Origin of the sequence: uncultured Capnocytophaga sp., from assembly GCF_937936315.1 — a bacterium.
Classification (GTDB): Bacteria; Bacteroidota; Bacteroidia; order Flavobacteriales; family Flavobacteriaceae; genus Capnocytophaga.
The window spans coordinates 1-115,343 of the sequence record NZ_CALGWU010000024.1; the positions used below are offsets into that span (position 1 = coordinate 1).

A 115,343-nucleotide genomic window follows, 5' to 3' on the forward strand; every position below is an offset into this window, starting at 1 on the left:
GCAACTATTGGTGTACTGCCTACTTTTACAGTGGCGGTAGCTGTTGCGCAGTTATCAGGGTTCAAACGCTCACAGATGCTATACACTATTTGATATGTTCCTGATTTAGTTCCTGAAGGTACTGTGATAGTACCATTGTTATTCAATGTAGGGGTACTTGTTGCACCTACTACATCGGTAGTAGAGGTTACTACCGTAAGGATCACATCGGTAGTTGTTGGCGTTTTAGTGCCGAGTTTGTCGTTATCTAATACCGTTCCAGTGGTAGTAGTGGTACTAGTACCATTGGTTATTGTATAAGTATCCTCTTTCGCAACTATTGGTGTACTGCCTACTTTTACAGTGGCGGTAGCTGTTGCGCAGTTATTAGGGTTCAAACGCTCACAGATGCTATACACTATCTCGTAAGTACCCGATTTAGTACCCGAAGGTACAGTAACAGTACCATCGTTGTTTAATGTAGGTGTTTTAGTCGCCCCTACTACATCGGTGGTGGTGGTTACTACCGTAAGGATCACATCGGTAGTAGTTGGCGTTTTAGTGCCGATTTTATCATTATCGAATACCGTTCCTGTGGTAGTAGTCGTGCTAGTACCATTGGTTACCGTATAAGTATCGGCTTTAGCAACAATTGGCGTACTATTTACTTTGATGACACTTGTTTTAGTTACTGTATTTCCTTGAGGGTCTTTTCCTACAAAGGTTACTGTTACTACTGATGTGTTGCACCAGTTCGTTGGTTTCACAGCAGTATAATTGTGAGTAAGGGTAGCTGTGCCACAAGTATCGGTAACAGTAGCTTGGTTGAGCCAATTGGCTACAGTTGTATTTGCATTAGTATCATTACAAGCGATTGTTAAAGGAGCAGGTACAGAAAGGCTTATGGTATTGCTATAAACAACATTCACTGCTATACGAGCGCTCTCGCAATTACTACTTTTCTGAGCTACATAATAAGTGTTACCAGCTACTAAAGGAGTAGTGGCAGCCAAAGGAGTAACAGCTGTATCAGTAGCATACCATACTATATTAGCGCCTTGAGGTTGCAAGTTAGCAATAGTAGCATTGGTACAGAAAGACTGAGTTGTTTGGGTAACCGTAGGGGTAGCCACTCGGTTGATAGTAATGTGACGTAAGGCAGACTCGCACTTAGTTCCCTCAGTATAGGAATAAGCATAAGTAGTTTGAATAAGGGTAGTATTATCAGCTAAGGCTGTGCCTTTATTAGCTTCTGACAATCCTGCATAGATTGTTAAGATTTCGCTACTGCGAGCTGGTTCTTGAGTTCGGATATTAGCTTTGAGCTCTCCTACAGTTTTTACACATCCAGTAGTGATATTAGGGCCTGCAGGTTGAGCAGTAGTTTGCGCTGTTACTATACTTACGATAGCTTTATCACTAACACACTTACCAGCATTTTGCACTGTATAATAATAAGTTAAAGCAGGATTTATCACTACAGCATCAGCTTGTTCGTTGTAGTGATTACCACTTTTGACATATATTTTAGCTGAAGGGTCTCCTATTTGAGTTTTTATAGTAGCAATTGTCTGTGCTATTCCTCCACATAAGTTCACTGTTTTAGGGATGATAGGGGTTGTATTGTTAGATTTAGTAAGGGTGATAAATCCTTTCAAGCTCTCACAAGCGCCTATTTGGTCGATAGTATAAGTATATTTATCAGCCTTATCCCAATCGATAGACATTGCATCGGTTTGGAGGGTTTCTTCTTTATAAATCTTTATTTGATGGGCACTTCCTATAGCAGTTCTCAAGTCGGCTACTGTAGCGTCAGCACATAGTGCTGCTGTAACTGAAGTAGCTGTAGTTTGGCTTGAAGAAGCAGATAGAAGGACTCTATAATAAGAAGAGGCACATTTGTTTGTTTCTTTTATAGTAAAGTAAAGGACTTGATTAATAGGTATAAGAGTTTCTGTATACTCGTTATATTTTTCTCTAGAACTTTCTTTTTGATAAAGTTTCACCCCATTAGTTTCTGTTGTAGGGTAAAGAGTTTTTAAGGCTGTTTTTACACTTTCATTGGTAACTACCAAGCTTCCATTTTGATTGGTAGTTGCACAAAGAGAAAGAGTTTGAGGGGCGGCTTGACTAATAGGTTGTAATATAAAGTTCACCTTAGCTTTAGCTGTTTCGCAAGAGCCTACTTTCTTTGTATAAAAGACATTAGTATCACTACCTAGATAGTAATTATCTACCAAAGCATTGTTGTTCAGATACACCACTACATTAGCATAATCAGTAGGGTCTATAAGTTTTTTAAGTTCTCCTACTGTAAGGGCGCATACCGCACCTAAGCTCTTTGTGGCAGGAGCTGCTGTGGCAATCTTTTTCACTTGAATAGTCATCACAGCACTATCACAAAAACCTACTTTTGAATATCTTAGGTACAATGTTATAGGCGTAGTTTCACTGATACTTCCTATAGAAGCTGTTCCTACCTGTTTGTTTGTTTTAGCATTAGCATCAGATAAAGTAGAGTACCAATCAAAAGAGACTAACGAATTTCTTACAGAGTTGTTATTATCTTTTATGTATTGAGCTACTTCATCATAAGTAGGATTAGCACTACAAAGATTTACAGAACTACCAGTAGATATATTGATTTGAGTTTCTACTGTAATAGTATTTTTAACTTCCAATATTTTTTGTCCACAAGCGCTATCCAAGCTATATACGATAGTATGTGTTTTGGAAATAAATTCTATAGAGTTTAGGTTTACTTTACCATTGGCAGGGATACTAAGAATTGCTGCTTCATCTGTTAATTTAGGTTTCACCGAAGGGTTATTGGTTAAATAAGTTGTTAAAGCAGGAGGAATGTTGAACAAAGTGTTCAAATCAAATGTTTCATCAGCACTTACACACTTAGTTACCGGGGTATTAGCAGGCATAGTAATTGCAGGGGCAGAAACCAATTTACGTTTAAATTGGTAGGCTTGTATTACAGCTGCAGCCACACAAGCGTTCACATCGGCACTATGGTTACCTGTAAGTTTCACGCTATAGGTATGGATAAAGTCATCTTCAGTTAGCGATGGTATATAAAGAGTATTGGTATTAGTAGCAATTGGTGTAGTAGGGTTATCAGAGCGGTACCAATCAATTCTCACGTTATTTCCCATTTTGGGGATAGAAAGGCGTGCACTTTGTCCTGTACAATAGTATTCTTGTTCAGCGGTCAAAGTAGGGGGTAAGAAGTTGGAGACGCGATAGTCTACAGTTTTAGCTTCGCCGCAAGCATCAGTTACTTGGAACACGTAACGAGCGGTAAGGTTAGAAGCGTCAACATTTAAGAAGAAGTTATCGTCTTCTCCTGATTTGTTTAATATTTGAGGGGTTTGACCTGCTATATCTTTTGACACTAATTTATAGGTATAAGGAGGCGTTCCCCCTTGTGGAACGACCAACACGTGGTGTACACTAGTAGAGGGGCATCCTAATCCAAAAACTTTAGGATCTTTTAGGGTACCTTTATATTCTTTTTCTGATATTACTTGCTGGCAATCATAACTTTGCGCAGTACCCATATATTGAGAGGATGCGTTTACACTGCGTACCAAGCGGAATTTTCCTTGGGTATTTCCGTCGATTGTAAATTCATTAGCGCCATATCTTACATAAAGATTTTGAGCTAACACCCATCGTTGAGTAGGTTCATCATAGCGTTGAATAAAGTAAGAGGTGTAATTTTTAGTTTGAGCAGATGTATATGTAAAGCTTAGTTTAGGGGTACAATTTTCTACCCAGCTAATATTATAGGTATCTCCAATAAGGTCATACCTCTGACTTGCAGTTGCGCCACAAGCATTGGTGTGTTCTATCACATATTCACCTTGAGGTAAATCTTTTACCATCCAATAGTTATTGGTGATATGCTCGCTATCTTTAAGGGTATAAGGCAGAGTCATTCCTGCAGGCAGCTTAGAAATATCAGCATTAGTACTTCTAATAACTATTTGATTGATAGGGCTACCAGAACGTTGTTCAATCACCAAAGTAGCATAATCGGTTCCTGTAGCGCTTACGCCTTTGCAACCACCTACAGGGTGGAGGTATATTACTGAAGGCACAGGGGTATTGGCAGGGATGATAATTTCGGGGAAAGTCTTTTCGCGGTTACAGCTGTCGTATACTGCTTTAAACTTGAATTTATCACCTGCATTTAAAAGTTCAGGATCTACTAAATTAGGTCCGTTATAATCAATTCTCTTCACATATTTATTTATCAGAGAAGGATTTGTAGTCGTTATCTTATAGAAGCCTGCTGCTTCAGGATTGAAGCTAGAGGGATAGCTTTCTAAAACAAAATAGACAGGAATATTAGTATCAGAAGACGAAGTGCGCGAATAAATAGGATTTCTTACTATAGCTATTGATTTGCAAGCCGCTCCTTTCTCCTCTGTCATTACACTTACTTCATTAAATGGATTGGCTACAGAGACTTGTTTTTCGGTAAGAGTCATAGAGCCACAAGCTGATGTAAGTATAGCTTTTGCTTTCCAATTGCCATACTCTATAGGATAGCCTTCTCGTATAGCATTTTTTAGGTTTAAATATTTTACCTCATTATTTTGATACACATAACTAAATTTCTGTTCAAGTTCTCTTCGATCAGAAATGGTAATTGTTTTAGTATAAGTGCGATGAGTAGGCGATTCAAAAATCAATTGTATATTGAAAGGATAAGGCAGGGCATCGCCTTCCAACACTTCGTGAAGGTTATCTCCTTCTAGCCATATTCCACTAAAAGTTACATAATCACAGCTGTATTCCCAACCTTCGGCTGAGTATATTTTTTTAAGGTTGAAATTGAAGTTTTTAACGGAAGCAGATTGAGGTTGAGGAGCATTACCTCCACCAATAGCGCAGAAGTCCTCTACTTTTACTTTATATTGTCCTACGGGCACATTTGTGAAGACATTAGAGGTTTGTCGAGTTGTAGCTTGGCTATAAGGGGTATCATCTTGTTTAAGAAGGGTGAAGAACAAAGGATATTTCCCTTTGGTTATATTCACCTTCACATCACCATTGGTACCAGGACAAACTGCTGGCACATATAATACATTGTACTCTACATTCTCTACTGTAGACTTTACTAGTATATTTTTTTGTTCTATGTTTTTAGAGGGATTAGTTTTATGTTTTGCAATAAGGTCGTAAGAACCTGCTACAATAGCTTCTATACCCGATGAAGAGGAAAGTTGTTTGGTATAGTCGTAATTAGCTTGTGAACTTTTTTTATAGTGGAAAGTATAGTCATTTTCGTTGACAGAGTTTCCTATGAGTTTAAAGAAGATACCACCACCTCGTTCACACCATTCTTGTTCTACTCTCACAGATAGAGCAGCAGCAGTTTGAGGAGTAATAGTATAATCAAAGCCACTAGTATAAGAACAAGAGCCTTTTTGGGCAGTAAAAGAGAATTTGCGTTCTGAATTAACAACACCTACAGCAATAGCTACAGAGATTTGCACAGGTGTTCCCGTATAGGTATAATCATAGGCATTTCCTGCTTGATCTCTAAAAGTATATTTAGTGCCCGCTAGTGGATAGCGAATCACAAACTCGCCGATTTCTCCTTGAGTTACATTAGAGAAAGTTGTAATACGGGTTTGTTCCAAAGCTTTGCGTATATTCTCGTCGCAAGCTTGGGCGTTGATCTTTCCAAAGGAAAGAGAAAGTGTACATAATAATACTAATAACGATTGTAAATGTCTATACATTTGTGATAACATTGAGGTATAATTAACGAATTTAAGACGGCAAAGTTAGCAAAAATATTTTACAATGTTACACAACAACAATATTTTAGTATATTTTTAACGTTTTTTTAAGGAAAGTTTATTTATTTTTATCTAATTATTTGATAGAGTAACCTCTTTTCTCAAAAGCTTGTACTAACTGCTGGATATGGTCGGTGCCATTGGTTTCGACAGTGATGAGCACCTCCTTATCGCGGAAACGAGAAAGGTTTTTAAACTGATTGTGAGCGAGTTTTACAATATTTGCACCTACTTCGGCAATGATATGGGTAATTTTAGCAAGTTCGCCAGGGCGGTCGGGGATGCTTACTGAGAAGTTGAAAATACGATCACGACTCACCAATCCTTTGCTTATCATTGAGGAAATCATTAGCACATCGATATTGCCACCACTGACTACAGGCACGATATTCTTATTGCGGTCGGTAAGTTTTTTAAGGGCAGCCAAAGGTAATACTCCTGAGTTTTCGGCTATAATTTTATGTTTTTCAGCTAGTAGCAAAAAAGCCTCGGTAAGTTCGTAGTCGTCTACAGTTACAACCTCGTCTACATATTTTTTGATATACTCGAAATTGAGTTCTCCTATTCGTTTTACTGCAGTACCATCGGCGATGGTATTGGCTTCTGGCAGGGTAACGATTTTGTTTTTCTTAAGTGCTTCGGTAGCCGACGCAGCTCCTGAGGGCTCTACCCCTACAATTTTTATATCGGGTTTGATTTGTTTAGCAGCGCAGGCAATACCCGAGATAAGTCCGCCACCACCTATAGGCACGACTATCACATCGGTTTGAGGCAGTTGTTCGAGGATTTCGAGGGCAATAGTACCTTGTCCTTCAAGCACATCGGGGTCGTTGAAAGGATGGACAAACACATAACCTTCTTTTTCTTCTAACTCTTTGGCTTTCTGGTAAGCATCGTCGTACACATCGCCGTAGAGCACCACCTCAGCGCCATATTTTTTAGTAGATTGCACTTTGATAAGAGGGGTAGTTTTAGGCATTACAATCACTGCTTTGATACCCAACTCGCGGGCTGCATAAGCAACCCCTTGGGCGTGATTACCCGCCGAAGAAGCAATCACTCCGCGTTGTTTTTCGGCTTCGGTGAGTTTGAGCATTTTGTTATAAGCGCCACGAATTTTGAAAGCTCCTGTTTTTTGGAGATTTTCGGGCTTGATGTAGATGTTGTTGCCTGATTCTTCACTGAAGATAGGACTATACATAAGAGGTGTGGGAAGGAGCACATTTTTGAGGTGCTCACGTGCTGTGGTAAAGTTCATAATTTTCAATTAACAATAGATGATTAACAATGGTATAAGTTATAAAAAACCATTTTTTTAGGATTGACCGACACCATGCACTTGCACTTGAGGGAATGGGATTTCTATATTGGCGGCATCAAATCGATTTTTGATGGTTTCTACGGTTCGGAAATAGCATTCCCAATAGTCGGTATTAAGGCACCAATAGCGCAAAGAGAGGTTTACGGAACTATCGGCTAACTCCTCTACATAAACCACAGGAACGGGATCGGAGAGAGCTTTAGTTTCTTCATTAGCGATTTGCAATAGTACTTCTCGGGCTTTCTGAATATTAGAACTATAGCCTATACCTACAAGTACATATACGCGACGTTTTTCCTCCTTGCTGTAGTTGATAATACTATTACTAAACAGCTGGGTGTTAGGGATGATTGCCTGCTCATTATTGGCTTTGTTGAGGGTTGTAGCAAAGAGACCAATATTTTTCACGGTTCCTTTTTCGCCATTACCTTCGATTACATCGCCTACGCGGAAAGGTTTGAAAATGATTATCATTATACCGCTGGCAAAGTTAGACAACGAACCTTGCAAAGCTAAACCTACAGCTACAAAACCACTGGTAATAATAGCGATAAACTGTGTTGCAGGCAAGCCTATAACTTGTATTATAGTGAGGAAAAGTGCGATATATAGAATCCATCGTACTACCTGCAATAGAAAATTTTGCAAAGCGAGGTCTACCTCACGGCGTTCCATCAATTTTTTGATGAGTTTTACAATAAAACGGATAATATATCGCCCTATAAAGTAGAGAGCTATAGCCCCTAACATTGTAGGGAGATAATTGAAGAGTCCTTTAATCCAATCTTTAATCAGACTCTCAAAATCAATAGGTGAAAATTCGGGCATATTTATTCAATTAACAATTTATAATTGACAATTGACAATTATAAGATTGTGATACACTTTATAAAAGTTCGTAACACACTCTCAATTTGCCATTTATCAATTGGTATTACACAGGTTCATTTTCCACTTCTTCTTTAGGCAAATCGCTTTGTGATTCTCGGCGCAATAAGCGGTGTTTGATAACTTCGTTTAAATCTTTACCTTTTACTGAATAGGTATTGAATAAAAGCATAGGAGCAATTACCCCAAAAGCTAAACACATTGTGATGAAACCAGTTTGCAAACCGAGTTTGATGGTGTGGAACAGCAGGTCTAAAGTCTCTTCTTGAGGTGTTTGTACAGTTACTATTTTGATGATATTCATCATAAACTCATAGCCAAACTTCCCAGGAATCATATTGATAACGGCAGGAATTGTGAATACGATAGGCGGCGTGTGCACGCGGTGAGCAAAATACACTGCTAAAAGCCCTACGGTACAAGCACCTAAAAAGGAGGTAATCACAATTTGATCGGGCATAAGCGTGCCTAAAAGTACAAACTTAATACCCCAACCTAAACCACCGAGCAATCCGGTAATCCACAAGGCACGACGGGGAGTATTGAACAATAAAGCAAAACCGATAGAAATCCACATCGACCAAAAGATGCGCTCGGCTAATCCTAAAAATACATCATAGAAGTTCATAACCAAATAATAGTAAAGCTAAATAAAAACCTAATGAAATCATAAACACCAAAATAGCTGAGTGAGTGAGCTTGGCTACCCCTGCTACAATACAGCCTGAAAGCATATCAATAAAACCATTGATAAGAGGCACCCCTGGTACCAACCACAGCACACAAGCGGCTAAGGCATTGTGATAGTGCTCTACACCAAGCAAACGGAAGATGCTCATTACAGACACCGATACAAAAGCTGCCCAAGCCCAACAAATATAAACATTGAACTTCCGCAATTGCAAAATGCGTCGGCCAGCTAATCCTATGAAAGTAGCCAAAAACGACATACCAAACTCGGCATAACTAGCATCTTTACCGCCAAACACATAGGCTAGCGAACCGCCAGCAACAGCTACGAAAAACCACATTACATACATATTGTAATGCGGACGTGCCTTGATAGCAGCGACTTCCTCTTCAATTTCCTCTATAGAGAGTTTTTCTTCGATAGCCTCCCACGAGAGGATACTAATATCGGAAATAGCACTGAAGTTCACCCCGTGATGCGGAATAACTCGCACGATAGTTTCCTTTTCACCTGTAGCCTTATCTTGAACAGTAAGCACAGTAGCAGCGTGTGAATAGAAATTTTCGCAATGGTAATTTAGAGCATTAGAGAAGCGTTCTACATTGCGTTCTACCCTTCGGGTATTAGCACCGCTAGAGATCAGCAGTTCGTTGATATCGGCAAAGAGTTTTGCCGCTCGTTCAATGGGTCTCATATAGTTAATTTGTCGATTTCTTAATTTGTTTAATAATTCAACATTGGCAAACATCTTCACACAAATATTACCAAAGTGCAAAGATAGGTATAATTAATAAATTAGCAAATTAGTAAAATAGTAAATTTACCACCCTCCTTTAATAAACTCAAATAAAAATTTAATAGAAAAAACTTCTAATTATGGTAAAAAACAAGCGGAATTACTCAAAACAGCAAAGAAAAATAATCAATTTATTTGCATCAAAATCAATCACTAACGATGGAATACCAAGAACTAATTTTGCCAGTTGGCATAATTTTTGTACTTTTGCCGCCGAAATAATTTTAAGCAAGCATTTTCTCTTATAGAAAAGCCGTAAGTCTTAAAGAAAATAAAATTTATGAAATTAGTTAAAAAGAGGTATTTTTTCGCAGTAATGATCTTTGCTTTCTTAGGCTTTACGATCAAAGATGAAGAGACAAAAGTAATCACAATTCCATACACTTTTGTAGTTGATGTACCTCAAATGGCTACCGCTATGCCAGCAGAAGCAACTGCGAATAGCGAACTACTTCCCACTTCTTTTACTCTCCACACAGGAAAAACATTTATTGGATTTAAAGAAGCCTTAGCCTTTCGCGAATCGCGCGGTAACTACACTATTGTAAACCGTTTTGGCTATATGGGGAAATATCAATTTGGGAAACGCGCCCTTCGCTTCTATGGCGTAACTGATACCCAACAATTTTTGAACTCTCCTGAACAACAAGAACAAGTGTTCGTGTTGAGCTTACAGCGCACTAAATGGTTTTTGCGCAAAGAAATTAAAAAATATGTAGGCAAAACTATCAACGGCATTCACATTACTGAATCGGGGATATTAGCAGCAGCCCACTTGGCTGGTGAGAGTTCTGTGAAGAAATTCTTCAAACATCAAGGAGGATACAACTTTGCCGATGGCAATGGCGTTACCTTGCAACACTACCTTAAAGCGTTTGCAGGTTACGACACCTCACATATTGAGGCGGTACAAAAACCTCAATGGAAAGCCCCTGAAGAGACACTTTCTTTAACAGCATTATAGAGTAATAACCCAAAAAGCCCCCATTCTACGAAGGGGGCAATCTGCAAAAATATTTTGTTTTAATGTGGATTTTGGGTTAAACTTTACCTCTTACTTTTATATACACTAAAGTAGCAATAAGTAATAGGTGGAGATAGACTGAGTACCCTACCAAAGATAAATAGTCCATCGTATGGGCAAATTGGTATAGGGCGATTACTTGTGCTCCATAAGGAATGAGACCTTGCGCATAACACGAGAAAATATCTAATACTGAAGCCGCATTGCGGAGGGGTATTTGGAATTGCTCGGCTATGCGCTTACTTATTTTAGAAACGATGAGAATTGCCACCGTATTATTCGCTACGCACACATCGGCAACAGTTACTAAAAAGCCCATTCCCAGCAAGGCTGAAGCTCCACTCTTGATGCGTTTGGCAACGAGGTTCATCAGGAACTGAATACCACCAAAACGCTCTACTAAAAAAGCTAATCCGCCAATGATAAAGTAGAGGAAGAAGATATCAGCCATATCCATAAAGCCTTTATAAGTGTGCTGAGTGAGGTCTAAGAAAGAGAACTTACCATACACAAGTCCCATAACGCCTGAAAACACAACTCCCAAGAACAGTGACACAAACACATTTACTCCAAAAAGCGAAATGACCACTACTGCTACATAAGGCAAAATAAGCAAGGGATTGAAGGTGTGATAGGCTTCGTTATGAGTAAAGGTTGTTGCTCCAGGGTTGCCAATAAAGAAAAGAATCACTGCCGATAACAGCGCAACAGGCAAAGCTATTTTGGCATTGGTTTTCATCTTATCGCTCATCTTGCAGCCTAACGACTGGGTGGCGGCGATAGTAGTATCGGAAATGAGGGACAAGTTGTCGCCAAACATCGCACCACAAAGCAAAGCAGCCCCTATAAGAGCGGTATCAGAATGACTTTCGAGAGCTAAATTGAAGACAATAGGCGAAAGGGTCATAATGGTACCTACCGAGGTTCCTGTTGCAAACGAGAGGAAAGAGGCAATTACAAAAATACCCACGGGGAAGTATTCGGGTGAAATGTAGTACATACCCATATTCACTATGCTATCAATGCTGCCAGAGGCTTTGGCTACCGAAGCAAAAGCACCTGCCAAAAGGGCTATCACACACATCTGCAACACATTGCTATTGCCTGCCCCTCTGAAGAAAAGGGCTATCTTCTGGTTGAGAGGTGCGCGGTAGATAAGCAAAGCTACTACCACTGCAAAAAGCGCAATAATAGGCGCTGGCAATGAATAGAAATTATCAAAATAAATACCACTGCCCAAAAATATAGCTACGAATATGAGTAGCGGGATAATACTTACTATTGAGGTTTTTTTCGTCATTTTATAATTTTGCTAATCTGCTAATTTTCTATTTGTTAATTCTCTCGGCTACTACGGCATAATATCTATTAGTAAAATACCGCAACAGCGGACGCAAGCCCAACTTCTTCACAGGGTGCGTCCATTTTTCTCTATATACAATCCGAAATCCTGCTTTTTCTACCAGCATATCTAATTGCCAATCTTCAAACTCGTGATAATGACAATCGCGGGGGTCGGCAGTATTGCGGTAGGCTTTGGCAAACCAAAGTCGCAAAGGCACTGTAATCAATATTTTATCTGTAGGGATATTTTGCAATACTGCCAAAGGGTTTACCAAGTGTTCTAAAATCTCTAAAGCGGTAGTGAAATCGGCTTGAAAATTCTGAAGGGTATTTGCCTCGAAATCTAAATCCTGACCGGTAGTATTAAGCACCGTATAACCTTCCTCTTTCATAATAGTTGAAAAAGGATTTTCCACCCCTACATCAAGGATTGTACTGCCCTGAGGGACATATCGCTTGAGAATACTCAAGGTTTTTTGATAGCGTTTTTTAGGAAGGGTTTTGTACATAAATTAACAATTGAGAATTAACAATTAACAAGGGAATAACGTTTATTCCTTACTAATATTCTAAAATAAGGGTATTTACCATTTATTGACAAGTCCTTTTCATTATCTCCTTTTCTAAATTTCACAATCTCAAACTGATTAGGATTGAATTTGTGTAGGAAGGTTATTGGCACTCCCATATAGCCCGTGTAATCTGATGGTATATTTTCAGTTTTATCGATATGAATACCATTGTAATTATCGTATTGAGGATAATTGTTTTCATTACCAAAATAGTTTTTAGTGAGCACTATATCCTCGTGACGTTTGAAATTATCTAAATTAGTAAGCCATAAACAATTGTTAGGGGATACAATTCTATTACCTGAAGCGTCTATTCGAGCTTCTGTTCCATAAAGTTCATAATGTTGAGGGACAATAAATCCAGAAATACCTCTACCTAAATGAATACCTAACCAAGCCTTATTTTCTTGTATCAGTTTAAAAATTTCTTTATAAGTAATCGCATTAATATTGCCTATGATTAGAAATTGTTTTTGATATTCCACCAATTGTGCTACATATTCACGAAACAACGAAAAAGGAGGATTTGTTACCACTATATCCGATTGTTTGAGCAATGCAATACTTTCGGCACTGCGAAAATCACCATCTCCTTTAAAGTAAGAAACAGCTATTTTTTCTCCTGCATATTCAGCAAAAAAACCGTTTTCAGCATAACAAGCTGCTATTACTTTTTTAAGCCTTAACTCTTTAAAATTTGAAACAAAATACTTAAAAAAGTTACTTGTATGTGGATCATCACAATTGCAATAGACTATTTTATTCTCAAAATGACTTTTATAATACTGCAACTCTTTTTCAATATCTGAAAGTTGGGTGTAAAACTCGTCATTTTTAGATTTTTTAGCCTTTTGTAGCAAGTTGTTTGTCGCTTTTCGTGCCATTTTACTTTTGAGTTAATTGATTAAACAATTCACTCCCTAATACTTTTAGAGAAGTCTTAGAGATTTCAAACATCACATCAAACATTGTTTGAGCATCCCACTTTTCGCCATTTCCACGTGTATAGATAGACGCAGCTTGTAACATAATCGTTTTATCGTTATGTGTTACAAATTTATTTTCACAAAGATTGGTATTGATAGGCATTCCGTAATTAGCTGCTGTGAGTTTATCTAATCTGTTGAGTATACCTGAATTGTAATCAAGAGTTACCATTCGTCCGTCAGGGCGCATTACTTCAATAGTTTCAGTTAAAAAATTAGAACCTTCTAAGAATAGTACATAAGGAAAATGAGACTCCGATAACATCAAATTAGCCATTTCAGCTATATTTTTGTGAGCTCTCTCTATCGCATTTCCACCTACCATTAAATCCTGATTACTTTTTATACCTACTAATTTTCCTGCTTTAATATTTTCTATATCTTTACCCTGATGTTTAGCTTCTGATACTAAGATAATTCTCCAATTTTCTTTATCATCTTTTACTTCTATCAACCCACCATCGGGAATGATACTTGCATTGGGCACAAAGAGCGTTTGCCCTAAAGCCATATCTATTTTTCTTAAAGCCTCGTTTATTTCTTCTTTTTTTACACTTGTTCTATATCGAAAAGAGAGTAACGGAAAATCCTTTTGAAGCTGTGTCATTACAAGTTGAGAAATCTGACTTACTGCTATATCGTGGAGTTTAGCTTTTTCTCCAAATATAGTTACAACTCCTTTTGATACTGTATGCTGGGTAGTTAATCGGTTTGATTGATTCTTTTTGGACATATTTTTAATGTTTTTAAAATTGTGTCGCCGGTGGCGACACAATTAATGCGCGTCGAGCCAATTGTCACCTACGCCTAAATCGGCGACGAGGGGAACGGCAAGGGTAAAGGCGTTTTCCATCGCTTCTTTGACGAGGGGTTTTACGATTTCTAATTCGGTTTTAGGGACATCAAACACTAACTCATCGTGTACTTGGAGGAGCATACGAGTTTGGAGTTTTTGGGCTTGCAATTGGTTGTGTATGCGTATCATTGCAATTTTGATAATATCGGCGGCTGAGCCTTGTATAGGGGCGTTCACGGCATTGCGCTCGGCGCCTCCACGCACTACTTGGTTATGCGAATGAATATCAGGTAGGTAACGACGTCTGCCTAAAATGGTTTCTACATAGCCGTGCTCGCGGGCAAACTCTATTTGTTTATTGATATAGTTGCGCAAGTTAGGATAGGTAGCGTAATAGGTATCTATCAGTTCTTTGCTTTCGGAGCGAGAGAGGTCGGTTTGTGCGGATAGTCCAAATGCCGATACGCCATAGATAATCCCAAAATTCACGGTTTTGGCGTGGCTACGTTGCTCGCGAGTTACCTCTTCCAAAGGAACATTAAACACCTTGGCTGCTGTGGCGCGGTGAATATCTTCGCCGTGCAAGAAAGACTCAATCATATTGTGTTCTTCGCTGAGGGCAGCGATGATGCGGAGTTCGATTTGCGAATAGTCGGCAGAGAGGAGCACATAGTCGGGATTACGAGCGATGAACGCCTTGCGCACCTGCTGCCCACGAGGGGTGCGGATAGGGATATTCTGCAAATTAGGATTGTTGCTACTGAGTCGACCTGTAGCGGCTACCGTTTGCATATAGGTAGTATGCACGCGACCTGTATTTTTATTCACCTCTAAAGGCAGGGCATCTACATAAGTAGATTTGAGTTTCTGCACTTGTCGCCATTCCAATATATCGGCTACGATTTTGTGTTTGGCTGCAAAAGGTGCTAAAACCTCTTCAGAAGTAGCATACTGACCGGTTTTCGTCTTTTTAGGTTTGCTGTCAATCTTCAGTTTTTCAAAGAGAATGTCGCCGAGTTGTTTAGGTGATGCCAAATTGAAAGTCTCGCCTGCCTGCTGGGCTATAGCTGTTTCAAGCTGAGCAATATCGGCATCTAAGGTTTTAGAGTATTCTTTGAGATAAGGCACATCAAGGTTTACCCCTTCGCGTTCCATAGCAGCCAATACTTTGATGAGAGGTGCTTCTAAATCAGTATAGATTTTTTGAGCATTTACTTGGGGCATTTGGCTTTGAAACACATTTTTAAGTTGCCAAGTAACATCGGCATCTTCCACAGCGTATTCCTTTACCTCATCGATAGGTACAGCGCGCATAGAGCGTTGGGTTTTCCCTTTGCCAATAAGGCTCTCGATAGCAATAGGCGTATAATTTAGATAGGTTTCACTGAGGATGTCCATATTGTGGCGCATATCAGGATTTAGCAAATAATGAGCTATCATCGTATCGAAGAGTGCGCCTTGTACCTCAATAGCATAGTTTTGCAACACTTTGAGGTCGTATTTCAAATTCTGACCTACTTTGGCTATCTGTTCATTCTCAAAAAACGGACGGAATTGCTCTATGAGCTTAGTAGCTGCTTCTTTTTCCTTAGGAAATGGCAAATAATGCCCTTTATGAGCAGCCCAGCAGAAGGAAATCCCCACTAATTCGGCTTCGAGAGCGTTCACATTAGTAGTTTCGGTATCAAAACACACTTCAGTTTGCTGCAATAGGCTTTGCAACAAGAGTTGTTGTGCCATTGGGGTATCGGCTAATTGGTAGAAATGAGGCGTATTGCTGCTGTTTTTCTTATCGCTCACCAATTGCGGTTGCGCAAAGAGGTCGCCTTGCGAGAATAAATCCAACTGCCCTGAAACAGCCTTAGGAGGAGTTTGCATCACAGCTTCTGGTTGGTAAGTTTTTAGGAAATTTTGTAGCAACTGACGGAATTCTAACTCATCGAAAATCTTGCCCACCGCTTCAAAATCAGGTTGAGACATTGCAAAATCGGCTTCATCGAAAGTTACCGGCACATCGAGCATAATGGTTGCCAATTGTTTGGAGAGTATGCCTTTTTCCTTGTTATTTTCTATATTCTCGCGGAGTTTGCCTTTTAGTTTATCAGTATTAGCGAGGAGGTTTTCCATAGAGCCAAAATCGGCGAGTAGCTTTTTGGCGGTCTTCTCGCCTACCCCAGGCAGCCCGGGGATATTATCGACGGCATCACCCATCATACCGAGGAAATCAATCACCTGCAAAGGGTTTTGCACTTCAAATTTCTCTTGTACCTCTTTCACGCCCCAAATTTCGATATCATTGCCCGAGCGCGCAGGTCGGTACATAAAGATATTGTCGCTCACCAGCTGCGCATAGTCTTTATCGGGGGTTACCATATACACTTGGTAATTTTGGGCTTCGGCTTGTTTGGAGAGCGTCCCGATGATATCATCGGCTTCGTAGCCCTCTTTTTCGATGATAGGGATGTGCAAAGCCTTGAGTATTTCGTGGATATAGGGGATAGCCAAACGAATCGCTTCGGGAGTTTCCTCGCGATTGGCTTTATAGTCGGCAAAGAGTTCAGTGCGTGCTACGCTCCCCCCCTTGTCGAAAGCGACCGCAAGGTGGTCGGGTTTTTCTTTTTTAATCACCTCGAAAAGGGAGTTCATAAAGCCAAGAATCGCCGAAGTGTTCAATCCTTTGGAATTGATACGCGGATTCTTGATAAAAGCGTAGTAACCCCTGAAAATAAGGGCATAAGCATCGAGGAGGAAAAGGCGTTTTTTCATTTTATATATCATTGGTAGGGGCGAATTGCAATTCGCCCGTACGTAGTTTGTCAGGGGTTAGTGATTTGCCAAGTTTCTTCAACTTCCCAATTGGCGCGGAGCTCTATTTCTTTAGGCAGATACCACACTCGCTCGGGTTGCCGATGTTCTAAGAAACTGCCGGTATCCCATTGGCGATTTTTGTTCTTATCTTCAATGAGCCGCAAGCGGAATTTACCAGGGGTTACATTCTCGAACAGATATTCGGTTAGAGGTTTTTCGATATAAATTTCGCGGAGCACTTCCGTTGCCTTCTCATTGGTAAGTTGCAGTATAAGTGGATATTGCAGAGTGTTTTCGGCAACGTTGAGATGCATTTTTAAGATAGCTACCTCTTCGAGCTTTTTAGTGCGCAGGGTTACTTTTAGGGTATCGTTCGTATGCCCGAAAAAATCGGTGAGGGCATTAGGAAGGGCTTCAATGCGGTAAGTCTCGTCATTCTTTTTATCGAATGAGAGATAGAACTCCAAATTATTAGGGTCTAAACGCGTTTTGAACGGAACTGCCACCGCTGTAGAGTCTTTGCCAGCGAAGACTTTCAGTTTAGAAGGGTCGGTTTTTACGATAGGAATATTGCTCTTGAAGCCAAAATCCTTGTGCATAGGCAAGTCGCCCGAAAAGAGGTTTTCTACCTGCAAACTGTCGTTTTTCATCTCCTTTAAACGCACTTTAAACGTATCGATTTTCTGTTGTTTGGCAATTGTAAATACCAAAGAATCTTTTTGTTTAGGCGTATACCAAAAGTTGAGTGTATCTTTCTTAGGATCTTTGGAGATGATGTATTTAAAATCGGGGGTTACGTGAGAGATAGGTTTGATTTTCACGCTATCGGTTTTGCCTTCAAAGCCAAATTGCACGCGGTTGCCAGCAACTTGTGTAGGGCGATGCGCCTTGTAAGGAGGTACTTCTTTGAACAAGCGTAATTTAGGGTAAAAACCTTGCGGATTGCCTTTCAAATCGGCAACGGTAATAGGTTCGTCCATAAAAGCAATTTTGTCGTCCTTAGGATTGAAGATATAATTAGGACTTTTTTCTTTGAGGGCAATGAGTTTGTATTTGCCCTCTTTGAGGTATTCCAGCACAAAACTATCGAGGCTATCAAGGGTATTGGTTACATAAGTAGGTTGCGTTTTGTACACCAATGAGTCGTTATACTGCTCGTTGTAAGGATAGAGCATCACCGTTACGAAATTATCGGGTTTAGGAGCGATTGCATCGGCGATGTCGCCTTCATACCACAGTGAATCGAGGGTGCTACCAGTAGAAAATACGTATTTGAAATCGGATATCGGGTTGCCCTCGTTGTAATCCTGAATGCTATTACCGAAGTTCAGCACGTAGGTGGTATTAGGTTTTAGCGTATCCACAATATTAATTTCCAACCATTTAGAAGCCGAAGTAGGCGAAATGATTGGAAAAGTTTTCATAGGAGGTGAAATAATGAGCTGCTTGCGAACATCTTTAGTTACCACAAACTCATCAAACTGCAAGCGTATTTTCTTTCCTTTGAATTCTACTGTTTCCGATTTAGGTACGGATTGCAAAAGCATAGGAGGGGTAATATCTTTGGGTCCACCAGTAGGTGAACCACGGCGAGCACATTGCCAAAGAGTAAGAGCAATAAGAAGAGAGAGAAGTATAGGCAAACGATGTTTCATAGCTAAGTTACGAATTACTAATTTGCAAAAGTAATAAATAATGTGAATATGGCAAGATTTTTGCGGCTTTAATAACATAATCTTCCCGAAATCAATTAAATTAATATCATACAATGAGACGAGTTATTTTATCACTTTCAGTTGTAGGACTGTTAGCCGCTTGTAACAATAAAGATTACTACGAGCAGGATATAGATCCTATCTATTTTGCTAACAAGATTCACGAAGAAATCTTACCTATAGGAGGCACAGGAACTATAACTACCGATTATGAGTTCAAATATCGCGGGTTAGGCTTACTAGAAAATCAGAACATCACGATTTCTGCCCCTTTTATTAGCACCCAACAGCTCGCATACGAAACTTCGTACGACGGCAGTTTCCCTAGAACAACACTCTACAAAGTAGGAGGAACAACTGTAAGCACTACCACATACGACCAATACGTTGATAGAGGTAGTATAATGAAAAAGACAACAACAGAAGTAGGCAGAGAAAACTTTCCAACGGTAGAAGAATACGAGTACTACAATCGCAATACGCTTTCTAAATATACTTCAGAGGTAAAAACAACTACCAACACCACTGTTCACACAGAGAAGGAATACATTTGGATGGGCAGCAACGAACTGAATGTCAAAACATCAGTATACACCCAAACGGGAGGTTCAATTAGCTCACCTACGGTTATTACTACCGATAAATATATAATCAACTACAACGAAACAGTGAAAGAACACACCCACACCGAAAATGGCCAAACAGTAACTATTAGCTATACTTACGACAACAAAACTAACCCTCGTTACTTGCAGTTTTCACACAGAATGACCCACCCAGAGTTTTTCTTACAAGAAGGATACAACCGCAATAATATCACTAAAAAAACAGTGAAATACTCACATGTTTCAGGACAAGATTACGAAGAAGAAACTGCTTATGAGTATTTTAAAAACGAATATCCACTAAAAGCCATAATAAAGCGCAATGGCACAGTAGTAGGAAGCAAGGAATTTACTTATATTAAATAAGAGCCAAGAAGTAATAAAAACGTCAAAGGTCATAGTGTTATGCTATGACCTTTGGCGTTTTTAGGGTTCGTACTAACTAAATTAGACTACTACAATTTGTCCTACGCCTAAAAGTATGAGTTCTTTGCCTTTGGCTTTGAAACTGCGTACAGCGGCATCTTTATCTATTTTGATGTGCTGCATAGTGTTGTAGTGGCATCCTAATACTTTGTTACACTTCACGAAATCGGAAGCCATAATAGCATCTTCTACGTCCATAGTGAAGTTACCACCTATAGGCAATACAGCTAAATCTAACTTGTAACGCACTGGGATAAGTTGCATATCAAAGTGCAAAGCGGTACTTCCTGCAATATAAATGGTCTTATCGGCAGTTTTGATTACGAATCCGCAAGCAGATCCCCCATCACTACCATTCTCGAAAGTAGAAGAGTGTAGAGCTGAGACCATTTTCACTGAACCAAAAGGGAAATTGAAAGTACCCCCTAAATCCATAGGGTGGCTATTTTCGATACCGAGGTTGAAAAAGTATCTAGCGATCTCAAAATTAGAGATGATTTGGGCTTTGGTGCGTTTGGCAATTCTCTCTACATCCCAAGTATGATCTTGCCCTGCAGTAGTAACAAGGATATAATCAGCTTTTATTTGATTGACATCTATATCACTTGCCAAAGGGTTTTCTGAAATAAAAGGATCGACAAGCAAGTGTATTTCACCTATTTTTATCCCTATACACGCGTGTCCATAAAAAGTAACTTCCATAGTAATTTGATAAATTTTAAGTATGAGTATTTTTGTTTATTTACTAATATATATTCCTATAAAAAACAGTAGTGAGAGTAAAAAGGTGCTCAAAGCAACTACTTTTAATTCTTTGTCTAAAAGCTGAAGGTTGTTGTTTTGTTTTACCGAAATCAAATGTACCACTAATGGAATGAATGCTATGAGATAAAGCAGTTCCCAACGCATTTGGAGGCGCATTACTGAAAAAGTGAGTAAAGCAAGCATTGCTAATACCACCAAATAGTAGTGGTAGTACTTAGCAAGCAAAATTCCCATTTTCACTACCAAAGTGTGTTTGCCCGAACGCTGGTCGTTCTCGTAGTCGCGCATATTATTGAGGTTCAGCACTGCTACACTTAGCAATCCTATAGAGATTGCAGGCAAGAAAGTAATCCACTGGAGGTTTTGTGAGTAAAGAAACTCACTACCTACCACACTCACCAATCCAAAGAATACGAACACAAAAAGGTCGCCTAAGCCGCGATAACCATAAGCTGAACTGCCTACAGTATATTTGATAGCTGCTGCTACACACAACAATCCTAACACAAAAAATATCGCTAAATAGAGTAGGTTTTCCGAACCAAAAGCTAAGTAGATAAGTATTAATGCTGAAAGTATAGAGAGTCCAGCAGTGATGAGTACTACCCGCTTGAGCTGAGAGCGACTTATCGCTCCGCTTTGCAAAGCGCGCTGAGGGCCTAAACGATGTTCATTATCAGTACCTTTTACGCCATCGCCATAGTCGTTAGCAAAGTTAGAAAGCACTTGGAAGAATATAGTAGTAAGCAAAGCCCAAGCGAATATTTGCCAGCTAAAAGCCGAAGGGTCATTGCGATATGCCAAAGCACTACCAGTGATAATACCTGCTACCGAAAGGGGCAAGGTGCGGAGTCGTGCAGCTTTGATAAGTGTAATTGCTTTCATTTAAGGAACAAAAGTATAAATAATTCGCCAATTAGCAAATTTGTAGCTATGATAATTAACAATTTTAACAAAAAACGGCTATTTTAAGTAAGTAGGCTCAAAATAAGCAATATCTTCAAAGTCCTGAGCGTTGTATTTTGCTATTGCAAAAGGGAGCATATCTTTAGCTTGAGGGAAGGCATCGGGGATAAAAACGGCATTAGGATGCTTACAAATAGCAGCAAATTTATTACTTCCATCGCCTAAGAAAGTTACTTTGCCTTTGTTTAATTCATCTTGATAGCTATATTCATCGAGGATTTTGGCTTCGGTGGGGGTTACAAACTCATATTGGCTGTTAAATACCGCACTATACACTTCCATACGGCGGGCATCGAGCATTGGTATAATGCAATCGGCTTTGGCTTGATGAGCGAGAATTTGGAGGGTAGGAATCGCAATAAGGGGTTTGCCTAAGGCGAAACAGAGTCCTTTAGCGGTGGCAATCCCTATTCGCAAACCGGTATACGAACCTGCTCCAGCACTTACTGCTATAGCATCTAAGGCAGTGAGGGGCAATGATGCTTGTTGCATCACAGCTTCTATAAAGAGATGTAAATTTTCAGAGTGAGTGAATTTTCCAGCATTCTCGGACTTTTCAGCGAGAATGTGATTATCTTTTGACAAGGCTACGGAACAATTGAGTCCTGAGGTTTCTATATGGAGTATGGTCATTTTGTTCAGGGGATAGGGTACAGGAATAGGTTTCAGGGGGGTAGTGGGTTATTTATTACCTGAAACAATCATCACTATTTCTCCTTTTACGTTCTTATCTTTATAAAAATCCAATAATTCTTGGAGGGTACCCCGTTGGGTTTCCTCGTGGAGTTTGGTGAGTTCACGTGATAGACTTGCAGGGCGATCGGATCCGAAAGTAGTGATAAAATCGGTGAGAGTTTTGAGGAGCTTGTGAGGAGAAACGTAAAAAATCATTGTTTTGGTTTCGGTGGCAAGCTGAGAGAGGCGCGTTTGTCGCCCTTTTTTATCGGGTAAAAATCCTTCGAAAGTAAATCGGTCGTTAGGTAATCCGCTATTTACTAAAGCGGGTACAAAAGCTGTAGCCCCTGGCAAGCATTCCACAGCAACTCCCTCGGCAATACAAGCGCGAGTGAGCAGGAAACCAGGATCGGAAATGGCAGGCGTACCGGCATCGGTGATAAGCGCGATGGTTGTTCCGCCTTTGATGCGTTGCACCCAGCTGTCTACCACCTTGTGTTCGTTGAACAGGTGGTAGCTTTGCATCGGGGTGTGAATATCGTAGTGTTTGAGGAGCTTACTGCTGGTGCGAGTATCTTCGGCTAAGATGATATCCACCTCTTTGAGTAGCTTAAGGGCGCGCAGTGTTATATCCTCTAAATTTCCAATAGGGGTAGGAATCAAATAGAGTTTACTCATTAGACTTCAAAACGTTTGAGAAGGAGGTCGAGGAATCGTTGTTCATATTCTTCTTTACCTTTCCAATAGTTGTAAGTAGGTTTTACTTCTTGCTCGATATAAATTACAGCATCTTGCATAGAATGGAGGTCGGCTATGTGTTTTACTACTTTGTTGTACTCACTTTCACTACCAAAGAAAAGTTTTTGTACAAAAGCCAATTTATCATTCAAGCCTATTTGAGCAGTTTTGCCGAATTTATCGTTAAGAGACTGCACGGGTTTCACTTCGTGGGTAGTATCTTTCTTATCAAAAACAGTGTTTTTGCTTTGAGAAATAAACTCTTCTAAGGAAGGTGTTTGTTTGAGAATGCGTTCCTCATCGGTATACTCAGGTTGCTGGATAAAGTCGGCAAGCTGTTTGATTGCAGATTTCGAGAGTTTAGACTCATCTATTTCAGGTTGTTCAATCTCAGGCTGTTCAATTTCAAATGTTACTGCTGCCGCTTCTTCGGGGGTAGGTTTTTCTACTACCTCTGCTTTTTCTACAGGTTCAGCAACTTCATTAGTTTTTGAACGATTTACAGATACTGCCCAATTAGGTTCTGAATATTGTTCTTCTTGTAAAATATGTTTGGCAACGGGTTTCTCAGCAGGTGCTGGTTTTTCTTCTTTTGCGATAGGCGCTGGTTCCATTGCCACAAAGGTAGCTGGTTCCTCTTTTGGAGTTTCTTTAGCGGCTGTTTTAGGAGCAGTGATAGGTTGCACTTCAGATGCTTCTACTTCGATATCAAAAAGATCTTCTTGACGATTATCATCAATAAAATCGGATACCTTACGCATAGTTCGGTACATACGATCTTCTGAAGCTCCAAGTGTTTGGTAATATTTTTCCACAAAAGTGAGAATGGTAATTTTCTCGGTGATTTTGTGCGCTTGTTTATTCAGTTGAGCAAGGTTCCACTCTCCTTCGTTAGCGAGAATTTCGGTAGCTAAGGTAATGAGGTCGTGTTCTAATGCTTCTTTCATTTGTTACAAATTTTAGTTCTTTTTTATTACTTAATTGAGGCTTCGTAAATACCTTCTACGGTATGAGCCAGAGCGTTGTTGAACTGTTCATCGGTTTGTGTTGCGGAGAGTCCTTCGGTAAGGGCGCGAGAGAAACTAGCAATTACACCTTTGTTTTCAGCGAGAATGGCATTGGCTTTCTCACGTGGATATCCTCCTGAAAGAGCTACCACACGCACTACACGAGGATGCTGAGTAAATTCTTTGTACAGGTTGTTGATTGTAGGCAGAGAGAGTTTGAGCATCACATTGTCAGTAGTAGGTAGGGCGTCTAAGTGTTTTCTAATTTCATCACGCAGAATGGCCTCGGCGGGAGATTTATCGGGGATATTGATATCGACTTCGGGTTCTATGATAGGCACCAATCCTGCGGCTATAATCTGTTTAGCTACCTCAAATTGTTGCTGAACTACTCTTGCAATGCCTTTAGGAGAAGCTTTTTTAACCACTGAACGCATTTTAGTACCAAAAATATGTCGTTCGTTAGCGCGAGATAATAGTTCTGCAAGTCCGTCGATGGGTTTCATCAGTTGTACTCCGTCGTTATCGAGGGGTTCTAAGCCTTTATCTACTTTTAGGAAAGGTACTACGTGTTTTTCATCCCAAAGATAATCGGCGGTGTATTTACCATCGATTTGTCTGTCCATAGTTTGTTCAAACAAGATAGCGCCTATAATTTTATTGTGAGAAAAAGCGGGACTTTTGATAATGCGGGTGCGCATTTGATGAATGAGGTCGAACATTTGTTCCTCGTTGCTGTATTGATCTTCAGTTATCCCATAGAGTTTGAGGGCTTTAGGGGTACTTCCTCCACTTTGGTCAAGAGCTGCAATAAAGCCCTTGCTATTTTTCATTTGTTCAAATTGTTCTTTATTCATTGCTATTAAGTTTTAAAGAATATGCTACAAAGGTACAACTTATTTTGAAATAAAAAAAAATTAATCCAGCAACTTGTTTTAAAATGCCTACCCCGTTCCCCTCCCGAAAGGAAGGGACAAGCCGCAAAAGCGACTTTTTTGGTGAGATATATTTGATATTTGTTAGGGGCGTTTACAAAACGCCCCTACATAAAGCGATTGATTTTCAAGACAATCAACTTTGGCAAAGGTCGTAGCACGACGAGCTATTAAAACTTTGACAAAAGTGATTAGATGACTTGCCTTAGGGTTTAGTGGCTATTGCTTTTTGATAGAGTTGTTCGGCTACATCCCAATCGATTACGTTGAAAAAGTTGTTGATGTAATCGCCGCGGCGGTTTTGGTATTTCAAGTAATAAGCGTGTTCCCATACATCCATTGCTAATACAGGAATACCTGATACACCTAAGCCTGGCATCAATGGGTTATCTTGATTGGCAGTGCTCACGACTTGCAATTTACCATTATTGACTACTAACCAAGCCCAACCAGAACCAAAACGTTTAGCTCCTGCCTCGGCAAAGGCTTTTTTGAAGTTATCAAAGCTGCCAAAATCGCGGTCGATAGCAGCTGCTAAGGCTCCTTTAGGGTTTCCACCACTGGGTGACATCCCTGCAAAATACATATTGTGATTGTAGTAACCACCGGCATTGTTGCGCAAGGTTGCATTGTTCATATCAAGCGTGCGAAGGAGTTCCTCAATGCTCATTTTCGCTTGAGGAGTACCTGCTACCGCCTTGTTGAGGTTGTTCAGATAAGCGACATAGTGTTTAGAGAAATGGATGAACATTGTTTCCTCATCGATATATTCTTCTAAATCGAAATATTTGTACTTTAGAGGCACAATAGCAAAAGCACCTGCTTCGGCTTTTACATCTTTAGGGTCACCGTAGTTAGAGCCTCTTTGGACATCTATGACGGTCTCTTCTTGTGCTTTTTTAGTTTTTGTTTTTTTCTTCTGAGCGTAAAGGTCACCAGAAGTGAAGGCTGTAGCCAAAGCTACGGCGCTGAGTGTGATTGCATTTTTTAGTTTCATATAGTGATTATTTGATAAAATACTTAATATTTATGCAGGCTTTAAGAAAACTTATTTTACTATCTAACTAATATTTTATAGTTTCCTTTTAGTGATTTACTTTTTGCCTCAATAGTAATTTCGCCTGCTTTTTCACCTGCTTGTACCATCATCACTAATTTTCCGTTGAAAAGGTGCATCTTAGGCAAGTGGAATTGATCGGTACAAGTAGCATCGCCATTGGCTGCTGCTTTATAAAAGCCAGCTCCTTTCACGCTGAACTGCACAAGGTCATTGACTGTTGGGCATAGATTGCCGTCCTTATCTACGGCTTCTACAGTGATAAAAGCGAGATCTTTGCTATTAGGGGTGAGCTCTGTTTTGTGTTCAGTACTGAGGCGCAACGCATAAGGTTTACCCGCAGTACGGATTTCTTTTTCGGCTACTGCTTTACCATTGTCATCATAGGCTACTACTTTCACAGTACCAGGTTCGTACTTAGTATCCATCCACATTAGGCGGTAACGCTTCTGGCGTTCTAAATCTGAAGGATTGCCGTCTTTTTCTTCCTCTTCTAATTTTATAGAAAGGTCTTTAGTGCGTTTTCCTTGACTCTTGCCATTGATAAACAATTCGGCTGAAGGATAATTCGTATAAACGAAGATAGGAGTTACTTCACCCTCGCGCCCTTCCCAATTCCAATGAGGGAGGATATGCAAGGTTTCGGCTTCCTTATTCCAATGTGAGCGGTAGAGATAGAAACGGTCTTTGGGTAGCCCTGCCAAATCTACTGCCCCAAAGTAGGAACTGTGAGATGGCCATTCTACATAGTAAGGAGTAGGTTCGCCGAGATAGTCGAAACCTGTCCAGATAAATTCTCCTATGGTATAAGGCAAATCCTCTTGATGTATCCAGTCGTCTTCGGGCAAGTTCGACCAACCGCAGTGTTCTACGTCATAAGACGACGATTGCATATCGGGGTATTTAGCCATTGATTTGCGCTCTACGGGGAACTTATACACCCCACGCGAACTTACCGTTGAAGCGGTTTCACTACCCAAAATAAGCTGTTGTGGCAACTTGCGGTAAGCCTCTTTGTACTTAAACGGACGGTAATTGAAACCCATTAGCTGCATCGTTGCTGCCATATTGTTTTTAAGTACATCGTGGGGTCTATCCATACCATTGCTCACAGGGCGAGTAGTATCGTATTTTTTGATGATATCTTGCAGATAGCGCGCTACTTGCGAGCCACTTTCTACGCTCTGTTCTTCCACCTCATTACCGATAAACCACATCAGCACGCTAGGGTTGTTGCGGTAGTGTTTTACGAGGTTAGTAAGATCTTTTTCAGCCCAGTCTTTGAAGTACAAGTGATAGCCATTATCGACTTTGGGGATAGCCCATTCATCGAAACTCTCTACGGCAAGTAGCATCCCTAATTCGTCGGCAGCGCGCACATATTCAGGGGCGGGCATATTGTGCGAAGTACGGATAGCATTCACGCCCATATCTCTTAAAATTACCAATTGTCGGCGTATAGCACTCTCATTTACCGCAGCGCCCAATGGACCTAAATCGTGGTGCATACACACCCCTTGTATTTTGATTTTGCGTCCGTTGAGGTATAGCCCATCATTAGGCTTGAGTTCGATAGAGCGCACCCCAAAGGTAGTGGTTACCTCATCTTTTACAATATCACCTTCATAGAGCTTAGTAACCGCTTTGTAGAGGTAAGGTTTGCCGATGTCCCACAAACGGGGATTATCAATATACAATTCTGCTGAAATCTTATCGGTAGTGTAAGGAGTCGCTTTGGTATTAGCATACGCTACCCTTTCACCTTGATTGTTGAAAATAACAGTTTCTGCAGCAATAGAAGTCTTTTTATCAGCTACAAATTCAGTATTTACTACTACTTTGGCAAAGTTGTTTGTTATTTCGGGGGTGGTAATCTGTACGCCCCAAATAGGGATATGCGTTTTGTTTTTAGTGATGATATGCACATTGCGGTACAATCCAGCTCCTGGGTACCAACGCGACATCTGGGTAAGGTTGTTGAGTCGCACTGCCAAAGTGTTGTTATTGGCTTTTACGTAAGAAGTGATATCCAAGAAGAAAGTGTTGTAGCCATTGTGCCATTCACCCGCTTTTTGTCCGTTTACAAACACTTCGGGGTTACTCATTGCCCCGTCGAACTGTACAAACACCTGCTTATCGGCGGTAAGTTGTGGCACGTTGAACTGGGTGCGATACCAGCCTACGCCTACAAAAGGCAAGCCACCTGTACGCCCTGTGTGTTCAATAGCCGCTTTTTGTCCGTCCTGCTTGATGGCAGTGCGTTGGATATCGTTTTCCATATCAAAAGGACCATAGATAGCCCAGTCGTGAGGCACGGTAACGCGTTGCCATTTCGCATCATTGTAGTTAGTTTGCGAGAAGGCAGGTTTATCCTCACGGGTAAATTTCCACCCTTTTTGGAGGGTTTGCTGTTGTTGCGCCGTGCCTGTAGCAGTAAAGGCAAGAGCTAAGAGAAGGTTGATTTTGTTCATTGAATTGTAATTTATTAATTGCTTTTTATAGCAAAATATTTTATTATTTTTTTACTTTTTTCAGTTTTTTAAAGAACGCTTCTTCCCGTTCGGCAATAGCATATAGCTGCTGTGAAAGCACGTTATACACATCGGCTTGGGTGCTGCGATTTTTGTATACGCGGGCAATGGCTACTGCAAAGTCACGCCACGCATCACCTATGTCGGTAATTTCTTTAGAGAGTTCTATTAAGGCATCGTTTTTCAGGAGTTTGCCGGCTTCTTGCAAAAAAGCGCCATAGATAAATCTAAAACCACCTCCACCAGTTCCAATTTCTTCCTGCATACGTATTAGCTGGGCGAGATAGTGATTGGTAGTTTTTGCACCCTTTTTGTGATACCATTTGAGTATATCCTTACTGAGTTTCTTAATACCTGCTACGCCTACTATAGGCACGGGAGCGAGCATTGTATTGCACGTTTGCTTGATGCCCTTCCATATTGCCTTTTCTAATGAAAGTTCTTTAGACAAATGGGTAGGGTAATACAAATGTCCTTTAGGAGCCAACACGCCATTAGCGAAGCGCACTTTGGTGAGTTCCTCAGGCGTAAGTGTTGTAGTATAAGGAATTACAGGATCACTGACGAGGTATTTGCCGTCCTCTTTGCCATAAACCACTAAGTTATGGGCATTGAAATGAAAGCGGTATTCATCGGGGAAATAAGGCAGGTTGAATACCCCTACTTGCAAACCCGTAGGGATACCCTTTGCCAGATTGTCGTCGAGGGCTTGTTGTGCCTTTTCGGGGGAAGAAAATTTTTGGTGTTTTACTTTAAAACCTAAGCGTTTGGCTACTTTGCTAAAAATATGCCCTGGCATAGTGCGGTAGCTAATAGCAGGAGCTTCGTTTACTCGTAACCAAGGAAAATAGAAGAACAAGAGTCCGGAGCCAATACCAAAAACCATAGGCTCACTCAGCTGAATACCATTGAAATATAACAAATTAGAGGCAACACCATTTTCACAGTGCGCCGATTGTCTATGTTTAAAATCTATTGTTGCCATATAAAATCGGGCAAAGATAGTAATAATTAGCAAATTAGCAAATTTACAAATTTGGCTATTGCTAATATTAGCCCATTACAATTAAAAAAACATATAATTTCTACTCTTTTTCACTAAAAATACCTATTAAATTCCCTATAAATCTCTACAATAATTAACATTTCATTTAGGCTCTTTCCTTGAAAAACCGCGCTTTACAACCTTTAAAGTTAAAATTATAAAAAAATTCTTAGAAAAATTTGGTAGTATTCAAAAAAATATATTAATTTTACGGCGAATTTAATTGACTTACCCAAAAGCCAACGACTTGACTTTTCTGTAGCCAGAAACACCAAACGTTATGAACGACCCACTTTTGCTACCATATCTCTCTATCATTAGGGGACGGCATCAGCACTTTATAGATACCCTCCGTATAGTGCAAGGGGACGCCTCGCGCCTCGCTGATGCTTGTAATTCGCACCTCTACTACGGTCTGCACCGTAACAATACAGAATGGGTGCTACGTGAGTGGGCGCCAAATGCAACGGCTATCTTTCTTCTTTGTGATAGCAATGATTGGCAAAAAAACAATCACTATTCTTTTACTAAACTAAACGACCAAGACTGGGAATTGCGCCTCCCCTCTAATATCCTCCGCCACGAAATGCTCTACAAACTACTCGTGGAATGGGAAGGAGGTAGCGGCGAGCGTATCCCTTCACATACTACCCGCGCTGTGCAAGACGACTATACCAAAGTGTTCTCCGCCCAAGTGTGGTGCCCTGATCATCCCTACCATTGGCAACACCCTCGCCCAAAAGCTGCCCCACATCCGCTCATCTACGAAGCTCATATCGGGATGAGTACCGAACACCAGCGTGTGAGTACTTTTATAGAGTTCCGCCTCTATGTACTACCTCGCATTGCTGCTTTGGGTTACAACACTATCCAACTGATGGCAATACAAGAACACCCTTACTACGGTTCTTTTGGCTATCAGGTGGCTAACTTTTTTGCGGTGAGTTCACGCTTTGGTACCCCCGAAGAACTCAAAGAACTCATCGATGCTGCCCACGGTTTGGGCATACGTGTACTGCTTGATATTGTACATTCACATTCGGTGAGCAATGAAGCTGAAGGTCTCAGTCTTTTTGATGGCACTGACTATCTTTACTTCCACCGTGGCGAGCGCGGTAAACATCCTGCTTGGGACTCCCGTTGTTTCGACTATGGCAAGCCACAAGTGCTCAATTTCTTACTCTCAAACTGCAAATACTGGCTTGAAGAATTCCACTTCGACGGTTTCCGTTTTGACGGGGTTACTAGTATGATTTATTACGATCACGGTTTAGGCAAAGCTTTTACCGATTATAGCTTCTATTATGATGGTAATGAGGACGACGACGCTTTGGTGTATCTCACTATGGCTAACCAACTTATACACGAGCTCTACCCCGAAGCGCTCACCATTGCCGAAGAAATGAGCGGACTGCCAGGGCTTGCTTCCCCCATCAGTGAGCAGGGAATGGGCTTTGACTACAAGCTGAGTATGGGCATCCCCGATTATTGGATTAAACTCCTCAAAGAAGTCCCCGATGAGCAATGGCACGTAGGCGATATCTATTACGAACTGACTAACAAGCGCGCTGAAGAACGCACCATTAGCTATGCCGAAAGCCACGACCAAGCGCTCGTAGGTGATAAAACTATATTCTTCCGCCTTACCGATAAGGAAGTGTATACTGGAATGAGCGTGTTCGACCACAATCTAGTTATAGACCGCGCGATGGCTTTACACAAGATGATACGCCTCATCACTTTAGCAACAGCAGGAGGCGGTTACCTCGCTTTTATGGGCAACGAATGGGGGCACCCTGAGTGGATTGACTTTCCTCGCCAAGGCAACAACTGGAGCTATGCACACGCACGCAGACTATGGAGCTTGGTTGATAACCCCGACTTGAAGTTTAAATACCTCAATGCTTTTGATAGCGCGATGCTACACTTTGCCACCAAGAGCAATCTCCTCGACCGTAAACCTCGTGTGTTGGTGCGCGACATTGAGCGACAATTACTCGTGTTTGAACGCAGTGGTTACTTATTTGTTTTCAGTTTCAACCCCACCACCTCCTACACCGATTATCAGTTTGATGTGCCAGCAGGCAAATACATCACCGTACTCAATACCGATAACCTTGCCTTTGGAGGAGACAACCGCATCGATGAAAGCGTAGAACATTTCACACAGTACACTGGCAAAGAGAATTTGCTGTCGCTATATATACCCGCGAGAATTGGCTTTGTGTTGAAATTAGCAGATTAGCAAATAAATACAACCTAATTTAATTAGTCATCCATTGTTACTTATCAATCACATATTACCCTTATTAGTTTTTCTGTGTTTCACTTGTCAATCAATAACAGCACAGAAAGCTCAGGAGTGTAATTTAAAGGTCTTTTTATCATTAAAAAGCAAAAACTTACAAACCGATTTTTTCAAAAAGATTGATTCAGTAACAGCAGTGCAATACCCAGAAGGTAAAGCCCCAACTGTGAATATCACCCCAAAGATACTCAACAGATATTTAAATGACATTGAAAAAGATCTTTCACAGCAGCCTATAGGGGAAAAAAATAGTTGAAAGAACATACCATTACAATTTAGTACCCCCAGAGTTTGCTCAGCAAGCTAGCAATACGAAAAACAAAATCTATTTGAGCTTTTACCCCAAAAGCTGTGATTTCACACTACACCTACTGTACTCTTACTTTTTAAAAGAACACGATGTAGTAGTAGAATCATTGGTAATATATTATTTACAATCATCGATGGAAAGATTGCAAATTTTGGGAGAGATGAAGCAGGATAAAATCAATCAATTACATTGGTATTGCTAATTGAAATATGTTAATTATTAATCGTAAATTGTTAATTGAAATATGAGTTATCTATCATTTAAAAAAGACCAACTTATTAACCTTGAATATTCTCTTGCGAGAGAATTTCTCGGTACTAACCGTGGTGGAGGTTACTGCTCCTCTACCCTCGTATTCTGCAATACCCGTAAATACCACGGGCTACTTGTTGTGCCTATCGAAAAGTTCAGAGGCAAGAACTATGTAATGCTTTCTTCCTTAGACGAAACAATCCTACAACACGGACGCGATTTTAATTTCGGCGTGCATAAGTACGAAGGCACCTACGAACCTCGCGGGCATAAGTATATTGTGGACATTTCTTACGAAAAAGCCTTTACCGTTACTTACCAAGTGGGCGGAGTAGTACTCAAAAAAGAAATCTTGATGATGCACAACGCCCCACAGGTGCTCATTCGCTATACTTTAGAGGATGCTCATTCGGCTACTCTCTTGCGTTTGAATCCGCTATTGGCATTCCGCGATATCCATTCGCTTAGCAAGCAAAACCCCGTAGCCAATACCCAAGTAGAAGTGGTTGATGGTGGCGTACGTGCCAAATTATACCCTGAATTCCCTTACCTATATATGCAACTTAGCAAACCTGCTAATTTTGGTGGTGCTGCTTATTGGAATAACAATATCTATTACACCAAAGAAAAAGAACGCGGCTACGATTTCCAAGAAGATTTGTTGAGCGTTGGGGCTTTTGAGGTGAGTTTGAAAAAAGGTGAAAGCATTGTTTTCTCCGCCAGCTTAGAGGAAGCTAAATCTAAAAATCTCGCTAAGGATTTTACTAAATATCTGAAAGAGCGCGCGGACCGCAATTCGTTTGAAGAATGCTTGCAATACACAGCCTCTCAGTTTATCATTCAGAAAGCTGGCGAAACACGTATCAAAGCAGGTTATCACTGGTACGATAGCACTACTCGCGACACCTTTATCGCACTCCCTGGTATTGCTCTTTCAGGAAGTACCGCTAAAATATTTGACGAGGTGTTACAATCAGCCCTCAAATACTGCTACAACGGGCGCTTTGCTCGCGACATCAGCACCCACGTGATAAACCCAGTATTTGATGCCGACACCTCTTTGTGGTTCTTCTGGACACTCCAACAGTATGAAAAAGAAACTACAAAAACAAAAAAACAAATCTGGAAAGAGTACGGAGAAACCCTTAAAACTATCCTAAATACTTTCAAAAGTCGTGAGCATAAAACAATGCGTATGGACGACAACGGACTTGTATGGAGCGACGACCTCAGTCACCCTCTTACTTGGTTCAACGCCGAAAATAACTATGGTCCTATCGTTCCTCGCAACGGCTATGTCGTAGAAGTGAACGCCTTGTGGTACAATGCCGTATGTTATGCTTTGGAATTAGCCAAAGAGGCAAAGGACAAAACTTTCCTATCCGAATGGGGTACTATGCCCGAAACTATTGCCGAGAGCTTCAATCAAATATTTTGGATCGAAAGTGAAAAATACTTAGCCGATTACGCTAACCACACTCACCAAAATACCGAAGTGCGCCCTAATCAGCTATTGGCTTGTGCCCTTGACTATTCACCACTTACTGAAAAACGCCAACGCAAAGTGTTAGCAATTATCACTCAAGAGTTGCTCACTCCCAAAGGTTTGCGCAGTTTGTCGCCCGAGAGTCCGCGTTATGAAGGAGAGAGCGTAGGCAATGTATTTGTGAGAGATAAAGCTACTTTCAATGGCTCAGTACACCCTTGGTTTGTAGGGTTCTATGTAGAAGCGAATCTCAAACTCTTTGGCGATACTTACATCCCCGATGGCAAAGCCTTCTTAGAAAATTTTGAAGAAGAAATCAACACTCACGGTGTAGGGCTTATTTCTGCTATCTACGATGGCAATCCACCTTTCAACCCTCGCGGTTGTATTTCCAACGCCAAAAACGTTGCCGAAATATTGCGCGCTCAATGGCTACTTTCAGATAAGAAGTAAGAGGTATGGCAAAGAATAAAACTATCAGTGTACAAGGTTTTGATATTGTATGGTATGAAACTAATTACAACGACTATATTTCTCTTACTGATATAGCTCGCTATAAAGATGCTGAACATACAGACGACATCATAAAGAATTGGCTTAGAAATCGCAACACGATTGAACTATTGGGTTTTTGGGAAAGCATTTACAATCCTAATTTTAAACCCGTCGAATTCGACGGGTTTAGAAAACAAGCTGGACTAAATAGCTTTGTAATGACACCTAAAAAATGGATAGAGAGTACCAATGCTATTGGCATTGTATCCAAATCAGGAAGATACGGAGGAACATTTGCCCATAAAGATATTGCTTTAGAGTTTGCTTCGTGGATTTCAATAGAATTCAAGCTCTATATTATCAAAGAGTTTCAACGTTTAAAAGAAGACGAAACAAGTCAGTTAAAATTAGAATGGAACTTACAACGAACCTTGTCTAAAATCAATTATCACATTCACACTGACGCCATTAGAGACAATTTGATTCCAAAAGAAATTACTAAACAGCAAGCTAATTTTGTCTATGCTGACGAAGCCGATTTACTGAATGTAGCTCTTTTTGGACTCACGGCTAAAGAATGGAGGGAAAATAATCCTGATAAAAAAGGAAATGTGCGAGATTATGCTTCTTTAGAACAGTTAGTTGTTTTAAGTAATATGGAGAGTATTAATGCCTTACTTATAAGCCAAGGAATAACACCGTCAGAAAGACTTAGAGAACTCAATAAAGTCGCTATTACTCAAATGAAATCTTTAGTTAAGAACAAAGCAATTAAACAGTTGAATTAAAACAACACCCTTCTTGTCCCCTCCATAGAGGAGAGTTGGGAAAAGGAATAAATATAAAGCGTATGAAGAATGCAAGAGTATTAATGTTTGGATGGGAATTTCCCCCTCATATCAGTGGGGGGTTAGGAACAGCCTGCTTGGGTATCGCCCAAGGATTGGCTAAAAACGGCGTGAAAGTGCTGTTTGTAATGCCAAAAGCCTCTGGTGATGAGGATGGCAGCGTGGCGAAAATTATCAACGCCAGCGATGTAGAGATGTTGCAAAACACCGAAAAAATTGAAGATTTCTGGAAACATATTAACTTTATGGAGATAGGCTCAAACCTCGTGCCTTATCTCGACCCCGAAACCTTTGCCCGCGAACGCGACCAATACCTCAAAGAAGGTGAGCATCGCCAGCGCATTTCATATCACAACAAATTTCAGTTTTCGGGTAAATATGGCGCTAATCTTATGGAAGAGGTGTACCGCTATGCCTTAGTTGCGGGTACCGTTGCCAAACGCTATGAGTTTGACGTAATTCACGCCCACGACTGGCTTACCTATAGTGCAGGTATCATTGCTAAGAAGATTTCGGGCAAACCCCTTATTGTACACGTACACGCCACCGAATACGACCGCGGGGGCGAGTACAACCGCAATACTTTGGTGTATGATATCGAAAAACGCGGTATGGAAGCTGCCGATAGAGTGGTAACTGTGAGCAACTGGACGCGCAATATCGTCATTGAAAAATACGGTATCCCTGCCGAAAAAGTGATTACCGTACACAATGCAGTAGATTTCAAAGCCGAAACCGATGCCAAAGAAGAACGCGGCGTGAAAGATAAAATCGTTACTTTCTTAGGACGTATCACCTTGCAAAAAGGTCCTGAGTACTTTGTGGAGGCAGCTGCCAAAGTGATGAAACGCGTGCCTAACGTGCGCTTTGTAATGGCAGGTAGTGGTGAGAAAATGAACCCTTTAGTGCGCCGTGTAGCACAATTAGGATTGGGTACCCGCTTCCACTTCACAGGATTCCTTAGAGGTAATGATGTACAACGTATGTTCCAATACAGTGATGTATATGTAATGCCTTCTGTATCTGAACCTTTTGGCATATCCCCCTTGGAAGCTATGCGCTCCGGAGTCCCTACAATCATCTCAAAACAATCAGGAGTAGCCGAAGTTCTAGATCATGCTATCAAAGTAGATTATTGGGATATCGACGCCCTCGCCGATGCTATCTATGGCATTATAACCTACCCTACACTTGCCAACTATATGCAACGTGAAGGATACAACGAGGTAAACCAACTCAAATGGGAAAACGCTTCCTTGAAACTTAAAAACATTTACGAATCTTTAATATAATAAACCAACGATGAAAAAGTCAATTTGCATTTATTTCCAAATCCATCACCCCGAACGTCTTAGAAAATACCAATTCTTTGACATAGGTAAAAAACATAACTATTTTGATAACTACGCCAATCGTTCAGAACTCGAAGACTTGGCAGAAAATTGCTATCTGCCTGCCAACGCCCTCTTGTTAGAACTCATCAAAAAATACGAAGGAAAGTTCAAAGTAGCGTTTTCTATCACAGGGAGTGCTATCGACCAACTCGAAATGCACACCCCCGAGGTGATTCGCAGTTTTCAAGAGCTAGCTGCTACTGGCAATGTAGAGTTTTTGGCAGAGACTTATTCACATTCGTTGGCTTCACTTTCTGAAGATACCGATGAGTTTGAACAACAAGTAAAACGCCACAGCAATGCCATCAAACAGCTCTTTGGCAAAAAGCCTGTAACCTTCCGCAACACCTCTCTCATCTATTCCGATAAGATAGGCGAACGCGTTGCTAAACTCGGTTTCAAAACAATGCTCACCGATGGCGCTAAACACGTATTAGGTTGGAAAAGCCCAAATTTCGTTTACAAAAATGCCTTAAACGAAAACCTAAACCTCTTGCTCAAAAATAGCAAACTGAGTGATGATATCGCCACCCACTTTTCCGATAGGAATTGGAGCGAATACCCTCTTTCTTCCGAAAAATACGCCTCTTGGGTAGAAAGTAGCTTGCAAGACACCGATGTACTCAACCTATTTATGAACTACGAAGTCATAGGTTATTACAACAATGCTCAAAGTGGCATTTTCGACTTCTTGCGGTACTTTATCAAAAATATATCAGCTAACCCTAACTACCAATTCTTATTACCTAAAGAAGTAGCTAAAAAACACCCTGCTAAAGGAGTATTACCTGTACCCTACCCTATTTCATGGACCGATGAAGAACGCGATATCACCTCTTGGCTCGGTAATGAATTGCAAAAAGAAGCCTTTAATAAGCTCTTTGCTATACAACCTTTGGTAAGAAAGAAAAAGAACGCCGAGCTCATCGAAGATTATAGCCGATTACAAGCTAGTGAGCATTTTTATTTTATGCGTACCAAACTCTTTTCGGGTACCGATTATCACAAGTACCTCCACCCTTACGATTCGCCCTACGAAGCCTTCATTAATTATATGAATGTGCTGAGCGATTTTATCGAGAGGGTAAATAATTAGGTAATAGGAGGTAGGTGTCAGGAATCCTGACACCTGACACCTGAAACTTGACTCCCACTGAAAGATTTAATAATAATTTAAAAAACAGACAAAATGAAAAATGTAAAAACGAAGAGAGAAAGCAATTTCTTTGAAGGAATTGTTTCTGAAGAAATGAATGAACTGTCTGGAACTACAAGAGTTGCCGAGACAAACCCCGACAAAATGTCTACAGAACATTTAAGTAGTGAAGATTTTCTGTACTCAACCCCAAAAAAGAAAATCAAACCCCTCGCTAAAAACATCGACAGCAACTTAGTGGAGAACCTTATCTTCACTCCTTAGTTTTAAAAAAAGCCCCTCGCTTGCGCGAAGGGCTTTTTTAGATTAGTGAAAAGTAATTTGCTAATTTACAAATTTGCCAATTCACTAATTTGAACTAAAAAAATCCTAAAAAAATTTGCAGATTCAAAAAACTATTGTACCTTTGCGCCGTCAATCAAACAAAAGTTCATCATTTGCGGGTGTGGTGAAATTGGTAGACACGCTAGACTTAGGATCTAGTGCTTCACGGCGTGGGGGTTCGAGTCCCTTCACCCGCACTTGCAAAAGGCTGCCTATATTAGGCAGCCTTTTTATTTTAATAAACAACAAGTAACAGCTTAACAAGTATGAAAGTATCAGTAGAACTTACCTTCAGTCCGTTGCAAGATGATTTTGAGCAACCTATCATTCATTTTATCAAAAAATTGCGTGCCTCTGGGCTTATCGTGCAAGAAAATCCTCTTAGCACTCAAGTGTATGGCGACTACACCCAAGTAATGAGCGTGCTCACTACCGAAATAGAAGAAGCACTCGAGCTAGTAGAACGCGGATTGATGTACATAAAAATCGTAAAATCCGACCGCCACGAGTATAAACCATTTTTCTAATGACGAATGACAAATTACGAATGACGAATGACTGATTTTTTTGCGCAATATAGAGGAGTAGAGACGCATTTGGTGGTACTCGAAATTATTGGGGTACTCTTTGGATTCCTCAGTGTGTGGTATGCTAAAAAAGGTAATATATGGGTATACCCTACGGGGATTATCAGTACGGTGTTGTTTGTATACTTGCTGTGGCACTATGTACTGTGGGGTGATATGCTCATCAATGCTTATTATACAGCGATGAGCATCTACGGCTGGGTGTTATGGGCTAAGAACGCACAGGATAATGTGATTACCATTTCGGTTACTACGCGCCGCGATTGGCAAATTTGCGGTCTGTTAGGCTTGTTTAGTTTGAGTTTTGTAACCATAGTGTATTACCTGAAACCCTACATCAAAAACAACTTTTCAATGGAGGGCATTTCCTTAGGTTTTCACAACTTCCTCCCTACCGAATATGTTGATGTATTTACTACCGCCATTTTCTTAGTAGGAATGTGGCTAATGGCAAAACGCAAGATAGAGAATTGGCTCTTTTGGATTCTCGGAGATCTTATTTCGGTGCCGCTCTACTTCAAAAAAGGAATGCTTTTCACTTCATTCCAATATTTATTATTCACTATCATCGCCATAATGGGCTATATCGAATGGAAAAAACACTTGCGCAACGAAAGAGCGACATCAAGCGTATCGCCTTTGTAGGTCCGGAATGCACGGGCAAAACCACGCTGAGTCGCACCCTTGCCCAGCATTACCAAACAGTATGGGCTGAAGAGTATATGCGCACTTACTTGCAACACAAGTGGGATACCCAACACCTCACCTGTACCCCCGATGACCTGCTGCCTATCGCTCTCGGACAAGTAGCACTTGAAAATGAACGCATTTCGCAAGCAAATAAAGTGTTATTCTGCGATACCTGCTTGTTAGAACTTATGGTTTATTCCTACCTTTATTATGGCAAATGTGAACCTGAAATAGAACGCGCTGCCCTTAGCCATCATTACGACGCTATTTTCCTTACCTATATAGATGTTCCTTGGCAAGCCGATGACCTGCGCGACAAACCTCACGAACGGGAAAGTGTTTTTGCTTTCTTTCAAGAACAATTAGATGCCCGAGGTATAAAATATCAGATTTTAAAAGGAAGTGTTGAAGAGAGGATTCTTCAGGTAGAAAGTAAGGAATTAGCAAATAAGAATTTGTGATAAATAAAAATCCCAAGTATTTTAAAACAATACTTGGGATTTTTTATATGAATTACTACACTACTAATCGGCAAGGATTACCACCTTGTTGTGATTGCACTCCAAGGTACCCCCCTTAATAGTAAAGGATTTCAATTCATTTTTACCTTCAAAAAGGGTTACCTCGCCCGCTGTAAGCATTGAAATAATAGGGGCGTGGTGATCTAATATTACAAATGCCCCCTTAACCCCAGGTACATTCACTGCGGTTGCTTCACCTTTAAACAAAAGGGCTTCGGGAGAGAGGATTTCTACTGTCATAAGTGCGAGCCGCACGGGCTTTTTTTATTATTGTTTAAAACTTTGTCAAAGGTGCAAGCCGCACGGGCAATCAAGGACTTTGACAAAGTATATAATATTCTAATTAACTAGCTAGCTTCAGCAAGCATTTTTTCACCAGCTTCAATTACTTCTTCAATAGTACCTTTAAGGTTGAAGGCAGCTTCAGGAAGGTGGTCGAGTTCACCATCGAGAATCATATTAAAGCCTTTGATAGTATCTTTGATATCTACGTAAGCCCCTGGTAATCCAGTGAATTGTTCGGCTACGTGGAAAGGCTGTGACAAGAAGCGTTGTACACGGCGTGCACGAGCTACCGCAATTTTATCGTCTTCGGAAAGTTCTTCCATACCGAGGATAGCGATGATATCCTGCAATTGTTTGTAGTGTTGCAAGAGCTCTTTCACACGTTGCGCACACTCGTAGTGTTCTTTACCGAGGATTTCAGGGGTAAGAATACGTGAAGTAGAGTCGAGTGGGTCTACGGCAGGGTAGATACCTAGCTCAGCGATTTTACGCGACAATACGGTAGTGGCATCGAGGTGGGCAAAGGTAGTAGCCGGAGCGGGGTCGGTAAGGTCATCGGCAGGTACATATACCGCTTGTACTGAGGTAATTGAACCGTGCTTGGTAGAGGTGATGCGCTCTTGCATTGCACCCATTTCGGTAGCCAACGTAGGTTGGTAACCCACCGCTGATGGCATACGACCTAAAAGGGCTGACACCTCAGAACCTGCTTGGGTGAAACGGAAGATATTATCCACGAAGAAAAGCACGTCTTTTCCTTGTCCTTCGCCTGCGCCATCGCGGAAGTACTCGGCAATGGTAAGTCCCGAAAGAGCTACACGCGCACGAGCTCCAGGGGGTTCGTTCATTTGTCCGAAAACGAAAGTAGCTTTAGATTCTTTAAGAGCATTTCTATCTACTTTGCTCAAATCCCAACCGCCTTTTTCCATCGATTCTACGAACGCATCGCCATATTTGATGATGCCCGATTCAATCATTTCGCGGAGGAGGTCATTCCCTTCACGGGTGCGTTCGCCTACACCAGCGAATACTGAGAGACCGCCGTGTCCTTTAGCGATGTTATTGATAAGTTCTTGAATAAGTACTGTTTTACCTACACCAGCACCCCCAAAGAGACCAATTTTACCACCTTTAGCATAAGGTTCGATAAGGTCGATTACTTTGATACCGGTGAAAAGCACTTCGGTAGTAGTAGAAAGTTCTTCAAATTTAGGGGCTTCGCGGTGGATAGGCAAACCGTTATCGCCATCTTTTGGCAGGTTGCCAAGACCGTCTACACCGTCGCCAATTACGTTGAAGAGGCGACCATAAATATCGTGACCTATAGGCATTTTGATAGGGCTACCGGTAGCGACTACTTCGGTATCACGGCTAAGCCCTTCGGTAGAGTCCATAGAGATAGCGCGTACCACATCTTCGCCTATGTGCGATTGTACTTCTAATATAAGTTTAGTGCCGTCGGGTTTGGTGATTTCTAAAGAATCGTAAATGCGAGGCAGTTGTTTATCCGATGCAAACTCTACATCTACCACCGGACCAATAACTTGAGCTACTTTTCCTTTTTGAAACATAATTTTTTCAGTTAAGAGTTAAGAGGTAAGAAATAAGGAAAATTCCTATTCCTTGAATTTCTATTTTCTAATATCGCGCAAATGTAGGAAGTTTTTTGTAAAGTAACAAATAAAAAAAGAATTTTTTATTGAAGAGTGATACTCATTGTAGTATTACAAAGAAAGAGCGGGGATAAGAGAGAAAAGAGTATCCCCTACTTTTCTTTGTAACCGCCTGATTTTTCTTTACGGAGAATAGATGAAAGGAGATGAAAAATCAGGACTTTAAATAAAAGCAAATATTTCGGGTGCAAAGATACGGTTTTTACCCCCCCCATTATGTTAAAATACTGTTAATTTTTACAATTGTAAGTGTTAAAATGTTAATTTAAGAGCGACAAGGGTTCATTTTTAAACATTGAGGAATTATGCGAGACGGTTTTTTTAAGGATGCTAATTGTTGTTTTATAGGGGTTTCTGTTTTCAATTGCAAAATTATTCTTAGCTTTGCAAAATCAAACTTATAGCAAATGAGTGAAACACTATTTAACAAAGGAACAAATGAACTGTTTACCAAAATTTTTCTTAGTTATTACAATCATAAAAAAATCGTAAACACTGTTTACAGTTTTCAAAATGAATCTCGTTTATCTTGACTACATTAACAAACTTAAAGAATGGATAAAAGAATATGAACAAAATACTTACTAAAAATACTTTTCTTTGGCTTTTGGTATTGATGGTGCTCCTGAGTTACCTCCTCCCCTATCGCGAAAGTTATAATGCTTATTTCAATCTCGGTACTTTTATCGACTGGGGAATTGTGATTATCTTCCTGCTCTACGGACTCAAACTAAATCTCCGCGAGGTGCTGAACGACATCAAAAACTGGAAATTACACCTCTTAGTGCAGGTAGCTACTTTTGTACTATTTCCTCTTTTGGTTATACCATTCTACAAGATAGCACAAGGCACTGAGTTTTACGTGTTATGGCTCTCGATATACTTTTTGGCGTGCTTGCCTTCTACGGTTTCCTCATCGGTGGTGATGGTTTCTATTGCCAAAGGAAATGTGCCTTCAGCGATTTTCAACGCTTCTATTTCGGGACTTATCGGTATTTTTGCTACTCCTATGCTGATGCAACCTTTTTTGGAAAACAGTAGCGGGGCAGCTGTAGATCAAGGTGCTATCATTCAACAATTGCTACTGAAAGTATTGTTGCCTATTGTGTTAGGTTTGTTGCTCAATCCGCTGTGCAAGAAATTCATAGAACGCTATGGCAAGCTCATCGGTAAGTTTGACAGACTCATTATCTTACTCATCGTTTACGAGAGTTTTTCAACAGCTTTTGTAAATCGCGTGTTTAGCAGTGTGCCAGCTATTACTTTTGCAATTATTGCCCTAGCTGCCGTAGGTTTATTTTTTATAGTGTATCACCTTTTGGGGTGGACATCAAGGCGTTTGCACTTCAATCGTGAGGACACGATTACAACCACTTTCTGTGGTTCAAAAAAATCATTGGTACACGGGAGTCTCTTTATGATGGTTTTGGGTATTCCCGATGACAACAAAGTGATGTTCCTGCTACCAATTATGCTATATCACAGTTTTCAGCTGTTTTATGTAAGTTGGCTGGCGAATAAGTTGTCAGGTGATAGGTAACAGGTGTCAGGTCTCAGGTAAAGACAGCGAGTTGGTTCAGCTGGACAGGTGAGTAACAATTCAGCTAATATCCAATAGTAAATATTACTCTGAAAATCAATTAATAAACATATAAAAAGGGAATCGAGAAGATAAATAAAAGACAATCCAGATGTCCGAGTTTTGTCTAATACCCTCTAATAACTAAAAACTAACCCCTTATGAAAAGAATAGTAATCATCTCAATGATTTTAACAGCCTTTGTAGGCTGTAAAACACACATTAAACCTTCTACAGATTTAGACGATAACCAATTGCACGGCAAGGTAAAACAAATGCTTGAACTAACCTATTCCTACGGCAATGTTGATAGAGTTTATTTTGAAGAGAAAACTAAAGCCTCTGACTCAACACTGTATATTTTTAATGAAAAAGGTTATTATACCGAAGCAGTTCACTTAACCCCTCCTAATGATGACGAGACTGAACAGGCGCCCAGAAATATATATGTTACTCGCACTGCCGACGAAGTGAAAACAACCGCTTACAACAGCGATGGAGATATCCTATACCAAAGCATCAGTAAGCTAAACCCCGAAGGCTTAGAGCTTACCCGAACAGATATTTTTAAAAAAGATGACGATAATATTGTAATGAACTCCACTTATGACCATACTAATCTAAAGAGAGAAATAAATATTGAATACAAGAACGGAAGTAAACACAAAAATGTACTAACCTATAACAAAAAAGGACAAGTCATTAAAGGAGAGTTTTACATAGGTAGCGAAAATGAGCTTTTTTTAACTTCTACATATACTTACAACAGCAAGGGCTATTTAGAAAAACGTGAACAGAAGTATATTACTACTTATGCGGTTACTACTACTTACGAATATGAATACGATGCTCAAGGCAGTGCTATTGTTGTCAAGGAATACGAAGACGGTAAACTCACAACTACAAAAAAGAGAATCATAGAGTATTATTAAAACAACCTTAAAAACCTATAGTCTATCAGAATTGAATTGCAAAAATTAGCGTTGCATACTTTCTCAAAGTTTGAGACTTTGACAAAGTCTAATTAACTGATAAATAGTTATATTTGCGTTATGTTTAGTAGGGGCGTTTAGCAAACGCCCTCATAAAAATAATCTTATTTATTCGTAATCTATTTCTTTTTGACTATAACTAAATTATGACTATCAAAAATTGGGAAGATACCGATAAGCCTCGTGAGAAGATGATGGCTCAAGGAAAAACTGCTTTGAGCAATGCCGAACTTTTGGCTATTTTATTAGGTTCAGGCTCTGCCAATGAAAGTGCTGTTGCTTTGAGCAGACGTATATTGGCTTCAGTAGGCAACAGTCTCACGGCTTTGGGCAAACAAACATTAGCGCAACTCACCGCCTTCAAAGGGATTGGTGAAGCTAAAGCAATTACGATTCTCGCCGCTACCGAAATGGGGCGCCGGCGCGCTGCCGAAACTCCTGAACCTCAACCTAAAATTCAAGCTCCTCAACACGTTTTTACTTTGATGCAACCCCTTATTGGCGACCTGCCTCACGAGGAATTTTGGGTGCTTTACCTCAACAGTGCCAACCGCGTGATTCACAAATGCCGACTTTCTTCAGGGGGCATCACTCATACTACTGTGGATATACGACTGCTCTTCAAAAATGCCTTAGAACAAGGCGCTGTCTCACTGATTTTAGTGCATAACCACCCCTCGGGGAGTATCACCCCCAGCAAAGAGGATATAAAACTCACAGAACGCGTGAGAAACGCTGGTGACACTTTGGATATCAAACTCTTAGACCACATAATCGTTACAGAAAAAGAATACTATTCAATTAACAATTAACAGGTAACAATTAATAGGTAACAATTAACAGGTAATAGTATCAATTAAGGATTGAAACAACTTGTTGATTATAAATCAAATAATCTTTTTTTCAACTCTTAATCCTCATCAATAGATAACCAATAATAAGGGGTACAACTTGTTAATTGTTAATTATTATTTGTTTTTTATCATTTTAGCTGAAAAAACAAAGATGAGCAACACGACAATCCCCATAATTGCCCATAGAAGTGGTTTAGCCGATGCCACAGTACCATTGGTAGGGCTTTTAGTAACTGAAGTTGTTGTAGTAATAGGCTGAGTCTTTACATATTCTACAGTCTCATTGTAATGAATGGAGGGGAGTTGTTTAGGGATATGCTTCACAAAATGAGTGATGTCGTACTGAGGCGCTATGTCGTTAGCTTTGCCATACACTAAAAAATAGTGATGAGCCGTATCGGGGAAGCGCGCTGTGAGTTTATAAGTGATAGGAAAGAGGGTAATTTCAGAAATTGAAAGAGGGGTATTATCTTGGTTATCAATATCGATTTGCAGATGCTTAAACAGCTGTGGTGCAAAAGTATATGTGTTATTCCCCTTAGAGTCGAGCACCCCTTTAACTACACTGCTCAGATAGGTATCATCGGTAGTTTCGTTTTGCAAAATCTTCACAGAACGATAATAATCATAAGTTGTTGCAGGGTGAATTGCTACTTTGCCAAGGAGCAAAATTTCAGGAAGTTTCACATCAATAATCGTATGTTTAGACGCTTTGTCGTTCTTTACAGCAAAGTGCGTAATAGTTTGGGTAGCGACCACTGTATCAGCCATCATATAAGGCACTTCAATAGTATCGGTAACCGAAATGCCATAAATGCGCAAATCATTATAACTCTCCATACGGTCGAAGATAGTAATGGGCAAAGTGAGAGAATGCCAACCACTTTGGTTGAGATTTTCAAGTGCTTGTTTATAGCGGTATGACGAGAGCTGTGCCTGAGTGGTAATGGTACAGAAAAACAGCAATACAAAGAGTTTTTTCATAGTTTGATAGCAACTTTACTAATTTATACTGCAAAAGTATAAAAGTTTTTCGTTATTCGCAATTATTTAGTACCTTTGTCGCGATATACTAAAGACATTTTTTGAACTCAATACAATTCAAATGGAAAACATAGCATCACAAATCGTTCATTGGATAAAAACTTATGCCGAAAATGCTCGTGTAAAGGGCTTAGTCATAGGCGTATCGGGCGGGGTAGACTCGGCGGTGGTCTCTACGCTTTGTGCACGTACGGGTTTACCTACACTCTGTCTCGAAATGCCCATTCACCAAGCTGAAAGCCACGTGAGTCGCGCTGAGGAGCATATCGCTTTCCTCAAAGCTCACTACCCCAATGTGAGCAACCTGCGCACCGACCTCACTCCTGTATTCGACCAGTTTGTAGCACAAATACCCCCTACCGATAAATCTACTTATGAAATGGCTCTTGCTAATACCCGCGCGCGCCTAAGAATGACAACCCTCTACTATTATGCGGGACTCGAAGGCTATATAGTGGTAGGCACAGGTAATAAGATTGAGGATTTTGGGGTAGGATTTTTTACCAAATACGGCGACGGCGGGGTAGATATCAGCCCTATTGCCGACCTGATGAAAAGCGAAGTATACCAACTTGGCAAATACTTGCAAATTCCGCAAAGTATCCTCAAAGCAAAACCTTCTGACGGTCTTTTTGGCGACGACCGCAGCGATGAAGACCAACTCAAAGCCTCTTATGACGAGTTGGAATGGGCAATGCTCCAAACCGATCAAGGCAAAAAAGCGGAAGATTTCGGCGGTAGAGAGCGCGAAGTATTTGAGATATACACCCGCCTCAACCGTGCTAACCAGCACAAAATGCAACCCATACCGATTTGCAAAATCGACAAGTGAAACAAATCTACTAACCGACAAATTGACTAATTAATAGAAATGAACATACTTATCCTTGGCTCTGGCGGTCGTGAACACGCCTTTGCCGTAAAACTACACCAAAGTCCGCTTTGCGACAGCTTATACATCGCCCCTGGCAATGGGGGCACTCACACCGTAGCTACCAATGTGGCTATCAGCCCTACCGACTTCCCCGCGCTCAAAGCCTTTGTGTTTGAAAAACAGATTGCAATGGTAGTGGTAGGTCCCGAAGACCCTTTAGTGCAAGGGGTATACGATTTCTTTGCCAATAACAAAGAACTCTCTCACGTGCAAGTGATAGGTCCTTCACAGCAAGGTGCTACCCTTGAAGGCAGTAAAGAGTTTGCCAAAGAGTTTATGGTGCGCCATAACATCCCTACAGCTAAATACGCGAGTTTTACCAAGGATACAGTAGACGAAGGTTGCGCTTTCCTCAGCACGATGAAAGCCCCTTATGTACTCAAAGCCGATGGTTTGGCAGCTGGCAAGGGGGTAGTGATACTCGAAGATTTACAAGAAGCCCAAGCCGAATTGCGCCGTATGCTCATCAACGAGAAATTTGGGAAAGCAAGTACCAAGGTGGTGATTGAAGAGTTCCTAAAAGGCATTGAGCTCAGCTGCTTTGTCCTCACCGATGGACAAAACTACAAAATATTGCCTACGGCTAAAGACTATAAGCGCATAGGCGAAGGTGATACAGGGCTCAACACGGGCGGTATGGGGGCTGTTTCGCCAGTGCCTTTCGCCGATGCAGCTTTTATGCAGAAGATTGAAGAGCGCATTGTAAAACCTACGATTGCAGGATTACATAAGGAAGGCATTGTATATAAAGGTTTTGTATTCATCGGACTCATAAAAGTAGACGGCGAGCCTTACGTGATAGAATACAATGTGCGTATGGGAGACCCCGAAACCGAAGCCGTATTGCCACGTATAGAAAGCGACCTCATTCCGTTATTCCAGTCGTTGTACAACGGCACTTTGGCTTCACAAGAGCTGAAAGTAACCCCGCAGAGCGCTACTACGGTGGTAATGGTATCAGGAGGTTATCCTGAGGATTATGAGAAAGGAAAAGAGATTACTGGCACTGAAAAAGCAACAGATAGCACTGTATACCACGCCGGTACCACCCTTAAAGACGGCAAACTTCTCACCGCTGGCGGTCGTGTGCTTGCCATTACTTCACTTGGTGATGATTTCAAAGAAGCCTTACAACGCTCCTACAACAATATCAGTAAAATACATTTTGAAGGTGCTTACTGGCGAAAAGACATTGGGAAAGACCTTTCCAATTAACAATTGACAGTTGATAATTAACAAAAAGTCCCCTCAAAAATTACTAATCCTTATAAATATGAAAAAGAATATAATCGCAGTCCTCACCTATATAACCCTAATTCCACTATCTTTCTCTCAGAACACCCTCTCCAAATATCTTGCGGATAAGGAGACTAAAGCCCCCTTAAAAAGTGCCACCATCCATAATGCAAACGATTATACCGTTACCAATGACGATGGACACTTTGTGTTCTATTCAGCCAACGATAGCGTAACTATCAAAATGTTAGGCTATGAAACCCTCAAAACTACTTTCAAAGCGCTGAGTCGTACAAAAGACACCTTGTACCTTATCCCCAAACCTTTTCAGTTAGACGAAGTAACCCTTTCTAACAAGAACATACTACAAGAAGCCTATAATCACGCTACCACCAATTACCCTATGGAACCTTTTGTTGAAGATTTCTTCTTGCGTTGTATCCTCAAACGCAATGGTGAATTTGTGAAAATTGAAGACCTTAGCGGACGTATCAAGCGTGATAAATTATTAGGAGCCAAGAAAAATTTCACCTTTCAATTGCTGAATATGCGTAAGTTTGGTATAGAAAAGAAAGGAGTGCGTGCAGACGATTTTAATATCCCTTCCTTAAATGATGTTTTTCAATGGTGGAGTAATATTTTATTTTTAGACTCAAAGGAGTACCGTTTTTCATTCCTTAAAGTTATAGATGAAACACATCAACAGGTAAATCACACTCCTAAAAAAGAAGAAGATTACAAAAAAGGAATAGGTCATTTTATCATCAGTACTGATGATTATGCCGTCAAAGAACGCATTTATAAAATCAATCCTAAAGTGGTAGATAAAATACCCTATACTAAGAAGTTTTTTACTAAGTATCGAACTACAGACTTTTATCTCAAAGAAAAATGTGAAAAAGATGTTGCTAAAAGTAAGTACTTTATAGCTAGTGGTCTGTATACCGAAAAAATAGAGGGTTATAATAATGATGAAAGAATAGTATATGATGTAAGTTTCGAGCTCATTGTTACTCACCCTTTTTCAGACCTCAATACTTTTAAAGCCAATGTAAATGGCAAAAAAGAACTGTTTAAATTAGAAGTACCCTATAACAAAGAATTTTGGGAGACCCAAAACCAGCTCCCCCTTACCAATGAAATGCGCAATTTTATCAATAAACCCCACAATCCAAAAGAATACCGCGTGATATCTAATTTCTAAAGTAATGTAAAAACACAACAATATGAAAACACTATTCCTTATCCTATTATTCACAGCCACATCCTTGTTCGCCCAAGTAGCTGAACTCACCCTGCTGGATGCCTCTACAAAGCAGCCCATCCCCAACGTTGAAGCCTATTACACACGCTCCCTCAACGGCACTATTACCAATGAGGAAGGCAAATTGCGTATTGCGGTGGAGAACGACTCCCTTACCTTAAGCCATATAGGCTATGCAACTAAAAAGATTTTTACAGATAAAACCTTTGCCAAAGCAACCATTTATCTCAATCCTCAGGAAATACAACTTGAGGAAGTTGTGTTATACAATTTTGATTTGAAGAAAAAAGTAAAGTATGTTTTAGATAATTACTTCAAATTGTATGACACTAAGGCTAAAATATTGGAATGTACTTATCGAGAAAAGATGATAAGAAATGATACCCTTACACGCCTCTATCAAGTGCAGTTAGATTGGTGGAGCAAAAGTTATCGTTATACTTCTTTCAAGCAACCTTTAGAAAAACTATTACAAATCCAACTTAAAAATATCGACTACTCTAAAATGTTAAGCCAAGAAGAAGTCGCGGCTCGTTCTGTTCACTTAGAAAGAACACCGATGTTTATATATATTTTTGTGAACACCTATTTGTCATTTATAGATCAATTTGGTGAAAATATTGATATCAAAAAAGTAGAGAAAAATAAAGAGGTTACTAAAGTAACTTTTAACGCTGATATCGTTATCAATAAAAAGCTAAATCTAAAACTTGAAAACTCGGTATTGGTGTTTGACAATACTACCAATGCTGTGAGAAAAGTTATTTTTAACGACATACATCAAGGTATAAAGGATAAAGTTTCTGAGAAAACTAATAAGCCTTATAAGTCTATTACAGATAATTATCGCTTGGAACTCACCTTAACTGACTATAAAGGCAAACTACTGTTTAGTTCTTATTATGTAAGACTCATAGGAGCTGTTGAATATAAAGGGAAAAGAGATAAACTCTTTTTTGAACATAGTTTTTTACGTACAGGAGTACAGAACAAACATATTAAAAAAGAAGATAGAATAGATATTCAAAAGTCTTTCCACGAATACATTACCCCTCACAAACAAGGTGAAGCCAAGTTTTTGCTCACCAAAGAAGAACAAGATTTTATAAACCAATAGGCATAATATCTAAACATTTAATATAAGAAACTTATGAAACTAAAATTACGTATAACAACAATTTTACTACTAATTTCTTTTCAATTTCTTGCTGCACAACAGAAGATTATAAATGTTTTGGATAACACAACCAAACAGCCTATTAGCAATGTGCATCTATATCTGCCTAATCTTGAAAAAGGAACAATTACTAATGAAGAGGGGAAAGCAAAAATAGATTTTAGCATACAAGATAGCTTAATTGTGAGTTGTGTAGGTTATGCGACAAAGAAATTAGTTATAAATAAAGACACTTCTCTTAGCACTCTGTATTTAACTCCTGAAGAAATTGTGCTTGATGAGGTAGTTATTTATAATTTTGACTTAAAAAAACAAGTAGGATACGTGTTAGATAATTATAAAAAGCTCTATGAAACTAATGCTAAAACATTAGAATGTACTTATAGAGAAAAATTTGTAAGAAATGATACTCTTACACGGCTTTATCAAGTGCAATTAGATTGGTGGTTCAAACAATATCTATTTATCCCACAAGAAACATTAGATAAACAGTTGGCTGTTGCACTCAAAAGTACTGATTATTCTCACATAAAGAATGATAAGAATAAAACTACGCAAGGAGCTTTTTTAGATCCTAAAAACCTATTTCAATTTCTTTACCCCAATAGTTATCTATCTTTCATAAAATATTATGGAGAGAATATTGAAATTAAAAAAGTTGAAAAGAATGCTGATTACACCAAAGTAACTTTTAATGCAGACATTGTTATCAAAAAAGAGCTCAGTCTTAAATTAACTAATTCGGTTATTTATTTTGATAATCACACTAATGCAGTGAAACGTATTATTTTTAATGATACCAAGCGTTCTGTAAGTGAAAATGTTTCAAAGGAAAGCAAAATTCCCTTTAAATCTATCTCAGATAATTTCTCCTTAGATATTACTTTCAGTAATTATAAGAACAAATTATTGTTTAGCAGTCTTTATGTAAAAGCTAAAGGAGGTATTGAATATAATAACAAAAGGGATAATCTTCAAACAGAACAATCTTTCTTGCGTACAAGTGTAACAAAAGGACAAATAAAAAAGAATGACAGAATAGAGGTTGAAAAACCTTTCTTTGAATATGTTACTCCTCATAAACAAGGTGAAGCCAAGTTTTTACTTACCAAAGAAGAACAAGATTTCATAAACCAATAGCCATAATATCTAAATATCTATAGTAAATCAGAATTAGTTTGCAAATTTTGCGTCGCTATACTTTAATTGCTTGTTGTGCTATGACCTTTAGCAAAGTATAGCGACGCAAAAGCGATTTTGAGACTTTTTTGAATAACAATTGTCAATTGACACCTGCCCCCTGACACCTGCCCCTCACCCTTGGTGGGTTTTCTTGAGCAGGTCGTTTACTACTTTTACAGGGTTGAAGGTGATGATAGGCACTTCAACGAATAAGGTAATCCAGTGTGCCATTGAGCCATTCCATAAACCGGGGAGTTCTAATGCTTTTAGCGGACGACCCATATAGGTTTTGGAGGTGATAAAGGCTTGGTTAGGGTCTACGTATTGTTGTAGGTCGAATTTCTCGCCTTTATAGTCTTTGGTACCGCAAATCAAGTCTACAGGGTTGAAGTGAGTAGACTGTTGGAAGATTTCCTTTTGCTTAGCATCCGCCATATTCACTTGGGCAGATTCGATGATTTGAAGGCTGTAGCCCTCACCATCTTTCACCCAGAACGGACCTCCACCAGGTTCACCTTCATTCTTCACCATTCCGCACACGCGTATAGGGCGATTGAGCTGTTCTTTGATGAACTCCATAGCGTATTGGCGGCGGAATTTATAGATGTAATCAGGAACAGAGATATTGATTTCCTTTAGAAAATCGAGTATGTGTTTCACTTCTTTCTTCTTAATCTTATTATTGTCGATACGGCGTAAGATTCTAAAGATTTCATCTTGTACTTCACATAGTTTGCCCGCAAGTGCTTCTTTGTAGAACACAGTCTCATCGGTGTATTTTTTCACTACCACATTGTCGATATTTTTAATAAAGATGATATCGGCATCAATGTCGTTGAGGTTGCTCAGCAGAGCTCCGTGACCAGCAGGGCGGAAGAGCAGATTACCTTCTTCATCGCGGAAGAAATCGTTATCTTCGGTTACCGAAACCGTGTCGGTACTTGGTTTTTGGTAAGAGAAATTCACATCAAAACTGATGTTGTAACGCTCTTCGAGTACAGGCTTGATAAGGTCGAGTTCTTTGTGGAATGCTTCGGTGTGCTGCTCAGTAATAGTAAAATGCAGGTGAGCTTCTTGTTCATCGGAAGCGTAGAGCACTGCCTCGCGGAAGTGTTCTTCAAAAGGGGTAGCGATTTTTTCGGAGTGTTTGTGGAAAGGGAGTAGTCCTTTGGGCATATTGCCATAGCCCAAACCTTCCTCATTAAGGAGGGTATTGACGATAATGTGTTTTTGAATATCTTCGTTTAATGAGGAAAAGTCGGGGTGATGTTTGTTGATAGCTGCTTTGAGAATTGGGTAGAAAGCAAAACGTTCAAGACCTTCAAAGAAGGCTTTAACTTCCTTGTTACCAGTTCTACCGACATAGGCTACAAACGATTCGCGGTCGGGCTGAAAATCATCTCTAAAGGCGAACAGCGATTTGAACATACGCGTGGCAGCCCCCGATGCTGGTACAAATTTCAGGATAGTGTTGCCTTGTTTGCGCTTTTGGTAGATTGCAGCATATTTGGCAGCTTCTTCTTTACTAAACGGGATAATACCATCGCCTATCACAGCGGCTTTATAGAGCTGAATAGGAGGTACTCCTTGCTTGAATTGGGCTACTTGGGCATTGAGCATTGCTTCACTAATGCCTTTTCTAATGAGTAGCTGGCGGTCTTTTTCTGTTAATTCATTCATAATATTACAGTTTCGTTTAACGTTCTAATTCTTACGATTGTTTGAGACGTCAAAGGTATAAACAAAAAAAGACAAAAGCAAGAAAAAACTATATTTTTTTAAGTAATAAGTAATAGCGGCTATTTTAACAAACTTTGCCAAAGTCCTTAGACTTTGGCAAAGTGTAGTGATGTAAAGGCTATTTCGAGATTTTTTAGACAGCTTTTATATGGTAATTATCAATTATTAGTTGTTAGAATTTCGTCGTAATTGATGTAATTTCTATTGAATATTCTTCCGTTGAAAAGTATTTCACCTGCTTTTTTACCTTTTTCGATAGTGAAGGTTTTGCCATTTTCTAAGTGAAGAGTAGCTTTATCAAACAATGGGGTGGTTAGATAATACCTGCCATCGGAAGGGTTGAGAGGATAAAAACCTAAAGCTGAGAGCACATACCAACTGCTCATTTGTCCGCAGTCCTCATTGCCACAATGCCCACTGGGGGTATTTTTGTATTGAGTATTCAATATTTCGGTAACGCGTTGAGATACTTTTTCGGGGTGGTTCGTGAAATGATAAAGATAAGCTACGTGATGACTCGGTTCATTACCGTGTACGTATTGACCTATCATTCCAGTACTGAAAATAGGCAATTTCTCATCGGGGGTAACGGCTAAAGTGAACATCGAATCAAGTTTCTGTTCAAAAGCGTCCATTCCTCCCATCGCAGCGCGCAAACCTAGAATATTATGAGGCACAAACCAACGGTAATGCCAAGCATTGCTTTCGCAGAAGTATTTACTGTACTCCTTAGGATTGAAAGGCTTGATAAACTGTCCTTTGCTGTCTTTAGGACGGAAGAAAGTTGTTTTTTCGTCGAAGAGGTTACACCAGTTTTCAGCACGTTTAGCAAAATAAGCCGCATCTTGTTCCTTGCCAAGTGATTTGGCAAATTGCGCAATACACCAGTCGTCGTAAGCGTACTCTAAGGTTTTAGACACCGACCAATTTTCTCCTGATTTATCTAAATCATAAGGCACATAACCATATTGCTGATAAAGACCGATTTCGCGTTCTTCCACCATTGCACTTTGTTTGCAAGCTTCATAAGCCAAGGGGATATCCATCGGGATATTCTTAAAATAAGCATCTACAATAATAGGCACAGCGTGATAGCCTATCATCATATTGGTTTCACCGCCTTGCATACTCCACACAGGCAATGTGCCATTTTCGCGGTAGTGTGTTAAAAAGCTCTTGATAAAATCGGCAGATGCCTCGCGATGCAACAAGGTATAGAGAGGGTGAGCTGCGCGGAAAGTATCCCAAAGTGAGAAAGTATCGTAACGCTTTTCAGGGGCATTGACATCACTGAAGAGATTAGGCGCCAACATCGATTGGTAGAGCATTGTATAGAAGATTATTTTTTGCTCCTCAGTTCCCCCTTCTACTGTAATTTTCTGTAATTGCCGTTCCCAGAGGTTACGAGCCGCCTCGCGATAGTCGTCGAAAGCAAAATGAGGGGCTTCGGCTTCCATATTTTTATAAGCACCTGCAATGCTGTGCATAGAAAGTGCTGTTTTCACTACTATAGTCTCATTGTCGGCGGTAGCATAGCGAAGTACCATTTTAGAGCGGTTGGCTTTGCCATTTTCTTTTTCTTCTGTAAATTCCTTATCAACAAAGGGTTTGGAGAGCTTGATCACAAAATATACCTTTTGGTTGCGCGCCCAGCCAGTAGAAAACCGATAACCTTCCAAAGTAGTATTATCCACCACTTTCAAATAAGTTTCAGTAGGTTTATCCCAGTTGATGCTATAACCTAAATCTACAGTAATTTTGGATTGTTCGTCCTTAGGGAAGGTATAGCGTTGTACGCCTACACGCGGAGTGGCAGTAAGTTCGGCTTTGATGCCATAACTCAGCAAATCAACGCTGTAGTAACCCGCAGTGGCGGTTTCGTGTTGGTGAGAGAAATAGGAGAAAGGCAGGCGGTTATTTGCTTCAATGCGCTCGTTAAATCTGCTATTAGTAGGCATAATGAGTACATCGTAGAGGTCGCCAGCCCCCGTACCCGAAAGGTGGGTGTGTGAGAATCCGGTGATGATGCTATCGGGGTAGAAGTAGCCCGAAATTCTGTCCCAACCTGGGATACCAATATCCGGACTGAGTTGCACCATCCCAAAGGGGGTCATTGCCCCAGGGTAGGTATTCCCCGTCCCATCAGTACCGATGAAGGGATTAACATAATTAGTAAGTTGCTCTTTAGCCGACTCTTTTTGCTCTGATGGATTGTGGCAAGCTACAAAAGCAAATGCCAAAAGGTAAAGGTATGGTTTCATTAGTTTGTTATTAGGTTTCAGGTTTCAGAATTTCCAAATTTTCTAATTCCCTACAATTCCATTATCACTCTGTTAAGAGCGCTGATAGTTTTATCCAAATCTTCGTAAGTAAGAGCGTCGTTTAGGAAATAACTTTCAAAAGCGCTTGGCGGTAGATAAATACCTTCGCGCAACATTCCGTGGAAATACTTGCGGAAACGCACTGCATCACTCTTAGCTGAAGAAGCGAAATCGGTTACAGGATTTTCGTTAAAGAAAAGGGTGAACATCGAGCCAAAACTGTTGATTTGGTAAGGTATACCCGCACGTTTCAACACATTGTCAAATCCTTCGTGCAAGTAAGCTGTTTTTTTCGCTAAACTATCAAACACTTCGGGCTGTTCATTCAAAGCGGTGAGCATTGCCAAACCAGCACTCATCGCCAAAGGATTACCGCTAAGGGTTCCCGCTTGATACACGGGACCTTCGGGTGCTAAATAGCTCATTATTTCTTTATTAGCAGCAAAAGCCCCTACGGGGAGTCCGCCGCCAATCACTTTCCCAAAGGTAACAATATCAGCTTTGATGCCAAAGACTTCTTGCGCTCCACCTTTTGCCAAGCGGAAGCCGGTCATCACCTCATCAAATATCAAAAGTGCGCCATTTTCAGTACAAAGTTGTCTCAATCCTTCTAAAAATCCTTCAGCAGGAGGCACACAGCCCATATTACCCGCTACAGGTTCGATAATCACACAAGCAATTTGCTGAGGATTGGCTTCAAAAAGGGTCTTCACCGATGCTAAATCGTTGTAGTTTGCTAAAAGTGTATCTTTAGCCGTACCTTGGGTTACCCCAGGGCTATTGGGGCTGCCAAAAGTTGCGCCACCACTACCCGCCTCAATAAGGAAAGCATCGGAGTGTCCGTGGTAGCAACCCGCAAATTTGATAATTTTCTCTCTGCCGGTATAGCCACGCGCCAAGCGGATAGCACTCATACAAGCCTCTGTACCGCTATTCACAAAGCGGATTTTATCGATATTAGGCACCATTGCAACCGCCAATTCGGCGATTTGCACTTCTACTTCTGTAGGAATACCGAAGGACGTACCTTTTTTAGCACGCTCGGTTACTGCCTCAATTACAGGGGCGTAGGCGTGACCTAAAATGAGAGGACCCCAAGAGGCAATATAATCGATGTACTTACGGTTGTCCTCATCGGTGAGATAAGCGCCTTGCGCTTCTTTTATAAAAATAGGATGTCCCCCTACGGCATTGAAAGCGCGTACGGGAGAGTTCACTCCACCAGGGAGTACTTGTTGTGCAGCTGCGAATAATTCGCTACTTCTTTTGTAAAGCATATCTTTTTTAGCTAAGAAGTAAGAGATTAAAGGCAAATTACTTGCCTCTTATCTCTTACCTAAGTTGAATATCAAACTGTGTAAGGTCTCTAAATTGTTGTAAGCGAGCAGTTCGCTCGTTATGGGTGAGGGTCAGCAAACGCTCAGCACCAAATTTTTCAATGCAAAACGAGGCTACATTCGACCCTTGAACAATAGCGTTTTTCAAATTAGCAAACGAGTAATCACGGGTTTTTGCTAGATAACCCACCATACCCCCTGCAAACACATCACCGGCACCCGTAGGGTCAAACACTTCGGCTAAAGGCAAAGCAGGTGCAAAGAACACCTTATCCTCGTGGAATAATAACGCCCCGTGTTCGCCTTTTTTAATCACTACATACTTCACGCCCATTGCCATAATACGCTGAGCAGCTTTCACAAGTGAATATTCTTTGGTAAGCTGGCGCGCCTCTTCATCGTTGATAGTGAGCACATCTACGCGAGCGATTACCTCCATTAGCAAATCCCAAGTGTGGTTCATCCAGTAGTTCATCGTGTCCATTACCACCAATTTAGGACGCTGAGTCATTTGGTTGAGTACATCCATTTGGAGGGAAGGGTGCAAATTACCAAGCAGAAGCACTTCGGCATCGCGGAAAGCCTCGGGGACTACAGGTTTAAAATCGTTGATAACATTCAATTGGGTATCGAGGGTATCGCGTTGGTTCATATCGTTGTGATATTTACCACTCCAGAAGAGCGTTTTACCTCCTTGTACAATCTCAATACCCGATACATCAATACGACGTTCAGTTAGTAGATTTAAATACTCTTGTGGATAGTCGCTGCCTACGATTGATACAACAGCAGCAGGGATTTCAAACTGAGCAGCAGCCAATGCGATATAGTTAGCCGAGCCCCCCATAATAGAGTTGCTTTTTCCAAAAGGTGTTTCTATTTGGTCGAAAGCGATGCTTCCAAGAATAAGTAGTTTGCTCATTTATTTATTTTGATAATCTTCCAACTCTTTTACAAGTAGTTGTATATATTTTTTGTGTTTTTCTTGATAGATAAAAGCTAAATAGTGGTTGCCGTGTATTTCATCATCAATTTTTTGTTCTTCAATAAGTAGATTGGTGTGAGCTTTTTTGAACAAAGCACTAAAGAACACACTTCTAAAATGTTGAGGAGAAGTAAAACGACGCTTAGCAGTGTTACGGTAATAAATATCGCTGCTATCACAATAATAATACAAAATCACTTCACGACAAGCTAAATAGGCTCTTATTTGTTCAATGATAAAATTGAATACTTTAGTGGAATTGGTATTAGCTACGCGTTTTTTTAGTGAAATAGCAACTTCTACTACAGGAATTTCCACAAAACCATTAGCATCTTCACTCAAAGAAAATTCTAAAACATATTTATTCCCTTCATCAGTAACAAAAGGAATATTTACTTCTAAATCCACAGCTTAAATTTTTATGTATTCTTCTTCTTTGTATTGTTTTTTTATTATTTTTTCTTTGCGTTCTAACTTACGCGCACGAAGTCTACGACAGAGTGCTAAAAGAGCATCACTCGGCTCTTGGATAGTAGTTTGCCACATATTAGGGGCTATTTGTTTTCTAGTAATTATCATTATAATATTCCTACTTTTTGTAAATTTTGGGCAAAAGTAAGAAATTATTATGAAATACGGATTACAAACGAAGGGAATTGTAGCTTTTTTCTGTTTTGCGCCAAAAAAGTAGTACATTTTTCTACCATCGAAAAAGCTCTAAAAAACATCATAACTACATTGATAACAAAGTTTTTTCTTCATTAATTATTGCTATTTGCTAATTATTTTGTAATTTTGCACTTTCAAACTCAACAATACTAAAAATCAACAATAAAAATGATTAAAATTACACTACCCGACGGTTCAGTAAAAGAATACCAAAGTGGTATCACCCCTGCTCAAGTAGCACAAAGCATCAGCGAGGGGTTGGCGCGTAACGTACTCTCTGCCTCTTTCAACGGCAAGACTGTAGAAAGCGTTACCCCACTGACGACGGACGGTAGTCTCACTCTATACACTTGGGATAACCCCGAAGGTAAAAAAGCTTTCTGGCACTCATCTGCCCACATCTTGGCACAAGCGCTCGAAGAACTTTACCCTGGCATCAAGCTCACCATAGGTCCTGCCATCGCCAATGGTTTCTATTACGATGTAGATTTCAACGGCAAACCAATTTCCGAAAAAGATTTCCCTGCTATCGAAGCTAAATTCTTGGAAATCGCTCGTGGCAAACACGAATTTAAGATGCGCCCTGTGAGCAAAGCCGAAGCCTTGTCGTACTACGCAGGCAAAAATGAGTACAAAACCGAACTCATCGAAGCCCTCGAAGATGGTACAATTACCTTCTGCGACCACAGCACCTTCACCGACCTTTGTCGTGGAGGACATATTCCTAACACGGGCTTTGTAAAAGCCGTAAAAGTACTCAGCGCTGCTGGGGCTTATTGGCGTGGTGATGAGCACAACCCACAACTTACTCGTGTGTATGGCATCTCATTCCCTAAACAAAAAGAACTCACCGAATACCTCGAACTGCTTGAAGAAGCTAAAAAACGCGACCACCGCAAGCTCGGTAAAGAACTCGAACTCTTTACCTTCTCTAACAAGGTAGGACAAGGCTTACCGCTTTGGTTACCCAAAGGAGCTGCCTTGCGCGAACGCCTCGAAGCCTTCTTGCGCAAAGCCCAAAAACAAGCTGGTTACGAGCAGGTAGTTACCCCGCATATCGGTCATAAAAACTTATATGTAACCTCAGGTCACTGGGATAAATACGGAAAAGATAGTTTCCAACCCATTGCCACCCCTAACGAAGGCGAGGAATATTTACTAAAACCGATGAACTGTCCGCATCACTGCGAGATATACAACTCACACCCTTGGAGTTATAAAGATTTGCCAAAGCGTTTCGCCGAGTTTGGTACAGTATATCGCTACGAGCAAAGTGGGGAATTGCACGGACTCACCCGCGTGCGTTGCTTTACCCAAGACGACGCGCACATCTTCTGTACTCCTGAACAGTTAGACGACGAGTTCAAACATGTAATCGATTTAGTATTATATGTATTTGGTTCTCTTGGATTTGACAATTTCACCGCTCAAGTATCGTTGCGCGACCCCGAAAACCCTACCAAGTACATCGGTAGTGATGAGAATTGGGCAAAAGCCGAAAACGCGATCATCAACGCAGCGAAAGAAAAAGGTTTGAACTATGTAATCGAAACAGGCGAAGCCGCTTTCTACGGACCTAAACTCGACTTTATGGTAAAAGATGCTTTAGGCAGAAGCTGGCAACTCGGTACCATTCAGGTAGATTACAACCTTCCAGAGCGTTTCGACCTTTGGTATAAAGGCGCTGATAACGAGATGCACCGCCCTGTAATGATTCACCGTGCGCCTTTCGGAAGTATGGAGCGTTTCGTAGCCATTTTATTGGAACACACCGCTGGAAACTTCCCTTTATGGCTCAATCCAAATCAAGCTATCATACTATCATTGAGCGAAAAATATGAAAATTATGCTCAAAAAGTTTTGAGTTTGTTAGAAAATTCCGATATTCGCACCCTGATAGACAATCGCGCTGAAACTATGGGCAAAAAAATACGTGAAGCCGAAACCCAAAAAATCCCGTATATGCTCATTGTCGGCGAGAATGAAGAAAAAGAAGGCACCGTATCAGTGCGCAAACGCGGCGGCGAAGATTTAGGAAGTATGAGCATAGAAGCCTTTGCTAAACTTATCAACAGCCAAGTAGCCGCATCAATCAAACAATTTGGCAATTAGTCAATTGACAAATTATAATAGTGAAAGTAATTTAAATTTTAAATAGCCATCATAAAAAAAAGTAACACACCGGGCAGAGATGACAAACAACCTCATCGCATCAACCGCGACATCCGCGTTCCTGAGGTACGTTTGGTAGGGGAAAACGTCGAAGGTGGCGTATACCCCACTCGCAAAGCATTAGAAATTGCTAATGAATTAGAACTCGATTTGGTGGAAATCTCACCAAACGCCACGCCTCCTGTTTGTAAGGTAATTGATTATAAGAAATTCCTTTACGAACAAAAAAAGCGTGATAAAGAGCTAAAAGCGAAAGCTACTAAGGTAGTGATCAAAGAAATTCGCTTCGGCCCTCAAACCGATGACCACGACTATGAGTTTAAGAAAAAACACGGCGAAAAGTTCCTCAAAGAAGGTTCTAAAGTAAAAGCCTATGTATTCTTCAAAGGTCGTTCTATCATCTATAAAGACCAAGGGGAAATCCTCCTCTTGCGCCTCGCTACCGACCTCGAGGACTATGGCAAAGTAGAACAAATGCCTAAACTCGAAGGAAAACGTATGACGATGTTCCTCGCACCCTTACCCAAGAAAAAATAATTAAAAATAAAAGGTAAGAAGTAAGAGATAAAAGGTATGCAACCCTACCTATTACCTCTTATCTCTTACCTAAAAAAACGGAATTATATCAATAAAAATCTAAGCAAATGCCAAAAATTAAAACTAAATCTGGAGCTAAAAAGCGTTTCAAGCTCACCGGCTCTGGTAAAATCAAGAGAAAACACGCGTTCAAAAGCCACATCTTAACTAAGAAAGCTAAAAAACGCAAGTTAGCACTCACCCACGCTACACTCGTTCACTCTAACGACGAAGCAAGCGTGAAGAAACAATTAGGCTTAAAATAATTGTTTAAATAGTAGGAAATTAATAACCGTGGAGTAGGTACCCCTAAGCGTTTGTTTTAAGCACAAACCACCTGCTACAAAAATTAAAAAAAGGAATTTATGCCAAGATCAGTAAATGCTGTAGCTCGTAGAGCTCGTAGAAAAAAAATAATGAAGCAAGCCAAAGGTTTCTTTGGCCGCAGAAAAAACGTTTGGACGGTAGCCAAAAACGCTGTTGAGAAAGCAATGCAGTACGCTTACCGCGACCGCCGTAACAAGAAGAGAACTTTCCGCGCTTTGTGGATTGTGCGTATCAACGCAGGAGCTCGCTTGCACGGATTGTCTTACTCTCAATTTATGGGTAAACTTAAAGCAGCTGACATCCAGCTCAACCGTAAAGTTCTTGCCGATTTGGCAATGAACCACCCTGAAGCGTTCAAAGCTATTGTAGAAAAAGTAAAATAAACGTTTAACTAACGATATAATTCCGTATAAAAATAGGCTGCCTCATAAAAAGACAGCCTATTTTTTTCCCTTCCTCAACTCATCATTCGTATTTTTTTATTACCTTTGCCCTTTATAATTACCCCCCGATAAGCATAACAAAAAATTGTTTTTTACCATAGTAGGACACTACATACTCTAAAACAACTCGCATCGAAATAAATAATTTAACATGAAAAAAATCTTAACTATCATTTCTTTCTTTACTATCGCTTTAGCTACTGCTCAAGAACATGAAATTACAACTGAAAACAATCAAAAAACAATGCAAAACACTAAACCACGCAGATGGTTCTATCAAGGTGAAGTGAGCGTTACCTTCCCTAGTAATAACAACGCTAAATACTCATACCAATACTACAAACCAAGCACTAATAGTTATGAAGGCCAAACCATCAACATTAGTGAACAACCTATTATCTCAAGCGACTTTTCAGTAAACTACCAATTATTCCGAATTTTTAGCATAGGAGCTGTAGGTGGACTTACTCATTTCCAAAATCCCGCTGCTACAGGATTTAAACTAGGTGGCGTGTTGCGCTTGAACCCCGTTAAGCACTCTCGTGCCTCTATCTATACCCAAGTAGCAGGATTTCTACCCCTCAGCAATCTGATTAAAACTTCTATGGGAGAAGCTAAATTCGGCTTTTCTGTCCCTATTTTAGAAAGAAAACGCTACGGAATGCATTTGGCTATGTACACCTCTTTCACAGGCTTTGAAATAAGCAAATCCCCTAACCCCGAAACCCCCGACGATGTGGAATATCGCGGCATTGGATTTAGTTTTGGCGTCAGATTTTAAAAACTTCTACCACCCCAAAAAAACATTTTAATCAAACTCATATCAACAAACGTCTAATTTAAAACACTCATAAAATGAAAAAACTTTTCTTATCTCTCTTCCTTATCGGAAGTTTAATGCTTACTTCTTGTTCTAAAAACTCACCTAAAATTGTTGCCGAGAAATTTATGACAGCTGTAAATGCTAACAATTTTGATGAAGCTGGCAAATATTGCGATGAACAAACCTCTCAATTGCTCAAATCTCTCAACGAATTGATGAAAGCTGTACCAAAAGACAATGGTAAAAACGATCAACTTTTCGAAGGTTTTAAAATCACAAAAGTAGAAGAAAACGGCGACAAAGCCAAAGTATTCTACACTACTAAAGATAGCAACGGCAAAGAAAATGCCCTCGACCTCAAAAAAATAGACGGCAAATGGATTGTTTCTATGAATAAAGAAAATAAAGAAAATGGCGGAGGTCACGATCACCACCACGATCACGATGGTCACGACCATGATATGCCAGAAATGGACCCTAATATCAACCTCGATACCCCTGATATGCCTGCTGAAGTAGAGGAGGCTCAAACTACAACCCCTACTAACAAATAAGATTACAACACTTTTAAACTACAACTTTGCCAAAGTTTCCTGCCTCTACGGCTTGCATTGCCCGTGCGCTCGCACCTTTGGCAAAGTTCTTTTTATCCCCTAACCCCTGAAACCTAACCTCCTAACAATGAAAAAGCTTCTCTTTTTCCTTGCAGCTTTCCTGCTCCTCTCCTACGCTGCTTTTCGCATTTTTTTCTACATCGACCATCGCAGTGAAGAAAAACAAGTAGCTGAGAACGAGCATTCCCTCCGTCTTACCCCTTCTCAACTCGATTCTCTACAAGAGGGCGATATCATTCTTAGGCGTGGTTATGGTATCTTCAGCGATATGATTGCTAAACGCCTTAACGACGGTCGTTTTGATGTCACCCATTCTGGAATTCTCTATCGCAAAAATGGCAATTGGTGGGTAATTCACTCCCTCTCTTCCGATGTAAGTAACATCGATGGTATGCAGGAACAGCCCTTAAACGCTTTTCTTAAATACTCTATGCCCAAGAAAATCTTAATCGTACGCCCTTTGCACAGCACCCCCGAGCAAGGTCGTGCTGTAGTACAACGCGCCAAGCACTACCTCAAAGCTCAAATCCCCTTCGACCATTTAGGCACTATCGATGAGCCTTCTCAACTTTATTGTACCGAACTCATCTACCAAATCTTAGACAACGACCTTCATTTTGTCGCTTTCCCTACCGATAAAACCCAACGCCAACAACTTTTCACCACTATGACGACGCTCTACAACCCTAAATACTTCGAGATTATCATCAATACATATCCAAATAAAGAGCAAAAAACCTTATAAAAAATCACCTTTTTCACGTTTTTTTTATAATTTTCTAATCCTCAAATTTGCTAATTTGCTAATTATTCCCTACCTTTGTTGCGTAATCATAAAAACTAACTTATATGAAAAATCTCTTATTCTTTACACTATTGATTTTTGCATTGCACTCCTCCGCTCAAGAAGCCTACAACAAAGGTGATGTATTTATTGATCTTTGCACCTCGATAGGCAATGCAGGAGTTGGTTATGGAGGAGAAATACACTATGCTTTTGCCCCATTGTTTTCGGTAGGAGCTCAGTTCAATAGCCAAAGTTTTAACTTCAACGATAAATACATCACTTCCTTTCTACCCAAACTCTCTGCCGACTTTCACTTTGGCAATCGCAATACTATCGATTGGTATGCAGGACTTTCAGGAGGATATTTTATCTGGCAGAGCAATGACCCTTATGAAAATGCTGGCAATACTGGTTGTGTGATAACCCCTCCTACTTATGACATTAGCCTTAGAAACAATCACAAAAATAATTTTATAGCTTGGGATGCTCACTTAGGCTTCCGTTACTTCATCTTCAAAAATGTAGGTCTCAATGGTCAAGCGTCCTTAGGTAATGTACGTTGGTTTAAAGTGGGAGTAAGTATAAAAATCTAAATAATATGAAAAACCTCTTATTCTTTACGCTATTGCTTTTTGCATTGCACTCCTCCGCTCAAGAAGCCTACAACAAAGGTGATGTATTTATTGATGTACAAACAGGCGCCTCGTTTATAGGAGGAATTATTGGCGGAGGCGTTCACTATGGGGTGACACCTCATATCTCGGTAGGCGCTAATCTTTCTAATCAGAGTTTTAACCTCAATAGTAAGTACGAAACCGCTTATGTGCCAGAGCTCAGCGCCGATTTGCATTTTGACCATCGCATCACTACCGATTGGTATAGCGGTCTCTCGGTAGGCTACTGCTTTTGGCAAAGCAACACCCCTGATAGTTATAGTTCTGGAGGTTGTGAGACCTCTTCCTCCCCTACCCCCGAAAAATTCAGAAGAGAACACCCCAATAATCTCGCATTGTGGAACATTCACTTAGGCTTCCGTTACTTCATCTTCAAAAACGTAGGTCTCAACGGACAAGTAGCTTTTGGCAATGTGCTATCATTCAAAGTGGGCGTAAGTGTAAAAATCTAACCCCTATCCCCTGAAACCTGACCCCTCCCCCTTGCTAATTAGCAATTATTTCGTATTTTTGCCCTCAATAATAAAAAATCTAATTTTATTACAATGACGGATAAAGATTTTTCAAGATACAACCTCATCGCTGGTTGGCTGGTGTTTGCTATTGCTTTGGTTACCTATAGCCTTACCGTAGAACCTACAGTAAGTTTTTGGGATTGTGGTGAGTATATCGCTACATCAGCAAAATTAGAAGTAGGTCACCCCCCTGGAGCCCCTTTCTTCCAGATGATGGGCGCTTTCATCGCTGCTTTTGCTCCTAATAGCGACAAAATAGCCTTAATGGTGAACTATATGTCGGTGTTATCGAGTGCTTTCACAGTGTTGTTCTTGTACTTTATCATCGTTAATCTCACTAAAAAAATTGCTCTGCGCGAAGCCACAACCCTTAGCCAATCTCAAACTATTATAGTTATGGGCAGTGGCGTGGTAGGTGCTTTGGCTTATACTTTTTCCGATAGCTTCTGGTTCAACGCAGTTGAAGCCGAAGTATATGGAATGGCAATGCTCTTTATGTCGGCAATGTTTTGGTTAGGCATTAAGTGGACAGATAGTCTGCACGAACCACGCGGCGACCGCTGGTTGTTGCTCATCTCGTTGGTAGTAGGACTTTCCTTTGGGGTACACTTTATGGCGCTGCTCACCATTCCTGCTATCGGGATGTTGTATTTCTTCAACAGCAACTACAAGAAAACTGTAGTGAATTTCATCCTCGCCAATGTAATTTCCATCGCTATACTATTGCTCATCTTCAAACTGATATTACCCTACACATTGGCGTATTTCGGTTATTTAGAAGTCTTTTTCGTCAATAGCTTTGGAATGCCGTTCAACTCAGGGACTATTATCGCGGGGCTCTCAGTTATTGCTTTCTTCTACCTCACTCTCAATTATGCTTATAAGAAAAACAAAGTGCGCTTGCAAACAGGCATTTTGTGTTTGTTATTTATATTTATAGGATTTTCATCTTGGCTGATGATTCCTATTCGCGCAAATGCCAATACAGTAATCAACGAGAATAGTCCTACCGATGCGCGCTTGCTCTTGGCGTACTACAACCTCGAACAATACCCCGAAACGCATCTTTTCTACGGACCTATGTACACCGATAAGTATGCAGGTATCGACCCCGAACATCCTTATGAAGATGCTAAACCTAAATACGAACGCGACTATAAATTAGGCAAATACGTGATTGTAAACAACTACAAGAACGCTCAAACTGCCTCTAATAGAGCGCAAATGGGCTTCTTGCCTCGTATGTGGAGCGCCCAACACGCAGCTAACTATATGAAGCTCACCGGCAATCCTCCTTTCAAAATTACTGAAGAGGCTTATGCCGACCCTCAAGCCTACCAACTATTGCAAAGTATCCAACAGCAAATGACGCTACGCGCAATGCCTCCAGAGCGTTACGACCAGTTCCTAATGCAATTCCGCGATGAAGTAGAAGTGCAAAAACCTACTTTTTGGCAAAATATGAACTACCTCTTTAGCTATCAGTTTGGCTATATGTATTTCCGCTATTTGGCGTGGAACTTCATTGGTAGACAAGACGATGTGCAAGGAAAATTAGAAAACGACCACGGCAATTGGCTTTCAGGAATTTCAGCTATCGACAATGCTCATCTCGGCTCTCAAAAAAACCTCCCTTCCGATGTGTTAAACAACAAAGCCCGCAATACTTATTACTTCCTGCCTTTCCTTTTGGGAATTTTAGGGTTGCTGTTTATGGCTATCAAAAGTGAACGACAAACGTGGGTGATTATGGTGCTTTTCCTCTTCACTGGTTTAGCACTGAAAATCTATCTGAACGAGCGTCCGTTTGAGCCTCGCGAGCGTGATTACGCCTTGGTAGGTTCGTTCTATGCCTTTGCAATATGGATAGGTATGGGCGTGTATGCCCTTTTCGATTGGTTGAAAAAATACATCACCCCTAATGTATTAGCTCCTGCAACTGTTATCCTTTCTCTAATATCTGTGCCTGCGCTAATGGCTTATGAAAACTGGGATGACCACGACCGCTCTCAAAAATATTCGGCTGAGTTCATTGGGAATGCTTACTTAGAATCAGTAGCCAAAGATAAAGATGCGATGATTTTTACCATTGGTGATAACGACACCTTCCTCTTGTGGTATGCTCAAGAAATTGAAGGCTACCGCACCGATGTACGCGTCATCAACACAAGTTTGTTACAAACCGATTGGTATATCGACCAAATGAAGCGCCAAGCCTATAAAAGTAGCCCTATTCCCGCACAAATAGAGCATAAAAACTACGCTTACGGCGTGCGTGAGGGCATTTACTTCCGCAAGCGCACCGAAAACCGTTGGAATATCAAAGATTTTGTAAATTGGGTTACCAGCGACGACCCTAATACGCAAGAAACTCGCGGTGAAGGTGAGTACAAACAAACTTTCTACTACTACCCTACTAACAAAATACGTATTCCTGTAAACAAAGAAAATGTACTAAAAAGCGGTATCGTAAAACCTGAAGATGCCGATAAAATAGTAGATTATATAGATATTACCTTGCCTAACGCTATCGACAAGGCGCGCATTGTGATGCTCGACATCTTGGCAAACAACGATTGGAAACGCCCTATCTACTTCACCGGAGGTAGTATGGATGCCACCGAGTACATTTGGATGAAAGACTATTTGCAACTCGATGGATTAGTGTACAAACTCGTGCCTATCAAAACCGAAATCGATAAAAACCACCCTTACGATATGGGGCGCATCGATACCGATTTGATGTGCAACATCGTGAAAAAATGGACGTGGGGCAATATGGGCAAACCTAATATCTATTTAGACCCCGAAACGCGTAAGAACAGTATCATTTTCCGCGGCAATATCGCTCGCCTTACCGAGAAGCTCATCGCCGAAGGCAAAAACGCCCAAGCCAAAGAGATGCTGGATATCGCTATGAAAAATATGCCAGTAGAGGCGTATGGCTACTATTTCACCCTCGACCCCTTTGTACAAGGCTATTTCAAAGTAGGACAACGCGAAACTGCCCGCAAACTCGCACAACAGATTTTCGCTAAATACCAAGAAGAACTGAACTACTATACCCATTTAGATGCCGAGGAACTCAACCTCAGCGTTGCCCGCATACAGTACGCTATCGACCGCTATGGCGACCTCTTACAACTCATTGCTCCTTTGGATAGTGAATTCTTCCAAAAGGAATGGGCAGTATTCAAAGCAAAAGCAAGTCCGTTTATGGGTGCTAAAGAATTAGAAGAATATTTTAAAGAGCCCACCGAAGAGGAAAAAGCTGCTGCCGATAGTACTGCTATTGTTGAAGAAGAAGAATAACAATGCGTTATCTTAGTTATATCATATCGTTTTTCACACACCCTATATGGTTTCCTATTTATGGAGCGATGTTGGTGTTGTTCCAAATACCTTTTTCGCCCACTATAGAAAGTGTGAAGTACACTTGGCTATTGCTATTGCTCACCACGGTAGCCTTCCCCACCCTTGTATACCTAATGCTCTTTGTACTAAACTGGCTCAACGACCCTTTTGAGGTACCTGTAGAGAAGCAAAAATGGTTGTGCTATGGTTATATAGTGATATTGCTATTCACCGCTTTCAAGATAACCCCCATAGACCATTACCCCATTTTGTATTTCTACATAATGAATTTGCTCATCAGCACCTTTATCATCTTGTTAATGCACTATTTAAAATTTGTAGGCAACATATTTGCTATGGGAGTAGGAGCGCTCACCTCCTTTAGCATACTGCTGAGCATCACTTTTGAAATAGATCTAACTTACATAATAGCCTTGCTTATATTTCTCAGTGGAGCTACTTTATCGGCTCAAGCCTATCTATCAGGCCAAACGATATGGAAATTAGCCATCAGCTGGATTATAGGCGCTCTACCACAGCTTTCACTCATTATATTGTTTAAGAATTTATTATTCGGATTAACGTAGTTTGTCATTAATGATTCTATCCATAAAATCTTGTATAAAGGCACGCATATCTGCGATGCCTTTTTTCATTTCTTCATTCTTCGAAACTTCTTCCTTTAGATTTTGAGTGAGATTTAAATCGGTATTAGCATAAACACCTACTACTTCACCTTCTAAATCTAGCACGTAAATATAATTACCTTGTATAAGTTGGTAAAATTGTGTATTGGTAACAAAAGCACGAGGTGTTTCATCGGGTAAATTTGCTAATAAACTGCGCCCCCAAGAGCGAAACGGCTGTTTGTACCCCATAAGATAAGCAAGTGTAGGAAAAATATCTATTTGCTGCCCTAATACATCCGAGCTGCCTTGTGGTATCAGCTTTTTATTTGCACTGAATAAGATAATAGGCAATCGGTGGTGAGCTATTTTTTGCTTGTAGAAATCGTAGTAATCTTCCGTAGTATGGTCGGGTATAATGGCAAAAATAGTATTAGGATACCAACTTTCTTTTTTAACGGTATCAAAGAATTTACCTATTGAATAATCGCTGTATTCCACTACGTTGTGCATTAGCATATCGCCTTTATTAAATCGCTTGTTATGAGGCTCTGGTACTTTATACGGGCCATGTGAAGAAAGCGTAAATACAGTTGCTAAAAAAGGCTGTTTCATCTGGTTGATTTTTTTAGCAAAGAACTGCAAAAAAGGCTCGTCGTCTATCCCCCAACTTCCATTGTAGTAGCGGTCATCATTAAATTCTGTACGCCCTAAATAAGTTTGGTAACCTATTTGGTGAGTATAGCCATCAAAATTCATAGACCCATTGGTTGCCCCGTGAGCAAAGAGGGTTTCATAGCCCAAAGAACGAGCTATATTAGGCAAAGATGACACCTCACGTTGTGCATACCCCGATCTCACCCAAGCTGTTTGGAAGGTAGGCATCCCTGCTGTAACTGCCGAAATCCCTTCGATAGAATGGATACTATTGGCGTAGATATTCGTAAAATAAAATCCTTTTTGAGCTAAAGAATCTAAAAATGGCGTATGGGTGCGATAATTAGGAATCTGTGTATTTTGATTCATTACCCCAAAATATTCTGCCCCCATACCTTCTAATATGATAAATACAATATTTGGCTTCTCAGTTACTTCGTTGTGATATTGTTTGATAGGTTTGATGTACTGCTGAATATATTCATCGGTTGTAAATTTAAATTCTTTAAAACCTTTGTTTTTACCCATAGTGCGCAAGATTGTAAAAGGCGTATTCAACAGTACATTCACTTGCGAAATATCACGTGCGTATTTGCTTGCATCCATTACGGTAAGAGGAATCACTCCTGCTTTGAACGAGAAACCGCGTATTCCAAAAATAAGCGTAGGCGCTAAAAGTACTATTACTATTATTGAAGTAATAAAATATGGTTTCTTTCTTGTTATTTTTTCCTCTTTTATCTGTACTTTCTTATAAAGGAAAATCCAAAATAGCACTAATACTAAAAAAACTACAAAAATTGCCCAATATTGTACCAAGAAACCAGCAAGTAGTGTGATAGGATTATGTTCATTCTCAACTAAAGCCCAATCATTGGTGGTAAGACGTGTTTTGTTATAAGAAAAGTAGGCAATATCTATAAAATTGAGTAGATAAGCCGGAATATTACAAAGAAAATATACCCAAAAAAGAACTTTCTGAAATTTATTTTGAGCATTAACAAGTAGCGGAAGAACGCTCAAAAAGATAAATAGTAAGTTTACATAGATAATCGCTGTAGTATCAAACAATAATCCATAGAAAGCCAAGCGCAAAAAATCACTTATACCCTCTACGCTCAAATGTGCGTGGTTAAAACTGTAAAAAGCAAGCCTCACCAAAAAATAAAACAAATAAACTAACACTAACCGATAAGCTAATGCTTTGTACTCGCTAATCCTAAATGACTTCATATAAACTATAAAATGCTTTTAAATAATTCATCCCATTGTTTTACAATAGTTTGAGAACTAAACTCCTCTACTTTCACTTGTATATTTTTTTGTATACGCGCCCTTACTGAGTCATCGCTTATTAATTTACTAAGCTCATTGGCGTATGCTTGTATATCAAAAGGGGGTACCAAAATACCATTTTCACCATTAGGCGAAAGAATACCTCTTACTCCTGCCGAGCAATCAAAAGCAATAGGCACAACTCCTGCTTGTTGAGCTTCCATCAGCACGGTTCCTTGCCCTTCAATTTGAGATGACAAACAGAGGATAGCTGCTTTGTTGTAATAGGGAAATGGATCTTCTTTTTTACCTAAAAAAGTAATACGCTCTAATTTTTTTTCTTTTGCCATTGCTTGTAAACGAGGTAACTCTTTACCTTCGCCTATCAAAGCAAATTGCCAATCAGGATGTTTTTTATAAATACTCTCCCAAATAGTTACTAAGCGATCTACTCGCTTATCTACATAGCTCATTCGCCCTACATAGATAATAAGTCGTTCTTTATCTAATGAATAAGTGCGTGTTGTTGAAGCTACAGGGGTAGAAATAGCCCTAATTTTATGATTATCTACAAGCTGCAGTGCCTTAGTTAGCTCCTCTTTATAAGCTTCACATAACACTATAAATGCATGGTATTTATTATAAATCGCACGATATTTTTCAATCTTTATTTTCTTATAAATATGAAAAGCAGGTATTTTAAAGCCTTTGTAAAATAAATAGTGTAGGGGGCTTTTCTTTGATTTTTCTTGTAGTGTTTCTAAGTGATTTTCTGCTTGCCAAAAAGTAACTCCATAGTGAGCAAAAACACATTTACAGTTTGTCTTTTCAAATATTCTTTCACGTGTAGCACTAAAGCTTTTCCCTACAAACACAAGAATATCAATATTTAGTTCGTTTGCTTTCTCTGCCAAAGATACTTTGGGCGATGAAAACAATCGCGTTTTTCCTATATCTACAAAGGTAATATTTCCCTTATCTTTTTCACTGAGTTGATGATGATGAATATGGGCTGAAAATACAAATATATTATACCCCATAACTTTAAGCAAAGGGGCTATTGTAGAAGTAACCATTTCTCCTCCTCCAAAAGGAAATTGACCGTGTATAAATCCTATATTTACCATATACTTTCAAGTAAAAAATATTTTAAAATGCAAATATACAAAAAAAATTTTTAATTTTGCCCAAAAAATAAGTATGACTGGTACGACTCCAAAAATAAGCGGTCTCATCATTACTTACAATGAAGAGAAAAATATAAAGGAGGTATTAGAGAGCTTCAACTTTTGCGATGAAATTATCGTAGTCGATTCGTTTAGCACCGATAATACCGTCTCTATCGCTCAGTCTTTTAGCAAAGTAAAAGTAGTACAGAATAAGTTTGAAGACTTTGCTAAACAGCGCAACCTCGCTTTGCAACACGCCTCTAATGACTGGGTGCTTTTTCTCGATGCCGATGAACGCATTACTCCGGCTCTACAATCTGAAATTATTACCACTCTCAACGATCCTGATAAAAAAGATGCTTACTATTTTAAACGTTTATTCTTTTTCGCAGGCAAACCTATTCACTTTTCAGGCACTCAAGGCGATAAAAACTTTAGACTCTTTCGCAAAAGCCTATGCCACTACGTTCCCGAACGCAAAGTACACGAAACCCTTTCTGTTAAAGGAACTATAGGGGTACTCAAACACAAACTTTTGCACTATTCAGTATCCGACTACGACTCTTACCGCCAAAAAGCTGTCCTTTATGGCAAACTTCGAGGCGAAGAAATGTTCTTAAAAGGCAAAAACTATAGCGCTCTAAAAATGTACACCAAAATGGCTTTTCACTTCTTTAAAACTTACATTTTGAAAGGTGGTATTCTAGATGGCAAAGAGGGATTTTTGCTTAGTAAAGTAAGCGCTATTTCTGTCTATGAAAATTTCACATCATTAAAATATCAACAGAAAAAGAATAGCAGATAAGAAGAGTGTAATCATATCCTAACAAACAATAAAGCTATGAAAAACGCTATACTCATACTCAACATATCAGCTTTATGTATCGCTAGCATTCTCTATTTTACTCCAATAACAGTAAATATTTATGAGCTAAGCGATATCAATCTTCTCTTCCGTATAGCTATGGGGGGCATTGGAGGGCTTTCGCTTATTGATGTTTTTATCAAGCGAAAAGAATTGTTCACTGGCATAACTCCTTTTAGAATTTTTATAGCCATTTTTGCCTCAGCTATCATAGCAACTTATTTCTACAACCACAAAACTCCCTTAGGTCTCAGCATTGTGTTGCTTTTCCTTTGCCTTACACATGGTATCTACAACCGCACTTTCTATAAGCCTCACCCTATTATGATAGCCCTCTTCGCTTTTTGCTCACTAAAACTACTTAGCTGCCTATGGGCTACCGATCCTAAACAAGGTTTTTCTCATATCGACTACTATAGCTTGTTCATCTTCGTGCCTATTGTGAGTTGCTTCTTCCGAATAGAAAAAAAAGAATTAAAACCTTTCATATACACTGCCTTTTCTTTTTTCCTAAGCGTAATGACCCTCTTGGTTGTCGCTTATATCTTCTTGGTAAAACAGTACGACAAACCTCTTTTAGCCTTTCTTTCTTTCAACAAAGGTTATATGGGAGATGCGTCATATTATACACTTATCAATTGGACAAAAACAGCACATCCTAGCAAGATTGCTTGGATATATATGGCCGTTTTCGCAATGGGATTATGGCTATGGAAAACCCAAAAAGGTAAAATTATTAACTCTCTCCAAATAACACTCTACGGCTTACTGCTAATAATTATATCATTTGTACTACAAGCGCGCATAGCTATTTTAGGCTCCCTAATACTTATAGGCTTGTGGTATTGGATCGGATTAATGAGGATCATAGCTAAAGCTAAATATGTTACTCTTTACACCTCTCTAATGGTTATCATAGCTCTATGGATCGCTAAAATAGTAATTTTTGAAACCCCTTATTTTGACGACCCTATCCGAAACGCTATGAATACAGCTGCAATCAACAGCTTTAAACAATACCCTATTTTCGGAGGAGGCGCCGGACACGAAACTCTAGTGGTAAGGCAAGCTGGATACAGCTTCCATGGTTTGCACAACGACTTCTTGAGCACTCTAGTGGACAACGGACTTATAGGCGTGACTTTACTGCTGACCTTCCATATATTAGTCCTATATTACGCTCTCAAACAACGCTATTTACTCAGCTTATACGTCCTAGCTGCTTTTGTAATTTTCAACGCTACTGAAGGCGTAATAGCCATTAGTATTTGTATCCCTTTTTTCTTATTCTGCCTCATTCCCCCTCGTTTAAAAAACATTCCTCTATAAACAAAACTCTGCATTTTTATTCAATTCCCTTTTCATAATTCACTGATAATTCACTACCTTTGTCGCCATATTACTTAACCCTCACTCAATGAACAAAACCGTTCTCATTACCGGCGCCACTTCGGGTATAGGCAAAGAAACTGCCCTGCTCCTCGCTTCCAAAGGCTTTTTGGTCTATGGCACAGCGCGCAATGTAGAAGACAAGAACCTACCTTTCCGCCTTTTGCCTATGGATGTGCGCAACGAAACTTCTATCAAAGAAGCGATACAGCAAATCCTCACCGAAGTAGGTCGCATTGATATACTCATCAACAATGCAGGCGTGGGCATCACTGGAGCAGTAGAAGAACTCCCCGCCGAGCAACTACACAACGTTTTTGCTACCAATCTCTACGGCGCTATAGCTGTGATACAGCAAGTGCTCCCCACTATGCGCGCGCAAGGCAGCGGACGCATCATCAATATTGCCTCTATTGCAGCTTATATGGGCTTGCCCTTCCGCGGGGCTTATTCCGCCAGCAAAGGCGCGCTTCTTTTGATGAGTGAAGCCTTGCGTATGGAAGTAAAGCAGTTCGGCATCGAGGTAACCACCATTTCCCCAGGCGATTATGCTACCGATATTGCCTCTCGCCGTTACCACGCCCCCGTAAACGAAAACTCTCCGTATGCCGAAGTCTATGCCAAACAACTCCGTCTGATGAACGAGCACGTTGATAGTGGTGGCGACCCCAAAGAAATGGCAGATAAAATACTGAAAGTCATCAATACCAAACACCCCAAAGTGCATTACAAACAAGGTAGTTTCTTGCAGAAGTTCTCCATTGTCCTCAAACGACTCTTACCGAGCAAGCGCTACGAGAAAATGCTGATGAAACACTACTCATTAAATTAGCAAATTAGGTAATTAGCAAATTTTCCAATTTGTAACACCCACTTTGCCAAAGTTAAATACAATTCGTTTTTTTGACCTGATAACATCACAACTTGTTAATTGTTAATTATTAATCGTTAATTATTAATTGTCTTATGAAATTTTTTATCGACACAGCGAATCTATCGCAAATTCAAGAAGCCCAAGACTTGGGCGTGTTAGACGGGGTAACCACCAATCCGTCATTAATGGCAAAAGAAGGCATCACCGGCAAAGCCGCTATCTTGCAACATTACAAAAACATCTGTGAGATTGTAGAAGGCGATGTCTCTGCCGAAGTAATTGCCACCGATTTCGAGGGCATTGTGCGCGAAGGCGAAGAACTTGCCGCCCTTCACCCTCAAATCGTAGTAAAAGTACCGATGATTAAAGACGGTATCAAAGCTATTAAATACTTCACCGATAAGGGTATCCGTACCAATTGTACCCTCGTATTCTCGGCAGGTCAGGCGCTTTTGGCAGCCAAAGCAGGTGCTACTTATGTATCGCCTTTCATCGGCAGACTCGACGATATCTCTGCCGACGGACTTTCTCTCATCGAAGAAATACGCCTCATCTACGACAACTATAACTTTGAGACACAAATTCTTGCAGCCTCTGTGCGCCATACTATGCACATTCTCGAGTGTGCTAAAATAGGTGCCGATGTCATTACCGCCCCTCTTTCGGCTATCACTGGACTGTTAAAACATCCCCTTACTGATAGCGGCTTAGCACAGTTTTTAGCCGATGCAAAGAAATTGGGATAACAATATTAAATCATTATGCAATCAAGAGAAGAAATTCAAGAACTGAACGACCATTTGCAGGCGTTCCCCAAAGCAGAAGACATCTTTGTAAAAGAGCAACCATGGCTCAAAAATCATTTTTTGCCCCTGATGAGTATCGATTTAGCCGAAATCAACCCTGATTGGGCAGAGCAAAAGGTGTATATGCTTGCTCCGTTTGAGCCTTATGAGGGGTATATAGGCGATAATACCACCGAATATCACAACGAATATACCGCCCCTAACTGGCTGGCTTTCCGCCTAACCGACGATAATAAGTTCGAGTTCCTCGGCAAGGAAGGATATTTTGAACGAACCGCTATTCACCATTGGGATTTTAAGTCTGAAGAAGAAAAAGAATTTCAAAAAATGCAGAAAAGCTATGAAAAAAGCAAAGCAAATTTTGAGAAATACGGCACATTGATTAATATATTTGCATTAGAATATGATGGAAAAATAGAAAAAGCAAATTATTTAAGTAGATTAGGAGGGGAATATTCTTTTTCTAATTGGGCAACTTCTATTTCAAGTGGCGAGTATCCCAAAGCATTTGCAATGAAGTTGGATAGAGAAGAAGGACTTCCTGACGATGGGATTAGTATAACTTATAAAGAAAATCCTTTTTATTTTATTGCAGAAACTGCAAGCTATGATTGGTATGATGGTGGTATTGATGGCATCATTATGTTTTATGAGCCTGTAAGCCGTATCGTGCTATATACTTTTGATTTTACATAAGAATAAATGGCTATTCGAAGCTCTTTTTCATAAAGCATAATTTTTTAAATTAGAAATGATGCCCAACATTCTATTACAACAATTAGAAAATGCCCTCCCAGAAGGAATGCAAATCCCAGAGGAACTCCGCCAACTCTATCAGTGGATAGAGGACAACGGCTATTATACTGACAGAGATGGTGTGCGTTATGGCTATCTCTACCCGCAAGATAAGTTAAGAGAGAGCTGGACTGAGAATAAACGCAAAGAAGGTACCGATATTGCTTTCTCGGTATTAAAACCATCAGATAATGAGGATTTGTTGGAGATTTGTTATCCAAATCATAAGGAAGAAGTAAGGCGCCGTTTGCTTGTCTTTGCGCAGAGTGGTGGCGATGGTTCGGAGTGTGCCTTGTGGCTCGACGATGAAGGGCATACCCAAATCGTGCATATCGGGTCGGGTTCAGGCTCTGTGATGACTTGTATATTGGTGAAAAACGCCTTGGATTTCTTGCGTCTATTAGCCATTGGCTATGATGAGATTTGCTGGGACGAAGAATATTCTTCTCCTCCTAATAGTAATAAAGACAATACATTCGTCCACCCTAATACACAATACCAAGAGTGGGTACAAAATACCTTCCATACTACCATTCCCGTAATAGGTTTAGAGGTCGTAACCCCTCATAGTATGGATGATGAAGCTACCGATGATCCTTTTTTAAAATGGTTTCTTGAAGTAACGGAGTAAATTAGGAATAAAAAACACATAACATTTAATAACAAACCTATGAACAACGAAACATTACCTACAACATATTTAGGGAGAGAGCTCCCAAAAGAGTATGTAAACAGTATTGAAAAGGGAGAGTCCTTCCCCGAATGGCTCACAATGTTCCCTCATACAGAATACGAACACAGTACCGATATTGAAGTATGGAGCAAAGAATTTCTCTTTGGGCATACTTTTAGTGAATCTTTCTGCAATTACGCTTTCTTTACTCGTGATGATCTTGATTTTTCGATACTACAAACCCGTGATGAAGACACTTTAACCCCTGAAGAACTCCAATCAGCCTTTGCTATAGGTTCTGTAAACGAAGGATTTGTGTTTATCAACCTGCACGATGGTTCGCTTTGGATTTGGTATCACGATATGTTTTGTGAGAAAGTTGCTGAAAACTTTTCCGACTTCCAAAATCTTCTTACTAAAGAGCCTGTGGATGGAGATGAGGAGGATATAGATGAGGAGGAATAATTTATTGTATGGATATAGAAATTATCAAGAACAGAAAAGGGGTTCAAAAGGCAGTAGATATACCTTCCGAAGTGCTTTCGTTATTAAATGCGGGGCGTATAGAAACGGTAAACCTTACCGAGTGGCTGGCTGTAGATCATTCTCAGCTGGTAAAATCTGTTTTTCCTGCTTTGGGGATTGATAAAAATATCATTGAAGAGTTGGTTTGCCAAATCAATCAGCAAAAGAAACCTTCTACAATGAATACGATTAAGCTCATAGGGGCATTGTTATACGAAAAATATGTAGATACTGACCTCTATGAGCCTTTGTTTAAGCAAATCAGCACGCATTTATCCGATTCGGTGCGCTGTTATGCTTGTTATTTGGTGGCTTTGCATACCGAAATCCCTTTAGAAGATAAGCTACACAAACTAAAACCCTTGGTAGCTGATAGTCATTTTGGCGTTCGTGAAATCATTTGGATGGCATTACGCCCCAAAATGAGCGAGTATTTAGACTTTTCAATCGCTTTTCTTTCCCATTGGGCAGAAAGTGAAGATGAGAATATCCGCAGGTTTAGTACAGAAGCCTTGCGTCCGCGGGGTGTTTGGTGTGCTCATATAGAAGCCTTGAAAGAAAAGCCAGAGGTGTATTTGCCTATATTAGACAAACTAAAGAGTGATAAGGCAAAGTATGTACAAGATAGCGTAGGGAACTGGCTGAATGATGTCAGCAAAACCCGCCCTGATTTCGTAACAGCTCTTTGTGAGCGTTGGGAGCGCAAAAGTCCTACCAAGGAAACCAAGTATATTGTAAAAAAGGCACTGAGAACGATTGCCTCTAAATAGTATAAAAACTTATTTTTTTACCGAATGACCCGAGAAGAACTCATACAATTAGGGAACCAAATCATAGAAGAAACCGATGACGATCGCCAAGAGGAGCTAATGGAGCGCTTCGATCGCAATGTACTTCACCCCGAGGGCAGTTCGTTATTCTTCTATCCGGAAAACTACAACGCCCGCACTATGGATATTTCCTCCTACGACCCCACCGTCGAGGAAGTAGTAGACAAATGCTTGACGTATCAACCGATTATCTAAAAATATACAATGAACACAAACCAATACAATCAACCCATAGGGGATGCATTACCTAATTTTTTCAGTAGGAGTAACCCCTCATATAACCCTCTTACAAGGAAATTATTGTCAGTTGGAACCTCTTTCGGTAGCCAAACATTTAGACGATTTGAGTGATTTCTATTTGGAAGCCAATGCTGTGATGCCCGATTGGACTTATTTATCTATAGCTCCTGTAAAGAACAAAGAGGAGTTGCACACTTTACTCACCAAGCAGGAAGCCTCTGCCGACCCTTATTTTCTGACGATTGTAGATAAGCAAACGCGAAAGGCAGTGGGTACGCTTGCCCTAATGCGTATAGACCCTAAAAACAGAGTGATAGAAGTGGGGTGGGTGAACTATTCGCCGGCTTTACAGCGTACGCGTATGGCTACAGAAGCACAGTTTTTGTTGGCGAAATATGTGTTTGAAGTCCTTCAATACAGGCGTTACGAATGGAAGTGTGACAGCCTTAATGCACCTTCGCGCCGTGCTGCAGAGCGCTTGGGCTTTGTATATGAGGGTACATTCAGGCAGGCAGTGGTTTACAAAGGGCGTTCGCGCGACACCGCTTAGTTTGCTATGATAGATAAGGAATGGGAAGCTAACAAACGCGCTCTTGAGCAATGGCTCTCCCCTGAGAATTTCGACTCGCAGGGTAAACAAAGGAAGTCTTTGAAGATATTGAGAGAACTAGCAGAAGAATAGATGAATCAATATAAAATCTTACATTTTAAATAACTCTGAATGACTTCCAAGTCTCATCAAATAAATTACTTTTTCATCATCCTCTTGTATCCATATAATGAGTAAATCACCCTCTATATGGCATTGTAAACAACCTTTATATTTTCCTTTTAGATAATGAGGTTTCATCTCAGCAGGAATGCCATCAACTCCTTTTTCTCTCAATATTTTAATGGCAGCAGTTACTTTTTCAACTTTTTCTAATTGCTTAGATATTTTTTTCAAGTCTTTTTTGAAGGAAGTTGAATACCTTACTAAAAACTCTTTGTTTTCATCATTATTCATCTTCTTCTAATATATCTTTTATCATTAGATCGACATCAGTATATCCCTTCATAAGGTGCCCCTTTTCCTTTACCTCCATAAAAGCAGCGTGCGTTTCCTCATTAGGAATCGCTGTTTCAATAGGATAAGTCTTTTTCCCCACTTTCTTCTTTAAAAGAACGGTTTTTACGTTGAACTTCTCAAACAAACCTAAAAAAATAGGATAATCGGCTTCATTAATCGTTGCTTGTAATACAATTGAGTTCATAATACTTCTTATTTTTGGGCAAAGGTACAAAATAATTGACAATCTACAAATTGGCTAATTGACAAATTATTACTACCTTTGCCCCCTAAATAACTTTTCATTTTTCACTTTTCACTTATATGAATTGGATAACCGTAAAAGAATACGAAGATATTACGTATAAAAAATGTGACGGCGTAGCGCGTATTGCCTTCAATCGTCCTGAAGTGCGCAACGCTTTTCGCCCTAAAACCACTTCTGAACTCCTCGATGCCTTCAAAGATGCTTATGAAGACATCAACATAGGCGCCGTATTGCTCTCTGCCGAAGGACCTTCACCTAAAGACGGCGTATGGAGTTTTTGTAGTGGTGGCGACCAAAAAGCACGTGGTCACCAAGGCTATGTAGGCGACGATGGTTATCACCGCTTGAATATCCTCGAAGTGCAACGCCTTATTCGCTTTATGCCCAAGGTGGTGATCGCAGTAGTCCCCGGTTGGGCAGTGGGCGGCGGACACTCATTGCACGTAGTGTGCGACCTTACCCTCGCCAGCAAAGAACACGCAATCTTCAAACAAACCGATGCCGATGTAACCAGTTTTGATGCCGGTTATGGCTCTGCTTATCTCGCCAAAATGGTGGGACAGAAGAAAGCCCGCGAAATCTTCTTCTTAGGGCGCAACTATTCAGCGCAAGAGGCTTTCGAGATGGGAATGGTAAATGCGGTTGTCCCTCACGATGAACTCGAAGCTACCGCTTTTGAGTGGGCGCAAGAGATAATGGCAAAATCGCCTACTTCTATCAAAATGCTGAAATTCGCTATGAATCTCACCGATGATGGTATGGTTGGGCAACAAGTATTTGCCGGTGAAGCCACCCGTTTGGCGTATATGACCGATGAAGCCAAAGAAGGACGCGATGCCTTCCTCGAAAAACGCAAACCTAACTTTGAAAAGAAATGGATACCGTAACAATTTGCTAATTCAAATATTATGACTGAAAAATTCACCTTAAAAGAAGATGCTCAAGGCAATAAAAATCCTATATTGCCAGAGGGAGTAAAAAACTATCTCATCGATATTGATGGCACCGTAGGCGAGGACATCCCTAACGAAGAACCTGAGCGTATGGCTACTGCCGAAGTATTCCCCGACGCCTTAGTACAAGTAAACAAATGGTATGACGAAGGTCACGTAATTTACTTTTTCACCTCACGCACTGAAGCACACCGCGAAGTTACCGAGCAATGGCTCAAAAAGCACGGCTTTAAGTATCACGGCATCATCTTTGGTAAACCCCGCGGAGGCAACTATCATTGGATAGACAATCACATCGTAAAAGCCACGCGCTACAAAGGCAAATTCACCGATTTTATCCTCAAAGAAGAAACCGTAGAAGTGTTTAACGATTAGTGCGCTGGCACGAGCTTGTAGTTCGTACCTATTCTGTCCGATTTGTCTGACTCGTCCTATAAATCTCTAATAACACCATAAAATGAAAGAAACCGTTAAAAACAAGATTAAAAAATGGTTACTTGGCATAGATCGTCAAGAAACCTTACCCAATGATATTGTCGCACTGAATTTCAACATCTCCGAACCTTACGAATTGGAGCTTATAGGTTCTTCTTGGTATGATGATGAAGACCCCGATTGGGCTTGTGATGACGATTTTGTACCCGATGACTGCTTTTTACCTTTAGATGAAATCCCTGAAGAAGTACATTGGGAACAAGTACTCTCGATGATTACCGAAATCCTTAAAGAAATAGTAGCCGAAAACAGTATCAAACTTTTTAACGTACAACATATAGCCGTAGGTTTTGTAGACGGCAATTTAGTAATCGTAAAATAACCTACACCCTTTTGCTGGCGCGAGCTTATAGCTCGTGCCAAATTACCAAATTACAACCCGTGCGGCTCGCACCAAATTAGATTATTATGATTCCAACAATGGCAGAACTCTCAGCTCGTGGCGAAACCCCCGAAGTACTCTTCTGGGTAGGCTGCGCTGGTAGTTTTGACGACAGAGCTAAACGCATCATCAGAGCCTTTGCCCACCTCTTGCAAAAAGCGGGGGTGCGCTTTGCCGTACTCGGTACCGAAGAGAGCTGCACCGGCGACCCTGCCAAGCGTGCTGGCAACGAATTTCTCTTCCAAATGCAGGCAATGATGAATATCGAGGTACTCAACAACTATCAGGTAACCAAAATAGTAACCACCTGTCCGCATTGTTTCAACACTATCAAAAACGAATACCCTGCGCTGGGTGGGAATTACGAAGTAATGCACCACACTGAGTTACTCAAAACCCTTATCGATGAGGGCAGACTCACTATAGAAAGTGGCACCTTCAAAGGCAAGCGCATCACTTTTCACGACCCTTGTTATCTCGGCAGAGCCAACAAGGTGTACAACGCCCCCCGCGAACTGCTCACCTCCTTAGAAGCCGATTTGGTAGAGATGAAAAAGTGCAAAGCCCGCGCAATGTGTTGTGGAGCAGGAGGCGCACAGCTCTTCAAAGAATCGGAAAAAGGAGATAAAGAAATCAACGTATTGCGCACCGAGCAAGCCCTTGAAGTGCGCCCCGATATCATCGCGACCGCTTGTCCGTTTTGCAATACAATGATGACCGATGGCGTAAAAACCAAAGAAAAAGAAACCCAAATAAAAGTCTATGATGTAGCAGAATTGCTAATGATGAATGACGAATGAAGTATGTTAAACGCCCTCTAAAATTGATTTTTATAACAATATGAAGAAATATATATTATACACACTATTATTGGGAATGAGCTCCTATGTTTTCGCTCAGCAAACCCCCACAGTGAAAGACACTATTACCAAAGGTGCTACCAAAACCGTTACTACCGAAAAACCCGAAAAAACTCCTGAGCAAAAGCGCGCTGAAGAGTACGCTAAACTCCTCAAAAAAGGAGGTATAGAACGCAACGGACTTTTTACGATCCGAAAGATTGAGGAGAAATGGTACTTTGAAGTCCCCGATTCCCTCCTCAATCGCTATTTGCTATGCGTAACCCGCCTCAAAGCTGCCCCTCATAACTTCGGACTCTATGCAGGCGAAAAAGTGAATGAACAAACCGTCTATTTCGAGCAGAAAGGCGAAAAAACGCTCCTCTTGCGTTCGTTTCTCAACCTGCAAGAGGCTGGCACCGACGATAATATCTCGGTGGCATTAGCCAATTCGAGCGCCAACCCTGTGGTGGCATCGTTCACCGTGATTGGGCGCAACCCAAAAACCAAAGCACAGCTCATCGACATCACCGATTTCTTCAAGCAGGACAACAGCATTACCTCTTTTTCATCGAATGCAAAAACCCAAATGAAAATAGGCGCTATCGCTAACGATCGCTCTTTTGTAGACGATATACGTCCTTATCCTATCAACGTAGAGGTCAATGCTCTCAAAACGTTCAACGCTTCGCCTAGTACTATCCCTTCGGCAAACAAGGTAGGGGCGGTTACTTTAGAGTTGAATATCTCTATGGTACTCCTGCCCAAAACACCTATGCAAAAACGCCTCTTCGACCCTCGTGTGGGCTTTTTCGCTACCCGATACATCAAGTTTAGCGACCAGCAACAACGCACCGAAACTGAATATTACATCCACCGTTTCCGATTAGAACCTCGCAAAGAAGACGTTAAAAAATACCTCAACGGTCAGTTAGTACGCCCCAAAAAGCAAATCGTTTTCTATATCGACCCTGCTACGCCCAAACAATGGCAAAAATACCTCATTTTGGGCGTAAACGATTGGAATGTTGCTTTTGAGCAAGCAGGATTCAAAGAGGCTATCGTGGCAAAACCTTGGCCTAACGACCCTTCAATGAGTTTAGAAGATGCACGCTTCAACGTAATTCGCTACCTCCCTTCCGAAAAAAGTAACGCCTACGGACCTAACATTGCCGATCCTCGCAGTGGTGAAATTATAGAATGCCACGTGGGCTGGTATCACAACGTGATGAAACTCCTCAACCAGTGGTATATGATTCAGGCAGGTGCTGTGGATAAACGCGCTCGTACTATGGAGTTCAACGAGGAACTAATGGGCGACCTCATCCGCTTTGTGTCCTCTCACGAAATAGGACACTGCTTAGGTTTGCGCCACAATATGGGCGCCAGCAGTCAGACGCCTGTAGAAAAACTCCGCGACAAAAAATGGGTAGAAGCCAATGGACATACCGCTTCTATTATGGACTATGCGCGTTTTAACTATGTGGCACAGCCCGAAGACAATATCAGTAGCAAAGGACTCTATCCGCGCATAGGCATCTACGACAAATGGGCAATCGAATGGGGATATCGCTATTACGGCAACAAATATAAAGACGAGTATGCCGAACAAGAATCTCTTGCCGAAATGGTTACCCAAAAACTCAAAGCCAATCCGCGATTGTGGTTCGGAGGGGAAGGCAAAGATGAAGACCCTCGTGCACAAACCGAAGACCTTTCGGACAACGTGATGAAAGCCAATACTTACGGATTGAAAAACCTCCGCTATATCGTGCAACACCTCCCCGAATGGACTAAACAGCCTAACGACAAATACGAGCATCTCGACGAAATGCAAACTGCTGCCTATATGCAGTATTTCCGCTATTTGAAACACGTGCTCAAGCACATTGGCAATAGATATGTGGGCATCATCGGGGAGAAAGAAGTCTATAAAGAAGTACCCAAAGAAAAGGTAAAAGAAGCTATTAACTATTTAGATAAAGAACTTTTTGAAGCGCCTTTGTGGTTATATCCTCAGGAAATAGTAGAAAAAACAGGAGCAACTCCCGATAAGAACATCATCAGTATGCAAAATCTTACCCTGAGTGTGCTTTTAGGAGAGCAAACCCTCTACACCCTTTATAACCAATCGCTCACCTCCAAAAATCCTTATCCGCTAAACGAATATCTGCAAGATGTATTCAAAGCGGTATGGAAACCCCTCAACCACCCCGATGCACGCCAAAACACTTATCGCCGTGGGATAGAACGCTTGTACCTCTCTCAAATCGATAGGCTCATCAATGCGCCTGCTGAGGCTAAGAATGCCAAAGCTGCGAGCATACAGCAAGTATCGGATGTGCGCCTCTTTGCCTTGCAACATTTAGATATGATTGAGGCTTTCGCCAAACAAGCTCTCGCCAAAGAACCAGCGTCATCTATCAACCATCTACACTACCAAGAAATTATAAAGGAAATAGAACATATAAAAGACCCTAAGAAATAGTGTTAGAACCCGAAGAACTCAAAGACTCAAAACCCGACTTACTGTTTATCCTCATTATGGGACTCCTATCGATGCTCACCCCGCTGGCTATCGATATGTACCTCCCTGCTTTTGTGAAGATTGCTAATGATTTGAACGTATCCGAAGAGATGATTCCTCAAACCTTAGCGCTCTTTACCCTTGGGTTTGCTTTTGGGCAACTCTTCTGGGGACCTCTTTCCGATAGTTATGGACGCAAACCTATCATTCTCATCGGGATTATCACCTCAGCATTGGTATCGTTGGCGATTACGCAAATTCACCATATCCACCATTTTTATATACTGCGCTTTGTACAAGGCTTTTTCGGGGCATCGCCAGCAGTAGTTACCGGTGCGCTCTTGCGCGACCTTTTTGCCAAAAATGAGTTTGCCCGCCAAATGTCGATGATTATGATTGTCACGATGATTGCCCCGCTCATCGCCCCCGTGTTGGGCGGTCACCTCACCGACTGGTTTCATTGGCATATCATCTTCTACGTGCTGATGGTTTTAGGACTCTTGGCAGCCCTTTTGGTAAGTTATAAAATCCCTGAAACGCTTCCCAAAATCAAGCGCGCTCCTTTGAAAATAGGCAACACCTTGCGCATTTACGGCAAGCTCCTCAGCAACAAAAAGGTATTGGGGTATATTTTCTGCAACTCGCTTTCCTATTCAGGGATGTTTTGCTTTATCACTACGGGGTCTATTGTATACACCAAACTCTTTGGGGTAGCCCCTCAACACTTTGGGTATTTCTTCCTTTTAAACATCATTGTAATGATGACGGCAACCTCGCTCAATGGCAAATTCGTCACCAAAATAGGCGTAGAAAAATCATTGCGATTAGGGCTTACTATCCAACTCATTGCAGGAGCGTGGCTGGTGATATGCGGTATTTTTCATTTGGGATTATGGGCTACCGTAGCAGGCGTTTCAATGTTTGTAGGTTTGGTATCGGTAGTGTCCAGCAGCGCCAATGCCGCCATTTTGGATATGTACCCCGAAGTAGCAGGTACCGCCAATTCACTCACAGGAATGTTGCGTTTTGGTATCGGTTCGGTAGTAGGGGCAGTGCTCTCGCTTTTCGCCATCACCTCCGAGCGCCCAATGGTATTTGCAATGGCAATATGTATAGGGGTAGGCGCTCTCAGTTATGTGTTATTAGTAAAACGATTTGCTGATTAGCGATTTTGTGGCTTTTTGAGTGGCACAAGTATAACCTTACGCCTGTAGAGCATATATTTTAGTAGGAGGCAAAGCTACACTTCGCCCCCTACTTTTTTAATCTATAGTCATTAAAGTGTCTTTTAAATAAACAGTAAGCATTATAGAATCATTTTCTTTTACTTTTATGTTTTTGATATAGACACTTTTGCCTGCTCTTACCCCCGTTACCCACATATCGTATTTTCTATTAGGAGAAAGACGCAAATAATTTTCCTTAGGCCTAAATATAGAAACGCCATTAACCCATAGATACCAACGATCACTTGGGATAGGATCACCATATTCAATTACATTAATTTTTAAAATTTCTGCATATCCTTTTTTTAGTTTGTGATAACTAAGGGTATAATCTTCTCCTTCTACCCCTATTTTCTCTTCATTAGGGTTTATTTGCCTTTTAAGGGAGTTACATCCCATTGATAGCAGACTTACTACTACAATTGTTAGGGTTATTACTTTTTTCATATATTATTTTAAGGCAAAGCTACTCTTTGCCCCTATTTTTTTAATCTATAGTCATTAAAGTGTCTTTTAAATAAATAGTAAGCATTATAGAATCATTTTCTTTTACTTTAATTTTTTTGATATAGACACTTTTGCCTGCCATTACTCCCGTTACCCACATATCGTATTTTCTATTAGGAGAAAGACGCAAATAATTTTGCTTAGGTCTGAATATAGGAACGCCATTAACCCATAGATACCAACGATCACTTGGGATAGGATCACCATATTCAATCACATTGATATTTAAAAATCCAGTACCTCTATCTTTTAGTTTGTGATAACTAAGGGTATAATCCTCTCCTTCTACCCCTATTTTCCGTTCGTTAGGGTTTATTTGTCTTTTAAGGGAGTTACATCCCATTGATAGCAGACTTACTACTACAATTGCTAGGGTTATTATATCTTTCATATATTATTTTAAGGCAAAACTACACTTTGCCCCTACTTTTTTAATCTATTATTTAAAGCGTATTTTTTTACGAGCTAATATCCCCTCATCTACTATTTCTGCTTTTATAACAAGAGAATCGCCTGACTGCGGTTTAATATTTAATATTTTCATAGTTTGAGAGGTGTGAGAACCTATATTAAAATTATATTTTCTATCACTGAAAACTCTAAATGTAACAATAGGTTTATCAAAAAAGAACATTCCATTATACTCTATATAGAACGGTACATCAGGAGTTTTTCCTGCATCATCAACAATTTGAAATGTAATTTGCCCTGAGGTACATTTACTCCTATATTTTTCAATGGTATAATCCTCTCCTAAAATGGCTTTTTTAGGCTTTTTATCAATTACCTTATGGGAGCCAGAATGATAGCAACTTATAAGCATAAGTATGGCAAAAAAGGAAAGTATTTTTTTTATTGGTAAGATTTTCATATCACATTTTTTAATACTCCCCACTTAGAAATGGGGAGTATGATTATTCAATACAAAATAACATTTTCTTCCTCAAATAAACGTGCTTTTATAACAAGAGAATCTCTTTGTCGAGGTTTTATGTTATTAATATGAATCATTTTATAACCAAGGGTGGTGATTTTTGCATTATATTTACTACCACTTTCTACATTCAAAGTAATTGTGTTCTTATCATTTGGAAATCTAAAATAAATATTATTTACTGAAAAGAAAAAATATTTAGCAGGGAGTTCAAACCCTCTTGTTGTTACATCAAAAGTAAGACGGGCTCCTCCTATTTCTCTCTTTTTCATTTTATACTTTTCAATGGTATAATCTTTCCCTAACACTGCTATCTTTTCTGTGTTAGGGTCTATTTTTGAAGTGCTACAACTCATTAAGAGGAGTGTCAATAAAATAACTATTTTATGGTCTATTTTTAGTGAGTTCATCGTATAAAATTCTTTTAATTTTCTCTTTTTCTGCTTCTGGAAGTGCTTTATATTCATCAGTTTTTTCTAAACCTCCCCACGACATCAACCTATAATACTCCAATGTATGTTGTCCACGGTCATATCGAGCTAAGGATTCAGCCATTGCCTCCACAAATTCAGTGATTAACTTATGCTGTGTGATATTAGCATCTTTGTTTTGCCCTACTTGAGTATTTTGATATAAAAGTATTAGCCTTTTCAGCTATATCATTATATTGCCGTTCAATTCTCATTCTATCTAATTGCATCAACATATAAGCGTGTAAAGTTTCGTGAATAATGGTCTTAGCAATAGCAAGATTAGAACCTTATTTTAGTAGTCTTTTGTCTAAGGTAATATTGTAATGGGTAAGCCCTGGTATTTTAGTAGCATTACCATTTGGCTTGAGCATTAATGAGCAATTATGGCTCCTGCAAGGTGATGCCCTCCTCTTGAAGCGATGCATCTTCTTTTTGGCAGCCAGTCAGTAAGAAAACACTACTAATAAGAAATATTACACCTTTCATTTTATTACGGTTTTAAGTGATTTATCGCACAAAGAAAAGAAAACTATTCAAAACAAGCAAATTAGAAATGTTAAATATTTCTTAAAAAATATAATAATCTTCGCTTTTACTCGTTTTTAGAGATACTCATAAGAGCAAAGTATGCTCATAAAAAAATTACCACTGCGCTTGCTTCTATAATAATTCACCATTGACAACTAACATATAATATAAACATCATAACTCAATATTTACCTTATATGTATCATTAATGAGTATAAAATTAGTATTGTGTTTCTTTGCAAGGGCTAAAAACTTTGCATTATCATCTAAAACACTTTCCTTTGTACACCAATCATCATCTAAACGGTTTTCTATAGCATTTGCATATTTCTTTATATCATCAAAGTGGGTTTTAATATAGTTTTCACTCATTACAAGACAATAACATTTAATATCCTTGAGATATTTTTTTGTAAAATCTTTTTCCCTGTCAAAAGGAATGTATACCCCTTCAATAATAAGATTTTGTTTGTTTTCTATGGCTGTCTTGATCATTTCACGAATAATAGGCCACATATAATCTGTAAGTTCTTTATCATTTTCTAAGGTAAGTTTAGTATAACCGCTGCGAATTAATCCCATTTTTAAGTGATCTATTGATAGATATGGGTATTTATATTTTTCTAATAGCTTTTGAGCTAAAAAAGTCTTACCTGTGTGTGAAGCTCCAGTAATTATAACAATCATTTTTAATAGTCAAAAAGAAATAGTTTGTGAATTTATCAAACAGAAATTGAGATCTCATAATATTAAATATTTCATAGAAATTATCATTATGATGTTTTTATTTCTCCTAGCAAGTAATCAATGTTTTTTATTCCTCATTGTCCTTGTTGCCATTATAGGAAGTTAGCCAAATATTCGGGTCTGTATGAAAATTTTGGTTTTTATCGACTTCAACATAATTAACCTCTCCCGTATTTGCATTGACCCAAATACCCGTACAATTAAAAATACCGATTTTATGAATATATGTTACCGTTGAAAATATATAACAATCATCATAAACATAGTATAATGGGTATCCTTCTTTCGATTTAAGTTTTATCTTATCTTGATTTTTGACAGCATAACCTAAATGTATTTGGTAAGCCTCTTCTAACTTTATATTTTTCGTAGCTTCCCACGCTTGAAATTCTTGCGAATACTGATTATAAGGTATCGCTTTATTTTTATCTATTTGCGTTGTAAGGCTCTTGTAGTTTTTGCAACCCAACAAAAGCAATGCTAATACTAAATATTTGATATGATTCTTCATTATGATGTTGTTTATAGGGTTCTTCGTTAGTGTTTTATTCTCCCCCTGCTGGCGCGAGCGTGTCGCTCGTGCTTTATCAATAAGGATTTAAAACATTACCCCTTACTTGCTTAACCAATGTTTAAACTCACTTGTTAATTTTTTCTCTTTGAGTTTGGAAAGTGGCATCTTCCTTCCTGATAACGTGTTTCTTGTATTCCAACAACTTTTCACGGCAAAAGAAAGAAAATAAAATGAATTTCACAAACTTCCGCTAAGTTTTCTACTAATTTTGCTAATTTGCCATTTTTCTCACAAGGCAACTGCTAATAGAAGGACCGCCCTAAAGCCTTCTTAATATTATCCGTACAGAAGGTTAAAAATGTTAATTCTCTTGACAAACAAACTGCAAAGCACTACCTTTGTAGCGGAGAATTGATAAAAGCATTGCCTATGAAACATCTTGCAATGTAGGCATATAGGTCAATAGAGTGATAACCTATGGCTTCCTACAACAACATTACTAAAAGTATCACTCTCAAACTTAATTACAACCACTTCGTCAAAGTCCTCAACACCTGCAGTGCCACGTCTTTGACGAAGTTTTCTATTTCCTAAAAATTGCTATTTAAAAAAAACTTTGTACTTTTGCGCTTTACTAAAACTGATTGATTATGTCTTGGTTTAAAAGAACAGCAAAAGGAATACAAACCTCTACTGAGGAAAAGAAAGATATCCCTAAAGGATTATGGTATAAATCACCTAGTGGTAACATCGTGGAACAAGATGAGTTGGCCACCAACTTTTATGTAAGTCCTGATGATGGTTATCACGTGCGCATAGGCAGCAAAGAGTACTTCCAAATATTGTTTGATAACAACGAATTTCAGGAACTCGATGCCAAAATGACCTCTAAAGACCCGCTGAATTTTACGGATACCAAAGCCTACACCCAGCGTTTGGAAGAAGCTACCCAAAAAACAGATCTCAAAGATGCCGTTCGCACTGCCGTAGGTAACTCTAAAGGCAAACCTATAGTTATAGGTTGTATGGACTTCGCTTTTATCGGGGGCTCTATGGGAAGTGTGGTAGGTGAGAAAATTTGCCGTGCTATCGACTATGCTATCAAACACAAATTGCCTTTCTTGATGATTTCTAAATCGGGAGGCGCCCGAATGATGGAAGCTGCCCTTTCACTAATGCAAATGGCTAAAACCTCTATCAAACTCGCACAGCTCGACGAAGCCAAACTTCCTTATATTTCTCTCTGTACCGACCCTACAACCGGAGGGATAAGCGCTTCATTTGCAATGCTTGGCGACATCAATATTGCCGAACCAGGTGCCCTCATAGGCTTTGCAGGTCCGCGCGTAGTGAAAGACACCACGGGGCAAGACCTTCCAGAAGACTTCCAAACCGCTGAGTTCTTACTCGAACACGGCTTCTTAGACTTCATCGTAAACCGCAAAGAACTCAAAGACAAGGTAAATCTCTACATCGACTTGGTAATGAACCGCCCAGTGAGATAAAGGGTAACCCCAAAAAGACCAATAGTAATATGAACACACTTGTCTTAAACAAAAATATTAATTTTGAAGAGTATCAACAAATAGTTGATTACTTTGCTACCATAGGGATTGAGGTAACCAATCCTTATAAATATCCCTCTCTAATTACTAATGAAGATAGAGAAGCAATTGCTTTAGCTCGCGAAGATGTTAAAAATGGCAATTGGATTGATGGAGAAGAATTGTTTGAGACTATTAGAAAAAAATATGTGAGTAAAATGGTCGGGTAAGGCAAGAACAGAATTAGAAAACACTTTAGACTTTTGGAGTGAAAAGAATAAATGTTACTCAAACTGACAAAATAACTGTAAACCAATTTTAGGACGTGACACTTGTTACCTCTTACCTCTTACCTAATAAAAATGACAACATTCAAAGCACCCAGTAATATCGCCCTGGTAAAATATTGGGGCAAAAAGGGAGAACAACTCCCTGCAAACCCCTCTATTAGTTTCACACTTACGCATTGTTATACCGAGACTTCTATCGATTACGAACGTAGAAGTGAATCTTCTATAGCTTCTGGCGATTCTTTTTCTTTTAACTTTAGCTTTGAAGGACAACCTAAACCGTCATTTCACCCTAAAATCAGCACTTTTTTTGAGCGTATCCTCCCTTACCTTCCTTTTTTAAAGGATTATCACTTCAATATTGCCTCTCATAATTCATTCCCACATAGCAGTGGCATTGCCTCCTCGGCGAGTGCTATGGCAGCGCTTTCGGTATGCTTGATGAAAATAGCTAAAGAATTAGGCGAAACTTATACTGAAGAAGCCTTTTGGCAAAAAGCGTCTTTCTTAGCGCGCTTAGGTTCGGGTAGTGCTTGCCGTAGTGTAAAAGGCAGTATTGTAGTATGGGGTGAACACCCTGCTATTGCAGGCAGTTCGGACGAATATGGCATTACCTACCCCCTACCCGTTCACGAAGTTTTTCAAAATTACCAAGATACTATCTTGCTCATCGACCGCGGTCAGAAGCAAGTGAGCAGCACTGTTGGGCATAACCTTATGCACGGTCACCCTTTTGCCGAGGCGCGTTTTACACAAGCTAATAAGAATATCAACCAACTCGTTAGCTGCTTTGCCTCTGGTGATATTGAGCATTTTATGGAGATTGTAGAAAGTGAAGCCCTCACCCTTCACGCGATGATGCAAACCAGCATTCCATACTTTATCTTGATGCGTCCTAACACCTTAGAAGTCATTCAGCGTGTGTGGCAATACCGCAAAGACACCAAAGTACCGCTCTGCTTCACCCTTGATGCAGGTGCTAATGTGCACTTGTTATACCCTAAAACTTCTATTGCAGAAGTGCAAAAGTTTATTGCAGAAGAATTAGCGCAATTCTGTGAAGGACAGCACTACATTCACGACGAAGTAGGTCAGCTTATTTGAGATAGCAGTATAGGTAAGGCACTTTTGTCAATCTCTTTGCTGGCAGTGAGCAAGGTTACCACTTTGTGTGTTTTCAGCGTTTCGCAAAAAGCCAGAAAATCCACATTGTGTTTTAGTTCTTCAGTATAATCTTTTTTAAAAGCGTCAAAATCACCATCTTGGTGATAGCGTTTGCGCAATTCGGTGCTTGGGGCGATTTCCTTTGCCCAAAGGTCTAAAGCAAGTGCTTCTTTTTTAATGCCGCGAGGCCAAAGGCGGTCGGCAAGTACTCTAAAACCATCGTTAGGGTCGTTTTCTTCATATACGCGTTTGAGATGTATTTCCATTGTTTATCTGTATTAGTTTGTACAAAGTTCGTACAAAGGTAGTGAAAAAAGTAAATATTTCGTACTTTTGCCGCTGATTTTTCAATATAAACAATGACTGCCCACCCACAACATCTTCTCAAACGCCTTTTAATTTGGCGTGTAAAACATATTTCCGATAGGCATTTTATCCTCATTCTCAGCGGGGTAATAGGTATTGCTACAGGCTTAGCGGCTTTGGCAATGCGCTCGTTCACACACCTTATTCAGTGGCTGTTAGACGGCAAACTCGCACAAACAATTACCTACGGATTTTACTTTATCCTCCCGATGTTGGGTTTTGCCATTGTCTATTTAGTAAAAAAATACGTAATACGTCACGATGTAAATCACGGAATTCCCTCAATTCTCTATGCAGTAGCGCATCAAAAAGGGATAATGAAGCGTTTTCAGGCGTATGGGAGTATTCTCACAGCACCTATCACTATTGGTTTTGGGGGTTCGGTAGGGCTCGAAGGACCTATGGTAGTAACAGGAGCAGGCATTAGTTCTAATATCTGTAGATTTTTTCACATCAACCAGTCAAACCGAATGTTGCTTTTAGCGTGTGCCTGTGCAGCGGCTTTGGCAGCTATCTTCAAAGTGCCTATTGCAGCCATATTGTTTGCTATCGAGGTTTTTGGCTTGGATTTAACGCTTTCATCGCTCATTCCGCTGTTTATCGCTTCTCTCTGCGGGGTATTCACCTCTTATTTTTTCTTTGGCAGTGAAGTGCTAATCCCAATGACGATCACACGCGCTTTTTCATTGCAAGGCATTCCGTTTTACATTCTTTTAGGGGTCGTAGGCGGACTGATGTCGGCTTATTTTACCTATATTTATGAGAAAATCAATGCTTTTTTCAAAAAACTATCTTCTCCTTGGCTGCGAATTGTGGTAGGTGGAGCTCTTTTGGGGTTGCTTATCTACATAATGCCACCGCTTTACGGCGAAGGACACGAGATTATCAATCATTTGAAAGAAGGTCACCCCGAATTATCACTGAGTAGCAATATTTTCGGTTGGGATTTATCCAATGCGTGGGTGATTATCCTACTTTTGGCGGGACTTACCTTTGCCAAAGTCGTTGCTACCTCACTCACCTTTGGGGCAGGAGGCGTTGGGGGAATCTTTTCGCCTATGTTGTTTATGGGCGGAGTGATGGGCAACTGCTTAGCACGGATTATCAACGAATTTCCTATCTTGGGCTACAAAGCGGCTTTGCCTAACTTCACTTTGGTGGGAATGACTGCCCTGATGACGGGTGTATTGCACGCACCCCTTACAGCCGTTTTTCTCATTGCCGAAGTAACTGGAGGTTATTCGCTATTAGTCCCCGCGATGCTCACCGCTGCGGTATCGTTTTCGGTAGCCAAATATTTCAATAAATATTCTATTTACACAATGGAATTAGGCAGAAAAGGAGAGCTCATCTCCCAAAATAAAGACCAATCTATACTCACTCTAATGGACTTCGACCAAGTAGTGGAACACAATTTCACCCCCGTATATACCGATATGAAACTCCGCGAGGTAGTGTACAATGCGGTGCGCGAATCAAACCGCAACATCTATCCTGTACTCGACCGCGAAACAGGTACACTACAAGGCGTAATCCTGCTCGACGACATTCGGCACTTAATTTTCGAAACCGATTATTACGACAAGATTCCTGCCGTAGAACTAATGCAAAAACCACCTGCCATCATAGAAATGGGCAAGGACAAAATGAGCACTGTAATGGATAAGTTTCAACACACCGGTGCGTGGAATCTACCTGTAGTAAAGAACGGCAAGTACGAAGGCTTTGTTTCCAAATCAAAATTACTGAGCATCTATAGGCGAAAATTAATCTACTTCACCCAATAAACATTGCTTTTTCAAAATAATTGTATAACTTTGCGATTTTAGAATATCAGTTATAAAAAAATGATTGTAAATTTCAGTATACAGAACTTTGGTTCTATAAAAGATAAGCAAACGCTGTCGTTTGAAGCCGATGCCTCTCAGCATTTAGAAGATACTTATGTAGTGCATACAGCAGGTAAACGATTGTTGAAGTTAGCGCTTATCTATGGCGCCAATGCTTCAGGGAAAACAACAGTCCTTAAAGCCCTTGATTTTTTAAGAGATTTGGTGGTAAACCCTAAGGAGAAAAAGACACATATTTTGCATTTTGACCCTTTTTTGTTTGATGCTCAAACCCCTCTGCAACCTACCCAGCTCTCTATAGAATTTGTACACGAGGAAGTTTGCTATCAGTATGAAGTAGCTTTCACTCACCAAGCAGTCATTTCAGAAGCCTTATATATAGATACTTTTGAGAGAGTACTAGTATACAGTCGTACTACTGATATAGCGGAACAACTCACCAAAATTAGCTTTGGCGATAAGATAATCCTTGATAAGAATGCCCAACAAGTATTGGAACTCAATACCTTGTGGAATAATACCGTATTGGGAGGTTTTTTAAAGACAAACATCAATCTTGAAGAATTTAGACGAGTAGCCGATTGGTTTGGGAATTATTTAAAATCTATTGTAGCACCTCAAACAAGGATAGACACTCTTATTACAAATAAAATAAAGATAAAAGAAATAGATAAAATAGATGTAATAGGGATACTTAGAAAGGCTGATTTCAATATATCTGACATTGTCATAAAAAATAATCCTGAAGATGATATATCAGACATTTTTGATGCTTTCAAAGGTAGAATGGAATATGTAAAAGTACCTATTGTTCAACATACTATTAACAATACTCATTATAATCTGTCAATGGATAAAGAATCCGAAGGCACTAAACGCTTTTATGGTTTTGCAGGGCTTTTGGCACTCCTTATCAAAACACCAACTATTTTCCCTATTGATGAATTAGAAAGCTCCCTACACCCCGACCTTTATACCCATTTCTTGCTTTCATTCTTGCAGAACGCTCAGCACTCGCAACTCATCGCTACTACCCATAACCGCGAGCTTTTAGGCGATACCGATATTTTTAGAAATGATGTAATATGGTTTACTGATAAAGGCGAAGATTGTGCAACAGAACTCTATTCTTTAGCCGATTTTGACACTTCTGCTATAAAGAACATACTCAATGCTTACAAAATAGGAAAATTCAGTGGGATACCCCGTTTGTCTGACACTTTTATCAATTTGGAACAATGAGAAAAGGAAGAAACATACCCACCAAGCAATCCTTTGCTGTAGTAGTAGATGGCGAAACCGAATATTGGTATTTGCAAATGCTTAAACACAATGAACCTAATATCCTTTTCAGTATAACACCTAAGATTCTACAGAAAAAGAATATCGACCAGCAATATGAATTAGTTACAGAATTATCAGAAGAGGAATATGACAAAGTTTTTTGGATAGTTGATTTAGATGTCTTACTAAAAGAAGAGCGAGAAAAGAAAAATAGCACCTCATCTCTACGACAATTTTTAAACTATTACAAGAGTCTTTCAAAGCAAAACAAAGTAGTAGTGATAGTGAATAATCCTTGTTTGGAATATTGGTTTTTATTGCATTATAAAAAGACTAACAAAGTGTTCACCTCTTGTGCTGATGCTGAAAAGCAAGTAAGCCAACACTTGCAAGGCTATGAGAAAACAGAAAAATTCTTTAAGAAAGATAATGATATTTACAAACAACTAAATCCGTATCTTCAAACAGCTAAAAAAAATGCTACTGCTTTAGGAAGTTTTGATACTTATAATCATTCAAAAGCAATGTGCGAAATGCCTTTGCTATTTAACACCTTACAACTATGAACCCAGAAATTGTACAAAAATTCTCAGATAAGTTTCTCCCCGAAGAAAAGGAAATCATAGCCCTTATCGAAAGACCTACTAATGGAGCAAGTTATTATAACGGAGCTTGGGTGCCTTCTAACGACCCTTTAGCTTACATAGATGTAGAAACAGGAGAACTTTTTTATAAAAACACTCGCATAGAATGGCTCGTTGAAAAAGATTGGAAACATTTCTTTCAGGCACAAAAGGCATTTCGCCTAAAAGTACGCTCTATAAAACCCGAAAACGCTTCTAAAGTTTTCCAACACACATTTATGTTGGTCGAAATAGTAGAGGAGAATGTAACAGAACCTCGTTTTGAGGCTATTTTAGAAGAATATAATACCGAAGTAACCTATGAAGACGATGATTTTTCGCTGGAGTTGAACAAAATATACGGCAGTTTCGAAGGAGGAATGTATTATGAAGAGGAAGAAGATGGGCTTTCACTAAATGTTCATACCGATGATATTGAAAAACTAAAAGAACTCCTAAACCTTTTTAGGCAAACAGCCCTTGCCAACTTCAAAGCGTGGATAGAACATCTCAAAACCTTTGCAGCCGAAAAACTTACTGATTTAGCCAACGAATGGCAAAAAGAAGAAGATGCCAATGCTCCTGAGATTACTCCTAAGCACTTTGCTGAGCGTATGAGTATAACAGAGTTAGTTCTCTTTGCTGATGAGCGTTTCTGTATCTATTTTGACGACGACGATATGTTCTGGGGGCACGCCATTACCGTATATGGCAACCTCAACGGCGAGCTAAAAGAGGCTACTATCGAGGGGTAGAATGATAAACAAAGAAATAAACCCTATGAACTCACAGTTTCTCATATACCAAAACCAAGAAGGAGAACTATACAGAAACTCAGTTGTTGCAAAATTTGCAACAACTGCCACCGATGGTAAAAACTATCAGGTAGAATATTACAATCTTGATGTGATCATCTCAGTAGGTTATCGAGTAAAATCAGAACAAGTCCATAGAAAAATCAGCTCAAGAGTATGAAAAATACCAAACTAAGCAACGCCAAATAGAACGTGAAAACAGCCTTAAAGAATTGGAGGACGACCTCAAACAATTAACAAATTAATCCTTTTCTTCCTTAATCTAAAAAACAGTGATTTCAAAAAATACCATAGATAAAGTATACGACCAAATGCGGGTGGAGGAAGTCATTGGCGACTTCGTCCAACTCAAGCGCGCAGGGTCTAATTACAAAGGATTGAGTCCGTTCTCTAACGAGCGGACGCCCAGCTTTATGGTTTCGCCCGTAAAGCAAATATGGAAAGACTTCAGTAGTGGCAAAGGCGGGAATGCTATTGCCTTCCTGATGGAACACGAGCACTTCACTTACCCCGAAGCCATTCGTTATTTGGCTAAAAAATACCATATCGACATTGAGGAAACCGAGCAATCTACTGAAGAAAAAGCACAAGCCGATGAGCGCGAGAGCCTCTATATCGTCTCAGAATACGCCCAACAATATTTTCAGGACACCCTTTTCAATACCGAAGCCGGCAAAGCTATCGGTATGACCTATTTCAAAGAGCGCGGTTTTACTGAGGAAACCATCCAAAAATTCCGCTTAGGCTTCTCCCCCGATGAGTGGACAGCCTTCACCGATAACGCTCTTGCCAAAGGCTATCAGTTAGAATTCTTAGAAAAAACCGGACTCACCATCGTCAATGGCGACCGTAAGTTCGACCGCTTCAAAGGGCGCGTGATGTTCCCCATTCACTCTATGAGCGGACGCGTATTAGGCTTCGGGGGGCGTATCCTCACCAACGACAAGAAACAAGCCAAATACCTCAACTCTCCCGAAAGCGAGATTTACCACAAGAGCAAAGTGCTGTATGGCATTTTCTTTGCCAAACAAGCCATTGCGAAAGCTGATAACTGCTATCTGGTAGAAGGCTATACCGATGTGATTCAGATGCATCAAAAAGGCATCGAAAATGTGGTAGCTTCCAGCGGAACAGCCCTTACGCAAGACCAAATCCGTCTCATTCACCGCCTTACCCCCAACATCACAGTGCTGTACGATGGCGATGCTGCAGGCTTACGGGCTTCTATTCGCGGGGTCGACCTCATCTTGGAACAGGGTATGAATGTGAAGGTCTGCACCTTCCCCGATGGCGATGACCCCGATAGCTTTGCACGCAAAACCGCCTACGAAGACCTTGTGCTATACCTCGAAAACAACGCTACCGATTTCATTCGCTTCAAAGCCTCCCTCCTAATGCAAGAGGCACAGAACGACCCTATCAAAAAAGCCGAAACCATACGCGATATGGTAGAGAGCATCTCCAAAATTCCCGACCTTATCAAGCGGGAAGTATATGTACGTGAGTGCGCTAGCATTATGGACATCTCGGAACAGGTGCTCTTCTCTACTTTGGCGCAAATTCTCAAAAAGGACTTTTATGAGGGGCAAAAAGTAGAGCGCAAGCAAAAAGCGGCGATGCAGGTAGTGCAAACGCCAGAAGAAACCCAAAAACGCACCGTAAACCGCTTAGAAGTCTTGGAGTACGACCTCATCAAAAACCTTTTGCTCTACGGTAATAGAGAATGCGTATTCACCGATACCATACTCGTGGAAGAGGAAGACGGCAGCCTTAAAGAGGAGCAAGTACAGCAAACACTGAAAATTTACGAAAAAATATTCCTCGAACTCCAAGAAGACGAAATAGAGCTCGCCAACCCCGATTTCAAACAAATCTACGAACTGCTGATGGGCAAACTCAGCGAAAACCCTAATTATGACGTCAATCGCATCGCCAACGAGTTGCCTATAGAACTAAGTGAAAAAGTATCGGGGATGTTGTTAGACGACGAAAACAATCAGCTACACGATTGGAGCAAACGCGACATCGTCCCCAAAGCAAAAGACGCTCATCTTGAAACTATTGTAGGCGATATCATTCTCAATATTAGGAGTTTGTTAGTACACCACCTCATCCAAAGTCTTACACAGCAAATGGCGCAAGCTAACGAAGAAGAAAAGAAAGAACTTTTAGAGAACGTAATGAACTACATCCAGTTGCAAAAACTCTTAGCCAAACGCCTCAATATCGTAGTAAATTATTAATCATTTTTAATGAGTTTGAGACTCTCTTACCTCCTATCTCTTACCTCTTACCTAAATATCGCCAGCTTTTTTCTTAGAAAAATATCACTTTGGAACGATTTTAGCTACACATTTTTGCGAAAAGCAGAAAATTATCTTTTTTATGAAACGCCTATTATTCTTTAGCGTATTGAGCGCTCTCCTTTTTGCAGCTTGCAACGATACTAACAATGACAAAAACAACACCTATTTGCCCCCTTCAGTAGGTCCTATCAACAGCGTAGCTGTGGTGATTGACAACGACTTATGGGAAGGCACTGTAGGCGACACCATTCGCCGTTACTTTGCAGCACCTATAGACGGGCTACCTACCGAAGAACCTACTTTCACCCTTCACCAAGTACCCCCTCAAGTGTTTGAAGGCAATACACGCAACAGTAGAAACGTACTGATTGTAAACCGTGACAACGAGAAAAAAGCTTTCGTAAAAGAAAACCTCTTTGCCAAACCACAAGTAGTGTGTATTGTACAAGGAAAACAAAACCGCGACATCGCTTGCAAGGTAGAAGAATACCACAAAGAATTAGTAAACGAGTTTAGAAACAACGAAATGGCCGAAACTCGCCGCCGTTTTGCTAATGCCCTTAGCAAAGACAAGCAAGTTGAAGAAACTTTAGGCGTTAAATTCACTATGCCTGCTGTGTACGGCGTAAAAAAATATGGCGACAACTTCTTCTGGATTGAACGTAATATCAAAGGCGGTAAAGCGAGCATCATTCTCTATGAAATGCCCCTTGGCAGTATCCCTACCGATGAGGAAGGACGCGCCAAAGCCATTGTGAAAATGCGTGATTCTATAGGCGAAAAATATATCCCAGGACCCGAAAAAGGTATGTATATGGTTACCGAAACCTACCTTGCTCCTAGCATCAGCGAAGTGACAATAAAAGGACATAAAGCTATTGAAAGCAAAGGTTTATGGGAAGTAAAAGGATTTGCCCTTGGAGGTCCCTACATCAACTACATCATTGAAGATAAAGCCCATAACCGACTTCTAGTAGCCGAAGGTTTCCTATATGCTCCAGGAGTCGCCAAACGCGATATGCTCTTTGAACTGGAAACGATTATCAAATCAATTGAATTTACTCGTTAGTAACTAACTATGAAACACTTTACAGAACGTTACTCCCGCGAACAATTTCAAACTAAAAGTGACATCCTAAGCACTTATCACTCATTAGATAGAAAAATTAATTACTCCCCTTATCTTTTGAGAAGCCTAAATGATTTTCAAAAAGCTTACTTCTTTGCAAAATTTGATAAAAAAGAACTCCCTACAGAACTTTGTGTACGTAGCGCAAAGTTTAACTTCGCTTTACAAGTATGGGAAGTAGCCCAAAAACTCACTCAGCAATGGTACCCTTTCCATCTCAATCATGAATGGGTAAAAACTAAAGACCCTCTAAAAAAATTAGTTTTTACCCACAACAAAAGAGCTGAAGCTGAAAACTATTTTAAAGAAATGCTCATCGCCCTATGCGACAGCCCGCTAATCATATCTTCTGAAAGCATTCATTTCTCCCAAAATAACGAGACCTTACAACTGAACGCTTGTGTAAATGAACCCGAAATCAACAACAACATTATAAATAAAATTGCTGACCAATATCGAAACAACAAAACATCTTACTTCTTCAATCAATATAACTGTAGGTTTTCTTATGATGAGATAAAAGACTTTTTTGTATATTGCGATACCGAACTTTTAACTCTCCTCTACGCCAAAGAAACAACCCCTACCCTCACAAAAGAAGAAAATAAACTCTTTAATGCTGTAGATAATTTTGATTGGAAAAATATTGAAAAAACAGTCTCCGAAGGAACAAACATCAACTGCATCAACCACTTAGGATGTACTCCCTTTACCCAATTATTCGATTCTGCTACTTGCAAAATAGCCGAAAACACACCCAACGCTAATGAAGATCTAATTGTACAGCAAACTATCTCTTTAGCCGACAAAATGCTTTCATTAGGTGCTGATATCAACTTCTTTGGTTATGATGGCATCAATGCGCTACAAGTTACCTCATATACTCACAACCCTAAACTGATGAAATATCTACTCAGTAAAGGCGCTAATCCCAATATCAATTATTTCTTAGAAGATGGTGACTACTCCATTATTTCCTCAGCGTTAGACAATATCCTAAGTGACTATGGCATTGAAATAAACGAAGATGAAAAAACAAATTTAGACGCTTGTAAAAGTTTGCTAATAGACGCAGGAGCTATTCGCGAAAAAAACTAAATTCTAAAATCCAAAAATTTCTTCATTATTCATTGTTAATTATTAATTGTTTTATACCTTTGCACCACAAACAAGTAATAGCTAATAGGTAACACTTTACCTCTTATCTCTTACCTCTTAACTAATAGAAATTATGCTAAGTATATTTTTAGGAATGATAGGAACCGGTCAAATCCTTATCATTGTAGCTATTGTATTATTGCTCTTCGGAGGCAAAAAAATCCCTGAACTAATGCGCGGTTTGGGCAGTGGCATTCGCGAGTTCAAAGACGCCGCTAAAGACCCCAACGAAAAGAAACCCGAAACTAACAACTCTGAAAAATCAGAAAATTAGTAAATTTGCTAATCGGCAAATTGACAAATCAAAGAAATTAACACTATGATTTTAACAACAACCCCTACCCTCGAAGGACAACCTATCAAGCAATATTTAGGCATCGTTACCGGTGAAACCATCATCGGGGCAAATGCTATTAAAGATTTTATGGCTGGACTTACCGATTTCTTTGGCGGGCGCTCTACTACCTACGAGAAAGTCCTTATCGAAGCCAAAGAATCTGCCCTTGCCGAACTCCAACAACGCGCTGCCCAAAAAGGCGCTAATGCGATCGTTGGCATCGACCTCGATTATGAAACCGTAGGCGCTAATGGCGGTATGCTAATGGTTACTGTCAGCGGCACAGCTGTAGTTATCTAATTAGCAAATTCACCAATGAGTAGCGACACTCTCTAACACCTAAAACCTAACCCCTGAAACCTATTTCCGACAAATTAGTGAATTGGTATGCCACTGCCCAGCGCGACTTGCCTTGGCGTGGCACTACCGACCCTTATAAGGTGTGGCTCTCCGAAATTATTCTCCAGCAAACGCGTGTCGTACAAGGGCTGCCCTACTACCAGCGCTTTATCAGCAACTATCCCACCATCACCGATTTGGCAAATGCCCCCGAAGAAGAAGTCCTCAAACTATGGCAGGGCTTAGGTTACTACTCCCGCGCCAAAAATCTACATCACACCGCCCAATACATCGCTACCGAACTGGGTGGTATCTTCCCAAAAACCTATAAAGAACTCGTAAAACTCAAAGGCATAGGCGACTATACAGCCAGTGCCATCGCCTCTTTTTGCTATAACGAACCCTGCCCCGTAGTCGATGGCAATGTATACCGCGTGCTCTCACGTGTGTTTGGCATCGCAACCCCTATCAACAGCACTCAAGGAGCAAAAGAGTTTAAAGCCTTGGCACACGAGTGTTTAGATAAAGCCAATGCAGGTGTTTACAACCAAGCAATAATGGAGTTTGGCGCACTGCAATGCACTCCCCAGAGTCCCGATTGCGCTAATTGCGTATTGCGCGACCATTGTTGGGCATTCCACCATAACAAGGTAAACGAATTACCCGTAAAACTCAAGAAAATCACTATCAAAAAACGTTATTTCAACTACCTCGTATGGTTAAACCCCTACGGACAAACCCTCTTACAAAAGCGTGAAGGCAAAGATATATGGCACGGACTCTATGAGTTCCCGTTACTCGAAACACACGCTCCCGCCACTGCCGACACCATAGCTGCTGCTCACCCCACAGCTACCGTGAGTTTGTACAACGAAACACCTGTAATCCACAAACTCACACACCAGCATATCTACACTTCTTTTTGGATTATCACCACCCCCGAACCCCTTGACAACAGCATACCCATCACCGATATACACCGCTACCCTGTATCGGCACTCACCGCAAATTTCATCACCAAATTTTGGAAGCAGAAAAAATAGAAATTATTTTATACCTTTGTAGGCTGAATACGAGAGAATTAAAAGATTTTAAACCAACTATTTTTATAAAACTGTCCGCAAAGTCTTAAAATTGTATTAGCACCTTTACACTTTGCCAAAGTTTTTAATTGCTCGTCGTGCTACGACCTTTGGCAAAGTTGACTCCCCTGATATTCAATTGCTTTTACAGCGCGTAGTGTAGGAAAGCCAGCGATAGCTGGGTGTTACAATAGAGTTATTTATACAAGCTCGCGCCAGCGGGGGAAAATGTAATCGTGATAAATTTATTAGATGAACTAGGAAAAATAATAAAGTAACTTGTGATGGGGACTCTTTCAAAAATTTATGTAAAAAATGATAATATAGATAATATTATTAATGAGTTTAAAACTTTCTATTCTATAAAAAGAATAGAATTTTTAGATACTCCAAAGTGGTGGCTCTATGCGCCCAAAGAGACTATTATTATTTCATCTGAATATGAGAACTGGATAGAAATAGAGGTGCAATTCAATTATTCACTATACATTTATGATGAGTTCTTGAGAAGGTTGTCAGAGAAGTATCAAACTATTATTTTATTAGTATATTATCAATCAACAACGGGAGAAGGTAGAGTGGCTACATTTCAAAGAGGTAGAATGAATTTATCTATTGTTCAAAATTATGTTAGAGAAGAGAATGTAGATAAAATTATTTTGACAGATAATTTTGGTTTGTCTCTCTCTTTAAAAAAGAAATTTCAAATTCCTAATCTATATGATGAATGTTATATTTTTGACTATGATTTTATTAATTACTTTTTGGATAAAGAAGGGGTCTTTTCTCTATCAAAAGAAAAAAAACATCATTATATACATATAGAGAAAATTAATTAAAAACAAAATATTACTAAATGGAAAAGTAGCAAGGAAATCTACTAAGGAGCTTTCATTAGAGGAAGAAGCTGTTTTTTAATTTTACACAAATAAATCTTACTATAGTTTTAATCAAGCATTATTATCTGCAAATAGAACTGCTAATATATTAGAAATTGAAAAGTTACTAAATAAAGTACTTGATAAGATTCCTTCTTCTTCAGGTACATATTATCGAGGTATTAGCAAAGAAGAAATAGAAATGTTAAGTAAATATAAGATTGGTGATGAAATTACTTATAAAAACTTTTTGTCTACAAGTAGCGAAAAAGAAAAGGCAATTGAATTTTATTACTTCAATATAAATAAAACAGGGCTAGGAGGATTAGTAGAGGTGATTTCTAAAAACGGAAAAAGAATAGATAAATTTTCTGATATCACAGAATGGGAGGTCTTACATAAAAGCAAGACAATGTTTGAATTAATAGAGATTGACAAGTCCTATATATTGAATATTGATGATGTTCTTTTAGAAGGAGCTAAACCAATAAAATTAACAAAATACACTATAAAAGAAAAATAAGATGGATATAGTATTAATTAATAAAATTTATAATCAGTATCAATTAGAGTTTAAATATTCGGGAAATGAGGAATCCATTATAAATCTATTACTTAAACAAAAAGAATGGAGCTTGTTAGATGATGAACAGAAAAATATAAGACGAAAAAAATATTTACAAGATTTTGAAAAACATTTTATCTATAACGAAAAAAAAAGAGTGATTTTTTTATATGAATCTTTAGTCTTTCAAATATCTTTAAAAATAAAAGATTTGTTAGATATTATAGATACAGATACAAACATTAGTACTTTTGAAGGGGCTTTTTTCAGAATAAAATCAATGCTCTTTTGTGAAAAAGAACTTATAAATCAATATGAAAGCTTTAATAGAATAGGCCATATTCCTTATGAAATTTTTGAACCTTTAATTGAGAAAGTTGAAAATACTCAAAAGTACAAACAATATAAATTAGACAATTTATTTGAGAGATATAAAAGAATGTATGATTTATTTTTAGAAAAGCCTTATGATTGATAGTTGTAACTTTGATGTTAATAAAGAAATTAGTATCTTCATAGATACTAAAAACTATTCTAAAGTAGGCAATATGTTTAAAGATTTAGGACAATATAAAGCATATTTAAGAGAAATAGATAACTTTGATCAGCTGTATATTATCCAACAAGGAGGTAAGGTATTACAAAAGAAGATATCATTAAAAAACTTGAAAGTGCTATAGCTAAAGATGCTGAAGGAGTTTATTATGCAAAAAAACAACTTTGGCAGAAACTTGAGATAGATTCACCTGATAAACTACAAAAAGCTTGTGAAACCAAAGATTTATCTCAAAGCCCCGCTTTTGATAAATTTAGAGACATTATTTTAATAACAAAATAGGTGTATTATGAAATTTCAGAAAATAAATAAAATTGAAAATGTATTAGATTTCGAACCAAAAAATGGAAGTTATTCGTTTACAAAGGGTAATTTAAATTATTTATGTGTAAACAACAATTTTATACAAAAAGAAGAATGCCCCTTAGAACTATCTTTACGAGGAGAGTATATGTATGTTTGGTATGCCTCTTTAGAAAGGGTAGAGATATATTCTAATGAAAACACTCTAATAAGTACTATTGAAGGGGATGTTTTCTTATTAAATAAGGAAACCCTATATATAGGATACAGCCTATTAGAGCTAAATCCTTTTCAAAGCTACAGAAATTTAAAAAATCCATTTACTAATGAACTCATTTTAAAAGAAAACATTCCCTATCAGCTATATGTAGAAAAAGATATCATTATAGCTTATAGTATTTTTAAAGGAGAAATAAAACGTATCAATACCGATACAGAAACACTTTGGCAATTTACCATTGCTTCCTTAGGGGATTCTCCTTATCCTGATGAAGAGGATAAAATCGGAAAATTTTTAGGCATTACTAACAATTATCTATGGATAGTAACCAACTTAGGTCGACTTATTGCCTTAGATATACAGACAGGGGAAGTCCAAAAAGTAGCCTCTCCTCATACAACAGATGAGAAATATAATTATCATTTAAACAAGGCTTTTGGACACATTTATATAAAACAAGAAGACGGAAATTTGTATTGTATGTCATATAATATGGTTACCATTATAGATACCCAAACATTTACCATAAAAGAAGAATATAATTTTCGCGAGGAAGACCCCGAAGGAATGGGGCAATATGAATTTGTATATAAATCTTTACTCCAAGGAGATTATTTTACCTTTTTAGGTTCTAAACATAAAGAATATGGAGGGATAGGTTGGATAGGTATTTTTGATTATAAGGCGAGAAAGTTAGTATGGGAATACGAACTTCTTCCTTTTGAAGAAAGAAAAACTACTCGCAATCAGTTAGTACCATCTCAACCCTTATATATAAGTGGTAATAAATTGTATATCAGAGATGTAAAGAAAAATCTATACATTTTTGAAAGAGAAGAATAGCTTCAAAAACTTAGGGCAATATAAAGCGTATTTAGAAGTTATTGATGATTTTGAGCAGCTATATATTATCCAACAAGGAGGTAGAGGTGTTACTAGAAAAGAAGTTATTGAAAGGCTTGAAAGTGCTATAGCTAAAGATGCTGAAGGAGTCTATAGAGCTAATGAACCTATTTGGTTAAATATGAAAATTGGCTCTTATAAAAAGTTAGAAGATTTAGCAAAAACTAAAGAATTATCAACTTCTACTAAATATAGAGCATTTCAAGAAAGTATTAAAGTAACATTTTAATTTATGAAGTTTAGAAAAATAAAAGAAATCCAAAAAGTAAAAGCTTTTGACCCAAAAACAGAGGTCTATTCAGTAGATGAACCTGCAGAAGGAATACTTTTTAATGAGGTTTTTATACCTTTAGAAAATGTACCATTAGACATAATAGCAATAGGTCGAAAAATCTTCACAGTAGATGGAGCAGGGTGTTTGAAAATATGGGAAGAAGGAATACTCATAGAAACTATTGAAAACGCTGATTTATTATCTAAATCTGATAATAACCAGATTTTGAAATATTATTATGATAAGGAATGGAATAGTTATGATAATATCCTTGATTTGGAGACCAATAAGCTAATTTTAAAAGAAAGCATTCCCTATCAGCTATATGTAGAAAAAAATATCATTATAGCGTATGATATTTTCGAGGGAGAGATAAAGCGTATCAATACCGATACAGAAACACTTTGGCAATTTACCATTGCTTCCTTAGGGGATTCTCCTTATCCTGATGAAGAGGATAGAATAGATAAAATAGTAGGTATCGCAAACGGAAATCTATGGTTTTATACCAAATTGTATCGCTTAGTTGCCTTAGATATTGAAACAGGAAGTGTACAATACCATACCGATTGCTTTGGTGTTCAGTTAGATGAAGTTACTGAAAATATTTTTGCTATTGCCTCAAGTGGTTGGACAATTATAGATACCCAAACATTTACTGTGAAAGGAAATTATTTTTTCTCAAAAGAAGACCCTGAAGGAATGGGGCAATATGAGTCTGTATATAAACCTTTATTACAAGGAGATTATTTCACTTTTATAGGCTCTAAACATAAAGAATATGGAGGGATAGGTTGGATAGGTATTTTTGATTACAAGGCGAGAAAGTTAGTATGGGAATACGAACTTCTTCCTTTTGAAGAAAGAAAAGCTACTCGCAATCGTTTAGTTGCTCCCCAACCCTTATATATGAGTGGTAATAAATTGTATATCAAAGATGTAAAGAAAAATCTATACATTTTTGAAAGAGAAGAATAGAATATTTACACCTAAATCACCGTCAAGTGAAAATTTGTATTTCACATACCCAGCAGTGCCAACTCGCTGGCTTTGTGGGAAATTTAAAATACTTTGCTGATTGTTAAACAATTAATTACGTAGAACTCCCCTTAAACATACCATCACTCCTCTTCTCAATCCTATAAATTTCATCACCAAGTTTTGGAAATAGGAAAAATAGAAATTATTTTATACCTTTGTAGGCTGAATAAAGTCCTAATTTTTTATTTGATGGTCATTTGATAGAAATGCCCTTCTAAAAATTAAATCACTGATAATCAATTAGTCTTTATTTGATGGTTATTTGATAGAAAATCCCTTTTAAAAATTAAATCACTGATAATCAATTAGTTTTTATTTGATGGTCATTTGATAGAAAAGCTCTTTTAAAAATTAAGTCACTGATAATCAATTAGTTTTTATTTGATGGTTATTTGATAGAAATGCCCTTTTAAAAATTAAATCATTGATAATCAATTAGTTTTTATTTGATGGTCATTTGATAGAAATGTAAAAATATTAAAACTTATACTCTATGAAATTAACACTCTTACTCGTTATTGCTTGTATTGCCAATACCTTTGCTCAACTCTCACCACAAGCCTTAGACTCCTTACAGCAAGTGAGATATATCAAAGCAAAGTACGTATTGCACGCCGACGAAAACATTTCTTTAGCCCCAAGCAGACTTTATGTGTTAAAAGGTGAAAAATATTATGGCGAATATGTAACCAAATACGACCACCGAGGCAGCGCTCTGGAGTTTTATAGCGGAGGTTCAGAAGGTTATATACCTCACAAACGCTACAACACCTATGGCAAAGACCTGCCTTTTGAAGCCGATATGTACGAATACCATATCAAAATAGACAAAAAGCACGGCACCATCATCGACAATGGGGAAACACATCGCAATTTCCACTTCATCAAAGGCGAAAAGAAAATAAAAGTCCCCACCAACTCCCAAGGTCGCTTTATCATTTATGAGTATTTATGATAATCAATTGCTTTTAAAGTGTGTGGTGTACAGACGTTTTGCAAACGCCCCCCTAAAAACAAGCCTATTTATTCGAAATCTATTTTCGTTTAACTATAAATCAAGAAGTATAACTCTAAAAACCTTATAAAGATGATAAATCTTCTAATTAAATTTGTTTTTTATTTCTTTATGATGTCTGCTTTTTTTAAGAGCATCTATCCTATCAAATTTGATAAGGAATTAAACAAAGGAGTAAAAATCGAAAATATAGATACTATTTTTGCTCCTAAGGATATTTTTAAATATAATTGCAACTATGATGTAAAGCAATATGAAAAGCGTTATAATTATCATATTTCTAAATTTTACATCATAGGAGATGAGAATGTATTGTCTAACAATGATAGTTTAGCCACATTAACCCCTTTTTATATTGAAGGTTTGGGAGATTGTTACCCTGATAAAATCCACAAAAAATTACTTATTATACAGCGTAAGAACATAAAAAGCCAAAATAAAACAAAAATCTACAATGATGTCTTATATCCTGATATATATCAAAAAATATCTAAATATAAAGAGGGATTTGTAATAGAAGTTTATATGTCTGGCGTTAGTGGTTTTCGGTCGGATACTTATGTAAATTCTCAATATTGTATAGACAGTATTCATATTGAATCGTGGGGACATCATCAATATGAAAAGACTTATAAATACAAGAATTTTTCATTGGATAATTTTACCTATCATCACATTGATAATCTACGTGAAGAAAGCGACAAAATGGATAATAAAAAACGCAAAAAAGAAGGACTTTCCCCCATATTATAGAATTGGTTATACTAAATTCATTTCGCCACGCCCCGATAATCAATCACCTTTACAGTGCGTGGTGTACGGGCGTTTTGCAAACGCCCCTTAAAAACAAGCCTATTTTCGTTTAACTATAAATCTATGAAAAAGATTTTTTATATATTAGTAAGTATTGCTTTTATAGTTTTGGCTATTATTTTTATAAGCAAAAAGAATTCAATAAAATTAGATAACAATACCCACAAGAACCTTATTCTTGCAACTAAAAAAGTTAAATCAAACGATAAATACGATACGATTATAACTCCAAAAGATTATGATTGTAAGGAAGATTTTCACAGATATTCTAATTACCAAAAAAGATTTAATCTTTATATCTCTACTTTTTATGAAATTGATGAAGCTATAAAAACCCCCAATAATGATAGCATTGCTATATTGAGACCTTATTATTCTACACTTGGAGCAACAAATTGCCTTCCTAACAGAGAGTATGAATGGTTACTTTTGGCGAAAAAAGGCAATGATGAAGCTAAGTATAAAATCTATAAACAAGTTTTATATTCTGTTGGTTATCATAGTGTTCATTCATTATCAACTTATGAAAATGGATTTATAATAAATGTAGATATGTCTGGCAATAATTATTTTGGTTCAAAAATCTATGTAAATTCTCAATATTGTATAGACAGTATTCATATAGAATCGTGGGGACATCATCAATATGAAAAGACTTATAAATACAAGAATTTTTCATTGGATAATTTTACCTATCATCACATTGATAATCTACGTGAAGAAAGCGACAAAATAGACAATAAAAAACGCAAAAAAGAAGGACTTCCTCCTATATTATAGTAAATCAATCGCTTTTACAGCGCGTGGTGTACGGGCATTTTGCAAACGCCCAGATAAATAAAACTTTTTGCAAACGCCCCCGTTAAACCCTAATAGACAAAACAATACGCAAAATATTTTTTTGTTTTTCATTAGGTTCCTTACTATTTTTTGTTATCTTTGCACTTAAAACAAAAATACTTAATTGGATATGAAAAATAACCTGTTTTTAACTATTTCCCTGCTCATAGCATTCTCTTGCTGTGCACAAAATAGTATTAGAAGAGTGGATAATAATTATTATTTTATAGAAATTCCTTCTGGGAATGGTAATTTTGACTGTAGAGAAGATAGTACAAAGTCGTGTAATAGGTATTATGTGCTTGAAGAAACTTTCTTTTCAGATAAAATAAAACTTTTTATTGCTGAAGATAATGACTATTTCAATGAGAAATCTTCTCCCTTTGCTCTCCTTGATGCAAATCTTAAAGAAGAGCTTTTAAAGTTAGGTAAAAAGAGAGCAAAAATTCAATTTAATAACCATTTTGTCATTTTAGATACTACACACATAGAGACTATTCAAAAATGTGTTCCTATGCAAATTAAGTATCAAAAACGTAAGGACAAAACGCTTGTAAAAATAGCATTTACAAATGTTTCTCATTCAACTTTTGGGAATTATGAGTATTATATCTATCTTGAATATAAGAATAATAAACTATCTCTTTCAAAGATAGAGGAAATACCTTTTTCTGAATTGAAATTACATAAGTTTTAACAAGAATATGAGAACAATCACAACATTAGTATTCGTTTTTATCAGTACGTTTTCTTTGTTTTCACAAACATCAATAGAAAAACGCATTGATTATTGTAGAATTATAGGAAGACAAGATAGCGTAGTGTATTATGTTTCCTATATGAAAATGGGGAAAGATAGCATCAATGTATTTATAAAGAGCGATAATGTATTAGAACAGTTCTTAGGAAGACCAAGTACTGACAAAGAACTGAAACAGTTCAGAAAGGATTTCTTAAAATTGGAGCAACAAAATCCTATTATAGAAATTAATAGACAACAAATTCCTTTAAATGTAAAATTATTAGAATCTATAAGAACTTGTACCCCTACCTTTATTCTTTATAAGAAGAAAGGAGATAAAATTTTTGTAAGAATCCAATTAGAAAATTTTTCTTATGCAACTGCAGGTGAATATGATTATTTTATTAGCTTAGAATTTAAGGGGAATAAGTGTATTTCCTCAAAGATAGAAGAAGTGCCTTGGTCAAACTTAAATAAATATAAAAAAGGTGAAAAACAGCAATGAAAAATATAATCATAACCCTATTAGTTTTATTTTCATCATTAACTTCTTGTAAGGAGAAAGAAAAAGAAAATATAAATAAAAAATATCATTGGGTCGCTTATGTAAAACCTGTATCAGGATATCCTATAAGAGTTTATCGTGGAGTAGTATATGGAAAAGATGGAGCTAGTAGGTTCGGAAATGGACAATCTAATCTATTTGAAGATGATGAACCTTTCCCTCATTTTTCTATAGGAGCAGGTACATCAGGTGTTTTTGGCTCCTCAGAGGAGGAGGAAGCTAAAGGGGTTCCTACTCACTTAGATGTTTCTTGGCTTTCGTATGTAGAAAAATGTCAATATCTCTTAGAAAATCAGCCTTTAGATTCTCTGAAGATAGCTCAACTCTTAGCTGAAAAAGTATATACTCCTTCCAGATCAGAAGACATAAGTCCAACAATAGAAGAATACAACATTTCTGTAGGTTTAGCTCCTGGCGGAGTAGTCTTTGTTTGGCTACATAGTACTGCAAGGGTCATAGAAGTAGGACGTTACCAAGCAAAAAAGATAGAAGATATTCATTTTGTGACCCAAAAAGAGGCAGACGAATATTATAAAAGAACAGGAGATGTTATTTTAGATGAACACACTATAGAAGATAGGGATCATATCATAGAATTAGGACTCCCAAAAGAAAAAATACGAATGCAGCATCAACAGTGTGGGACACCTGTTACTGAACCTCTTGTTATGGACGATATTTTTAAGATTCCTTATGGATTATGGGATAGTTATCGAAAACGTTATCTCTGGAAAATGACTCTTATCACTAAGG

At 39.3% G+C, this 115,343-nt stretch carries 113 protein-coding genes, 1 tRNA gene and 2 pseudogenes (1 of these 116 running past the window's edge); 73 read left to right on the forward strand and 43 right to left on the reverse strand.

Going from position 1 to position 115,343, the window contains the following annotated elements; translation table 11 throughout:
• The 5 genes from Q0162_RS03730 to Q0162_RS03750 all read right to left on the reverse strand — a co-directional run.
• Positions 1-5,744, reverse strand: a 5,744-nt coding sequence (locus Q0162_RS03730) for a hypothetical protein (RefSeq protein WP_297889293.1), incomplete at its 3' end; no start/stop codon positions are given.
• 136 nt (positions 5,745-5,880) lie between these two features.
• Positions 5,881-7,062 carry a threonine ammonia-lyase gene (gene ilvA, locus Q0162_RS03735; RefSeq protein ID WP_297889295.1) on the reverse strand — a complete coding sequence of 394 codons (1,182 nt, stop codon included), beginning with the start codon at positions 7,060-7,062 and terminating at the stop codon, positions 5,881-5,883.
• A 57-nt stretch (positions 7,063-7,119) separates the two neighbouring features.
• A complete protein-coding gene (locus tag Q0162_RS03740) occupies positions 7,120-7,953 on the reverse strand; it encodes a mechanosensitive ion channel domain-containing protein (protein WP_297889319.1) in 834 nt (277 codons plus the stop codon).
• A gap of 106 nt (positions 7,954-8,059) precedes the next feature.
• Positions 8,060-8,641, reverse strand: coding sequence for a threonine/serine exporter family protein (locus Q0162_RS03745; RefSeq protein WP_297889321.1), 582 nt, complete (start codon positions 8,639-8,641; stop codon positions 8,060-8,062).
• A complete protein-coding gene (locus Q0162_RS03750; RefSeq protein ID WP_297889323.1) occupies positions 8,628-9,398 on the reverse strand; it encodes a threonine/serine exporter ThrE family protein in 771 nt (256 codons plus the stop codon). The genes Q0162_RS03745 and Q0162_RS03750 overlap by 14 nt, the downstream gene beginning before the upstream one ends.
• Positions 9,399-9,780: 382 nt before the next feature.
• Here Q0162_RS03750 and Q0162_RS03755 point away from each other — a divergent pair, with 382 nt between their 5' ends.
• Complete coding sequence (locus Q0162_RS03755; protein WP_297889326.1) at positions 9,781-10,464, forward strand: peptidoglycan-binding protein LysM; 684 nt, start codon at positions 9,781-9,783, stop codon at positions 10,462-10,464.
• A 76-nt stretch (positions 10,465-10,540) separates the two neighbouring features.
• On the opposite strand, the gene Q0162_RS03760 is transcribed toward Q0162_RS03755, so the two are convergent.
• The 6 genes from Q0162_RS03760 to Q0162_RS03785 are packed head-to-tail and all read right to left on the reverse strand — an operon-like array spanning position 10,541 to position 18,685.
• Entirely contained in the window at positions 10,541-11,824 is a 1,284-nt protein-coding gene (locus Q0162_RS03760) for a Na+/H+ antiporter NhaC family protein (protein ID WP_297889330.1), read from the reverse strand.
• 28 nt (positions 11,825-11,852) lie between these two features.
• Complete coding sequence (locus Q0162_RS03765) at positions 11,853-12,377, reverse strand: methyltransferase (protein ID WP_297889333.1); 525 nt, start codon at positions 12,375-12,377, stop codon at positions 11,853-11,855.
• A 17-nt stretch (positions 12,378-12,394) separates the two neighbouring features.
• Entirely contained in the window at positions 12,395-13,324 is a 930-nt protein-coding gene (locus Q0162_RS03770) for an adenine-specific methyltransferase EcoRI family protein (RefSeq protein ID WP_297889335.1), read from the reverse strand.
• 1 nt (position 13,325) lies between these two features.
• Positions 13,326-14,159: an EcoRI family type II restriction endonuclease gene (locus tag Q0162_RS03775; RefSeq protein WP_297889337.1), complete on the reverse strand. Its 834-nt coding sequence runs from the start codon at positions 14,157-14,159 to the stop codon at positions 13,326-13,328.
• Between the two features lie 42 nt (positions 14,160-14,201).
• Positions 14,202-16,988 carry a DNA polymerase I gene (polA, locus tag Q0162_RS03780; protein WP_297889340.1) on the reverse strand — a complete coding sequence of 929 codons (2,787 nt, stop codon included), beginning with the start codon at positions 16,986-16,988 and terminating at the stop codon, positions 14,202-14,204.
• 50 nt (positions 16,989-17,038) lie between these two features.
• Positions 17,039-18,685, reverse strand: a complete 1,647-nt coding sequence (locus Q0162_RS03785) for an Ig-like domain-containing protein (protein WP_297889342.1) — start codon at positions 18,683-18,685, stop codon at positions 17,039-17,041.
• A 113-nt stretch (positions 18,686-18,798) separates the two neighbouring features.
• Here Q0162_RS03785 and Q0162_RS03790 point away from each other — a divergent pair, with 113 nt between their 5' ends.
• On the forward strand, positions 18,799-19,716 hold the full coding sequence (locus Q0162_RS03790; RefSeq protein WP_297889345.1) for a hypothetical protein: 918 nt from the start codon (positions 18,799-18,801) through the stop codon (positions 19,714-19,716).
• A gap of 81 nt (positions 19,717-19,797) precedes the next feature.
• Here Q0162_RS03790 and Q0162_RS03795 read toward each other — a convergent pair whose 3' ends face one another.
• The 9 genes from Q0162_RS03795 to Q0162_RS03835 form a co-directional block, all read right to left on the reverse strand.
• Positions 19,798-20,478 (reverse strand): metal-dependent hydrolase, encoded by a 681-nt coding sequence (locus tag Q0162_RS03795; protein ID WP_297889347.1) that lies wholly within the window; start codon positions 20,476-20,478, stop codon positions 19,798-19,800.
• Between the two features lie 36 nt (positions 20,479-20,514).
• Positions 20,515-21,426 (reverse strand): 1,4-dihydroxy-2-naphthoate octaprenyltransferase, encoded by a 912-nt coding sequence (gene menA / locus Q0162_RS03800; protein ID WP_297889349.1) that lies wholly within the window; start codon positions 21,424-21,426, stop codon positions 20,515-20,517.
• A 78-nt stretch (positions 21,427-21,504) separates the two neighbouring features.
• Positions 21,505-22,140: a tRNA (adenosine(37)-N6)-threonylcarbamoyltransferase complex dimerization subunit type 1 TsaB gene (gene tsaB, locus Q0162_RS03805; RefSeq protein ID WP_297889352.1), complete on the reverse strand. Its 636-nt coding sequence runs from the start codon at positions 22,138-22,140 to the stop codon at positions 21,505-21,507.
• 48 nt (positions 22,141-22,188) lie between these two features.
• Positions 22,189-22,860, reverse strand: coding sequence for a 16S rRNA (cytidine(1402)-2'-O)-methyltransferase (rsmI, locus tag Q0162_RS03810; protein WP_297889355.1), 672 nt, complete (start codon positions 22,858-22,860; stop codon positions 22,189-22,191).
• Positions 22,860-23,867: a hypothetical protein gene (locus tag Q0162_RS03815; RefSeq protein ID WP_297889358.1), complete on the reverse strand. Its 1,008-nt coding sequence runs from the start codon at positions 23,865-23,867 to the stop codon at positions 22,860-22,862. Before Q0162_RS03815 ends, rsmI begins: the two co-directional genes overlap by 1 nt.
• Before the next feature lie 26 nt (positions 23,868-23,893).
• Complete coding sequence (locus tag Q0162_RS03820; RefSeq protein ID WP_297889361.1) at positions 23,894-24,784, reverse strand: fructose bisphosphate aldolase; 891 nt, start codon at positions 24,782-24,784, stop codon at positions 23,894-23,896.
• 283 nt (positions 24,785-25,067) lie between these two features.
• The gene (locus Q0162_RS03825) at positions 25,068-25,859 is read right to left on the reverse strand and encodes a superoxide dismutase (RefSeq protein ID WP_297889364.1); all 792 of its coding nucleotides are present in this window, start codon (positions 25,857-25,859) and stop codon (positions 25,068-25,070) included.
• A gap of 59 nt (positions 25,860-25,918) precedes the next feature.
• A complete protein-coding gene (locus tag Q0162_RS03830; RefSeq protein WP_297889367.1) occupies positions 25,919-28,390 on the reverse strand; it encodes a DUF4982 domain-containing protein in 2,472 nt (823 codons plus the stop codon).
• 43 nt (positions 28,391-28,433) lie between these two features.
• Positions 28,434-29,435: a BtrH N-terminal domain-containing protein gene (locus tag Q0162_RS03835; protein ID WP_297889370.1), complete on the reverse strand. Its 1,002-nt coding sequence runs from the start codon at positions 29,433-29,435 to the stop codon at positions 28,434-28,436.
• Positions 29,436-29,775: 340 nt separating this feature from the next.
• On the opposite strand from Q0162_RS03835, the gene Q0162_RS03840 reads away from it, so the two are divergent.
• From Q0162_RS03840 to Q0162_RS03885, 10 genes are all read left to right on the forward strand, one after another.
• On the forward strand, positions 29,776-31,740 hold the full coding sequence (locus Q0162_RS03840; RefSeq protein WP_297889373.1) for an alpha-amylase family glycosyl hydrolase: 1,965 nt from the start codon (positions 29,776-29,778) through the stop codon (positions 31,738-31,740).
• A 617-nt stretch (positions 31,741-32,357) separates the two neighbouring features.
• Positions 32,358-34,304, forward strand: coding sequence for a glycogen debranching enzyme N-terminal domain-containing protein (locus Q0162_RS03845; protein WP_297889376.1), 1,947 nt, complete (start codon positions 32,358-32,360; stop codon positions 34,302-34,304).
• A 5-nt stretch (positions 34,305-34,309) separates the two neighbouring features.
• Entirely contained in the window at positions 34,310-35,134 is an 825-nt protein-coding gene (locus tag Q0162_RS03850; protein WP_297889386.1) for a KilA-N domain-containing protein, read from the forward strand.
• 62 nt (positions 35,135-35,196) lie between these two features.
• The gene (locus tag Q0162_RS03855) at positions 35,197-36,486 is read left to right on the forward strand and encodes a glycosyltransferase family 4 protein (RefSeq protein ID WP_297889390.1); all 1,290 of its coding nucleotides are present in this window, start codon (positions 35,197-35,199) and stop codon (positions 36,484-36,486) included.
• A 10-nt stretch (positions 36,487-36,496) separates the two neighbouring features.
• A complete protein-coding gene (locus Q0162_RS03860; RefSeq protein ID WP_297889393.1) occupies positions 36,497-37,684 on the forward strand; it encodes a glycoside hydrolase family 57 protein in 1,188 nt (395 codons plus the stop codon).
• A 93-nt stretch (positions 37,685-37,777) separates the two neighbouring features.
• A complete protein-coding gene (locus Q0162_RS03865; protein WP_297889396.1) occupies positions 37,778-38,008 on the forward strand; it encodes a hypothetical protein in 231 nt (76 codons plus the stop codon).
• Positions 38,009-38,183: 175 nt separating this feature from the next.
• Positions 38,184-38,265, forward strand: a tRNA-Leu gene (locus Q0162_RS03870).
• Between the two features lie 69 nt (positions 38,266-38,334).
• Positions 38,335-38,595 (forward strand): thiamine-binding protein, encoded by a 261-nt coding sequence (locus Q0162_RS03875; protein WP_096088267.1) that lies wholly within the window; start codon positions 38,335-38,337, stop codon positions 38,593-38,595.
• Positions 38,596-38,622: 27 nt separating this feature from the next.
• Positions 38,623-39,300, forward strand: coding sequence for a nicotinamide riboside transporter PnuC (pnuC, locus tag Q0162_RS03880; RefSeq protein ID WP_002680391.1), 678 nt, complete (start codon positions 38,623-38,625; stop codon positions 39,298-39,300).
• On the forward strand, positions 39,246-39,806 hold the full coding sequence (locus tag Q0162_RS03885) for an ATP-binding protein (protein ID WP_297889408.1): 561 nt from the start codon (positions 39,246-39,248) through the stop codon (positions 39,804-39,806). Before pnuC ends, Q0162_RS03885 begins: the two co-directional genes overlap by 55 nt.
• Before the next feature lie 63 nt (positions 39,807-39,869).
• Here Q0162_RS03885 and Q0162_RS03890 read toward each other — a convergent pair whose 3' ends face one another.
• Both Q0162_RS03890 and atpD read right to left on the reverse strand, forming a co-directional pair.
• The gene (locus Q0162_RS03890; RefSeq protein WP_095898672.1) at positions 39,870-40,106 is read right to left on the reverse strand and encodes a F0F1 ATP synthase subunit epsilon; all 237 of its coding nucleotides are present in this window, start codon (positions 40,104-40,106) and stop codon (positions 39,870-39,872) included.
• Positions 40,107-40,213: 107 nt separating this feature from the next.
• Positions 40,214-41,722, reverse strand: a complete 1,509-nt coding sequence (atpD, locus tag Q0162_RS03895) for a F0F1 ATP synthase subunit beta (protein ID WP_126371343.1) — start codon at positions 41,720-41,722, stop codon at positions 40,214-40,216.
• Between the two features lie 670 nt (positions 41,723-42,392).
• Between atpD and Q0162_RS03900 the strand changes: the two genes are divergently transcribed.
• The 3 genes from Q0162_RS03900 (at position 42,393) to radC (ending at position 45,207) form a co-directional block, all read left to right on the forward strand.
• Positions 42,393-43,364: a bile acid:sodium symporter family protein gene (locus Q0162_RS03900; protein ID WP_297889414.1), complete on the forward strand. Its 972-nt coding sequence runs from the start codon at positions 42,393-42,395 to the stop codon at positions 43,362-43,364.
• Positions 43,365-43,564: 200 nt separating this feature from the next.
• On the forward strand, positions 43,565-44,335 hold the full coding sequence (locus Q0162_RS03905; RefSeq protein WP_297889417.1) for a hypothetical protein: 771 nt from the start codon (positions 43,565-43,567) through the stop codon (positions 44,333-44,335).
• A gap of 206 nt (positions 44,336-44,541) precedes the next feature.
• Positions 44,542-45,207: a DNA repair protein RadC gene (radC, locus tag Q0162_RS03910; RefSeq protein ID WP_297889420.1), complete on the forward strand. Its 666-nt coding sequence runs from the start codon at positions 44,542-44,544 to the stop codon at positions 45,205-45,207.
• A gap of 156 nt (positions 45,208-45,363) precedes the next feature.
• On the opposite strand, the gene Q0162_RS03915 is transcribed toward radC, so the two are convergent.
• A complete protein-coding gene (locus tag Q0162_RS03915; RefSeq protein ID WP_297889423.1) occupies positions 45,364-46,233 on the reverse strand; it encodes a hypothetical protein in 870 nt (289 codons plus the stop codon).
• Positions 46,234-46,354: 121 nt separating this feature from the next.
• Between Q0162_RS03915 and nadE the strand changes: the two genes are divergently transcribed.
• The 5 genes from nadE to Q0162_RS03940 are packed head-to-tail and all read left to right on the forward strand — an operon-like array spanning position 46,355 to position 52,044.
• On the forward strand, positions 46,355-47,125 hold the full coding sequence (nadE, locus tag Q0162_RS03920) for an NAD(+) synthase (protein ID WP_297889426.1): 771 nt from the start codon (positions 46,355-46,357) through the stop codon (positions 47,123-47,125).
• A gap of 39 nt (positions 47,126-47,164) precedes the next feature.
• Complete coding sequence (purD, locus tag Q0162_RS03925) at positions 47,165-48,442, forward strand: phosphoribosylamine--glycine ligase (protein ID WP_297889429.1); 1,278 nt, start codon at positions 47,165-47,167, stop codon at positions 48,440-48,442.
• Positions 48,443-48,500: 58 nt separating this feature from the next.
• Positions 48,501-49,667, forward strand: a complete 1,167-nt coding sequence (locus tag Q0162_RS03930) for a hypothetical protein (RefSeq protein ID WP_297889432.1) — start codon at positions 48,501-48,503, stop codon at positions 49,665-49,667.
• A 22-nt stretch (positions 49,668-49,689) separates the two neighbouring features.
• Positions 49,690-50,844 carry a carboxypeptidase-like regulatory domain-containing protein gene (locus tag Q0162_RS03935; protein WP_297889435.1) on the forward strand — a complete coding sequence of 385 codons (1,155 nt, stop codon included), beginning with the start codon at positions 49,690-49,692 and terminating at the stop codon, positions 50,842-50,844.
• Positions 50,845-50,877: 33 nt separating this feature from the next.
• The gene (locus tag Q0162_RS03940) at positions 50,878-52,044 is read left to right on the forward strand and encodes a carboxypeptidase-like regulatory domain-containing protein (protein WP_297889438.1); all 1,167 of its coding nucleotides are present in this window, start codon (positions 50,878-50,880) and stop codon (positions 52,042-52,044) included.
• A gap of 174 nt (positions 52,045-52,218) precedes the next feature.
• On the opposite strand, the gene Q0162_RS03945 is transcribed toward Q0162_RS03940, so the two are convergent.
• From Q0162_RS03945 to Q0162_RS03970, 6 genes are all read right to left on the reverse strand, one after another.
• Positions 52,219-53,766 carry a DUF4301 family protein gene (locus Q0162_RS03945; RefSeq protein ID WP_297889440.1) on the reverse strand — a complete coding sequence of 516 codons (1,548 nt, stop codon included), beginning with the start codon at positions 53,764-53,766 and terminating at the stop codon, positions 52,219-52,221.
• A 218-nt stretch (positions 53,767-53,984) separates the two neighbouring features.
• Positions 53,985-56,087 carry a GH92 family glycosyl hydrolase gene (locus tag Q0162_RS03950; RefSeq protein WP_297889443.1) on the reverse strand — a complete coding sequence of 701 codons (2,103 nt, stop codon included), beginning with the start codon at positions 56,085-56,087 and terminating at the stop codon, positions 53,985-53,987.
• Between the two features lie 50 nt (positions 56,088-56,137).
• Complete coding sequence (gene hemL / locus Q0162_RS03955) at positions 56,138-57,424, reverse strand: glutamate-1-semialdehyde 2,1-aminomutase (protein ID WP_297889446.1); 1,287 nt, start codon at positions 57,422-57,424, stop codon at positions 56,138-56,140.
• Between the two features lie 55 nt (positions 57,425-57,479).
• A complete protein-coding gene (locus Q0162_RS03960; protein ID WP_297889450.1) occupies positions 57,480-58,406 on the reverse strand; it encodes a PfkB family carbohydrate kinase in 927 nt (308 codons plus the stop codon).
• The gene (locus tag Q0162_RS03965) at positions 58,407-58,877 is read right to left on the reverse strand and encodes a hypothetical protein (RefSeq protein WP_297889453.1); all 471 of its coding nucleotides are present in this window, start codon (positions 58,875-58,877) and stop codon (positions 58,407-58,409) included. It lies immediately after the preceding gene.
• Between the two features lie 3 nt (positions 58,878-58,880).
• Positions 58,881-59,048, reverse strand: a complete 168-nt coding sequence (locus tag Q0162_RS03970; protein WP_297889456.1) for a hypothetical protein — start codon at positions 59,046-59,048, stop codon at positions 58,881-58,883.
• Between the two features lie 258 nt (positions 59,049-59,306).
• Between Q0162_RS03970 and thrS the strand changes: the two genes are divergently transcribed.
• The 11 genes from thrS (at position 59,307) to Q0162_RS04025 (ending at position 70,010) form a co-directional block, all read left to right on the forward strand.
• The gene (gene thrS / locus Q0162_RS03975) at positions 59,307-61,250 is read left to right on the forward strand and encodes a threonine--tRNA ligase (protein WP_297889459.1); all 1,944 of its coding nucleotides are present in this window, start codon (positions 59,307-59,309) and stop codon (positions 61,248-61,250) included.
• Between the two features lie 99 nt (positions 61,251-61,349).
• A complete protein-coding gene (gene infC / locus Q0162_RS03980) occupies positions 61,350-61,847 on the forward strand; it encodes a translation initiation factor IF-3 (protein ID WP_040361428.1) in 498 nt (165 codons plus the stop codon).
• Positions 61,848-61,954: 107 nt separating this feature from the next.
• Positions 61,955-62,152 carry a 50S ribosomal protein L35 gene (rpmI, locus tag Q0162_RS03985; RefSeq protein ID WP_002674635.1) on the forward strand — a complete coding sequence of 66 codons (198 nt, stop codon included), beginning with the start codon at positions 61,955-61,957 and terminating at the stop codon, positions 62,150-62,152.
• Between the two features lie 99 nt (positions 62,153-62,251).
• The gene (gene rplT / locus Q0162_RS03990) at positions 62,252-62,596 is read left to right on the forward strand and encodes a 50S ribosomal protein L20 (protein WP_002674637.1); all 345 of its coding nucleotides are present in this window, start codon (positions 62,252-62,254) and stop codon (positions 62,594-62,596) included.
• A gap of 211 nt (positions 62,597-62,807) precedes the next feature.
• Complete coding sequence (locus tag Q0162_RS03995; protein WP_297889473.1) at positions 62,808-63,437, forward strand: hypothetical protein; 630 nt, start codon at positions 62,808-62,810, stop codon at positions 63,435-63,437.
• 74 nt (positions 63,438-63,511) lie between these two features.
• Complete coding sequence (locus tag Q0162_RS04000) at positions 63,512-64,033, forward strand: DUF4878 domain-containing protein (RefSeq protein ID WP_297889476.1); 522 nt, start codon at positions 63,512-63,514, stop codon at positions 64,031-64,033.
• A 127-nt stretch (positions 64,034-64,160) separates the two neighbouring features.
• Positions 64,161-64,838 (forward strand): YiiX/YebB-like N1pC/P60 family cysteine hydrolase, encoded by a 678-nt coding sequence (locus tag Q0162_RS04005; RefSeq protein ID WP_297889479.1) that lies wholly within the window; start codon positions 64,161-64,163, stop codon positions 64,836-64,838.
• A 104-nt stretch (positions 64,839-64,942) separates the two neighbouring features.
• Positions 64,943-65,473 carry a hypothetical protein gene (locus Q0162_RS04010; protein WP_297889482.1) on the forward strand — a complete coding sequence of 177 codons (531 nt, stop codon included), beginning with the start codon at positions 64,943-64,945 and terminating at the stop codon, positions 65,471-65,473.
• Positions 65,474-65,478: 5 nt separating this feature from the next.
• On the forward strand, positions 65,479-66,006 hold the full coding sequence (locus tag Q0162_RS04015) for a hypothetical protein (RefSeq protein WP_297889485.1): 528 nt from the start codon (positions 65,479-65,481) through the stop codon (positions 66,004-66,006).
• Positions 66,007-66,099: 93 nt separating this feature from the next.
• Positions 66,100-69,381 (forward strand): DUF2723 domain-containing protein, encoded by a 3,282-nt coding sequence (locus Q0162_RS04020; RefSeq protein ID WP_297889489.1) that lies wholly within the window; start codon positions 66,100-66,102, stop codon positions 69,379-69,381.
• A 2-nt stretch (positions 69,382-69,383) separates the two neighbouring features.
• Complete coding sequence (locus Q0162_RS04025; protein WP_297889492.1) at positions 69,384-70,010, forward strand: hypothetical protein; 627 nt, start codon at positions 69,384-69,386, stop codon at positions 70,008-70,010.
• On the opposite strand, the gene Q0162_RS04030 is transcribed toward Q0162_RS04025, so the two are convergent.
• Together Q0162_RS04030 and Q0162_RS04035 are read right to left on the reverse strand one after the other, a co-directional pair.
• Positions 70,002-71,939, reverse strand: a complete 1,938-nt coding sequence (locus tag Q0162_RS04030; protein WP_297889495.1) for an LTA synthase family protein — start codon at positions 71,937-71,939, stop codon at positions 70,002-70,004. The two genes, Q0162_RS04025 and Q0162_RS04030, sit on opposite strands and share 9 nt — an antisense overlap.
• 5 nt (positions 71,940-71,944) lie before the next feature.
• On the reverse strand, positions 71,945-73,108 hold the full coding sequence (locus Q0162_RS04035; protein WP_297889498.1) for a glycosyltransferase: 1,164 nt from the start codon (positions 73,106-73,108) through the stop codon (positions 71,945-71,947).
• Positions 73,109-73,181: 73 nt separating this feature from the next.
• Here Q0162_RS04035 and Q0162_RS04040 point away from each other — a divergent pair, with 73 nt between their 5' ends.
• The 10 genes and pseudogenes from Q0162_RS04040 (at position 73,182) to Q0162_RS04085 (ending at position 80,829) form a co-directional block, all read left to right on the forward strand.
• Complete coding sequence (locus Q0162_RS04040; RefSeq protein WP_297889501.1) at positions 73,182-73,955, forward strand: glycosyltransferase family 2 protein; 774 nt, start codon at positions 73,182-73,184, stop codon at positions 73,953-73,955.
• A 36-nt stretch (positions 73,956-73,991) separates the two neighbouring features.
• On the forward strand, positions 73,992-75,344 hold the full coding sequence (locus tag Q0162_RS04045) for an O-antigen ligase (protein ID WP_297889504.1): 1,353 nt from the start codon (positions 73,992-73,994) through the stop codon (positions 75,342-75,344).
• An 88-nt stretch (positions 75,345-75,432) separates the two neighbouring features.
• On the forward strand, positions 75,433-76,236 hold the full coding sequence (locus Q0162_RS04050) for an SDR family oxidoreductase (RefSeq protein ID WP_297889506.1): 804 nt from the start codon (positions 75,433-75,435) through the stop codon (positions 76,234-76,236).
• A 134-nt stretch (positions 76,237-76,370) separates the two neighbouring features.
• Positions 76,371-77,024, forward strand: coding sequence for a fructose-6-phosphate aldolase (gene fsa, locus Q0162_RS04055; RefSeq protein WP_095898646.1), 654 nt, complete (start codon positions 76,371-76,373; stop codon positions 77,022-77,024).
• Between the two features lie 15 nt (positions 77,025-77,039).
• A complete protein-coding gene (locus tag Q0162_RS04060) occupies positions 77,040-77,780 on the forward strand; it encodes a hypothetical protein (protein WP_297889511.1) in 741 nt (246 codons plus the stop codon).
• A gap of 58 nt (positions 77,781-77,838) precedes the next feature.
• Complete coding sequence (locus Q0162_RS04065) at positions 77,839-78,510, forward strand: SMI1/KNR4 family protein (protein ID WP_367272164.1); 672 nt, start codon at positions 77,839-77,841, stop codon at positions 78,508-78,510.
• 39 nt (positions 78,511-78,549) lie between these two features.
• On the forward strand, positions 78,550-79,017 hold the full coding sequence (locus Q0162_RS04070) for a hypothetical protein (protein WP_297889517.1): 468 nt from the start codon (positions 78,550-78,552) through the stop codon (positions 79,015-79,017).
• 8 nt (positions 79,018-79,025) lie between these two features.
• Positions 79,026-79,847 (forward strand): DNA alkylation repair protein, encoded by an 822-nt coding sequence (locus tag Q0162_RS04075; protein ID WP_297889520.1) that lies wholly within the window; start codon positions 79,026-79,028, stop codon positions 79,845-79,847.
• Between the two features lie 24 nt (positions 79,848-79,871).
• The gene (locus Q0162_RS04080) at positions 79,872-80,102 is read left to right on the forward strand and encodes a bacteriocin immunity protein (RefSeq protein ID WP_297889523.1); all 231 of its coding nucleotides are present in this window, start codon (positions 79,872-79,874) and stop codon (positions 80,100-80,102) included.
• Between the two features lie 9 nt (positions 80,103-80,111).
• Positions 80,112-80,829: pseudogene (locus Q0162_RS04085) on the forward strand (GNAT family N-acetyltransferase).
• An 18-nt stretch (positions 80,830-80,847) separates the two neighbouring features.
• On the opposite strand, the gene Q0162_RS04090 reads toward Q0162_RS04085, so the two are convergent.
• Complete coding sequence (locus Q0162_RS04090) at positions 80,848-81,153, reverse strand: type II toxin-antitoxin system YafQ family toxin (RefSeq protein ID WP_198473131.1); 306 nt, start codon at positions 81,151-81,153, stop codon at positions 80,848-80,850.
• The gene (locus Q0162_RS04095) at positions 81,146-81,400 is read right to left on the reverse strand and encodes an antitoxin (protein ID WP_095898634.1); all 255 of its coding nucleotides are present in this window, start codon (positions 81,398-81,400) and stop codon (positions 81,146-81,148) included. The genes Q0162_RS04090 and Q0162_RS04095 overlap by 8 nt, the downstream gene beginning before the upstream one ends.
• A gap of 119 nt (positions 81,401-81,519) precedes the next feature.
• Between Q0162_RS04095 and Q0162_RS04100 the strand changes: the two genes are divergently transcribed.
• The 6 genes from Q0162_RS04100 (at position 81,520) to Q0162_RS04125 (ending at position 87,825) form a co-directional block, all read left to right on the forward strand.
• On the forward strand, positions 81,520-82,350 hold the full coding sequence (locus Q0162_RS04100; protein ID WP_016479883.1) for a 1,4-dihydroxy-2-naphthoyl-CoA synthase: 831 nt from the start codon (positions 81,520-81,522) through the stop codon (positions 82,348-82,350).
• A 21-nt stretch (positions 82,351-82,371) separates the two neighbouring features.
• Positions 82,372-82,791 (forward strand): phosphoheptose isomerase, encoded by a 420-nt coding sequence (locus tag Q0162_RS04105; protein WP_297889534.1) that lies wholly within the window; start codon positions 82,372-82,374, stop codon positions 82,789-82,791.
• Between the two features lie 82 nt (positions 82,792-82,873).
• A complete protein-coding gene (locus Q0162_RS04110) occupies positions 82,874-83,233 on the forward strand; it encodes a hypothetical protein (protein WP_126371276.1) in 360 nt (119 codons plus the stop codon).
• A gap of 86 nt (positions 83,234-83,319) precedes the next feature.
• Complete coding sequence (locus Q0162_RS04115) at positions 83,320-84,093, forward strand: (Fe-S)-binding protein (protein ID WP_002681950.1); 774 nt, start codon at positions 83,320-83,322, stop codon at positions 84,091-84,093.
• A gap of 40 nt (positions 84,094-84,133) precedes the next feature.
• On the forward strand, positions 84,134-86,620 hold the full coding sequence (locus Q0162_RS04120; RefSeq protein WP_297889542.1) for a zinc-dependent metalloprotease: 2,487 nt from the start codon (positions 84,134-84,136) through the stop codon (positions 86,618-86,620).
• A complete protein-coding gene (locus Q0162_RS04125; protein ID WP_297889545.1) occupies positions 86,620-87,825 on the forward strand; it encodes a Bcr/CflA family multidrug efflux MFS transporter in 1,206 nt (401 codons plus the stop codon). Before Q0162_RS04120 ends, Q0162_RS04125 begins: the two co-directional genes overlap by 1 nt.
• Positions 87,826-87,921: 96 nt before the next feature.
• On the opposite strand, the gene Q0162_RS04130 is transcribed toward Q0162_RS04125, so the two are convergent.
• The 8 genes from Q0162_RS04130 to Q0162_RS04160 all read right to left on the reverse strand — a co-directional run bounded on the left by Q0162_RS04130 (position 87,922) and on the right by Q0162_RS04160 (position 91,585).
• Positions 87,922-88,332: a hypothetical protein gene (locus Q0162_RS04130; RefSeq protein WP_297889548.1), complete on the reverse strand. Its 411-nt coding sequence runs from the start codon at positions 88,330-88,332 to the stop codon at positions 87,922-87,924.
• A 40-nt stretch (positions 88,333-88,372) separates the two neighbouring features.
• Positions 88,373-88,783 carry a hypothetical protein gene (locus Q0162_RS04135; RefSeq protein WP_297889551.1) on the reverse strand — a complete coding sequence of 137 codons (411 nt, stop codon included), beginning with the start codon at positions 88,781-88,783 and terminating at the stop codon, positions 88,373-88,375.
• 48 nt (positions 88,784-88,831) lie between these two features.
• The gene (locus tag Q0162_RS04140; protein ID WP_123862232.1) at positions 88,832-89,263 is read right to left on the reverse strand and encodes a hypothetical protein; all 432 of its coding nucleotides are present in this window, start codon (positions 89,261-89,263) and stop codon (positions 88,832-88,834) included.
• A gap of 47 nt (positions 89,264-89,310) precedes the next feature.
• A complete protein-coding gene (locus Q0162_RS04145) occupies positions 89,311-89,736 on the reverse strand; it encodes a hypothetical protein (RefSeq protein ID WP_126371264.1) in 426 nt (141 codons plus the stop codon).
• Positions 89,711-89,881 (reverse strand): hypothetical protein, encoded by a 171-nt coding sequence (locus Q0162_RS04150; RefSeq protein ID WP_297889558.1) that lies wholly within the window; start codon positions 89,879-89,881, stop codon positions 89,711-89,713. Before Q0162_RS04150 ends, Q0162_RS04145 begins: the two co-directional genes overlap by 26 nt.
• A 299-nt stretch (positions 89,882-90,180) precedes the next feature.
• On the reverse strand, positions 90,181-90,285 hold the full coding sequence (locus Q0162_RS13270; RefSeq protein ID WP_367272162.1) for a lipoprotein: 105 nt from the start codon (positions 90,283-90,285) through the stop codon (positions 90,181-90,183).
• Between the two features lie 216 nt (positions 90,286-90,501).
• Entirely contained in the window at positions 90,502-91,014 is a 513-nt protein-coding gene (locus Q0162_RS04155) for an AAA family ATPase (RefSeq protein ID WP_297889561.1), read from the reverse strand.
• Between the two features lie 127 nt (positions 91,015-91,141).
• Complete coding sequence (locus Q0162_RS04160) at positions 91,142-91,585, reverse strand: hypothetical protein (RefSeq protein WP_297889563.1); 444 nt, start codon at positions 91,583-91,585, stop codon at positions 91,142-91,144.
• A 653-nt stretch (positions 91,586-92,238) separates the two neighbouring features.
• Between Q0162_RS04160 and accD the strand changes: the two genes are divergently transcribed.
• The 3 genes from accD to Q0162_RS04175 all read left to right on the forward strand — a co-directional run bounded on the left by accD (position 92,239) and on the right by Q0162_RS04175 (position 94,526).
• Positions 92,239-93,093, forward strand: coding sequence for an acetyl-CoA carboxylase, carboxyltransferase subunit beta (gene accD, locus Q0162_RS04165; protein WP_297889565.1), 855 nt, complete (start codon positions 92,239-92,241; stop codon positions 93,091-93,093).
• A gap of 29 nt (positions 93,094-93,122) precedes the next feature.
• Positions 93,123-93,362, forward strand: a complete 240-nt coding sequence (locus Q0162_RS04170) for a hypothetical protein (RefSeq protein ID WP_096088320.1) — start codon at positions 93,123-93,125, stop codon at positions 93,360-93,362.
• A 132-nt stretch (positions 93,363-93,494) separates the two neighbouring features.
• Positions 93,495-94,526, forward strand: a complete 1,032-nt coding sequence (locus Q0162_RS04175; RefSeq protein WP_297889571.1) for a diphosphomevalonate decarboxylase — start codon at positions 93,495-93,497, stop codon at positions 94,524-94,526.
• Here the strand turns inward: Q0162_RS04175 and Q0162_RS04180 are convergent.
• The gene (locus tag Q0162_RS04180) at positions 94,514-94,852 is read right to left on the reverse strand and encodes a DUF488 domain-containing protein (protein WP_297889574.1); all 339 of its coding nucleotides are present in this window, start codon (positions 94,850-94,852) and stop codon (positions 94,514-94,516) included. The genes Q0162_RS04175 and Q0162_RS04180 overlap by 13 nt on opposite strands.
• Before the next feature lie 93 nt (positions 94,853-94,945).
• Here Q0162_RS04180 and Q0162_RS04185 point away from each other — a divergent pair, with 93 nt between their 5' ends.
• The 6 genes and pseudogenes from Q0162_RS04185 (at position 94,946) to dnaG (ending at position 101,767) form a co-directional block, all read left to right on the forward strand.
• Positions 94,946-96,739, forward strand: coding sequence for a chloride channel protein (locus Q0162_RS04185; protein WP_297889578.1), 1,794 nt, complete (start codon positions 94,946-94,948; stop codon positions 96,737-96,739).
• Positions 96,740-96,799: 60 nt separating this feature from the next.
• Positions 96,800-98,044, forward strand: coding sequence for an ATP/GTP-binding protein (locus Q0162_RS04190; protein ID WP_297889581.1), 1,245 nt, complete (start codon positions 96,800-96,802; stop codon positions 98,042-98,044).
• Positions 98,041-98,652: an RloB family protein gene (locus Q0162_RS04195; protein ID WP_281639508.1), complete on the forward strand. Its 612-nt coding sequence runs from the start codon at positions 98,041-98,043 to the stop codon at positions 98,650-98,652. The genes Q0162_RS04190 and Q0162_RS04195 overlap by 4 nt, the downstream gene beginning before the upstream one ends.
• Positions 98,649-99,464: a DUF2262 domain-containing protein gene (locus Q0162_RS04200; protein ID WP_297889585.1), complete on the forward strand. Its 816-nt coding sequence runs from the start codon at positions 98,649-98,651 to the stop codon at positions 99,462-99,464. The genes Q0162_RS04195 and Q0162_RS04200 overlap by 4 nt, the downstream gene beginning before the upstream one ends.
• Position 99,465: 1 nt before the next feature.
• Positions 99,466-99,654: pseudogene (rhuM, locus tag Q0162_RS04205) on the forward strand (RhuM family protein); the annotation flags it as partial.
• Between the two features lie 142 nt (positions 99,655-99,796).
• Positions 99,797-101,767, forward strand: coding sequence for a DNA primase (gene dnaG / locus Q0162_RS04210; protein ID WP_297889590.1), 1,971 nt, complete (start codon positions 99,797-99,799; stop codon positions 101,765-101,767).
• Positions 101,768-101,921: 154 nt separating this feature from the next.
• Here the strand turns inward: dnaG and Q0162_RS13275 are convergent, their stop codons facing one another.
• Entirely contained in the window at positions 101,922-101,996 is a 75-nt protein-coding gene (locus Q0162_RS13275; protein ID WP_367272165.1) for a hypothetical protein, read from the reverse strand.
• On the opposite strand from Q0162_RS13275, the gene Q0162_RS04215 reads away from it, so the two are divergent.
• The 17 genes from Q0162_RS04215 to Q0162_RS04295 form a co-directional block, all read left to right on the forward strand.
• On the forward strand, positions 101,997-102,899 hold the full coding sequence (locus Q0162_RS04215; RefSeq protein WP_367272166.1) for a DUF4837 family protein: 903 nt from the start codon (positions 101,997-101,999) through the stop codon (positions 102,897-102,899).
• Positions 102,900-102,908: 9 nt separating this feature from the next.
• Positions 102,909-104,057, forward strand: coding sequence for an ankyrin repeat domain-containing protein (locus Q0162_RS04220; protein ID WP_009414297.1), 1,149 nt, complete (start codon positions 102,909-102,911; stop codon positions 104,055-104,057).
• Between the two features lie 133 nt (positions 104,058-104,190).
• Positions 104,191-104,391, forward strand: coding sequence for a twin-arginine translocase TatA/TatE family subunit (locus tag Q0162_RS04225; RefSeq protein WP_297889597.1), 201 nt, complete (start codon positions 104,191-104,193; stop codon positions 104,389-104,391).
• A 45-nt stretch (positions 104,392-104,436) separates the two neighbouring features.
• On the forward strand, positions 104,437-104,754 hold the full coding sequence (locus Q0162_RS04230; protein ID WP_095898614.1) for a heavy metal-binding domain-containing protein: 318 nt from the start codon (positions 104,437-104,439) through the stop codon (positions 104,752-104,754).
• Between the two features lie 77 nt (positions 104,755-104,831).
• Positions 104,832-105,836 (forward strand): A/G-specific adenine glycosylase, encoded by a 1,005-nt coding sequence (mutY, locus tag Q0162_RS04235; RefSeq protein WP_297889601.1) that lies wholly within the window; start codon positions 104,832-104,834, stop codon positions 105,834-105,836.
• Positions 105,837-106,159: 323 nt separating this feature from the next.
• Positions 106,160-106,714 (forward strand): hypothetical protein, encoded by a 555-nt coding sequence (locus tag Q0162_RS04240; protein ID WP_297889744.1) that lies wholly within the window; start codon positions 106,160-106,162, stop codon positions 106,712-106,714.
• A gap of 241 nt (positions 106,715-106,955) precedes the next feature.
• Positions 106,956-107,276, forward strand: coding sequence for a hypothetical protein (locus Q0162_RS04245; RefSeq protein ID WP_297889604.1), 321 nt, complete (start codon positions 106,956-106,958; stop codon positions 107,274-107,276).
• Position 107,277: 1 nt separating this feature from the next.
• Positions 107,278-107,793 (forward strand): hypothetical protein, encoded by a 516-nt coding sequence (locus tag Q0162_RS04250; RefSeq protein ID WP_297889607.1) that lies wholly within the window; start codon positions 107,278-107,280, stop codon positions 107,791-107,793.
• A 370-nt stretch (positions 107,794-108,163) separates the two neighbouring features.
• Positions 108,164-109,240, forward strand: a complete 1,077-nt coding sequence (locus Q0162_RS04255) for a hypothetical protein (protein ID WP_297889610.1) — start codon at positions 108,164-108,166, stop codon at positions 109,238-109,240.
• Positions 109,224-109,529, forward strand: coding sequence for a chaperone HtpG (locus tag Q0162_RS04260; RefSeq protein WP_297889613.1), 306 nt, complete (start codon positions 109,224-109,226; stop codon positions 109,527-109,529). Before Q0162_RS04255 ends, Q0162_RS04260 begins: the two co-directional genes overlap by 17 nt.
• 3 nt (positions 109,530-109,532) lie before the next feature.
• On the forward strand, positions 109,533-110,552 hold the full coding sequence (locus Q0162_RS04265) for a hypothetical protein (protein WP_297889622.1): 1,020 nt from the start codon (positions 109,533-109,535) through the stop codon (positions 110,550-110,552).
• 556 nt (positions 110,553-111,108) lie between these two features.
• Positions 111,109-111,570 carry a hypothetical protein gene (locus Q0162_RS04270; RefSeq protein ID WP_297889625.1) on the forward strand — a complete coding sequence of 154 codons (462 nt, stop codon included), beginning with the start codon at positions 111,109-111,111 and terminating at the stop codon, positions 111,568-111,570.
• A gap of 132 nt (positions 111,571-111,702) precedes the next feature.
• The gene (locus Q0162_RS04275) at positions 111,703-112,383 is read left to right on the forward strand and encodes a hypothetical protein (RefSeq protein WP_297889628.1); all 681 of its coding nucleotides are present in this window, start codon (positions 111,703-111,705) and stop codon (positions 112,381-112,383) included.
• 123 nt (positions 112,384-112,506) lie between these two features.
• A complete protein-coding gene (locus Q0162_RS04280; RefSeq protein ID WP_297889631.1) occupies positions 112,507-113,223 on the forward strand; it encodes a hypothetical protein in 717 nt (238 codons plus the stop codon).
• 190 nt (positions 113,224-113,413) lie between these two features.
• Positions 113,414-113,980, forward strand: coding sequence for a hypothetical protein (locus tag Q0162_RS04285; protein WP_297889634.1), 567 nt, complete (start codon positions 113,414-113,416; stop codon positions 113,978-113,980).
• Positions 113,981-113,987: 7 nt separating this feature from the next.
• Positions 113,988-114,530 (forward strand): hypothetical protein, encoded by a 543-nt coding sequence (locus Q0162_RS04290; protein ID WP_297889637.1) that lies wholly within the window; start codon positions 113,988-113,990, stop codon positions 114,528-114,530.
• Positions 114,527-115,343: the 5' portion of a DUF2931 family protein gene (locus Q0162_RS04295; RefSeq protein ID WP_297889640.1), read on the forward strand. The gene runs 404 nt beyond the window's last position; 817 of the gene's 1,221 nt are visible here — the first part of the coding sequence; it begins with the start codon at positions 114,527-114,529; the stop codon falls past the right edge of the window. Before Q0162_RS04290 ends, Q0162_RS04295 begins: the two co-directional genes overlap by 4 nt.

Bases quoted from the DNA above. Each gene is read 5' to 3' on its own strand.
- ilvA (WP_297889295.1), bottom strand. From the start codon at position 7,062: ATGAACTTTACCACAGCACGTGAGCACCTCAAAAATGTGCTCCTTCCC.
- Q0162_RS03740 (WP_297889319.1), bottom strand. From the start codon at position 7,953: ATGCCCGAATTTTCACCTATTGATTTTGAGAGTCTGATTAAAGATTGG.
- Q0162_RS03745 (WP_297889321.1), bottom strand. From the start codon at position 8,641: ATGAACTTCTATGATGTATTTTTAGGATTAGCCGAGCGCATCTTTTGG.
- Q0162_RS03750 (WP_297889323.1), bottom strand. From the start codon at position 9,398: ATGAGACCCATTGAACGAGCGGCAAAACTCTTTGCCGATATCAACGAA.
- Q0162_RS03755 (WP_297889326.1), top strand. From the start codon at position 9,781: ATGAAATTAGTTAAAAAGAGGTATTTTTTCGCAGTAATGATCTTTGCT.
- Q0162_RS03760 (WP_297889330.1), bottom strand. From the start codon at position 11,824: ATGACGAAAAAAACCTCAATAGTAAGTATTATCCCGCTACTCATATTC.
- Q0162_RS03765 (WP_297889333.1), bottom strand. From the start codon at position 12,377: ATGTACAAAACCCTTCCTAAAAAACGCTATCAAAAAACCTTGAGTATT.
- Q0162_RS03770 (WP_297889335.1), bottom strand. From the start codon at position 13,324: ATGGCACGAAAAGCGACAAACAACTTGCTACAAAAGGCTAAAAAATCT.
- Q0162_RS03775 (WP_297889337.1), bottom strand. From the start codon at position 14,159: ATGTCCAAAAAGAATCAATCAAACCGATTAACTACCCAGCATACAGTA.
- polA (WP_297889340.1), bottom strand. From the start codon at position 16,988: ATGAAAAAACGCCTTTTCCTCCTCGATGCTTATGCCCTTATTTTCAGG.
- Q0162_RS03785 (WP_297889342.1), bottom strand. From the start codon at position 18,685: ATGAAACATCGTTTGCCTATACTTCTCTCTCTTCTTATTGCTCTTACT.
- Q0162_RS03790 (WP_297889345.1), top strand. From the start codon at position 18,799: ATGAGACGAGTTATTTTATCACTTTCAGTTGTAGGACTGTTAGCCGCT.
- Q0162_RS03795 (WP_297889347.1), bottom strand. From the start codon at position 20,478: ATGGAAGTTACTTTTTATGGACACGCGTGTATAGGGATAAAAATAGGT.
- menA (WP_297889349.1), bottom strand. From the start codon at position 21,426: ATGAAAGCAATTACACTTATCAAAGCTGCACGACTCCGCACCTTGCCC.
- tsaB (WP_297889352.1), bottom strand. From the start codon at position 22,140: ATGACCATACTCCATATAGAAACCTCAGGACTCAATTGTTCCGTAGCC.
- rsmI (WP_297889355.1), bottom strand. From the start codon at position 22,860: ATGAGTAAACTCTATTTGATTCCTACCCCTATTGGAAATTTAGAGGAT.
- Q0162_RS03815 (WP_297889358.1), bottom strand. From the start codon at position 23,867: ATGAAAGAAGCATTAGAACACGACCTCATTACCTTAGCTACCGAAATT.
- Q0162_RS03820 (WP_297889361.1), bottom strand. From the start codon at position 24,784: ATGAATAAAGAACAATTTGAACAAATGAAAAATAGCAAGGGCTTTATT.
- Q0162_RS03825 (WP_297889364.1), bottom strand. From the start codon at position 25,859: ATGAAACTAAAAAATGCAATCACACTCAGCGCCGTAGCTTTGGCTACA.
- Q0162_RS03830 (WP_297889367.1), bottom strand. From the start codon at position 28,390: ATGAACAAAATCAACCTTCTCTTAGCTCTTGCCTTTACTGCTACAGGC.
- Q0162_RS03835 (WP_297889370.1), bottom strand. From the start codon at position 29,435: ATGGCAACAATAGATTTTAAACATAGACAATCGGCGCACTGTGAAAAT.
- Q0162_RS03840 (WP_297889373.1), top strand. From the start codon at position 29,776: ATGAACGACCCACTTTTGCTACCATATCTCTCTATCATTAGGGGACGG.
- Q0162_RS03845 (WP_297889376.1), top strand. From the start codon at position 32,358: ATGAGTTATCTATCATTTAAAAAAGACCAACTTATTAACCTTGAATAT.
- Q0162_RS03850 (WP_297889386.1), top strand. From the start codon at position 34,310: ATGGCAAAGAATAAAACTATCAGTGTACAAGGTTTTGATATTGTATGG.
- Q0162_RS03855 (WP_297889390.1), top strand. From the start codon at position 35,197: ATGAAGAATGCAAGAGTATTAATGTTTGGATGGGAATTTCCCCCTCAT.
- Q0162_RS03860 (WP_297889393.1), top strand. From the start codon at position 36,497: ATGAAAAAGTCAATTTGCATTTATTTCCAAATCCATCACCCCGAACGT.
- Q0162_RS03865 (WP_297889396.1), top strand. From the start codon at position 37,778: ATGAAAAATGTAAAAACGAAGAGAGAAAGCAATTTCTTTGAAGGAATT.
- Q0162_RS03875 (WP_096088267.1), top strand. From the start codon at position 38,335: ATGAAAGTATCAGTAGAACTTACCTTCAGTCCGTTGCAAGATGATTTT.
- pnuC (WP_002680391.1), top strand. From the start codon at position 38,623: ATGACTGATTTTTTTGCGCAATATAGAGGAGTAGAGACGCATTTGGTG.
- Q0162_RS03885 (WP_297889408.1), top strand. From the start codon at position 39,246: ATGGAAAAAACACTTGCGCAACGAAAGAGCGACATCAAGCGTATCGCC.
- Q0162_RS03890 (WP_095898672.1), bottom strand. From the start codon at position 40,106: ATGACAGTAGAAATCCTCTCTCCCGAAGCCCTTTTGTTTAAAGGTGAA.
- atpD (WP_126371343.1), bottom strand. From the start codon at position 41,722: ATGTTTCAAAAAGGAAAAGTAGCTCAAGTTATTGGTCCGGTGGTAGAT.
- Q0162_RS03900 (WP_297889414.1), top strand. From the start codon at position 42,393: ATGAACAAAATACTTACTAAAAATACTTTTCTTTGGCTTTTGGTATTG.
- Q0162_RS03905 (WP_297889417.1), top strand. From the start codon at position 43,565: ATGAAAAGAATAGTAATCATCTCAATGATTTTAACAGCCTTTGTAGGC.
- radC (WP_297889420.1), top strand. From the start codon at position 44,542: ATGACTATCAAAAATTGGGAAGATACCGATAAGCCTCGTGAGAAGATG.
- Q0162_RS03915 (WP_297889423.1), bottom strand. From the start codon at position 46,233: ATGAAAAAACTCTTTGTATTGCTGTTTTTCTGTACCATTACCACTCAG.
- nadE (WP_297889426.1), top strand. From the start codon at position 46,355: ATGGAAAACATAGCATCACAAATCGTTCATTGGATAAAAACTTATGCC.
- purD (WP_297889429.1), top strand. From the start codon at position 47,165: ATGAACATACTTATCCTTGGCTCTGGCGGTCGTGAACACGCCTTTGCC.
- Q0162_RS03930 (WP_297889432.1), top strand. From the start codon at position 48,501: ATGAAAAAGAATATAATCGCAGTCCTCACCTATATAACCCTAATTCCA.
- Q0162_RS03935 (WP_297889435.1), top strand. From the start codon at position 49,690: ATGAAAACACTATTCCTTATCCTATTATTCACAGCCACATCCTTGTTC.
- Q0162_RS03940 (WP_297889438.1), top strand. From the start codon at position 50,878: ATGAAACTAAAATTACGTATAACAACAATTTTACTACTAATTTCTTTT.
- Q0162_RS03945 (WP_297889440.1), bottom strand. From the start codon at position 53,766: ATGAATGAATTAACAGAAAAAGACCGCCAGCTACTCATTAGAAAAGGC.
- Q0162_RS03950 (WP_297889443.1), bottom strand. From the start codon at position 56,087: ATGAAACCATACCTTTACCTTTTGGCATTTGCTTTTGTAGCTTGCCAC.
- hemL (WP_297889446.1), bottom strand. From the start codon at position 57,424: ATGCTTTACAAAAGAAGTAGCGAATTATTCGCAGCTGCACAACAAGTA.
- Q0162_RS03960 (WP_297889450.1), bottom strand. From the start codon at position 58,406: ATGAGCAAACTACTTATTCTTGGAAGCATCGCTTTCGACCAAATAGAA.
- Q0162_RS03970 (WP_297889456.1), bottom strand. From the start codon at position 59,048: ATGATAATTACTAGAAAACAAATAGCCCCTAATATGTGGCAAACTACT.
- thrS (WP_297889459.1), top strand. From the start codon at position 59,307: ATGATTAAAATTACACTACCCGACGGTTCAGTAAAAGAATACCAAAGT.
- rpmI (WP_002674635.1), top strand. From the start codon at position 61,955: ATGCCAAAAATTAAAACTAAATCTGGAGCTAAAAAGCGTTTCAAGCTC.
- rplT (WP_002674637.1), top strand. From the start codon at position 62,252: ATGCCAAGATCAGTAAATGCTGTAGCTCGTAGAGCTCGTAGAAAAAAA.
- Q0162_RS03995 (WP_297889473.1), top strand. From the start codon at position 62,808: ATGAAAAAAATCTTAACTATCATTTCTTTCTTTACTATCGCTTTAGCT.
- Q0162_RS04000 (WP_297889476.1), top strand. From the start codon at position 63,512: ATGAAAAAACTTTTCTTATCTCTCTTCCTTATCGGAAGTTTAATGCTT.
- Q0162_RS04005 (WP_297889479.1), top strand. From the start codon at position 64,161: ATGAAAAAGCTTCTCTTTTTCCTTGCAGCTTTCCTGCTCCTCTCCTAC.
- Q0162_RS04010 (WP_297889482.1), top strand. From the start codon at position 64,943: ATGAAAAATCTCTTATTCTTTACACTATTGATTTTTGCATTGCACTCC.
- Q0162_RS04015 (WP_297889485.1), top strand. From the start codon at position 65,479: ATGAAAAACCTCTTATTCTTTACGCTATTGCTTTTTGCATTGCACTCC.
- Q0162_RS04020 (WP_297889489.1), top strand. From the start codon at position 66,100: ATGACGGATAAAGATTTTTCAAGATACAACCTCATCGCTGGTTGGCTG.
- Q0162_RS04025 (WP_297889492.1), top strand. From the start codon at position 69,384: ATGCGTTATCTTAGTTATATCATATCGTTTTTCACACACCCTATATGG.
- Q0162_RS04030 (WP_297889495.1), bottom strand. From the start codon at position 71,939: ATGAAGTCATTTAGGATTAGCGAGTACAAAGCATTAGCTTATCGGTTA.
- Q0162_RS04035 (WP_297889498.1), bottom strand. From the start codon at position 73,108: ATGGTAAATATAGGATTTATACACGGTCAATTTCCTTTTGGAGGAGGA.
- Q0162_RS04040 (WP_297889501.1), top strand. From the start codon at position 73,182: ATGACTGGTACGACTCCAAAAATAAGCGGTCTCATCATTACTTACAAT.
- Q0162_RS04045 (WP_297889504.1), top strand. From the start codon at position 73,992: ATGAAAAACGCTATACTCATACTCAACATATCAGCTTTATGTATCGCT.
- Q0162_RS04050 (WP_297889506.1), top strand. From the start codon at position 75,433: ATGAACAAAACCGTTCTCATTACCGGCGCCACTTCGGGTATAGGCAAA.
- fsa (WP_095898646.1), top strand. From the start codon at position 76,371: ATGAAATTTTTTATCGACACAGCGAATCTATCGCAAATTCAAGAAGCC.
- Q0162_RS04060 (WP_297889511.1), top strand. From the start codon at position 77,040: ATGCAATCAAGAGAAGAAATTCAAGAACTGAACGACCATTTGCAGGCG.
- Q0162_RS04065 (WP_367272164.1), top strand. From the start codon at position 77,839: ATGCCCAACATTCTATTACAACAATTAGAAAATGCCCTCCCAGAAGGA.
- Q0162_RS04070 (WP_297889517.1), top strand. From the start codon at position 78,550: ATGAACAACGAAACATTACCTACAACATATTTAGGGAGAGAGCTCCCA.
- Q0162_RS04075 (WP_297889520.1), top strand. From the start codon at position 79,026: ATGGATATAGAAATTATCAAGAACAGAAAAGGGGTTCAAAAGGCAGTA.
- Q0162_RS04080 (WP_297889523.1), top strand. From the start codon at position 79,872: ATGACCCGAGAAGAACTCATACAATTAGGGAACCAAATCATAGAAGAA.
- Q0162_RS04090 (WP_198473131.1), bottom strand. From the start codon at position 81,153: ATGAATAATGATGAAAACAAAGAGTTTTTAGTAAGGTATTCAACTTCC.
- Q0162_RS04095 (WP_095898634.1), bottom strand. From the start codon at position 81,400: ATGAACTCAATTGTATTACAAGCAACGATTAATGAAGCCGATTATCCT.
- Q0162_RS04100 (WP_016479883.1), top strand. From the start codon at position 81,520: ATGAATTGGATAACCGTAAAAGAATACGAAGATATTACGTATAAAAAA.
- Q0162_RS04105 (WP_297889534.1), top strand. From the start codon at position 82,372: ATGACTGAAAAATTCACCTTAAAAGAAGATGCTCAAGGCAATAAAAAT.
- Q0162_RS04110 (WP_126371276.1), top strand. From the start codon at position 82,874: ATGAAAGAAACCGTTAAAAACAAGATTAAAAAATGGTTACTTGGCATA.
- Q0162_RS04115 (WP_002681950.1), top strand. From the start codon at position 83,320: ATGATTCCAACAATGGCAGAACTCTCAGCTCGTGGCGAAACCCCCGAA.
- Q0162_RS04120 (WP_297889542.1), top strand. From the start codon at position 84,134: ATGAAGAAATATATATTATACACACTATTATTGGGAATGAGCTCCTAT.
- Q0162_RS04130 (WP_297889548.1), bottom strand. From the start codon at position 88,332: ATGAAAAAAGTAATAACCCTAACAATTGTAGTAGTAAGTCTGCTATCA.
- Q0162_RS04135 (WP_297889551.1), bottom strand. From the start codon at position 88,783: ATGAAAGATATAATAACCCTAGCAATTGTAGTAGTAAGTCTGCTATCA.
- Q0162_RS04140 (WP_123862232.1), bottom strand. From the start codon at position 89,263: ATGAAAATCTTACCAATAAAAAAAATACTTTCCTTTTTTGCCATACTT.
- Q0162_RS04145 (WP_126371264.1), bottom strand. From the start codon at position 89,736: ATGAACTCACTAAAAATAGACCATAAAATAGTTATTTTATTGACACTC.
- Q0162_RS04150 (WP_297889558.1), bottom strand. From the start codon at position 89,881: ATGGCTGAATCCTTAGCTCGATATGACCGTGGACAACATACATTGGAG.
- Q0162_RS13270 (WP_367272162.1), bottom strand. From the start codon at position 90,285: ATGAAAGGTGTAATATTTCTTATTAGTAGTGTTTTCTTACTGACTGGC.
- Q0162_RS04155 (WP_297889561.1), bottom strand. From the start codon at position 91,014: ATGATTGTTATAATTACTGGAGCTTCACACACAGGTAAGACTTTTTTA.
- Q0162_RS04160 (WP_297889563.1), bottom strand. From the start codon at position 91,585: ATGAAGAATCATATCAAATATTTAGTATTAGCATTGCTTTTGTTGGGT.
- accD (WP_297889565.1), top strand. From the start codon at position 92,239: ATGTCTTGGTTTAAAAGAACAGCAAAAGGAATACAAACCTCTACTGAG.
- Q0162_RS04170 (WP_096088320.1), top strand. From the start codon at position 93,123: ATGAACACACTTGTCTTAAACAAAAATATTAATTTTGAAGAGTATCAA.
- Q0162_RS04175 (WP_297889571.1), top strand. From the start codon at position 93,495: ATGACAACATTCAAAGCACCCAGTAATATCGCCCTGGTAAAATATTGG.
- Q0162_RS04180 (WP_297889574.1), bottom strand. From the start codon at position 94,852: ATGGAAATACATCTCAAACGCGTATATGAAGAAAACGACCCTAACGAT.
- Q0162_RS04185 (WP_297889578.1), top strand. From the start codon at position 94,946: ATGACTGCCCACCCACAACATCTTCTCAAACGCCTTTTAATTTGGCGT.
- Q0162_RS04190 (WP_297889581.1), top strand. From the start codon at position 96,800: ATGATTGTAAATTTCAGTATACAGAACTTTGGTTCTATAAAAGATAAG.
- Q0162_RS04195 (WP_281639508.1), top strand. From the start codon at position 98,041: ATGAGAAAAGGAAGAAACATACCCACCAAGCAATCCTTTGCTGTAGTA.
- Q0162_RS04200 (WP_297889585.1), top strand. From the start codon at position 98,649: ATGAACCCAGAAATTGTACAAAAATTCTCAGATAAGTTTCTCCCCGAA.
- Q0162_RS04220 (WP_009414297.1), top strand. From the start codon at position 102,909: ATGAAACACTTTACAGAACGTTACTCCCGCGAACAATTTCAAACTAAA.
- Q0162_RS04225 (WP_297889597.1), top strand. From the start codon at position 104,191: ATGCTAAGTATATTTTTAGGAATGATAGGAACCGGTCAAATCCTTATC.
- Q0162_RS04230 (WP_095898614.1), top strand. From the start codon at position 104,437: ATGATTTTAACAACAACCCCTACCCTCGAAGGACAACCTATCAAGCAA.
- Q0162_RS04240 (WP_297889744.1), top strand. From the start codon at position 106,160: ATGGGGACTCTTTCAAAAATTTATGTAAAAAATGATAATATAGATAAT.
- Q0162_RS04245 (WP_297889604.1), top strand. From the start codon at position 106,956: ATGTTAAGTAAATATAAGATTGGTGATGAAATTACTTATAAAAACTTT.
- Q0162_RS04250 (WP_297889607.1), top strand. From the start codon at position 107,278: ATGGATATAGTATTAATTAATAAAATTTATAATCAGTATCAATTAGAG.
- Q0162_RS04255 (WP_297889610.1), top strand. From the start codon at position 108,164: ATGAAATTTCAGAAAATAAATAAAATTGAAAATGTATTAGATTTCGAA.
- Q0162_RS04265 (WP_297889622.1), top strand. From the start codon at position 109,533: ATGAAGTTTAGAAAAATAAAAGAAATCCAAAAAGTAAAAGCTTTTGAC.
- Q0162_RS04270 (WP_297889625.1), top strand. From the start codon at position 111,109: ATGAAATTAACACTCTTACTCGTTATTGCTTGTATTGCCAATACCTTT.
- Q0162_RS04275 (WP_297889628.1), top strand. From the start codon at position 111,703: ATGATAAATCTTCTAATTAAATTTGTTTTTTATTTCTTTATGATGTCT.
- Q0162_RS04280 (WP_297889631.1), top strand. From the start codon at position 112,507: ATGAAAAAGATTTTTTATATATTAGTAAGTATTGCTTTTATAGTTTTG.
- Q0162_RS04285 (WP_297889634.1), top strand. From the start codon at position 113,414: ATGAAAAATAACCTGTTTTTAACTATTTCCCTGCTCATAGCATTCTCT.
- Q0162_RS04290 (WP_297889637.1), top strand. From the start codon at position 113,988: ATGAGAACAATCACAACATTAGTATTCGTTTTTATCAGTACGTTTTCT.